The organism is Gracilibacillus massiliensis (genome assembly GCF_001458115.1).
In the GTDB taxonomy this organism is placed as follows: Bacteria; Bacillota; Bacilli; order Bacillales; family Amphibacillaceae; genus Gracilibacillus; species Gracilibacillus massiliensis.
In genome coordinates this window covers 57,672-173,014 of sequence record NZ_CZRP01000009.1, presented here as the reverse complement: position 1 = coordinate 173,014, position 115,343 = coordinate 57,672, and the positions used below count along the sequence as shown (strand labels likewise).

The window sequence follows — 115,343 nt, the reverse complement described above, 5'->3', positions numbered from 1 at the left end:
AGAGCGAAAAATCTTGCTGCATTAATAGGAAGCATGTCCCCGTAACCTACAGAAAGCATGGTAACACCACTAAAGTATAATAGGTTGCCAAAACTATGTTTAATTGGAGTATTATCAGATAGACTTTGCACAACAACGGTTTCTTGAAACGATAACGCATAATATAAAATTCCAAAACCAAAAGTGACACCTAAAAGTACAAAAAACAGCTTCATAAATAGTGCGGTACTGAAATAACTTTTCTTATATGTTTTGTTACGAAAAAAGTAAATCAAATTTGCAACAATAAAAATAATTGCAATGAATACTAAAGCATTTGACATAAATAGATTCCTCCCTTATCTACTACATTCACCAAAATGAAATAGATAAAACTATACGGAATAAATCTATACAAAAGATGACAGCGGGGATGCTGTCACTTTAGGTGGTTATTAGGATATAGCACATCGATTTGGACCGATTTCCATTTCTCGTTGTTCTTCTGCATCAGGCGCTTGTTTACCCATGTTTGTTTCACGTATTTTTTGATGTGAATTCGGTTGAGGTGGTAAGTTTTCTGTCACCATTTTTCGAAACTTGTCCTGATTTTGCACATTTAAACCAACATTTTCTTGATATAGTGTACGCAGTTTTTTGCTAATCGTTCCATTTGAATTCATTTCATTATTTGAGGCGTAATGCGCAGGTAAAACCACTAACTCTTGATCTAACTTCGTATATGTTTCATAAAGTGTGTCATGTAAATCTTGAACCCAATCGTCTGCTTTACCAGCTAAGTCAGGTCTTCCGATCGATTGAATAAACAGAATATCTCCCGTAAGTAAATACCCATTATTTACAATTAATGAAGTAGATCCAATCGTATGACCTGGAGAATATATGGCTTTCACTTCAATTTTTGCAGCACCTACATACAATGTTGTGCCTTCTTCTAGTTGATGATAATCAAACGTAACTTCTGTAGCATCTTTTGGTGGTAGGTAATAACTAGCATTTGTTTCCTCGGCTAGTTTTCGTCCACCGGAAATATGGTCTGCATGTAAATGAGTGTCCAAGGTATAACGGATTTTTGCCCCTTTATCCTCAGCAAATTCTTTGAAGGTATCAATCATTCTTGTAGCATCAATTACGGCGGCCTCGCCATTTGAAATTACCATATAGGATAGACAACCTTTACCAAGACGAATAAACTGATAAATTGCACCACCTTCAATGTCTGCAACTTTAACCGGTTCTAAATGTTCACTCCAAGCTCTCATACCTCCTTCTAACGGATATACATTATTAAGTCCTGCTTTTTCTAACATATCAGCAGTTTTTTGTGCAGAAATGCCTTTTGCGCAAGCTACGATAATATCTTTATCATTCGGGAGTTCTTTTGCTAAGGGTTCTACATCCTCTTTAATTTCAGAAAAAGGGACATTCTTATACTCAAAAGCTTCCCCTTCAATTTTCCATTCCTCAAAGTCGCTCTCATTGCGTACATCTAGTAAATACATGGATTCTTTGTCTATGACTTTTTGAGCAATATCGCTTGTCGTTACTTGAACTTTACTCATATAATACCGCCTCCTAATTTCAATATTCTCTAATAGTTATCATACCCCAAAAGGTATAAAATAAACTTAGATCTGTCTACCTTAGCGAAATTTAAACAGATGTTTGATACAATGGGTAAAGATTCGTGCAAAGAAAGGAAGTATATCAACATGCCGTTTGTTGAAAAAGCTAAACGACCGATTACACCTGATTTTGATCCATGGGAAGCCTATATGGATGTGGAACAATTTGGTGAAATGACGTTAACCAATATAGAATTTACGACAACACATTTATGTAATATGAGGTGCGCGCATTGTGCAGTAGGTTATACTTTGCGTGATAAAGATCCTGATGCACTACCTTTTGAACTTCTGAAAAAACGATTGGACGAAATCCCGCATTTACATACTTTGAGTATAACTGGTGGAGAACCGATGATGTCAAAAAAATCGGTTCGTGACTATGTTATACCACTTCTTCGTTATGCCCACAACAGGGGTGTCCGAACACAAATTAATTCAAATTTGACCTTGCCATATTCTCGTTATGAAGCAATTATTCCCTATTTAGATGTATTACATATCTCTCATAACTGGGGAACAGAAGAGGAATTTGCGACTACTGGTTTTGCAAACATGGATAGGAAACCGAATGAGGTAAATCGCAAGAAATATTTTGAACGCATGGTAGACAATTCACAGAGGCTATCTGCTGAGGGTGTGATGGTCTCGGCCGAAACGATGCTAAACAAGAGAACATTCCCTTATTTGGAGAAAATACATGATCATGTACTTGAAATGGGCTGTGTCCGTCATGAAATCCACCCAATGTATCCAGTTGACTTTGCTAGTGATTTACAAACACTTTCCTTAGCTGAAATGCAAGAAGGTATTGAAAGGTTATTGGATTACCGTGATTCGTCGATATGGATGTTATTTGGGACCTTACCCTTTTATCCGTGTAATAAGAGTGAGAAGGAGCTCGCTTTACTTAAGCGTTTATACAAAGAGAAAAATGTTACAGTAAGAAATGATCCAGATGGCAGGTCAAGACTTAACGTCAACATTTTTTCAGGAGAAGTTATTGTTACGGATTTTGGTGATGAAGAAGAGCCATCACTTGGTAATATTCAAAATACTTCATTGCTAACATCGTATAAAAGGTGGATGGAATCCAAAACGGCAAAATCCTTAAACTGTCATTGTCCTGCAGTAAAATGTCTGGGACCAAACATTTTAGTAAAAAATACGTACTATCAAGACATCGACTTTACCAAGAGATCTGCAAACATCGTGAGGTAAAACACTATTGTTTCGTATTTAATGGAAAATATAACCTCCAAACATGACAAATGTCATCTAAAAGTCCTGACAATTGTGCCTTATAAAATTCGTGAAAATGGCGTAAACTTTCAAGTATAGAAAGCTTCGAAAGTAGGGATGAAGATGAGCAAACAAAAACAAGCTCAATTACGAAAAGATGTAATGCCTTATGCAACATCACAAACAAAAAAGAGTATTATTCAATTAATAAATACGATTCCACCATTTTTCATTCTGTGGTTTTTTGCTTATCAAAGTTTATCGATATCCATATGGTTAAGTCTTGCTTTTTCCGTTATAGCAGCAGGCTTCATGGTTAGAACATTTATCATATTTCATGACTGTGCCCATCAATCTTTCTTTAAAAATAAAAAATTAAATCGTGTAATTGGAACTGTGACAGGGGTCTTAACCCACTTCGCCTTTGAAAAATGGAAGAGAGAACATTCGATTCATCATGCAACGAGTGGTAATTTAGATCAACGTGGTACAGGTGATATTTGGATCATGACGGTTAAAGAATATGAAGAAGCTAGTAAATGGCAAAGGTTACAATATCGACTTTATCGAAACCCAATCGTTATGTTCGGTTTAGGGCCATTTTCATTATTCTTGTATGAAAACCGGGTGAATCGTAAAGATGCTCGAAAGAAAGAGCGCTGGAATACGTATTTAATCAACATAATGCTCGTTATTGTTTATACCGTATTAGTATTAACGTTAGGTTGGCAAGCGATTCTTTTAGTGCAGTTGCCGATCGCCTATATTGCAGGTGCCTTAGGAATCTGGTTGTTTTACGTACAACATCAGTTTGAGGATTCGTATTTTGAAAATGAATCGGAATGGGATTATGTCAAGGCTGCTGTTGATGGTAGTTCATATTATAAACTCCCAAGATGGTTAGAGTGGATGACAGGTAATATCGGTTACCACCATGTCCACCACTTAGCGCCAAGAGTTCCGAATTATTCTTTGGAAAAGGCTCACCAGGAAACACCGCCACTCCAAAAAGCAACAACGATTACATTAAAGACAAGTTTGGAATCGATTCGTTTCCGCTTGTATGATGAAGAACAGAAAACGTTTATCAGTTTTAAACAAATGAAGAAAAAGCTTAAAACGAAAACAAAAATCTCGATACCAACAGCGAAGCCATCGCAAACCATTCGCTCTTAAAATGGCTATCCCCTGTCCCAATTGGATGGGGGTTTTTAACGTTTTTTGGTATAATGAGAATGGAAGGTTGTGGTAGAAGTGCAACATTGGTATCATATTTTCCCTAAAAATACTGGGCTTAGTTTATATATTTGGATTATTTTTTGTGTGTTACCATTTTATTTTATTTTCCGGTCAACTGCTATCTTAGAAATAGGCTTTGGAATTGCCGCGACTCTATTGTTTTTTGGTGTATATTGGATGTCATTTACTTCCCGTGGGCCATTAGTCTATATCGGTATAAGTATTGAGTTTGCCATCAATATCGTGATGTCCATTTTATTTGGATATGTTTATTTTGCACTTTTTACTGCATTTTTTATTGGTAATATCAAAAGAAAAGCTGGTTTCATCACTATGTATGTTATTCATCTAGTGACGACAATTGGGGCCATTACGGCAGGTTTTTTCTTGAATTATTCCTTGTTTTTAAGTCAAATTCCTTTTCTAATTATGACAATATTAGGGGTTATCTTAATTCCGATCAATCGTTATAATCGTTTTAAACAAGAGAAATTGGAAGGACAATTAGAAGATGCTAATCAAAGAATTGCGCAATTAGCGATTATTGAAGAGCGTCATCGTATTGCCAGAGATTTGCATGATACTTTAGGACAGAAATTATCAATGATTGGCTTAAAGAGTGAACTATCTTCTAAACTGATCGAAAAAGATAGAGAAGCAGCAATTAAAGAATTACAGGATGTTCAGCAAACGGCAAGGCAAGCTTTAAAAGAAGTTCGCGAAATGGTCTCAGATATGCGGACCGTTCGATTAGTTGATGAAATCGAACATGTGAAGCAATTGTTACAAGCAGCAAATATAGAAGTCAAGATGGAAATGGAAGCAGATTGCGAGCATATTCCGCTATTTTTAGAAAATGTGCTAAGTATGTGTTTGAAAGAAGCCGTGACCAATGTGGTAAAACATAGTCAGGCAACAAGGTGTCAGATAAAAATTAGTGAAACCAATAAAGACATTCAATTATTTGTTAAAGATGATGGCGTAGGGGACTTGGAAGATATAAATAATGGCAATGGATTAAAAGGAATGAAGGAAAGGTTAGAGTTTGCAAATGGTACGTTAGAGGTTAATAGTGACAAGCAGGGATTTACTATTTTTATTACCGTGCCAAAAGTATTAATGCAAATTGAAGAGGAGGGAAAGTTGTGATCCGAATTGTGTTAGCTGAAGATCAACAATTACTCTTAGGTGCATTAGGTGCACTGCTTGATATGGAAGAAGATATGGAAATAGTCGGAAGGGCAAGCAACGGAGAAGAAGTCATAACCTTAGTGGAAAAGGAAAATCCGGATGTTTGTTTAATGGACATTGAAATGCCAGTGCAGACAGGATTGGATGCAGCTGAAATTTTAAGAAATCATCCTTGTAAAGTGATTATCTTAACTACATTTGCCAGACCAGGTTATTTTGAACGAGCAAGAAAAGCGGCAGTAGGTGGATACTTATTAAAGGACAGTCCGAGTGACGATTTAGCACAATCTATTCGACAAATTATGAGAGGAAAACGAATTTATTCACCAGAATTAGTGGATCTAGCTTTTTCTGAACAGAATCCGCTAACGCAAAGAGAAATAGAGGTAATGAAACTTCTAATAGAAGGAAAAACGACCAAGGCTATTGCAAAAGAGCTATTTTTAACAAATGGAACAGTCCGTAATTATATATCTGTTATTTTGGATAAATTAGAGGTAGATAACCGTATGGAAGCGATAGCAAAAGTAAACGAAAAAGGTTGGTTAAAATGAGATTGGGATAAAAGAATTTAATAATGAATCAAATCCAAACGATTAGAGCTTTGATCGCTTGGATTTTTGCGCGTATAAGGAAAATGCTGCGCAATAACTGATGCGCTAATTTTGAAATGAGTAGAGTGTTAGCATAACGCTCCGGCCGATTACTTCGCTTTCCGCGGGGACGGCTTCAGCTAATTTTTCAAAATGAAATAAATTTCATTTTGAAAAATGGATCTTCAGCTCGCCCTGTTCCCGCAGGAGTTATAATGAACGAAACTAGCCCCTAATCGTAATAACGTAGGTTAACTTGGGTATAGAGTAGTAAAGAACAAAATCCCAAATCAGAGCTATAATACGAAAGGAGCTAGTAACATGAATTATAACACAAAATATGTAGGGTTAGACGTATCAAAGGAGAAAATTGCAGTGGCCGTTGCGGATGAAGGACGTTCTAAACCAAGATATATAGGGATGATAAATTACACAGTAGAAGCGATTCGAAAATTAATAAAAAGATTAGGAGCACCTGAACAATTAGAAATGTGCTATGAGGCTGGACCAACTGGATATGGTCTTTATCGCCTTCTCAAAAGCATGGATATTAAATGTGAGGTGATCGCACCATCTTTAATACCACAGAAACCTGGTAGTCGTATCAAAACAGATAAACGAGATGCGGAAAATCTTGCAACTCTTTACCGTGCGGGAGAATTAACACCGATCTTTGTCCCTACGGAAGATGATGAAGCATTACGTGATTTAGTTCGAGCACGGGAAGATGTGAAGGAAGATGAATTAAGAGCAAAGCATCGTCTCACTAAATTTCTTCTAAGGAATGAAATCAGACCACCAATGGGCATGAAAAAATGGACTGTGAAGTATTGGGAATGGCTGCGCCAATTGAAATTTCCTCGATCTGCATCTAGGGTGGTCTTTCAGGAGTATGTACACCAACTCGAAGAATATCAACAACGTTTGGGGATATTAGGTGAAGAGATAAAAGAACAAGCTGAAAATGGTGTTCACGCCCCATTAATTCAAAAACTCATGACCTTGCGAGGTATTGCTGTCATAACCGCTACTAGTGTAGTTGCAGAGGTTGGTTCATTTGAAAGATTCCTTCATCCAAGTGGCTTTATGGCCTACACAGGAGTAGTGCCAAGTGAGAGTTCTAGCGGTGACGCAAGGAGACAGGGATCCATAACAAAAACAGGAAACCGACATATTCGGAAGTTGTTAATCGAAGCTGCATGGAGTTATCGGCATAAGCCTACTGTTGGTCGAGATTTGAAAAGAAGGCAGAAAGGACAACCGCCTAATATTTTAGGGGTTTCTTGGAAAGCACAACACCGATTACACAAAAAGTATTACAGGTTGATGGGACGCGGAAAAGAAAGTGGCAAAGCCATTACAGCTGTCGCAAGAGAATTAGCAGGATTTATATGGGCGATAGCACAAGAGCCGAATGGTGAAACAGAATTGTCATAGAACCTCAAAGTATTGACAGGCAACAGGAAAAGAAAGGAAAGAAAAAGGACAGAAACATAGGGCTTGAAGGCAAAGATAAAAACCGTAAAGGATAACGCACGACGAAGACTTGTGCTAGCCATATATTGGTGAACGCACGCCAGGAGTTCGTGACAGATCCTTAGACGGAACGATAAAATGTGAGAATCCACGGATATCAGTATGCTCATCGGAGTAGAGATTTTTGCCTTCATGCCGTGTGTTTGTCTCCTTGAAATTCATACTTTAGAGGAGGCACTTCCTTCTTCTTAGCTTTGACTGAGTGTCTCCTATCGCTAATCGATCATCAAGGAAAGCACTTGACAATCGACTAGCGATAGGACGAGAGGTTGGTAAGCTAAGAGAAGGAGATCCTTTGCTTATAACTTCGCAATAAATAGTAATCATTGAAAAAAGGGCCAAAGGGGACCCTCAGCTTAAGGTTGCCCAAAAAGCGTTATAAAGAAATATTTAAATGGTGACCTTGACAGTTTCGTTCATATCAGTCTTCGCAATCGGCCTCCGCTATATGATATGTTCTACAATGTTTGTGAAAGGAAGCATTTTGATCTGTTGCTCTAATCAACGATTTTTCACATAATAGAAATAGCATAATGCTACCTCACACTAGCGTTGTAAAATATTAAAGTAGCGTAGGCGTCCGCTTCTACTCCTACGGGATGTTTTTATCCGAAGATCCACTGTGGTAAGCGACCTTTGCTTACCACAGTTAGCTGAGGAGAAAAACCCGTGGAAAGAGAAGCGGGCAAGCCGTAGCGGTTTCTAAGCACGCACATTCTGTCAAAATTACTACATCTTTTGTTGCACAGTATTCTGTTATTGCGCAACAATACATATTACGTCGTTCGTGTTTGAAGTTAAGAAAATATATATTTTCCAGTCTCATTTTTTGCTTTTTGAGTGGAAAAAGCATACAATATCTTTCGTGACTAGAAATAAATTGCACGCTAGGGAGTGAGAGAATGTCTACATCTGTACAAAAACGGGGAACTATTGTTGCTTTATTATTGGCGGGCGCGTTTATTGCAATTTTAAATCAAACGTTAATGATTACAGCGATTCCTCCAATCATGAATGAAATGGGAATTACAGCTAACTCCGCACAATGGTTAACGACCATTTTTATGCTTGTAAATGGAATTATGATTCCTGTAACAGCTTTTTTAATAGATCGTTTTACTACTAGACAACTGTTTATTACGGCAATGAGTGTGTTCACTATCGGTACATTAGTGGCAGCTATTGCTCCAACATTTGGATTTTTGTTAGCAGGCCGTGTGATCCAATCTGCCGGTGCAGGTGTCATGTTACCATTAATGCAAACCGTATTCCTCATGATCTTTCCAGTGAATAAGCGGGGCAGTATCATGGGATTAGTTGGTTTAGTTATCTCTTTCGCTCCAGCTATCGGTCCATCATTATCTGGATGGGTGACCGAACATTATTCATGGCGAGTTCTGTTTTATATTATTTTACCTATTGCTATCATAGATATTATCATCGCATACTTTGTGATGAAGAACGTTACAGAAGTATCTAAACCTAAATTAGATGTTCTTTCCGTGATATTATCTTCCTTTGGTTTTGGAGGTTTATTATACGGTTTTACCAGTGCCGGAAATAATGGATGGGATGCACCTGTTACGATCATTGTGTTAATAGTAGGTGTAATATCACTGATATGGTTTATCCTGAGACAATTAAAATTAGCACACCCAATGTTGGAATTTCGAGTTTTTAAATACTCTATTTTTCCTTTAACTGTAACCTTAGGTATGATTGCTTTTATGGGATTGATTGCTGTGGAAACACTGATCCCGTTGTATATGCAGGAAGCAAGGGATTTTGCAGCAGTACAGTCAGGTTTGGTTATTCTGCCCGGTGCCATCATAACAGGAATTATGTCCCCTATTACTGGAAGGATTTTTGATAAAATAGGGGCGAGATGGCTTGCGATTATAGGTTTCGTGTTAATGACAATTGGGTCGTTTATGTATACTATCTTGGATGATAAGACCTCGATTACTTATTTAACAGTCGTTTTTGCGATTCGAATGCTAGGGATTTCGATGGTAATGATGCCTGCAGCCACAGCTGGTTTAAATCAGTTACCAAAAAAATTAATCGCACATGGTGCAGCCATGGACAATACCTTAAGAAATGTTTCTGCATCTGTCGGTACAGCAATTATTGTTACCGTAATGACAACTTCTGAATCGATAGCTACAGAGAGCGGTGCTGCATTTCCAGCCATTACCGGAGCGAATACAGCCTTCTTAGTATTATCCATTATCACTTTGGTAGGTTTAATTTTATCTTTCTTTATTAAAAACAGTAAACCGATCGACCCAGAAGAATACGACAAAGAATAGCAGTCTTTTGCTATTCTTTTTTTGTGTAGGTATGTTAATACAGCTCTTAACGGGATAAAAGTTGTGCTTCACAGGATATGAAGACCTATCCAGTGAAGCGAGCACTTAATCCTGTGAAGACAACTGATTATCCAGTCCACAACAATACAAATCCCGTCAAGAAAGTTACCTTTTTGAAATGGTTTTTAGTTCGCAGTTCCGATCTACTTAGTACTCTATAGAAAAGTAATTTATCAATGACGCTTATGCTTTGGAATCGCTTGGTTGATGAAATTATCTGCTAATTTTTTGAGTTCCTGTTTCATTGTTTCGCCTTGCATCGGTAAACCGTGACCAGCTATTACATAATCTGGTTCTAAGTTAGCTAACTTTTTCACAGAAGTCTCTGCTTCCATCCAATCTTGAGTAAAGTATGCAGGAGGCCCATATACATGTTGGATAGGAAAGAAGACAGCAAGTGATGATTCGGGTTTTTCTGTAGAAATAGCGTCACCTGCTATTAAAATCCGATCTTCATCACGAAACAAACTAATGTGTCCAGGAGTATGTCCAGGCGTTTCTATATAGTGCCATCCTTTTAATTCGGGAATTGATCCATCCATTGGTAAGGCAGTTACATACCCCTCTAAATGTTCAGGCTTGGTTGGGAAAAGACTTGATAATAAAGAAATCATTCCCCCACCTACAGTAGGATCACCTGGTGGATAGGCTTTTTTACCAGTTACATAATCCATTTCTTTTTCGTGAATATAAATAGGAACTTGCCAGTGATCTGCTAGTTTCTTCGCTGAACCAGTATGGTCAAAATGTCCATGCGTTAAAATAATAGCAACAGGTGGTTTTGTACCATACCTCTCTTCACAGGCATGTAGAATTCTATCTTGATATCTTTTTATCCCTGCATCTACCAAAATCCAGTCTTCATTAGGAGCTCCGATCATGATTACATTGGAAAGGATTGTTCGATAATACGCAACATCTCGGGTTACTTTTTCTGGTACAGCATGATCGAAATCGTGTTCAAGCTGCTTCCATTTATCTAGATGTTCTTGATCCATATTTGTCCCACCCTACAATACGACATTATTCTTATTTTGTCTTTCAAAATCTGAATTATACAATAATCTGAAAATTCAAAAAAATCTCTTGCCGATAAGGATCAGATGTGTTATGCTTTTTAACAACTTCATAAACGAAACAATTTCTTATCCAGAGAGGTGGAGGGACTGACCCTGCGAAGCCTCGGCAACCAGCACAAATGTGCCCGGTGCCAATTTCAGAGGATCTATTAAAAGATCCAAAGATGAGAAGATTCTTGTTGATTGATTTTTGTTATCTATTATTCAATCCAAATGTTGAATCCTTCTCTATCTTTAGAGGAGGATTTTTTAATTTACAAAAAAAGTGAGGAGAATGTAGAATGAGCGATTTATTATTTGCCTATTGGGTACCAAATGTAAGCGGAGGATTAGTTGTTTCGAAATTGCCTCAAAAAACAGATTGGAGTTTTGATGCAAACAAACGATATGCTCAAATTGCCGAAGAAGTTGGATTTGATTATGCATTATTGCAAACTCGTTTTTTTGCAAGTTATGGTGCTGACAAACAGTTAGAAGCTATTACATTGGCGACCGCTCTAGGAGCAGTTACCAAAAATTTAAAAGTCATTGCAGCAGTATTGCCCGGCTTATGGCACCCTGCTGTATATGCTAAAATGTTGTCAACTTTAGACCATGTTACCAAAGGCCGCGCTGCAGTAAACGTTGTGAGTGGTTGGTTAAAAGATGAATTCACTTCTTATGGGGAAGAGTGGATCGATCATGACAAGCGTTATAAACGTTCCGAGGAATTCATTCGTGTGTTACGCGCGATGTTTACGGAAGACGAGGCTAACTTTGAAGGGGATTATTACTCAATTAACGAGGCACCGATGAAGCCTAAACCTGAAAAGCAAATTCCTATTTTCCAAGGTGGTAATTCTCAGGCAGCCAAAGAAATGGCTTCAAGAGTTTCTGATTTTTATTTTATGAATGGGAATACATTAGACGGCTTTGAAAAACAAATAAATACTGTTAAAGAATTAGCTGAAAAAGAAGGACGAGAAGTGAAATTCGCGGTGAATGGCTTTGCGATTGTTCGTGATACAGAGGAAGAAGCGGTTCAATTGTTACGAGATATCGTCTCTAACGCAGATGATGAGGCGGTAAAGGGATTCCAAAACGCGGTGAAAGAAGCAGGTCAATCAACCAAAGAAAAAGAAGGTATGTGGGCCAATTCTTCAAAAGAAGATCTCGTACAATATAATGATGGCTTTAAAACAGGATTAATTGGAACAGCCGAACAAGTCGCCGATCGCATTATTGAATTGAAAAAAATTGGTGTCGATTTAGTGTTAACTGGTCACTTCCATTATGAAGAGGATTTACGTCGATTTGGCGAAGAAGTTATTCCTTTAGTGAAGAAGAAAGAGAAGGAATTAAAAGAAGCTGGTGTTCTTTTATGAAGATAGCTGCAATTGCAGGAAGTCTAACCCCGTTGTCAAAAACATTGCTGACGGTAAAAGAAACAGTCAATCATATTAAGAAATCACATCCAGAGATAGAAGTGAATGTAATAGATTTAAAAAAATATCAATTAACATTTTGTGATGGTCGTGATCCATCGGAATATCAAGGAGATTCCAAGCGGTTAATAGAAGAGATCGTTCAAGCAGATGCTTTGATAGTTGGTACACCGATATATCGTGGATCGATACCAGGTGCGTTAAAGAATGTATTTGATTTAATACCGAATACCGCTTTGAAAGGAAAGGTGCTAGCATTTATTGCTACAGGTGGTACGTACCATCATTATTTAGCGATTGAGCATCAATTAAAACCGCTGGCAGGTTATTTCAAAGCATACACGTTACCAGGAAATGTTTACGCACATAATGAACATTTTGAAAACAAACAATTAGCAGATGAAACAATAAAAGAAAGACTACACCAATTGGCAGATTCAGTGGTGACATTTAGCAAGCAAATTAATGGTAACGTAATAGGAGCAGATCAGCCAGTGATTCCACGACAGTCTTTGGCACAAACATAAGTAAAAATTGTGTAAAACAACAAAAAAGCGCTCACATGTATGGACAAATTTTCAAAACATGATAAAATTTTAGTAAGATGATGTGAGGGAGTTCGGTTAAGATGAAATTATGGATGAAAAAAATAACCGTTTTATTAGTAACTATCTTAACATTGGGTCTCTATGTACCACCGATCTATCTTGATGCGGAAGCCGATTCGGATGTCAACAAAGGAGAAATAGAGCCTGGTGAAGATCGATCACTGCAAACGGAACAGAGTGATGAAGATGCTAGTTTAACGTCTGATGATGTCATTGTTCCAGATGATTCGAATCAACTCTATCTACAAGAGTTAAGCAGACTTGCAGAGGAGCAAGTATTTGTAAAACTAGGAGATAAAATTGCAACGAAAATCGACAGCGATTTAGAAACTGCTGTGATACCGAATTTGCAAGCAGTGCTTGACGAATTATTTGAAGAAATTGGCGAAGAAGATAGTCAGTTTTTGATGATTGCTGAGGATCCATCATCAGGATACGGTGAGCGAATCTTTAATTTGTACAATGCGAAAGAGAAACAAGATATTGCGAGGTTTCATGTAAATAGAGTTCAGAAACCACAAGACGGTTATTATTTTCGATTCCATTATCATCTAAAGAACGATCGATTTGAAGAACATTTCCCTTTGGCAGAAGTATATTGGGGAAAAAATACACCACCTAAATGGATGTCGTAATCGAAAGGATGCCTTGAAGGAAGGCATCCTTTTTGAACATAATATATAGATATTCTTTGAATCATTTTTCTTTATTTTATTTAAAGAACTAGGTAAAATTATATTTATCGTGTCAAATTTAAATAAAAGGTTATTCTATAAAAAAGGAGAACAAAAAATGCCTATTAAAGTACCGGATTTATTACCAGCTAAGAGCAAATTGCAGGAAGAGAATATTTTCGTTATGGATGAAAGCAGGGCATTTACTCAGGATATAAGACCTTTAAAAATATTAATATTAAATTTAATGCCATTAAAGCAACAAACGGAAACCCATTTATTACGTTTATTAGGAAACAGTCCTCTTCAAATAGATGTTGGGCTTTTGCATACTAACACACATACTTCGAAAAACACATCACCCGAGCATTTAAAACAGTTTTATAAGTCGATTGATGATGTAAAAGCGAATAAATATGATGGTCTCATTATTACAGGAGCACCTATCGAAAAATTACCATATGAAGATGTGACCTATTGGGAAGAATTAACGCAAATTATGGAATGGAGTAAAACGAACGTTACTTCTACATTGCATATTTGTTGGGGTGCTATGGCAGGTCTTTATTATCATTTTGGGATTGATAAATATATTATGCCAGAAAAGTTATCAGGCATTTATACACATACGTTAAATGACCCTAGAGAGAAAATCTTAAGTGGCTTTGATGAAGAGTATCTAGTGCCACATTCACGTGACGCAGATGTTTGTAAACAAGATATTGAGAAAATTCCTCAGTTAAAAATCTTAAGTGAATCAGAAAAAGCTGGGGTGTACATGGTTGCTTCTACCGACGGAAAGCAAATTTTTGTTACTGGTCATCCTGAATACGATGCTTTTACGTTACAAAAAGAATATGATCGTGACAGTGCGGCAGGGTTGAACCCAATATTGCCTGAAAATTACTTTCCGAACGATGATCCAACCAAAACTCCAAAATTAAAGTGGCGGACACATTCGAATATGCTAATATCTAACTGGTTGAACTATTATGTATACCAAGAAACACCTTATCAATTATAAAAGATAAAAGAAGTAGAGGATTTCTCTACTTCTTTTATCTTTATTTAATAAATTCCATACTCTTGAGCGCTAATGAAGCTTTTTTTGGTAGTATGCATATGTATCCATAGCCAGGGTGACTGCTTGAGCAAAGGCTGCTCCACCACCTAATGCAGCACTAATCGCTAAGGTTTCCATGATTTCAGTTTCACTTGCATTGTGCTCGACTGCACCTTTGGTATGATAAATAATGCAATATTCGTCTTGTGCATAAATACTTATCGCTAGTGCCATTAATTGTTTACTTTTTTTATCGATAGCACCTGCCTTAAATGCCTCTTCAGTAAAATGAAAATAGCCCTCTGTCATTTCTGGTAAATGTTGTTTCATTTTCGTTGTTCCACGTTTGTAATCTTCTAACGCTTGGTCAAAATAATGAATATTTTCTTGTTTTTCCATACTTGATCCCACCTTTCACCTTAATGTGTGTAAAGTCATAATAATTTATACAGAAAATAGTATAGACAGAAGGAAGAAGAATCGATAAAATTTAGCTAGGGGGTAATAAAGATGAGTGAAGAATTGAATAACAAAGTACAATTGAAAGTAAGAGATAATGGATCGATTTTAGTTACCGGAGATGTTGAACTGGTAGATGCCGAGGGGAATCCGTTTGAAACAAAACCGAAATTCTCTCTATGCAGATGTGGAGCATCCAAAAACAAACCTTTTTGTGATGGATCCCATAAAGAAATTGGTTTTCAGGATCAAATTAGAGCGAAATAATCGGAACTATAGCAATTATGAATTCTAATGCTTTTCACCTATTTTTTATTAAGCGTGTTTTATACTTTTCTCCTTTGGGTATTTAATTAGTAAGCTACCACAGAGAGGAGAATTGCAATGGATCAAAATAAAGATGTCGAAATTGAAAAAAAAGAAAAGAAAACAGACTCTAGTAAAGTTGGAGTTGCGGCAATTAAGTATATCACTTATTTGATCATATTTTTCGGAATTCTATGGTTCTTAATAACTTATGTGTTTGGGCAATTATTATAATATTTTTTGAAGCCACTACAATTTTAGGTAGTGGCTTTTTTGTACGTTAGGAAAGCATATAATCAGCAATAGCAAGGCATTTGTTATCGAAGTAGTTAATTTTGAAATGTAGTGTAAATGCCTCCACCGCTACGGCTGTCCACTTCCCTTTCCACGGGATTTTCGCCTAAGCTAACTTCGGTAAGCGAAGAGCACTTACCAAAGTGGATCTTAGGCGAAAATCATCCCGTAGGAGTGGAAGCGGACGGCCTACGCTATAAAGTGGCTCTACAACGTTTGTGACAGCTAACATGTCAAGGTTTATGAACAATATGAAATAAAACGTCGGCATATCACTACTTACATCCATTGTAGCGCATTATTTAGCGCAGGCGGACACTTCGACTCCTAGGGGATCAGCGTGATCTGAAGATCCACTTTTGTAAAGTGAACTTCTTTACAAAAGTTAGCTGAAGACACGCCCCCTGGAAAGCGAAGTGGGCAAGCCGAAGCGGGTGTTAAATCTATTATCCATTTCAAAATTACCACTACATAAATCGGATGGTCTTTCCCGGTTTTTTTAATACGTAAAATCATTAAATTGCGGTACTTATAGATGTGTAGTAAAGTTAAATGGAGTCTAGGGGTGGTAATTTTATGAGGGAGAGACAAAAACAAATTTTAAGAGATTTATTACTAATGGAGAAAGAAGTACTATTAGTTCAACAATTAGCATCGGAATTCAACTGTTCCGAAAAAACAATTAGAAATGATTTGCAAGTAATCGAATCCTTTATAGCACAATCTAGTAACGGGCAGCTTGTCCGAAAACCTGGTGTGGGTGTATCGGTTGAGATTGAAGAACATGAGAAACAAGAGATGCTGTCATCAATCCAATCTAATTGGACTTCAGAACGGAATATGCTAGAAAAAGAAGAAGAAATGAAGATACTATTTGATCTGCTCACTAATGAAAGCACTTCATTACAACACTTAGCTGCTACATACTATGTTTCTCAAACAACCATGAAAAAAGTAATAGATCATCTGGAAATATGGCTAACAAAGAAAAATGTGAAACTTATTAAAAAACAAAAAGTAGGTATCGTCGTCGAAGCGGAAGAAAAAGACATTCGATATGCATTACAACATATAGATGAATATAATGGAGAAGCATTGGAAATAGCCAATTCTTTTTTATACCAACAGTTTGCACAACATGAAGTGAAAATAATTGAGCAATTATTTTCAAAGTTTATTCACAAAAACGGTATGCCGTTAACCGATGAAAGTATCAAACATTTAATTCTTTATACCCTGGTAATGATAAAAAGAACGAAGACGGGACACCGTATGGAATTAAGTGATCATCAGTTCAAATTAATCACAGATAAGAAAGAATACCAATGGATGTTAGAAGTTGTGAAAGAAATTGAGCAGAGTTTTATCATCCAATTGCCGGAACATGAAATCGGATATTTAACCATGCAATTTATTGGAGCAAAATTTCGAGGACAACAAGATGGCGATTACCCTTATGATATTGAAGTTGATCAGCAGGCTGAGCAGATTATGGAAAAATTAACTAAACGCATTAGCATATTAGCGTTAGTACCATTTTATAATGACGCTAAGCTGAAAGATGGCCTCAAGATTCATCTTTATTCCGTAATTAATCGGTTAAAATATACGTTACCTGTTCAAAATCCATTGGTGATGGATATTAAACAAATGTATCCATTTATGTTTGACGCGTTGGTAAATGTATTACAAGACATGAAAGGTGAATTACCATATGAAATACCAGAAGATGAAGTGGCCTTTTTAACCTTGCACTACCAAGCTTCTATGGAACGCTTAAAAAGTAAGCAAGATAGTTTGAAGAAAATAATAGTAGTTTGTCATATGGGAATTGGCGTTTCAGAAATATTACGATCAAAAATTGCAACGGCTTTTCAAGAGATCGAGATTGTAGCAACTTTACCCCAGAATAAACTAGATGATTTTTTAACGGAACATTCTGTAGATTTGATCGTATCGACAGTACCTTTAGAAGAGTTAAATGTACCATCTATTACGGTTACCCCTTTGTTTAATGAAAAAGATAGAGCTAAATTGCGAAAGATGTTAACAGTGGAAAGCAAAACAGAAGTTGAAAATGCTTCGGTATTGAAAAGTTATCTGGAGGAGAAATACACGTTTATTCACCTCCACTTAGACCATCGATTTGAAATAATCGAAAAATTATCAGAGCGATTAGAACATGATGGACTAGTAGAAGCGGATTACGGTCACCAAGCTTTATTGCGTGAACGAGCAGCCGCTACTGCAATTGGAGGGGGTATCGCTATCCCGCATGGTGATCCAAATCTTGTGAAAGAATCAAAAATAGTGATCGCAACGTTAAAGGAGCCGATAACATGGGGGACAGAATCGGTCTCTCTAGTATTGTTTCTTGCTTTAAAACAAGAATCTTCTGAAAAACGAAGACGGTTATTTCATCAAATTTCAAGGTTGGCAGGTAACCCAACAAAGGTAGCTAAACTAACAAAAGAAAGAGATATTCATACATTGTTATCATTAATGGACTAAGTCTTTATGCAGATATATGCATAAAGACTTTTTTAATAAGTAAGAAAGCATAAGCGGCGTCATGTCTAGCTCCAAGCGCCAGAAACTAGGCGACTTCACGAAATCGCCCTACGATAAGTCATCATCGGCTCGCAAGCTCACCGTGATTCCTTTATCTCAGTTGATTCGCTCCAATCGCTACGTTTCTAAACGGGCGCTCTGCGCTTTTCTTAATAATTCCTTTTTACCAGAAGTTTTGGTAATAATCCGCAATTTTGAAACAAAAAAATCAGGGTATACTATCCTTAATAAACAAATTAGAGGAGTGAATGTTTATGAAAGTATTAGCGATTACTTCGTGTCCGAATGGCATAGCGCATACGTATATGGCTGCGGAAAACTTAGAGAAAGCAGCGGAAGAAATGAAAATTGATATAAAAGTAGAAACACAAGGATCAATCGGGGCTGAAAATGAACTAACATCAGCCGAAATTGAAGAGGCGGAAGCGATCATTATTGCAGCAGATAAAGCGGTTGAAAAAGATCGGTTCGTTGGTAAAAAATTAATTGCGGTAGGTGTTCAAGAAGGAATCCGTAATCCAAAGAACTTAATTGAAAAGGCATTAAGTGATGATGCCCCCGTTTTTAATGGAGGAGGAAGCAGTAACAAAGATAAGATGCCTACTTCTTCGGAATCAACAAAACAAAATCCAATTTATCGTCATTTAATGAATGGCGTTTCCTTCATGGTACCATTTATCGTTGTCGGTGGTTTGTTAATTGCGATTGCTTTAACGATTGGTGGCCAAGCAGGTGAAGGTGGAATCGTAATCCCTGAAGATTCTTTCTGGAAAACGATCGAACAAATTGGTGCAGCAGCATTTAGCTTCATGGTACCAATTTTGGCAGGTTATATCGCTTATAGTATTGCAGATCGTCCTGGTTTAGCACCTGGTATGATCGGTGGTTATATTGCAGCGAATGGTAGTTTTTACGGAAGTGAAGCAAGTGCAGGTTTTCTTGGTGGTATTATTGCAGGTTTCTTAGCAGGGTATGTAGCTCTATGGATCAAGAAAGTCAAAGTTCCAAAGATGATGCAACCGATTATGCCGATTATTATTATTCCAGTGTTATCCTCCTTAGTTGTTGGCCTTTTATTTGTATTATTAATTGGTGCCCCAGTTGCACAAGTATTTGAGTCGCTCACTGGATGGTTACAAGGAATGCAAGGAACAAGCTCTATATTATTGGCACTTATACTTGGTGCAATGATTTCCTTTGACATGGGTGGTCCTGTAAATAAAGTAGCGTTCTTATTCGGTGCTGCTATGATCGGGGAAGGTAATTATGAAATAATGGGTCCGATTGCAGTAGCGATTGCTGTTCCACCAATTGGCTTAGGGTTAGCAACATTACTATTTAAAAATAAGTTTGAAAAAGCACAACAAGAAACAGGTAAAGCATCGATAACAATGGGCTTCTTTGGGATTACAGAAGGTGCGATTCCGTTTGCCGCACAAGACCCTTTGCGTGTTATCCCAAGTATTATGGTTGGTTCGATGACTGGTTCCGTAATCGCGATGTTAAGTGGTGTAGGGGATCGAGTAGCACATGGTGGACCAATCGTCGGGATATTAGGTGCAGTTGATAATGTCTTGATGTTTTTTGTAGCGATTATCATCGGTGCCATCGTAACAGCCTTTATGATTAAGTTCTTGAAAAAGGATGTTGATCGTCCAGTAAATGAAGAAACACCACAGGATTCAGATGCACAAACAACTGCGACTGAACCATCCGCACAAAAAGTAGAGAACATCACAAAATTAACAGATATTACAAATATTAATTTAATTGATACAAGCTTAAATGCAACTTCCAGAGATAGTGTTATTGATGAATTGATAGCAAAATTAGACAGTGAGAACGCGTTGACATCATCAGATGATTTTAGAAAAGCAATATTAGCCCGTGAGGAAGAAAGCTCTACAGGTATTGGTATGAATGTAGCAATTCCTCATGGTAAATCAGATGCTGTCAAAGCTCCACGTGTTGTTTTCGGTATTAAAAAAGATGGAGTGGATTGGCATAGTGCGGACGGTTCATTAGCAAAATTGATTTTTATGATTGCTGTACCGAAACATGCAGAAGGCGATGCACACTTGAGGATTTTACAAATGCTTTCACGTAAGTTAATGGATGATGAATTTAGAGATAAATTGTTACATGTGCAATCAGATCAAGAAGCATATGAATTATTAGAAGAAATTGAATAAACAAACAAGCCCTTTTCGAATAAAAGAAAAGGGCTTTTATTATTGTTTAATTATCTTCTCATTAATCTCTTCTTGCAAAAGAGGTAATTGTACTTGCAGATATTCGCTTTAACTTGCAAAAGAGGCAGTTATACTTGCAGATACTCGCTTTATCTTGCAAAAGAGGCGGTTGCTCTTGCAGATACTCGTTTTATCTTGCAAAAGAGACAGTTGCTCTTGCAAATTATCTCTTTATCTTGTAAATCAAGTGGTTCTTCTTGCAAAGCTCTTTTACTTTCATATAAGTAATGCAGTTTAAAAGCAGATGAATCGCAGAAGGATAGGTTTTTAAAAACCTTGTTAGATAATCTGACATGAAAATTGTGAATAGTCTGATTTCGTCTTACACTATGTTTAACAGTTGATGTTAATATTATTTACAAGGAGAGGAAAAACATTATGGAAATTGTACTTATGGATAATTTATGGGTCATTATTGGTACTTTCTTAGTTTTATTAATGCTTGGAGGATTTATTTTACTTGAGGCTGGTTCAACGAGAATGAAAAATGCTGGACATATTGCTGGTAAAACAATTTTTACAGCTGGAATTGGATCTCTTGTATTTTGGGCTGTGGGTTATGGATTTATTTACGGTGAAGGAAACTGGTTCATTGGATTATCAAATTTCTTTTATGGTGATACATCCTTTAGTGGAGACGGATTATCTCCAGCAGTTGATTTTATGTTCCAAATGATGTTTGCGTTAGTCGCTTTAACGATTGCTTTCGGTGGTTTTGCTGAACGTGCAAAATTATCAGCATACGTTGTATTTGCAGTATTATTCTCAGCTTTAGTATATCCGGTAGTTGCACACTGGATCTGGGGTGGCGGCTGGTTAGCGGACCACGGAAAACAAGACTTTGCAGGATCAACAGTAGTACACCTAACAGGTGCAATGGCAGCATTGGCAGCTACCATTATTTTAAAACCACGTATTGGTAAATATAATAAAGATGGTTCATCAAACGAATTAGCTGGACACAATCAAGTATATACAGCATTAGCAGTTCTACTACTTTGGGTAGGTTGGTTCGGATTTAACGGTGCAAGTACATTCGGTGTTTCTGATGCATTCTTTGGCTATGTTATTTTAAATACACAATTAGGTGCTGCTGCAGGTGCAGTTGCTGCATTATTTGTTGCTTGGGCTCTAACAGGAAAAGCAGATGTACCAACTATGTTAAATGGTGCATTAGCAGGTCTAGTCGCAATTACAGCATCTTGCGGTTTTGTTGAGCCATGGGCTGCAGTTCTAATTGGTGTGATTGGTGGTATTATTGTAGTTGGTAGTATGAAATTCTTTGATCGTGCTCGAATTGACGATCCAATCTTTGCACTATCTGTTCACGGTACTGTAGGTATTTGGGGTACGATTTCAACAGGTTTCTTCGCCACAAATGAATTATCTGTAGGAATGGATTGGGGTCAACCAGGATTATTCTATGGTGGTGGATTAGAACAGTTAGGTGTTCAGGTATTAGGTGTAGCAGCTAGTGGTGCTTATGCATTTATCGTATCTTTCATCATTCTGAAAGTAATGGATAAAGTAATGAGTGGTCTACGAGTTTCTGAAGAAGAAGAAATTATTGGTCTTGACTTAAGTGAGCATGGTAGCTATGGTTATCCTGAGAACATTCCACATCCAAGTGAGGAACAGGCAAAATAAATGTTTACTTCTCAATTAAAGGAGAGGACTTCCGAAATGGGTTATCAAGAAATTAAACAATATCGGGAGCAACATATCCAAAAGCAAGTAAATCATCATCAGCTCAATGCACTTCATGATGAGGTAATGGAACAAACCGTCCAACTTGCAATGAAGAAGGTAGAGGAAGAGCAGGGAAAAGTCCCTGCTCCCTTCGCTTTTTTTCTAATGGGTAGTGCCGGTAGAAGTGAGCAATCAATCTGGAGTGATCAAGATCATGGCATCATCTATGATGGTAATCAAGAAGAAAAAGAATACTTTCTATTATTAGGAGAAGAAATCGTATCAGGATTAGAAATAGTAGGATATGAACGTTGTGAAGGTAAAGTTATGGCTTCTGAATCGATGTGGACCAACTCAGTTCAAGATTGGGAAAAACAAGTAACCACATGGCTTGAAGAGACGAGTTGGCAATCACTTAGGCATTTTTTAACATTTTTTGATTCGCGTGTATTAATTGGGGATCAACATTTTTTGGCAGAGATCAAACAAGTAATCTTTTATTACATTAAAGAGCATCCCGAAGTTGTATCAAGATTAATAGATAATGTCGATTTTATTAGAAAAGGGATCGGTGTTTTTGGACAATTGTTACCAGAACAATCAGGAAAAATGATGGGACAAATCAATATTAAGACAACCACCTTATTCCCTTATATAAACTCTCTAAGATTGCTAGCTATAACAAATGAAGCAACAAAGGCACCTACAATAGATCGCTTTACCAATTTAGAAGAGAAATATCCGTATTTAGAACAATATCAATCATTATTTCAGAGCTTATTAGAATTTAAGTTTCGTTTTGCTCAACAGGCTAGTAATTACGAAGAAGTACATTATATTCCTTTGAAACAATTAACAAAAAGTGATAAACAGGAGTTGAAGCAATACATGAAAAAAGGTTCAGAACTTTTTAGTCAGACTAAAAATACATTAAAAAAAGAGTGTTCTAAATGGTAATGAATCAAATGCTTCATTTTATTAAACAAATGTCAGGAAAAATGAGCGATATTAACCCTGTATCAAGTCAGACAGATGCTAGAAAAATTGCGTATATGCGTAATTTACAACGAGAATTAAAGCAAAAGGATGTACTCAATACACCTTTTAAGGATTTAGATACTGTTGTGTTTGATATTGAGACAACAGGTTTTTATCCATATAATGGGGACAGAATTCTTTCGATCGGTGCCGTGAAAATGAAAGGCGCGGAAATACTAGATGACCAACTATTTTATAAGACCATCTATAGTGAATTACCCCCTCCGAAAGAAATAGAAGTATTAACAGGAATTACTGGGTCAGAATTAAATCAAGCCGCCGATTTACCTGAAGTGTTAAGACAATTTTTTCAGTTTGTAAGAAGTGATACTCTAGTGGCGCATCATTCTAGTCATGAGAAACAATTTATGAAACATGCTAGTTGGACCGCGTTAAAAACGAATTTTCAACATCGCCTCATAGATACAACCTTTTTAACAAAAGTAGTATCACCCGAAAGTACGTATGTTACTTTAGATGACTGGTGTGATTATTATGGTGTAGACATTGGTCGAAGACATCATGCATTATATGATGCAGCAGCAACGGCGAAATTATGGTCTGAAAATGTAAAACAAGTGGAAGAGATGGGATTTACCAATTTGAGAGATATTTATACGCACATTGCAAGCTTGCCTTAACCTGAAAGGAGAGAGAAGAAGTTGAATCATGATATTCCAGATCATATGGCCACCTTTCCGATCAGTGTAGTGAAAGATCTTACAAAACTTAGTGGAAGACAAATTCGTTATTATGAAGAACAGGGATTGATTTCACCTGCAAGGAATGAAGGGAATAGAAGAATGTTTTCGTTACATGATATTGATCGATTAAAACAAATAAAAAAGTTAATAGACAAAGGAATTAATATTGCGGGAATTAAAGCAATGTTAAAAGATTAAAACTCCCTTAGTTCATAAAAAAAGAACTAAGGGAGTTGTTTTGCGTTATTTGTTAAATAAATCAAAGACGCCACCAATACCGCCTTCACCTTTATTTCCACCTTTTTCAGGAAGAGCAGCAAATACTTTACTTGCCAATCGACTAAATGGTAGTGATTGTACCCACACCGTACCAGGTCCTGATAAGGTTGCGAAGAAAATACCTTCACCACCAAACAACGCTGTTTTAACCCCACCAACAAATTCAATGTTGTAATCAACATCACCCGTCATGGCAACAAGACAGCCCGTATCGACGCGAAGCTTCTCGCCTGGTTGTAACTCTCGTTTATGAATCGTTCCACCTGCATGTACAAAAGCCATGCCATCACCTTCAAGTTTTTGCATGATGAATCCTTCACCACCGAAGAAACCTGCCCCAATTTTACGCTGAAATTCTACTCCTACAGATACCCCTTTTGCTGCAGCTAAGAAGGCGTCTTTTTGACAGATAATCTTGCCATTCATTTCACTTAAGTCCATCGGAACAATTTTGCCAGGGTAAGGAGATGCGAAGGATACATGTTTTTTTCCAGCTCCTTGATTGGTAAAGGTCGTCATAAACAAACTTTCTCCTGTGATTACTCGTTTACCAGCTCCAATTAATTTGCCTACAAATCCTCCCCCTTGATTAGAGGACCCATCTCCAAATATCGTCTCCATCGTGATGTCGTCATCCATCATCATTAATCCACCAGCTTCTGCAATAACGGTCTCTTGTGGGTCTAATTCTACCTCGACAAATTGCATATCATCTCCATACAACTTATAGTCAATTTCATGATTGTTCATCTACTATACACTCCCTTTATTATGGTATGTTTGTCTATACGTATCATATCATAAATACGTTTCAAAATTTCAGAATATTCCAAAAACAGATGAATATTTATTCATGATTTTTATATAAAAGCTGGTATGATCGCGTTTCTAAGCCAGTTCATTTAGATGCAAATTTAGAGTATATAAGGAAAATGAAGAGAATACGAAAGAATTTAAAAGAATTTCGTAAAGTCTATTTACATATTAAGAATATATGGTACTATATAGTTAAATTCATTAATAAATGAAGAATTTTTTTAAGGAAAGGGGATAGTTGACTATGGTGACATCTTTATACATGGTTTCTTTAACTATTCTGCTTACTTTTCTAGTTTTATCTGTCGTGGAAAAAATAACTTCACGTAGAAAAAAACTAAAAGTAGAGATGAATTTAGAAACATCACATGCGCAAGTTCAACCAGTTATGGCTGGTAAAGAAATTAGATAATACACTAGTTAAGAAAAAGTGACTAGATAAAATAGAGCCTCCTGAATTATTCAGGGGGTTTTTTGTTGTTTTATTTATTTTTAGTATACAAAAGTGTCACCGTGTCATGTTATTTGTTTTTAAATGATGTGACTATTCACTTATTGGATTAATTTACCACCACAACGCAATTGTAAGCATTTTATCTCTTTAAAATTGAAAATATAGTAAATTCAAAAGTCCTAATTACAAAAAAAGGTAAGTCTAATTGTTCATGGAAAAACAAATCCATTTTCCTATTTCAATTTTTTGTAAGTATGTTTTAATAATGTAGTAAACTTTTCCAATAATGCTGAAAACCCTTTGAATTCAAAGGGTTTTGGCGTAATTTATCAGTTGTTAGGTTTAGGTAAATGGAGGAATTAAAAAATGTCTTTACATATAAAAATAATAACTATTCTTGGAATTCTATCCTTGGTCTTTATAATCAGTGGATTATTAAAAATATTAAATATGATCTGAAAGAGGTGAGAGGATGAAAAAACTGCGATTAGTGTTATTTGATCCGGATATGGAATACATAGAATTATTTACGAACTATATTAGAAGCTCGGAACATGCAGCAAGATTTGATGTTAAGTCCTTTTCACAAGAAGGAAGTTTTCAACAATACATAGAAAATGGAGAACAAACAGATATTCTGTTGAAAGCTACTAATGATTTCCACCTTAATGAAGAACATACACACATAGAAACAACCCTACATCTAGTGGAAGAAACTCCAGAGAATTCTACAGAAAAAAATCTATTTAAATACCAACCCTTAGGGCAGCTTATTACCCAAGTAATAGCTTTTCATTATGAACGTAATGGTAAAAAAGAAAAGAAAAAGATGCAATCTAGTGGAGAAACTAGTGTTATTTCCGTGTACTCTGCATCAGGTGGAGCTGGAAAAACGACAACAGCATTTCATCTAGCCAATGAAATGAAACAAAATGGATTAGAAGTCTTCTATTTGAATTTAGAGTTGATTAATACAAATCCATTCCTATTTAATGTTGAAGATAAATCATCTTCTTCACCATTGTTATACTATTTAAAATCGAATAAAGATCAATTACCTTCTAAGTTGGAGGATATGATTGTCGTAGATGATGATACTTCGATACCGTTCTTTTATTTCTTACCGAGTGCTGAAGAAATGATGGACCTTAATGAGCAGGAAATTCAATTGTTAATTGAACAGCTTGTAGCACTACAAACCTATGACTATATTGTTATCGATTTAGATAGTACCATTAATTCCACTGTTTTAACGGCACTAAAGAAAAGTGATCATGTTTTATGGTTATTATCAAATGACATGTACAGTTTTTATAAAACTAGTTATCTATTAGAAGAACTACATGGGTTCTTAAATGATGGCAGTTTCAGTGATCGAGTTACACTAGTTTTAAATCGTTATACAGGAGCTGTTGATCCCAAACTAGCTGATACAGCTGTGGAGATTGATAGTTATTTGCCTTATATCCCGGAATGGAAGCAACTAGTGAGTAAAGAACAGTTAAATAACCCTGTATTTGCTGAATATGTTGAAAAATTGATGCATACCTTTCAAAAGGTAGGTGTGTGAGATGGATATCGAACAACAATTGGTACCATCGATTATTGAGCATGTAAGAGATATGCTTAACGAAAGACAAAACATGGAAGATGATGCATTGCATGAATATATCGAGTTCTATGTTTTTAAACAAGCCGACGAGCATCGTTTAACATCCAACCAGATGAAATGGATCATTGAGCGTACGTACAATGCATTTCGTGGCTTGGATGTGTTACAACCATTAATTGACGATCCTTCTATTACAGAAATTATGATCAACGGGCATGATGAAATATTTATCGAACAACATGGGCAAATAAGTCAAAGTAGCGTTCACTTTGAAAGTTCTGAAAAGTTAGAAGATATTATTCAAATGATCGTAGGTAGGGTGAATCGTACCGTAAATGCTTCTTCTCCAATTGTAGACGCAAGGCTTCAGGATGGTTCTCGTGTCAATGTGGTCTTGCCGCCAGTAGCACTCAAAGGTCCAACGATGACCATTCGTAAGTTCCCGGAGAGACCTCTAACGATAGAAGATCTAATTGCGAAAGGCTCGCTTACGGAAGAAGTGGCATCTTTTCTTAAACAACTAGTAAATGCGAAATATAACATTTTTATAAGTGGTGGTACTGGGTCCGGTAAAACAACTTTCCTGAATGTATTATCAAACTTTATTCCGAGAACGGAAAGAATTATCACGATTGAGGATTCCGCCGAGCTGCAAATCAATAGTGTACCAAACTTAGTCAGCTTAGAAACGAGAAATGCTAATACTGAGGGAAAAGGTGAAATCACGATCCGTGACTTAATAAAATCTTCATTAAGGATGCGGCCAGACCGAATTGTGGTTGGTGAGGTTCGTGGTATGGAAGCATTAGACATGCTGCAGGCGATGAATACTGGTCACGACGGATCATTGTCAACAGGTCATGCTAACTCGACAAAAGATATGCTGAGCAGATTAGAAACAATGGTATTAAGCGGCGCTGAGTTACCTATTCCGGTGATTCGTCAGCAAATCAGTTCAGCCATAGATATTATGGTTCACCTTACAAGATTACGGGATCATTCAAGAAAAGTAGTTGCTATAAGTGAAGTCACTGGTGTTGTGAATGGAGAGGTACAACTTTCCCCGCTATATGAATTTGTGGAAGAAGGGGAAGGTCGAAATGGTGAAGTACTAGGCTCTTTACAAGAGACCGGAGAACCATTAAAGAACCAGATGAAGATGGAAATGGCTGGATTAACGTTATAAAAAAGAGGTGAGAACAATCGAAAATATTATTTTTATTGCGGTAGGTGTCTCTATCCTTGCAATTCTTCTTTTAGTTTTATTTGAACGTAAGAAAAACAAGCAGCCATCTGAACCAGAGTCAGAAGTAAAAAAGGAAAAGAAAATAAAAAAATTAACATCTAAAATGTCAAAAAAGCAAGAAAATCAAGCAGCAACCAATGATCATGGTATGACTAATTACGATTATTATAGTTATAAATCACATGAATTTATTTTAATAGCACTAATAGCTTTTGCAATTTTATTTGCCATTGGATTTGTATTCTATCAAAACATTATTTTAGCAGGAATCGTCGCGCTGGCAGGGTTATATTACCCGAAACTACATAAGAAAAAATTAATTAAAAAAAGAAAAGCAGAACTCAGTCGGCAATTCCAACAGGCACTATTTTCATTGTCTTCTGCATTAGTCGCAGGTAGATCCATTGAGAATGGATTTAAAGAGGTAACGAACGATCTTTACTTACTCTACCCAGGAAAAGAAACAATGATTATCAAGGAATTTGAACAAATCAACAAGAAGTTGGATAACAGAGAAACAATTGAAAGTGCATTAGAAGATTTCAGTGAAAGAGCAGGAGTAGAAGATATCTCCAACTTCACAGATGTATTTGTCACTTGTAAGCGAACAGGTGGAGATTTAGTTGAAGTTATCAGAAGAACGGCACACATGATTAGTGAAAAATTCGAAATCCAGCAAGAAATATCGGTAATGGTTGCTCAGAAGAAGTTCGAGTCAAACGCTTTGGCTGTTATGCCAATTGGAATTATTGCTTTACTTACTTATTCTTCAAAAGATTATGCAGCACCATTATTTCAATGGTCTGAATTTGGACCTGTGATCATGACATTTTGTTTAGGCATTCTTATCTTTTCTTTCTGGATTTGCCAACGAATTATGGATATTGAGGTGTAAACGATGGTAATAAGCGCAGTATTCTTAGGATTGTTTGTTGCTATAATTTCGATACTTTTTATTTTAGCAGGTAACCGATATAAATTATTTATTGAAGATAACAAAGCAGATTTCCAATTTTTATTTCTGGCTCCTGCATCTTTATGTTTAATAGATCGTTTGAATTTAATGGAACGTCTTTCATCCCTTATAGCAAAAGTACAGTTCAAAGTAGCTATTCTATACTCAGCTGGAAAACAAGTTCCTCAATATACAAAAATGTTTATCGCTCAAATTATTTCGATTGCATTACTTTGTTTAGCCGGAGGAAGTGCTTTTGCTGTATTAAATGGTGGAGATGCACGGTTAGTAGTTTTAGCAATCGTATTAGCAATTTTAATCCCGGTCTTTTCAATTAGAAAGCTAGACGAGAAAATGGATAAGCGAAAACAAGATATTATCATGGAGTTACCAGAGTTTGCTAGCAAAATTGCCTTACTTGTAAATGCAGGCGAAACAGTGCAACAGGCAATTGTAAGATGTACCATGATGAAATCGGATGTGGAGCACCCTTTATATAAAGAATTAACAGATGCTGTTACCAAGATTAAAAATGGTGATTCCTTTGGTGGTGTCATGGAGGATTTTAGTAAGCGATGTGGCGTACAGGAAGTTTCTGTGTTCACTACAACGGTCTTGCTAAATTATAAACGTGGTGGTAATCAGTTAGCATTATCCTTAAGAGAACTGTCACGAGATTTATGGGAGAAACGAAAAGCCATTTCCAGAAAAAGAGGGGAAGAAGCTTCCTCTAAGCTTATTTTTCCAATGGTACTTATCTTTATCGCAGTTCTTATTATTGTGGCGTATCCTGCGTTAAGGATTATGTAAAAAATAGATAGTTAGATTAAAAACAGAGAAAGTATTTAAAGGAGGTGATAGATCATGAAACAGTTTATCGCGAATTTATGGACGAATGAAGAAGGGTTAGGTACATTAGAGCTTTTATTGATTATTGCCGTACTTGTTGGAGTAGCTATCCTTTTTGGAAATACCATTATTGAGTGGGTTGAAGAGATTATTGATGGTATTGATGTCACTCCACCACAGCCATAATATTATTCTTAGAAGGGGTACTATCATATGTTCCTTTCCATTCGAAAACATTGGAAAAAATTCAGAAAAAATGAAAAGGGGATGTTCACATTAGAGGCATCCCTCATTTTTCCAATTATATTTATCGTAACAATTTCATTAATTTTATTTAGTCTAGTCATTTATCAAAAAGTAGTCGTTTATCAAAAAGCACATTTAATAGCGGAACGTGCTTCTTTTACATGGGATAACAGTAAAAAAGAGTTTGATACAGGTGAATTTAAAGAAACACAATACAGTTCAATGGATGGCGGCGATGGACTTTACTGGCGCTCAAACGCTATTGGAACGCAAATCATACTGAAATTTTTAAATACTGGTGGCTTGAGTAACGCTGATGCAGCAAAAATAAATAGAGCCCAGACAAAAGGTAGTGCAATGTATACTAGTGGATCCGTCGAAATTGAACAGCTAGGCATGATGGGGTTTGATCACCGAATTAAAGTTACTGCATCTAGTGATTTAAAACTTCCAGACTTTGTAGAATTAATTTCAGATGATAATTTTAAAGCTACTGCAACAGCTTCATTTAAAGATCCTGTTGAATTAATACGCACAACAGATTTTGTCGTTCATTATGGGAAAGAGATAATGGAATATATCGGTAATTAAGAGGCTTGCTAGGAGGTGGGTAATTTGAGAAGGTTTTTGTATAAATTAAAACATGATACCAAAGGTGCTGTATCGATCTTTTTTGTATTAATCATTGCAGCTGTGTTTTTCTTTAATGCAGTACTGATTGATTATGCTCGTATCCTAGCAGCTGAACAACAATCGGAATACGCCGTGCAAAGTGCAGTAAGATCAGCATTAGCAGGTTACGATAATGATTTACGTGAATATGGATTGTTTGGTATTGATGAAGCAGCTTACCAAGGAGAATTCGAGGAAATAGTAAAAACAAACCTAGAACCTACTTCAAATGCAGATGCCTTCACCTTTATCGATCCAAAGGTAGAAAGTGCTAGTATAGAATTTTCGAGACCATTAGCGGATCCTGATATTTTAAAACATCAAATATTGGAAGAAATGAAGTATAAAGCACCTATTGAAGTTGTGAAGGAGCTTATTGAAAAATTCTCATTCATAACTACAGCAATGAAAGAAACATCTGCTTTTATTGATACAGCAGAAAAAATTCAAGATGATTTTGAAGAAAGAGAAGAACACTTAGATGAAGTTGAAACAAAATTTAAGGAGCTAGACGAGGAGTTAGACTCGGAATTAGCAAAATTTGAAAAGAATTTAACTCATCCAGAAAATAGTACATATCCTAACGTAAACTATTTTGTAGATGTAGTGGAGCATTATGCTGAATATGCCGGAACAGATGGAAGAATAGAAGATTTAGAAACTGATATGGAAAATATAAAACAAAATAAAAAGAACTTTAAAAAAGAATTAAAAGAAAAAGAAGATGAATTAGAAAAATTAGAGAAAGACCTAGAAAAACTACAAGATGGCGAAGAGCTAGATCCTCATAAAACAGTAGAAGAATTAGAGGAAGAAATTGAAGAATTAGAAGAAGAAATTGAAAATATTGAATTAAATCTTAGATTAGGCGACGAAGCCATACCAGATATTGAAGGAATGATTGAAAAAGAAGAAAATAACCGTGATACCTTTAAAGAACAAGCTGAAGAGAAAGCTTCTGAAATGCATACATTAGCGACAAATATTTTTGATGATTTAGAAGACATTAGTGATCGAATAGAAGAGGCAAAAGAACTTAATGAGGATATCCAAGACACGATAAATGAAGGAAATTCAGATGCATATGATAATTACGGCGAAGCAGAGGATTATGCTGAGGGTCCTCCAGATGATGTTAACTCTGGAGAAGTTGATGACGTAGTTTCTGAAATTGAAAAAAACAGCGCAAAATTAGAGGATTATCCTTATGATCCTGAATTTTTTGACCAAATAAAAGGACCTATCGATGAAGCAATTTCTCGAATGGAAAATGTTTCTGGATTGTTTGAAGCAATTGAATCGAATATCAATCTCTCTAGTACATCAGCACTGGAACAAATTCAAGAAGATGCATTAGCAAGTTTGAATCCAAGCATAGAAGATATTAACACTAGTTCGAGCATTATGGAAGAAGATCGTAAGGAATTTAAAGAAACAAATGAAGAAAAGACTGATCAGCAAGAGGAAGAGGCAGAAGAAAGTAATGAAGAGATAAGAGAAAAACTAGATGATATAGAGTCCATTGCAGATGATCAAGGTGTTTATGATGAGCTAGAAGTGTTTGTTAATCAATATAATGAATATGCTCAGAGTTCTGAAGGAGATATCCCAGCAATTGATTTAGAAGGAGACGCTGGTGATAGTGCAGGGAGTGCGATGGATATTGTTGATAGCATCTTTTCAGGAATTGGCAGTATTTTAGCTTCTGCTAGAAATAGATTATATGTAAATGAGTATATATTATTACATTTTGAAAGTGCAGTCCCAACTGGTATTCAAAATAAAGATGATTATATGTTTGAAAATAGAGAAGTAGAATATATTTTATATGGTCAACATGTTTCAGGACTCAATTATTCAATGGCGCTAGGTCAACTATTCGCCATAAGATTTGCTATTAGGTTTATTGATGCTTTTACTCAAAAAGAAGTCCGTATGGCTGGTCATCCAATCGCAGTCTTTGTTGCAGCTTTGGCCCATGCTCTGAAAAATTCGATTGATGATGTTAACAAATACTCTGCAGGTAGAACGGCACCATTAATCAATGAAGATGTAACAGACCCTTATAAATTAGAGATAACTTACAAAGATTATGTCAGGTTATTCTTGTTTATTAATCCAAGTGGTGATACAAGGTTACGAAGAATCATGGCAGTAATAGAAAAAAATACTGGTGTCAATCTTGTTGATAGACAAACATATGTAACAGGAAACGTCGAGACTTCAGCAAATTTAATTTTTGTTCCACAAATTGCGGATAGTCTGAATGTTGTTGGTGCACTCGATGGTAAGACAGAAGAGGGAAGATTTGTTTTTAATAGAGAAGCTCATTTTTCATACTAAAATTATTGGGAATAAATGGCTTAATAAAATGTTAAAAAAGGAGAAATACAATGTCAAAATTAAAATTAATTATAATGACTTTATTGATCGCTATCTTATTAATCGCTTGTAGTTCAGACGATGGGAACGGAACAGAACCTGAGGAGAATGATCCTGATACTGAAGAAGAAAATAACGGAAATACCGAAGAAAATGATGCTGATGATGTTACTGATAATGAATCATCTGATAGTGATGTTAGTGACACTGAAAATGAAGGGGAATCAACTAACGATAACGGCAAAGTCTTGAGTTTAGGTGAAACTGGAACTATAGAAAGTAATGTGGGAGATTATGAAGTGACAGTGCATTCTTTTGAATTTGTAGACGAAGCAGATGGCAACACAGCAAGGTTAGATTATTTTGTTTTAGTAGATTACACAGTAAAGAATATAGGTGATACATCAATTAATGGAGAAGATATTTATCGAACGGACATTATTGATGATCAGGATCTAACAGAAGGAAATCTTTATTTTGAGTCAATTAATCAATTAGAAGGGGAAATTGCACCAGGAGAATCAGTAGACGCCGAGTTATTATTTGATTCCGAAGAATCGGAACATTACCAATTAGTATTTAATTATGCATCTCTAGAAGAAAATGCGACCACATTAACTTGGGAATTTAGTTCGGATGAGGTAAGTGAGTAAGAGCCGGAGACATAATTATATAGAGAAAGGATAGAATTCGAACAATCCATGTCAAGTGTAGGAAGCATACAGCGACTCCTATGGGGAAAACACAAGTTAAGAGCGTGTATGCGCGTATGAAAGATGATTTTTAAAAAGGAGCGATTCAAATGACGAGAATTCAATTAGTTTTAATTGGATTATTACTAACCATGTTTTTAATTGGTTGTAATTCTGAAGCAGAGAATGAACAACCAGTTGAAGATGACAACACACCAAGTGAAGAGGTTGAAGAAGATCAATCGGAGGAGGAAACAGACGATAATAATTTAGAAGAAAATAATACAGAAGAGGAAAGTGCTACTGATACTGAAGAATATGAATCTTCAGAAGATAAGGAAGCTATTAGAGAAGAAGCATTTGAAAAATTCCCGGATGCATTAACCATGGATGAAAAAGGAGAGCGGAAAATAAATGATGGTCTCTCAAATGACCATGTACAGTTTACAATTAATTCATTCAAACTAGTAGATGAGGTAGATGGAGTTCAACCTTCTAAAGATAAATTTTTGGTTATTGATATAACACTTGAAAATTTACTTGGCGATCACAGTTATGATTTGAACTTCATCAAATCTACTGTTAATGATGAAAATTTTAGTTCGTCTCGTTTAGAAAAAGAAGAGCTAACAAAAGAATTAACTGAAGAAGAAAATGGAATCTCTACTGGAGAACTCGTCTATGATGTCAAGAAATCAGATTATTATATGCTCAGTATTTATGAACCAGAATGGCTACTTTTTGAAGATGAACAATCTAATGAAGAATAAAATTATTCAAGAGCAATCAAAAGTATTGATGTGTTAAAAATTACCAAAGTGTTGAGCTGCATAAGAAAACTTCTTTTAATAACAAAAGAATGTCATCAAGTAGACAGATCAGCTTCAATGACTAATTCTATTTATTAAAGGGTGATGAAAGTAGGAAGCTTTCATCATTCCTTTATCAATATTTTCTTGTTACTTTTAAAAAATGTTTTAAATATTTAAAAGCAACAACAAAGTATTGAATTTTAAATATAAAATTTTAGTAAGATAGACAGTTGATAAATAGATTTAATTCGTAAAAAGGGAGATGCCAAGATGAAAAAACTACAATTTTGTCTTATAGGTTTGTTTTTATCTTTACTATTAATTGCATGTAGTTCAGATGAAGAAAGCGAGCAAGTAAACCTAGAGGAAGACACCAGTAATGAAGAAGTTAATAATGAGGAAACAGATGAAAGTGAAGAAGAGGATATCACTGAAGATGCAAATGAAGAAAGTAGTAAAGAAGAAAAAGGTTCAACTACTAATAACGAGGATTTCTTAAGTTTAGGTGAAACAGGAACGGTAGAAAGCAATGTAGGAGATTATGAAGTAACAGTAAACTCATTTGAATTTATAGAAGAGTTTGATGAGAACACTCCAATGCTAAAATATTTTGTTTTAGTTGATTACACTGTAAAAAATATAGGTGAAGATCCTATTGTTGGTGAAGATATATATCGTACAGAAATAATTGATGATCAGGAATACGTAGAGGAAAATTATTATTTCGAGTCAATTAATCAATTAAAAGGAGAAATTGCACCAGGGGAGTCGGTAGAAGCAGAGCTACTATTTGACTCTGAAGAATCTGAACATTATCAATTAGTATTTAATTATGCATCCAGTGCCACAACATTAACTTGGGAATTTAATTCGAATGAAGTTAGTGATTAGAATAATAGAGTGATGAAACGATACCTCTTTAATTACACATCTATCAATAATATTCTTTTATTTGGGTTTTTTTCAATTTCTAAGTGATAAAGGTAAAAAATTAATAAAGAAAGTAGGTAATGTTATGCGGAAATGGATCTTAGGAATAGTAGTAATTTTTTTAGCAATTGCACTAATAGGATGTAATTCAGATGAAGAGAATGATCAGCAAGCAACAGATGATTCAAATGAAGAAGAGTCTTCAGATAGCAGTATTAATGATGATCTGAACTTGGGAGAGACTGGACTGGTCGAAAGTAATTTCGGAGATTACGAGGTAACAGTAAACTCGTTTAAAACTCAAGAAGATTTTAATGGTGAAGAATCTATGTCGGAGTTTTTCTAATAGTGGATTACTCTGTTAAGAATGTAGGATCTGAGCCAATTAACGGTGAAGACGTATATTGGGCCGAACTATTTGACGATGAAGAAACAATGGAAGGTAACCAATTTTTTGATTCTGCGGAACAGATTACTGGAGAAATCGCTGTTGGAGAGACAGCAAGTGGAGAGTTAGTATTTTACGCAACTGAGTCTAGTAATTATCAATTAATATTTAATTATGGAGCACTAGAAGAAAATGCTACATCATTAAAATGGAATTTTAGTCAAGACGAGGCGAGTAATTAATGCCAGATTACTAGATGATGAAGAGCTCAGCAACGAGAATACTTCATACTTTGACTCTATTAATATTCTGGATGAAACACTAGAATCAGAAGACACTGCTGAAGCACAAATGCTATTTGATTTGACTGAATCAGAATACTATGATTTTGTATTTAACTTCGGGAAATCAGGTGTATCAACAGAGCTTACATGGCGACTTAATGCTGATGAAGCGAGTGATTAAAAGTTCAGTATATAAGAGGGAAAATTGTAGCTTTTGAAAGCTAAACAATAGCATAAAGAATAATTATTCAAGTGAATAACTATGTTTAAAAATTTCACAACTGGAGGTGATCGGATGAAGCGCTTGTTTAAGCAAGAGGATGGGAGTATTACATTAGAAGCTGCTATTTTTATGCCATTCTTTATTCTCTTTTTAGTCTTTCTAATATATATGGTGAAGTTTTCCTTAATAGATATTGCTGTAAATCGGGCAACATCAGAAACGGCAAAACAGATTGCCACACAAATATATCCCGCAAAAGTGTTAGTGGATGAAGTACATACGTTAGCGAAGAGTAATGAAAAATATTCAGAGCTCGAAGCGGGAGTTGCAGAAAATATAGATTTAATTGAAACGTCTGTAACGGAAACTCTTGGAGAAGACACCTACAATGACATTAAAGCTAAAGTAGGACAACCTCTTGATGAAGCAGGTGCTGCTGCACTTACCACGGTTGTGAGAAATTATTTACAATTGGAAGACCAAAGGAATATTGTGGAATCAGAAAATGTAAAAGTTACTGAAGCAAAGTTACCAAATGTTTTTACCAGTGGTGGTAGCGAATATGTTGAGCTTACAACCCAATATGAACTTGATTTACCAATTCCGTTTATTAAAGAAACCTTTATTATTGAAAAACGTGCGAAAGAACGAGCCTGGGTCGGTTCTTAGAAAGGAAATTATTTAATATGTCACTGCATTTTTATCTGTTAATTGTTTATGTTGTGATTGCCTTCTATATGGATATCCGCTATAACAAGATTCCAAATTGGTTAACAATTACTGCTGTTATTGTTGGTATCGGGTATCACTTAGTTACCGGAATGTTGGGAGGAGTATTTTTTTCCCTTCTTGGTATTGTAATAAGTGTTTTCGTTTTAATTTTACTATATTTCTTTAAAGCATTAGCTGCTGGAGATGTTAAATTTTTTGCTGGGGTTGGTGCATTGACAGGAATGGAATTCTCATTATATTCGATACTTTATTCAGTTATTTTTGCCGGTTTTATCAGTCTTATTATCCTATTATTATTTAAGTTTAAAGTATTAAAGAAATTTATTTTTTACACGTATCGCTGGATTCTTACTAAGTTAAAAAAGGAACCAAAACATTCGCTGGATAGTTTCCTTGAATTAAAAATTAAACATTATCCGTTTATGTATGCGGTAGTTCCAGGTATATTAGTAACATTTTATTATTTCTAAAACAATAAACGAAAATCGATTGAAAGTGAGGAGAATGATGGATGAATGAAACCATTTATGGCTTGTTGTGTGACTTCGAACAGCAACAAGGCCATTTCATGACAATATCTCGACAGGAACCTTCTCCACTGCAAAGTGATGAATTAGCAAATATTCAAGTGAAAATGATGAGTGCAAATACGATAGAAAAAGTATTACCACTAGAAGTGCAAGAAATAGATTTTAACGTCAAATTCTATTATGATATTTCCTCAAAAAGAATGCTTTCACAATACGTAAGAGAACGCGGATTGACGATGAATGAGCTATATGAGCTACTTTATCATATCAGTTCTGCGATAGAATCTAGTAAAGAATATATGCTAGATGAGCAACATTATGTTTTGCATGAGAATTTCATTTTTATCGGCAAAGATACGAAAGATGTTGCACTTACGTATCTACCTTTAAAGGATATTACGCAAAAGCCTACATTGCATGCAGAATTTAGAGAATTATTTTTTAAGTTAGTTGGCTATGTTAAGGCGCTGTCAGGTGATGGAGTGCAGCAGTTAACGAGTTATTTGAATGGAACTGATTTTCAACTAAAAGAATTAATGCAGAAATTAGATGAACTGCGTAAAACTGCAGTAAAAGAAGTAACACCAAAACAACCATGGGAAAAGAAGACTCAATATGCAGCTCCCACCAATCAAAATAATCAGGCTTCAAATCCACAACCAGAACCAGTGAAAAAGCCAGTCCAATCAACACCAAAACCAAGTCAGCCTGAAGCTAAAAAAGCCACACCAAAAAAGCAAGAGAAACAGAAAAAACAAGAAGCTCCAACAGAGGTTGCAAAAGAGCAGGAAAAGAAAGGTCCTAGTCCTATTATTGTATTTTGTGTAGGCGTGTTGGGTCTAGCTGTCATTTGGAAAATGTACCAATCGTTCCCTACAGAAGGCATGCTATACATAAGCGCCGGTTTATCAATTGCTGTATTTGCCGGTATTTATTATTTCCTAGCTGTATTTGGTAAAAATACACGTAATAAATCAACATTAGATGAAACGAATCAAGACAAAACACCAAAAAAACAAAAACAACAAAAGAAGAATCAAGGTATTAGTCCTAAACAGGTAGATGATTCACAATCGCATTCATATGAAGAACAACTAAAACCAGCTCTAGCAAATAGCGAAAATTATTTTCAAAATCTGCATCAAGAAACAACACTTCTTTCCCAATCGAATTCAACCGTTGCGTTAGATGAAAACGTTGAAGGTGGAGCATATCTAGAAGTGGATCGGAATGGTCAAAGTGAAAAAATTCAGCTTCACTCTGATTCTTTTATCATCGGAAGAAATCAATCTACCGTTCAATACTTTGAAGATACGGCGGGCATATCCAGAACCCATATAGAAATTATCAAGAATGGAGAAACGTATATGGTCAAAGATCTAGGTTCGAAAAACGGTAGTAAGCTGAATGATCAGCCAATGGTTGCCTATAAAACCTATCCATTGAATGAGGGCGATCGAGTAAGACTGGCAAAAATCACATATACATTCCACAAAGGATAATGCTTATGAAACTAAAGAAGTCTACATGGAGATATGGACTATCCACACACAAGGGATCTGTCAGAAATACAAATGAAGATAATGCCTATCTCAATACGAAGGTCGATCGGAAAGGTAATGAATTGCTGGTAACAGTTGTTGCCGATGGAATGGGAGGGTATGAAGCTGGGGAAATAGCAAGTCAAATGGTTGTTACCAAGCTGGATACGTGGTTTAGAAAAAAGGCATCAGCGATCTTAGCTCTTCCCTATCCATTTACAAAAATAGCAAGTGAAATGGAAATGTTATTAAAGGAAATAAATGAAGACCTCCTTCAAGAAGCAAAAGACTCAGGCAAGAAAATTGGTACCACAGCTTCTGTCTTATTCCTTTACAAGGATACATATTTCATTATTCATGTTGGGGATAGTAGAGTTTACCAGCTGTCTGATCGCAATGAAGAACAGCAGCATGATTTAACTCAATTGACGGAAGATCATTCGTGGGTAATGGATCAGGTGAGAAAGAAATTATTAACAGTTGAAGAAGCAGAACACCATCCAAAGAAGAACGTAATCATGCAATGTTTAGGAATTAATGAAGGATTATCCCCACTTACGATGGAAGGAACGTTTTCAAAAAAAGATATTTTCTTCTTATGCAGTGATGGCTTTTATAACATTTATCCAATAGAGGCGTTAGTAGATAGTTTCCAAACATTAGAAGACTCAGAGCAATCCTATCAATCATTAGCAGATTTTCTTGTGAATGATGCGGATGTAAGAGGGGCTACTGATAATATAACGGTATCCATTGTAACGCCAAAATAAACAATAGGAAAGGACGGCGGAATTGGTGCCTTTTATGACAACTTATTATACGGAAAAAGGAACGATGAAACAAATAAACCAAGATGCACTAATGATCAAGACAGCACAAACGAATCAAGGTACAGTCGGCTTATTCGTGGTATGTGATGGAATGGGTGGACTAGGAAAAGGTGAAGTAGCAAGTACTATGATCATAGAGGGATTATCAGAATGGTTTCAAGAGACATTGCCAAATCTGTTGCAGAGCTATTCTTTTGACGAGATTCCCGTTCATTTTGTAAATAAAATAGAGTATTTAAATGAACAATTAATCGATTATGGAACATTGAATCAAATAAAATGTGGCACTACACTGACTGCCATCTTAGTGAGAGAACAGCAGTTTTTCACATTTCAAGTAGGAGACAGTCGCGCGTATTCGATAGGGCAAGAGCTTAATCAATTAACAAAAGATCAATCCGTCGTTGCAAGAGAATTAGAAAGAGGAACGATTACGATGGAACAGGCAACAACACATCCCGAACGTCATGTGCTATTACAGTGTATTGGAATTGAACCAGTTATAGAGGTTGCCACAACAAGTGGTGTGTTAACTGAAAATGAAATGATTCTACTATGTACAGATGGATTTTATCATCGACTAACAGATCAGGAAATGCTGCAAGACTTGCAACCATCCTTACTAAAAACAAAGGAAGCAATGCAAAACACGTTGGCATCCATTGTAAACACAATCCAAAACAGACAAGAAACAGATGATATTACATCTATTTTAATAAAATTAAAATAGGCTTTGGGAATATCAAACCTTTTTCTTATTGTAAATTCGCAACTGCAAATATTGATGAGAAAGACAAGACTTAATATAACAATATTATATAAAGGAGATACACATACAATGAAAAAACAAATAATCTATTTAATCGGAATTTCACTTCTGCTTGCAGTTGGCTTAATTGCATGCAGCAATGATTCAAAACCTGCAGATGGCGAAGAGGGAAGTAACACAGCAGATGAATCAAATGCAGACAATACAATCACAAATCTATTAGATTGGGAAACTACAAATTTTGAAGAATCTGACTATCAAGTGAATACCATTGATAATGCTGAATTACCTGAACATGTTTTCCAAATAGTTGCAGGTAATGGCACAGTGGTTTTGAGTGGAGATACAAAAAGTTTTTATTATGATTATCTAAATGGAAAAATGAGCGATTTTTCATTAGATGGTGATGGAAGACCTCTACAGAGAAATGCTACATACGCAACATCTTATTTTTTTAATGAGTACCATTATACAATTAATGGAGAAGATTTAGAGAATCGCGATCAATATCATCTTGTTGAAATCAACATAGATACAGGAGAGAAAAAAGTACTAACACCTGTAGATTCTATACCATCCATATCCAAGAGTGGTGATAGTATAATTTGGCAAGATGATGGAAAAATTATTGCTTTTGATACAAAACAAGAAGAAGAACTATGGCAAATTGAACCAGATGTGGACTTCTCCTTTGCTAAAGTGTATGGAACTGATAATGCTGTCGTATTGCAGGGCGATGAGGGTCTAGCAGTTTTTTCAACAGCCGATGGTGAGAAAATGTTTGAATATGAAGCAGAGACTTATTTACATTACGTCGGTACGGATGGAAACGACTTTTATGTAACCGAAGAATCAGAAGAAACAATGACTAATACAGGTGAAACTAGTGTGCACGTGTATAAATTTACGGATGGGGTGGAGACACCAGAAAAACTACTCACTACCCCGGAAATGACGAGATCAGAGGGTATTGATGATTTACGAGTGGAAATAGAGGGCGACACCCTTTATATGAAATCAAAATATGGTATATCAGCATACGACAAAAATGATGGTCAGACACTTTGGCATACAGCGATTGGTGGAGAATTGGTTCAAGAGACAAATATAGACGGACCGTCACATGACGATTTTGAAGTGTCATACAACAATGGTGATGTATATGTGAGAACCACCTTAAATGAAAAAGGGACAAATAAGAACAGATTTACAGTGATTGATGGGAAAACAGGTGATATGAAGGAAAATTATGTTTTAAGTGATGGAGATGCACACGGACCCGCAATTGATGGTGATCGTGCACTTGTTTTTCATACAGATAGTGAACAAAAAAATACCAAAGTATATGTTATTGGGGGAGACAATTAAAAACCCTATTAGGGCGTATACACAGACGTTCACTCACTCTTATTTGTTAGAAAAGAAATAGTAAAAGTGTAAAATTATAGATTGGTAATTTTAAGAAACCGACTATTGTAGAGTGCTGAGAGGTTGTCAAATTGAGAGGAGGCTTTAAATTATGCTGCAAATTGGAAAAGTAGTGGATGGCAGATATGAAATTCTGAAGGAAATCGGTCGCGGTGGTATGAGTATTGTTTATTTAGCGATGGATAATCGCCTCAAGAAGTCATTAGTTGTTAAAGATATTCGCAAACGCCAAAGTAGCAATCATGAAGTACTCCTCAACAGCCTAGTAGTAGAAGCTAATATGCTGAAAAAATTAGAACATCCGGCTTTACCGAGAATTTATGACATTATCGAAACAAAAGATGGCATTTATGTCGTAATGGATTACATTGAGGGTGAATCTCTAAAGGAAAAGCTGGACCGAGAATATCGGGTTCCACCAGATGATGTAATTGAATGGGCGAAACAATTAGCGGACGTGCTAGGTTATCTGCACAATCAAGAGCCACATCCGATTATATACCGAGATATGAAACCCGATAACGTGATGTTGACACCGGACGGAAAAATAAAACTCGTTGATTTTGGGATTGCCAGAGAATATAAGACAGAAAGTTCGACAGACACAACTAATTTGGGAACTAAGGCATATGCAGCACCAGAACAAATTGCAGGTAAACAAACAGATAGGCGAACAGACATTTATAGTTTAGGTGTTACTCTTTACCACCTTGTAACAGGTAAAAGTTTAAATGAACCTCCTTTTGAAATTAGACCTATTCGAACATGGGATCCAACATTACCGGAAGGGCTTGAATATATCATTCAACGCTGTACACAAGTGGAGCCTGAAGAGCGCTACCAGCAAGTTGAGGAGTTATATGTTGATCTCAATCAGATAAACAAATTAACACAAGGTTATAAAAAGCAATTAACAAAGAAATTAGCTTTCTTCCTTTTACCGTCTTTATTATTTCTTGGCTTTACTGGTACAGCAGTGTTTGGGTATAACGGTGTGCAGAAAGTGCAATACCAGGATTATATGGGGTTAATAAGTGAGGCTGAAAATGCCCTTATTGAAGGAGAAGAAACGGAAGCTAAAATTCTATTAGAAAAAGCTATCTCATTAGATAGTGGTAGGGCACAAGCATATAACAGATTATTAGATTTCTATGTAAATAGAGGCGAGACAGAAAAAGGTCTTGCAGCTATTGAGTCAAATATAGATCAAGGATATGGTGGCGTTGATGATAATGATGAGGTTTTGTTTTATGTGGGTATGACCTACTTTGATGTACAAAAGGATTATAACAATGCCTTAAAGTATTTCAGACAAGTCGACGAAGAAGAGGAGCCGGAAGCCCAATACTATAAAACACTAGCCTCAACCATGAGTGAGTTAAATATTGATTTTGCTAAATTTGTAGAAGAATTGGAAAACTTCGAACAATTTAACGATAGTGAAGCCAACAATAGAAGAAAAGTTGAAAATTACAATGCCCTTGCGAATATCTATCTTTCGTATAAGGGACAAATAGAAGATGCTAACACAAAAGCCATTGACATCATTAATAAAGCCCAATCTATTATCGAAATACTTGATCAGGATGAGTTAACCTTTAGTTTTGAAGAAAATTTCGAGCGTAAATTAGCACAAGCCTATTATAGTAGAGGGATACAACCAGAAAGTCAAACTAGTGCAAGTGAAGACTTTTATCAAGCAATCGATCACTATAATAATCTTTTACTGCTTGATGTAGAAGATCAAGAGGACATCATGATTACGATCGGCAGTATTTATCATGAGATAGGGGAAAATGCACAAGCAGTTACCTATTATCAAGAGATTTTGCAGCAGTATCCTAACTCAATCTCGTCGTATGTAAAACTAATTAATTTGTTGATAGATATGGAGCAGGATAAAGAAGAAGATAAAAGGAACTATGATACAGTCAGACAATATTACCAGGAATTAATGGAACTGGATGAAATAAAAGATAATTCAGATGTAGAAAAATTAGAGCGAAGACTGCAAAATAATTCAGTTATATAGGAGGGGTGATATGGAATTAACATATAAAATAATGCTATATGGTGGTATTACTGGTGCATTGATCACCCTTCCAATTGCTATTTGGTTATTTAAAAGACTTGATATCTTAGACGTTTTAGAGGATTTAACAGGTCTTCGAATGAGGAAGCACAAAAGAAATCAAAATAATGCTGCTTTTCAAATGTGGTACAAACAAGAACATACGTCAAGCAGCATTAAATTAAAAAAATTGAATACCACGAATGGGAGTCAAAGTGAACAGGTTTCACAAGTTAAACCACAGCAAACGTACGAGCAAACTGAGTTACTAGAAGCAGAGAATAATTTCACCGAAATAGTGGAGGAAGATAACCCTTCACAAACGGCTTTATTAGAAGAAGAACACCAAACAGAGTTATTAGAAGAGACAACACTATTAGCCAATGAAACCGAGTTACTGGGTGAAGAAAATCATCCTTTTGTTATCGAAGAGGACATTGTAGTTGTTCATAAAGAACCAGTATTTAAGGAGGGTATTAAGTGAGTTATATCAAAAGGAACAAGAATAGTAAATGGTATCTTCTCGTTTCATTTCTAATGATTTTTGTCGCAGCCGCATTTATTTTTTCTTCCAGTGTGTTTTCTTCCAGTGAGTTAGACATTAAGGTTGAATATGGAGGCGATACCTGGGATTTAAGCCAGGAGTACCGGTTTGAAAGTGAACGGACGACAACAAGTAATAGTGTGTCTTTCACGGTAGATTTAAGTAACTATTATGAAAAATTGCCGAAAGAAGATGATGAGGGTTCTGCTATAGCATATGACCAACCATTCAATGTGGAAGCACAATTAGACAGTAACGGTAAAAGTTCAACAGTTACCGAAGTGAAAGACGGTTCGGGGAACTTTCAAGGGCGCTATCAAGTCACAGTGGACAGTTTGTCTGAGGATGGAAATTTAGAAATAGCACTTTATTTTAAAGAAGACAATGCTTGGAACATTCCTACTCAGCAAAATCCAATCGACTTTTCTATTACAAGAGATGCCACTAAACCTGTTATTGGTTATGAAGGTATCGAAAATCAGGAAGTCTATCATAATAATACGCCAACGCTAGAAGTGACTATTGATGAAGAGAATTTAGCGGATAAAAGTATTGAATGGACTCATAATGGAGAGCCAGCCGATTCGCCAGTAGAGTGGGATGGTAATAGGGCATCCATCGATTTTGAAGAAGATGGTGATTATCAGGTAACCATAAATGCTGCAGATAAGGCAGGTAATCAAGCAGATGAAGAGACTTTAACTTTTTATGTGCACAACGGGGAGCCTAAGTGGCAAATTTCAAGTGATGGTAATCAAGTAGAAGATGGAGCAGTGCTAAACAATTCTACTTTTTCATTGGGAATACAAAACGGTATTGATATTGAATCAGCAAAGGTATTTGTGAAAGATGGTGATATCATTGAAGAAGTAGACCTAAATGTAAATGGAAAAACAGCGACTTTAGAAGATTACACATTTAAGAAAGATGGTAACTATACGTTAGAAGCAACTGTTAAGGATGAAAAAGGCGAAAAAACGCATGAGCTAGATTCATTTGCAATTACAGTTGACCAAACTGCACCTGTAGTGACAATTAAAGATGGTGTGGGCTCAATTGATAATGAATCAAAGTATAATGAAGCTTTTGATTTATCACTAAGTGTGAAAGATCCTCATTTGAATTTGCAAGAAAGTTCATTTAAGGTTACACATCGATCGTTTAACGATGTAGTGAACGAGGAAGAAGTAGAGTTGTCTTCTACTGATGAGGGAGCAATCGGTACTTACGAGGTGGATGTTGCTGGTGAATATGAGGTATCGGCAACATTGATTGATGATGCAGGTAACCAAAAAACAGTTAACAGGACATTCACTTTGTATAGCAATAGTGATTTGATCACCATTAGAGATAGAACGAATAACGGAGACTTGCAAGAATATTATCAAAATGATGTTGAATTAAATATCAATCTTTGGGATTTTGGAACTGGACCATCATTTACAGTTACGAAATATAACCTTTTAGATGATACAAACGAACACTATTTAGACAGCGATGATTTAGGTGGATTACTTTTTCTATATTGGATTACACATAATTTTGAAGAAGGGCAATATGAGTTAACCATTGAGGCACAAAATTTTAGTGGTGATACAGAGAAAGTTAATCGTTCTTTCATTGTTGATAAAACAGATCCTGAAGTCATTTTAGACACACAATTAAAAGAAAAAGAGCATGTGAATTCGGCATATGCGAACGAACAGGGTGGCTTTTCAGAACTTTTTGACATAAGTGTTGCTGATGATTACTTAAAAGACAAAGAAGTAAAAGTTCAATTCCTAAATACAGAAGGAAATGAAAAAACATGGACAAATCAAGATGCTGGTAAATGGGTGGAATCAGAGGACACGTATCAATTCAATTTTGATGAAGAGATTTTTGAGGCAGATGGTCAATATACGATTTCTGTAGATGCGTCAGATCAATCAGGTCGTTCTTCTGAAAAGGAGCATACCTTCACTATCGATGATACTGCACCAGTCATAGAACTTACAGAAGTTAGTCGTTACAATGATAAAAAATTAGTCCAGGAAGTTGTAATATCAGAGGTAAACTATCAACGAAATAATGTAAACATTCAGATTGAAAAACAGAATGAAGATGGTGAGTATGAAGCCTATTCAACAGAAGAATTTGATGAGTGGGAGAATACTAGTTATGAATCTTCTGCATCATTTCCTTTTGAGGAAGATGGAACATACAAGATGAATATTGCTGCAACTGATGATGCTGGAAATCAGGCGCAAGGTACTTCAGCTACCTTTACAATCGATACAAATAAACCACGTACAGTAATTTCTGGTGTAGAAGATCAGGCGCATTATAATATGAGCAAATCGGTTGATATTGAAGTCAAAGATCAAAATATTGATGAATCCTTAACAAGCTTAGAAGTGAATAAATGGAATGAAGAGACTTCACAATTCGAAGTAATGAACATAGAAACCGATCTTGTCTTTGATAAAAAACGAGCTGTTTGGCAATATGATTTTGAAGCAGAAGGTAAATACGAAATTATATTAGACGCAACAGACTTGGCTGGTCAACAAGCAGATAGACAGCATATAACGTTTACTATTGATAAAACTAATCCAGAAGTGTCGATCGATAGTTTAGCAGATGGAAAGTATTACGCAACGGAACAACAAGTAAACTTCCATGTAAATGAATTAAACCATCCTGAAAATACAGTTTACTTTGAAGTAACAAGAGATGGAGAAGATATAACGGAAGAGGTAGAAGGAAGTCAAAAATGGCGTAAAGAAAGTAAAGAGTCTAGTTTAACGTATACGTTTGATCAAGATGGTGACTACGAAGTAACACTTAGCAGTGAGGATAAGGCAGGAAACAAATCAAAAGTGATCAATAAAAATTTCACAATTGATTTGACCAATCCTACTATTAATGTTGATGGTGTAGAGGATACGGTTCATTATGATGATGATCGAGAAGTAGCTATTGATATTGCAGATACGAATATCGCTAGCTATGACCTACTTATCACCAACAATAAAGATGAAGATTTTAAATATGAAAAAAGTGGAGAAGACAATTTTTCAGAGGAGTTCACTTTTGACGAAGAAGGAGATTACGCAATCGAAATTTCTTCCGTTGATGACGCTGGAAACAAATCATCTCAAGTAATAGAATTTACCATTGATAAAACGAATCCTGTTATTTCCATTGATCATCAAATGCCAGAATTTATAACATTTGAAAAGATCAAAGATAAAGGAATAAATGACCTTGTTCCTATCACATTAACAGAAGAAAACGTAAAAAATAAAGAAGTTACTATTCGCGTGAAAGATAATAAAGGTAATACAGAAACTTACGCTGAAAGTGATACTGGTAAATGGGTTTCATCTGACAAGGAGAATTATCAATATATTCTGGATGAAGAGTTCTTTGAAGCGGATGGGGATTACGAAATAATTGTTAAGACTGAAGATAAATCGGGCCGTTCAAATCAATCAAGTATGTCTTTCGCAGTAGATAATATTGAACCAAAAATTGAATTAACAAACATTGCTTCGTTTAACAAAGAGGAAAAAACGGCAACTGTAAAAATAACAGAGCATAACTATAATACCAACGATGTGACCATTGAGGTTTATCGTGAAAAAATGAATGGTGACTATGAAAAAATCACTAATGAATTCACTAAATGGAAGAATGAAAAGGAAGTAACATCCTTAGCTTTTCCTTTTACGAAAGATGGGAAATATAGAATTGTAACAAATGCAACAGACGCTGCTGGAAATAAGGCAGTATCTAAGTCTGATACATTCACTATTGATACCGTAAATCCGGACATATCTATCTCTGGAGTTACGAATGATACACATTATAAAAGCAGCAAAAAAGTAACGGTTTCCGTAAATGATGCCAATGTTAGTAAATCAGACACAAGTTTAAAGGTTTTTAAATTAAACCAAAGTACTGGCAAAATGGAGCCTTATAATACGGGTGAAACACCTGCATTTTCAAGACGGGCGATGAATTGGCAATATACGTTTGATACAGCTCGCGAAGGAACTTATCGTGTGCAAATTGACGCAACAGACCTGGCAGGTAATAAAGGGAAATCACAATCTGTTAATTTTACAATCGATAAAACAGCACCAGCATTATCAATTAATAATGTAATAGATGGCGAGTATTACAATAAGGCTCAAACGGCAGAATTCACGATAAGAGAGACTAATTATTCAAGTAATAGTGTCCAATTCGAAGTTACTAGAAATGGACAAAATATTACGAATCTAGTAGAAGCAAGTAAAGGTAACGCTTGGCGAACTGCAGGATCCATGTCAAGACTAAGCTATGGATTTACAGCAGATGGCGCTTATACAGCAAAGATAGATGCAACAGATGAAGCAGGAAACAATAGTAAAACAGCGCAAAAGAGTTTTGTAATAGATACAGTGGACCCTGCTATTGATATAACAGGTGTGGAAGATGGCGAATATTATAATGAAGACGTACCAGTTGGTGTAACGATCAAGGATGTTAATTTTGATAGCAATACCATTCGTGTTACACGTGATGGTGCTAATTACCCAGTTGGGGGCTTTTCTATTACGAATAATGGTTATCAAGATTCAGTTGCCAGCTTTTCTCACCGATTTAGTCAAGAAGGCGACTATGAAATTTTTGTGGAATCAACGGATAAAGCAAATAATAATCAAACAGAAAGTATTGCGTTCACTATTGATAAAACAGCACCAGATATCACACCAATCATGGGTGGCGATAACAAAGAACTAATGGATGGCTCTTACATCAACCACATCTTCCAGCCTATCTTCCAGCTGGATAATGACGAAGATACGATCGTTTCTGTTCGCTTAAATGGTGGAAACAATGTCGCTGGAAATGTTCCGGTAGCTTCCAAAGAAATGGAATATAATTATGAGGTATTGGCAAAAGATAAAGCTGGGAATGAAACAACATTAAATGTTGGATTTATTCTAGATACTACAAGACCTGAATTAAGTATCACAGGCATTATTGAAGGTTTTTTCAATAATGATATTAGACCACATGTTGAATATTCGGATAAACATCTTGATCAAGACCGAACTTCTGTCACGTTAAATGGTGCTCCATTTGAAAATGGAATTCAGCTAACAAAGGAACAGAATTATGAATTGAAAGCAGTAATTACCGATTTAGCAGACAATGTGTCAGAAAGGTCTATTGTTTTTACAATTGATAAAACTGCGCCAAAAATCCTCTTTGAAGAGGAAATATCCGGAAAGTATTTAAGTGAAGTCATCATTCCTGATCTACTCATTGAAGATATGACAGGTTATGATATTATTGCCTTAACTTTAAACGGAGAACCTTATGAGTTAGGTGATCCGATTGAAACCGAAGGCAAACATGTACTTTACTTTGAGGTGAAGGATCAGGCAGGTAATATTCAGCAACTTACAGTGGAATTTATTATTGACCAGACTCCACCAGTTGTCTTATTTGAAGGGGTAGAAGAAGATACCCAATCCGTTGAATCAGTTGAAGTAGCAATCCGTTTGGAGAATCCAGAAGATACAATTAAGCAAGTAACTGTAAATGGAGAGGTACCTGAAGATTCGGACTTAGAAGATGATGAGATCAACTTACAATTCTCGGACATCAATGAATACAATATCGAAGTTACGGCGTATGACAAAGCAGGCAATGAAGTGACACAATCACTACCTTTTGCTATTACCGAAAAAGGTTTGTTAACTAAATTCTATGAGAACAAATCACTATTCTCTTTTAGTATTGCAGGTGTACTTGCGGTACTTCTAGCACTATTCATAACTGCACTTCGCCTAAGAAAAAGAACCGCAAGAACCGCAGAGTAATTATTAGAAGGAAAGCTTGTAGAGTTTCGTGACTCTTCAAGCTTTTTTTATTAATTATAAAAAGGTTATGTGATAGTTAAGAAGTTAGAATTTTTTTAAAATTAGAACTTTTTTAATTCCTCTATGAAATTGTATGATAAATCCTTATAATAGATTTTGGTTTGCTAGAAAATTTAGATAATTTTCTGAAAATTAATTTAATTATATAAAAGGGTGAATATCAAATGGAAGGAAAGAAAAAGCAAGGCTTATTTCAAAGAAGCCTTAATCGGATTGAATATGTCGGAAACAAGTTACCGCATCCAGTAACACTTTTTATTATACTAGCATTTATCGTTTTAATTACGTCTGCGATTGTTTCCTCAACAGGTGTATCTGTTCAACATCCAGGAGATGCTGAAGAACAGATTACCGTGAAAAACTTATTAAATGCGGAAGGAATTGCTTACATTTTCACAAGCATGGTTGATAACTTTATCAATTTTGCTCCGCTCGGTGTCGTTTTAGTGACAATGTTGGGAATAGGTTTAGCAGAACGTACCGGCCTTATTAGTGCAGGTTTACGTGCTTTTGTTCTATCCTTACCAAAATCTTTAATAACTGCTGGATTAGTATTTGCAGGTATTATGTCAAGTGTTGCAACAGATGCTGGTTATGTAGTTTTGCCGCCTTTAGGGGCCGTGTTGTTTGCAGCTTTAGGTCGTCATCCATTAGCAGGTTTAGCTGCAGCCTTTGCGGGGGTATCTGCCGGATTTAGTGCCAACCTGGTTCCAACGGCTTTAGAGCCATTACTCGGAGAGATGACGATGGCTGCTGTTGCCACCATTGGTGCTGAAGGAGAAGCATATGCTGAGACGATGAATATTTTGATGAACTATTATTTCACAGTCGTTTCTGTATTTCTATTAACGATCGTCGGAACATTTGTAACAGAGAAGATTGTTGAACCAAGGTTAGGAGCATATACCGGTAGTTATAAAGAAGAGGCAACAGGGTTATCTAAAATCGAGAAAAAAGGTTTGCGATATGCTGGTTTATCACTTCTGATCAGTGTGATTGCAGCATCTTTATTAATCGTACCTGAAAATGCGCCGTTGCGGGGAGAAGATGGTGCAGTGATTATATCGCCATTCATGAGTTCCCTTGTGCCTATTATATTTATTTTGTTCTTTATCCCTGGTGTCGTTTATGGAATTGTAACGAAAAATGTAAAGAACGACAAAGATGTAGCGAATCATTTATCAGAGACGATGGGCTCAATGGGAATGTTTATTATCCTATCGTTTGCTGCTGGCCAGTTTGTAGCATATTTTACAGAATCCAATTTAGGTATGTTAATTGGTGTATATGGTGCAGAGTTTTTAAATACGATTAGTCTAAATGGTATCCCATTATTAATTGTATTTATCATAATAGCCGGTATTATCAATATTTTTATTGGAAGTGCGACTGCCAAATGGGCAATGATGGCACCGATATTTGTTCCAATTATGATGAAATTAGGTTATTCACCTGAACTAACTCAAATGGCGTACCGCATTGCCGATTCATCGACAAATATCATTTCACCATTGATGACATATTTTGCATTAATTATTGCATATGCGCAAAAGTATGATAAGAAAATGGGTATCGGTACTCTTATTTCAACCATGTTCCCATACTCAATCTTTTTCTTTATCATTTGGACGCTAATGTTAGTAGTATGGATGCTCCTCGGAATCGACCTAGGCCCAGGATCACCAATTTATTACGATAATTAAACAAAAACGACTTTGCTTTAACACAAAGCAAAGTCGTTTTTTAAATATATTTTACCTCATTACACTATATAAAAGTAAGTGTCACGGAATAACACGTTTACTTCTTGCAGATTAGCGCTTCTTCTTGCATTTCGCACCGCTCTTCTTGCGGATTAGCGCTTCTTCTTGCATTTCGCACCGCTCTTCTTGCAGATTCGCGCTTCTTCTTGCATTTCGCACCGCTCTTCTTGCAGATTAGAGCTTCTTCTTGCATTTTGCACAGCTCTTCTTGCAGATTAGCGCTTCTTCTTGCATTTCACACCGCTCTTCTTGCAAATTCGCTCTCCCTCTTATATTTCAAACTGTTCTTTTAGTACTCCCACTCTTCTTTCAAATGGAGGTAAAGTAAAATCAACCAGTTTTCGTTACTTATTGCTTTGTTGGTGATCTGATCCTCTATTTTTGGTAATAAAATCTTACTGACCTGCATCGTTAGTTGATCTCTTTCTTGTGTGCGTAAATCAACAATACGATGTACATAGGTTTGTAATAGACGCCAATCCTTCTGGGAAAATTGCTTAAGATGAAAGCTTTCTAATTGTAATGTTTCTTTGCTTAATCCTTTTTCGTCTATATATTTATCGAGAGGTTTCTGTTTTCGTGATTTCTTTTGTTTCTCATGAACCACAATGGTACCAGCAGTAATATCGCCTAAACGCTTATGTTTATTATGAGCGAAAATTAGAATGATACCTACAGCGTAAGCACTTGGTAAACTATCAATGATTCTTACAAAGTTACGAATGATACTCGACAAAAGAGTGATATTATGTCCATTTTCCTGAATGACACGAATTCCTAAGATTCGCTTGCCGATTGTTCGTCCACCCCAAAAATATTCAAACAAAATAAAATAACCAAAATTAAGGATAAATATCACGATCAGAACAATAGCAAATACGAGACTTTCACCAGCCCCTAAGAAAAAGTTTGTAACACTGTTCGTAAACGCCAACAATAAAAATAGGATAATCAATAATTGGGTAAACATGATAATCGCATAATCAATGATATGTGCGGCAGATCTTGAACCTAACCCAGCTAATTGAAATTGTAGGGAAACATATTCTGGTGTTTTAACTCCTAATTTTTCCTGTTCCATATTCGACCTCTTTCTGTACTTTAATTAAGTCCTTTTCATTTACGTAGTCTTTCAGTATAATATAGTAAAAAGATAGAAAAAAAGGTGATTTTATGCAAATCAATCAATTTATTAAGCAAAATCGTTCTGATTGGGAGCAGTTAGAAGCACTTACTACCAATCTACAAAAGAAAAAAACATATCAAGTAATTGAAGAATTCCAACATACATATCAAAAGGTTGCCAGACAATTATCTTACAGTCAAACCTATTTCCCTAATGAAGATGTGACGCAGTATCTGAATGAGATCGTAGCAAAAGCACATAATGTACTCTATCAGTCTCAACAATCTTCTTGGAAACAAGCCTATCATTTCTTTTCAAGTAAGTTTGTCGGATTGTTACTTGAACAATGGAAGGCAATCATCATTGCGATGCTCCTTTTTTTTATTGGAGGCTTAGCAAGTTTTATTACAGTAATCGATAATCCAGCTCATCTATATGGGATTTTACCCGAAGAAATGGTGCAGTCAGTTGAACCTGAATCATTAGGAGAAAATCCTCAAGCAGTTGATGCACCAGTCATGTCAGCAGAGATTATGACCAACAATATTCGAGTAGCGATTCTTGCATTTGCTGGTGGGATCACCTTTGGGATTCTTACTGTATATGTATTAATTTATAACGGAATTCTAATTGGTGCTTTAGCAGGACTATTCTGGAATTACAGTAATTCCTATTCTTTTTGGGCTTATATTGTCCCTCACGGAATAATTGAACTGCTGGCCATCTTTATTGCAGGTGGTGCAGGCTTGTTAATGGGTTACAAAATATTTGTCCCTGGAAAATATTCGAGAGGATACCAGCTCAAAGTACAGACAGTCCGTTCTGTTCAACTATTATTAGGCACGATTCCATTGTTTGTAATAGCTGGTATCATCGAAGGCTATATCACACCAGCGGATATCTCCTTAGAAATGAAATATCTGGTAGCGATAATCACTGCTGTTGGATTGTTGGCTTACATGATCGCAGGGCATTTTCTGATGCAACGAAGAAAATTACAACAATCCACGATTTAATGTTTCAATATAATGGGAAACAGACGTCGCTGCTAACCGATCGGCAGGAGCTTCGAGCATGGGTAATCCATGTTTTTCCCATTTTCGCATGACTTGTTTCTGATAGAGATATTGTTTTTGTGCGATACTTTTTTCCATCGTTATTAAAGCACTAGTAGGCTTGCTTTTTATTTTGTCGTGAAGCAATTGATCCTCAATCCCAACCATGACAAAAAGATGTTTCTTTCGTAATTTTTTCATATAAAAGAGATGATAATCTTCATTAGCAAATGTTTGGACATCACTAAATAATAAGATCATACTTCGTTTTCGCTGGATCGATTGTGCGTGTTGAAGCGCTAAAGCATAGTTCGACTCTTGGGCGTCTACCTCCACGGAATAAATGGTTTGTAGGATGGTATTAAGATGTTCCAATCCCCTTCCGGCAGGGACAACCGCTTTAATGTCTTTTGAAAAAGCAATAACAGATACATGGTCGCCATTATGTAAAGCGGCTGTTGCAAGTGTTATGGCAGCTTCTACAGATTTTTCTAAGCGATTCCCTTCTTCAAGTTCTACACCCATCATTCGACCGCAATCAATTAGAATCGTTACATATTTTCCGTGCTCTGGTTCATATTCATTTGTCATCATATCTTGTAATTTTGCTGATTGGCGCCAGTTAATCTTTCTTGGATCGTCCCCAACTACATAGCTTCGAACCTTTGAAAATTCTCCAACACCACTGCGCATTTTTCGGATTTTTATTCCTTCATGCAATAAATAGTTTTGAGCACTCGCTAAATATCGTTTGGCTTCTGATAGATTCGGAATTACCTTTACTTGATTAGGTAAGTAAAAGGTTATTTGTCGTTCCCATAATCCGAATTTGGTCTTGAAGCGCAAATATAATTTATCGATGAGATAGTCTCCTCTTATTTGAGGAAAGACCTCATATGTAATCCTCGTTTTCTGTTCAGCTGGGATCTTCTGGCCAAGCGGGAATATCGTTTGGAACGATGTAGGTATCCCGTCTTTTATGCGTACGAAATAATCATCCGTTGTGCGATTGTGAATGTGAATCGAGACGGTTTGTTTCTGATAACGTTCCATTTCCTCATCGATGTTTCTTTCTACGGAAAATTCTGACCGTTTAGGTAACAAAAAAATATCTGTCGTCAAAAGAGCAATCATTAGAATGGTGGCAATTGAAAGAAATAGCCATGAGAATTGCCAAAATGATAGAACAAGCATCGCCAAAAGAAACAGGCAATATAAAAGTAATAATTTTTTTGTTGGTATAATGCCCTTATCGCGGAACAGCAATCGATCCCACAAGCTCTTGAATCGTTTCATCGATATCTGATCCCTCCAATTCTGCATATGGAGATAGTTGGATACGGTGACGAAGACTTGGGATAGCAACAATCTTCACATCATCTGGTGTAATGTAATCACGATTATCGAGGTATGCCCATGCTTGTGCTGTTTTAGCGATAGCGAGTGCTGCCCTGGTACTGGCACCATATTGAATATGTTCTAGTTCTCGGGTTTTTCTAACCATTTTCATAATATAGTCCGCAATTTCATCGCTAATATGTACTTTTTGAATGGTATGTTGGACCTCTGCTAAAGCCTCGTTCGTAAAGATGGCAGTTATTTCTTGAGGATTGCTTTGTTCTGCCATCACCATTTGCAATACGGCGGTTTCTTCTTCAAGAGTTGGAAAGTCTACTTTCAGCTTAAAGAAAAAACGATCTTGTTGTGCCTCTGGTAATGGATATGTACCCTCAAATTCGATTGGATTCTGGGTAGCTGCTACAAAGAAAAAATCAGGTAATTTATAAGTTTCACCTTGAATCGTTACCTGTTTTTCTTCCATTGCTTCCAGTAACGCCGCCTGTGTTTTGGCAGGTGTTCGATTAATTTCATCGGCAAGCAGGACATTTGTGAAAATAGGTCCTTTTAATGTTTGGAAAGCATGTTCCTTCATATTGTAGATCGAACTTCCCGTAATATCACTGGGTAATAAATCAGGAGTAAATTGGACCCGGTTAAAACTACTATCTAGTAACTGTGCTAATGTTTTTACCATTTGTGTTTTTCCCGTACCAGGTACCCCTTCAATTAAGACATGACCCCCGGCTAAAGCAGCTGTTAATAGTAAACGTAAATTCTTTTGTTGCCCAATAATTCTTTCTTCATACTTCTCTAATAAAGATGTAATTGTTGAAGTCAATTTGTCTTCACCTCTTCTCTGATTTTATCGATTTCATGAGACCATTTAAGATATTCTTGTTTATTTAACGATTGTTGCTCGGAAATGGTTTCAAATCCTTTTGCGATTTGGTTTAATTCTTTAGCTGAAAAGCTTGTTATTTTACCTTCTATGCTGCTTAAACGTTCTTGCCAACTTTTATAATAAGGAATACCATATCGTTGACGAATGGCTTCCTTGAGATAATCGAGCTGATCTTTAATGGAAGGTTGATAGTTTTTTCCCTTTAACTGCCATATCGCAAGTGCTTTTAAACGTTCATCGCTAAAGCGCACTGTTTCTTCTCTAACCGTTACAATCGGACCAAATCGTTTTCCTTGATACCACAAAACAAGAATAGTGGCAATAATCCCTTCCACTAGTAAGACATATGCCCAATTTGGATATAAGGCAAACGGCGAAACTAGCCCACCAGAATCGATTAAACCGTACTCATCAAAAATGATCGTTTCTGCTTCTTGAATAGGAAGAATTTCAAATAATACGTCAAGATGTTGTTCTTTTGTAATTTCGTCATTTGTAAGCCAACCAGGTTCAGTGAAGACGATTAAAGAGCCTTCTCCAATTTCTCTTTCGATAGCTAATACACCGAATTCATCTTCTAGTAAAATATGATCCTCTTCTTCTGTGATGATACGATGAAGGCTCTCATGGATCACATCAAAACTGTCATTTTGATGAGTAACTTCCATTGTCTGTTCTTCTTCATTAAGAAAAGTTTCCATGGCATACTCTGTCTCAATGCCAAATAAGCTATCTGGATTTTGCTTTGCTAGTATTATCGTATTACCGTTGCTCAAGTAGTCTTGGTATTGCTTCTCCACACTATTATCAGAATAAATAGGTGGATCTAATAAAAATCGTACTTCACCTGAACTTGTTTGATTTGGTAATGATTCGCTATCGTCCACTTGATATTGATTTTGATTCAAATATGTATAAAAACCTTTCAGACCTGTTGGAGCTGGTGAGTCGATCAAATAAGGTGGATAAGGTTCAGGTGTATTATTGCTTGAAAATACACTAACCCCAATTAAAATCAAAAAAAAGACGACAGCTACGATCCATGTTCGTTTACCGAGCATTATCGTTCACCTATTTCTTTATCGGAATGATTGTTTCGAGCGATGAAATCTATCCAGTCTGTGATTTTAGCTTGATAGTTTTGGTAATCCTCTTGGGTTATTTGTTGCTCACCGTAAGCGGATTTGTCAAAGAATAAAGCCAATTGATAGAAATCCTGCGCTAAGGCATGTTTGGATTGTTTCAACTCATCGTAGTAATCCCAATTTGTTTTCCACAATTTCGCTGTTAATAAGCTTTTTTCATTTAAAAGCAGTAAAAATGCCAGGAATTGATGTCGGGTTGCTAGACGATACGCTTCTTCTGACGCATATTGTTTTGCTACATCTAAGTGCTCTTGATAGCCCCATTCTAATTGATTACTAGAAGCAAACGGTTGGTGATTTTTAAGTCGCTTTCTTCTCGTGACTGTCATGACAATCGCTACTATACCGATTACTACAGCAAGCAGTATTACTAGCACTATCACCGTGATAATACTATTACCAACTGTAGTACTCGGATCAAAGGATTCGAAAACTTTTGAAAGAATATCACCTAGCCATTCTTTTATTCGATCCCAAATCTTTTCTATAAAACTTCGATTATCTTCATAATAGACTTGATATTCTTTATTACTTAGAATTTCCTTTAATTGCTCTCGTTCTGTTTGATAAGATGACATGTATAATCTCCTTTAAGATCGTTCTGTCACATCGTATTCGCTAATCATTTCTTTAAGGTCTGTAGCCTCTTGTCTTGTTGTAGCATCAAAGTACATCACACCGTAACCCACCATAAATACAATGGAAGTCACCAGAGAAGTAATGTTCATTAATAAGTGAGCTAGTACACTGTTTCCTAAAAATATTAAAGGAAGTTGTAATACGGTCGTTATGATCCCTGTGATGATTAAGAGCACAATAAACAGACCAAAAAATTTCCATGTTTGTCTTTTGGATAAACGCCAGCTTTTTGAAAAACCTGGTGCTACTTTCTCAAATAAAATAGCAGGCAGGTACAAACTCCATCTAGTAAACAAAAGACCTATCCCAATAAATATCGCGATCGAAATGACAAACATCATAATAGCTCCGAAAATCGGATCGATGAACATAAACATCACACTTGAGATACCGATCAGCATAAAAACAGGAATTAATAATGCAAACAAAATAAGAAAGATTAGGAGCGTACTCCAAAACATTGGCCAATAACGTGGTAGTGCTCGTTTTATCATATCTTTGGCAAAAAGTGCTTCCTTACTCTCACGAGTTAGTTTAACGGTCCAAATAATTGCACCAGCTATTAGTGGCGTTGCAAAAATGATAATAAGATTTACCAACGAACTAGTAAAATCTTCTTGGACGGTCGAATTTGCGAAAGAATCAGCATTTGTTACAATTTGGTCAATTAGGCTTTGTCCAGGATCTGAACTGGTAATTAAATCACGACCGGTCAAACTAAGAATAAGTGCCTGTAGTGCAAATACCGGTACCATAATTAAAAAGGTAATCATAAAAAGTGTTTTGAATTGTGTTTTAATAATACGAAATGTTTGGTCTAATATTTCTCCAAACCCTAAAGGTTTATTTGTCTGTTCATTCATTTGCATCAATCCTCCTAAAAATTCAGCATACATTGCTTATTTTAACACGATTTACGAAATATGGAATAATTTTTTAAATAAAAGGTAAAAAATAGGTAGTTCTATTGATCGTCGAAAGAAGAGAATTTGTGGAGTATATAGTGTGATAACGCGAAACAGCCATATTAATGAGATTAATATGGTTGTTGGCGAGCTTGTCATTACTCGCCAACAACAACTATTATGTGAAGTCTTTGTTTAGTATTTCAGTTCTGTTTTTGCTTTTGTTTTCAAGAAAAAGGATAGGGTAAGTCCGACTATAGACAAAATGGTTGCCAGCCAAAAAGCAGCATTGTAACCATCCATCGCTGCATTAGCCGCTATTTGGTTGATTGCTTCTGATTCTGTTAAGCCATCTAGCGCAGTTTGATTTGGCTGATGATTCGTTGCTGCAGTCGTCATTACCGTAATCAAAATCGCTGTACCAATCGATGCTGATACTTGTTGCATCGTATTTGCCATCGCCGTCCCGTGTGGATGCCATTCAGGTGGCAACTGATTTAAACCAGCTGTCATAACAGGCATCATAACTAAGGAAAGCCCAAACATACGGATCGCATAAATCACAACTAAAAAGCTATATGCTGTATCGATGGTTAAACTCGTAAAAAGAAAAGTGGTTAATGAAACAATCAACATACCTGTAACAGCTAACCATTTTGCGCCAAACTTATCGAAAAGCATACCTGTAATAGGAGACATAATTCCCATTACAATCGCTCCTGGAAATAACATTAAGCCTGATTCTAATGCGGAAAAATCTCTCGTGTTTTGCATATACAATGGTAACATGGTCTCCGCACCAATTAAGGCCACTAATACAATCATGGTAACAATCAGGGATAGTGAGAAAATAGGATACTTAAATACTCGAAATTCTAACATAGGTTTCTTTAATTTTAGTTGTCGTAAAATGAAGATGGTTAAAATGATCGCTGCACCAATGATGATCGCAAGTGCAACACTATCTATTTCAGTTGAAGCCTCACCAGCGCCGTGACCACCACCAATACTACTAAATCCATATAATAAACCACCAAAACCAAATGATGATAATAAAATCGATAGAATGTCGATTTTCGGATAGGTTTGTTCTGTTACATTTTTAACGAAAATAGCTGCAATAATAATTGCAATGATTACAATTGGTAAGACAACATAGAATAATCCTCTCCATGAGAAGAATTCCAATAACCACCCAGAGAGTGTTGGCCCGATCGCTGGTGCGAAGGAAATAACGATCCCTGCCATCCCCATTGCTGCTCCTCGCTTTTCCACTGGAAACACTTTAAGCATAACGGTCATCATTAACGGTAACATAATCCCAGAGCCAGACGCTTGCACAACTCGAGCTGTTAGTAAAAGTTCAAATGTATGTGAGATCGATGCGATGAAGGTCCCCACAGCAAATATACTTAATGCTGTTATAAATAATTGGCGTGTGGTAAATCGTTCAATTAAAAAAGCACTGATCGGGATCATTACCCCGTTTGTTAATAAAAATGCTGTAGTGAGCCATTGCACTTGATTTTCAGCAATGCCGAAGTCTTGCATAATGCTAGGTAATGCAGTTGCTAATAGTGTTTCATTAAGTAAACCGACAAATGCACCGATTAGCATTACCGCAACCATTAAATTTCGTTGTTTTGGTTCCATGTTAGTAGCTTGATTCATGTTTCTTTGTCCTCCTGTTTGCTAAGTCTCTCTAATTTTATAACAAAAGGGTAAAGGGAAGGCTCGCGTTTTAAGTAAAGAAACATTGCTTCCATTGTCACCGAATTTGTTATGCGGTTTTGTATTTCTTGTTCAATATGATAGAGAGCTTCTAACAATCTATCACCATTGGTTATTTGTTTCTGATTAATGTTTTCTTTGATCGTTTCTATCACTTGGAAGATTGATTCATTTTCGCCATCTTTTAAAAAAGGTTCTAACTCATTTAAACGCTGCACAATAGCATTGATAATACTTGTGATCCATTGACTTAGGTTAAAGGTACTGTAGTCTTTGGGATGTAAAGACATATATAATAGGTATTCTTTCATGAGCCCTTCAAACATAACGAGCAAATCGGTTACATATGGTTTTACTTTATCACCATATGCTTGGTGAAAAATTTCACGGTGGTTATGCTCTAAACTAACACGCAGTTCTTCCATTTTTTCTGTGATTTGCTTATGCTTTTTTGGGGCGAATTCATTGAATAAAACATGAAAGAAGGCTTGATGGTCGATCCAAGCTTCTAATTCGAACTGAATATATCGTGCGAGGTCATCGTTATCCTTTAAGGCTTCTATATGTTTTGTGCTATCTATGACTTTATCATGGTAATCATTGATCATTTCTAGTATTAAATCTGTTTTAGTAGAAAAGTATGTATAAAATCCACCTTTAGAGATTCCGCTTTGTTGTGCAATTTCTTGTACAGATGTTTCCGAAAATCCTTTCTTTGAAAAAAGCTGAATAGCAATAGCTTTTATCTCTGCTTTTTTATCCATTTGTACCCCCTTTTGACTAGTTAGTCACAAAAATGACTTATCGGTCATGAGTTGTATTCTATAGAATCAGATCATGTATGTCAACAATCTAAGTTTATTACTCTAATAAAGAAGAGTCTGGGACAAAAGAATCTTATAATTATAAAAATCCAAACGATTCGAAATTGAAATGACCTTCGAATCGTTTGGATTTTTATGTGTGGTAGGAAGGCTGCGCAATAACTGAAGTGGTAATTATGAGATTTTATGTGTGCTTTGCAACCGCTTCGGCTTGCCCGCTTTCCTTTCCGCGGGTTTTTACCCTAAGGTCCACTTTTTTAGCAAAGTTCGCTAAAAAAGTGGACCTTAGGGTAAAAACATCCCGCAGGAGTAAAAGGAGGCCACTGAAAAACCCCCTTCCTTTTTAATCAATAAAAATACAATCCCAAAATTCATACTAAATATCATATGAAAGTGGGGAATTATATGCATTTTCAATAGTGTTTCGGGGGTTAAAGTGGGGAAAATAAATTCCATAATATGTTTTTCAATGGCCTCGAGTAAAAGCGGCCGCCTTCGTTCTTAAGGGATGCTACAATTGTTGTTACAGCTATCATTTTGATCTTTCTATAAGTATTTCGTTTATATTTAGCGATAGAAGTCTTTAATTAAGCTCTTGCATCTATTTGTAGAACATTCATTAGCGTAGGCGTTCGCTTCCACTCCTATGGGACTCGTTTTACCTGAAGATCCACTTTTCCATGCGGTTTTTGCTTGGAAAAGTTAGCTGAAGGTAAAACCCCATGGAAAGGGAAGCGAACAAGCCGTAGCGAGTGCTAAGCAGTGTTATTATCTCAAAATTACTACAACGTAAAAGATATACTGAGTAGTATCCTCATATTGTATCGTTCGTGTTTAGGGGAAAACTAGTTATATTTCAGTCTCTATTTATAAGCATAGAATCATTTATTGACTCACTTTTTCGTGAAATTCTCTGCGATTTTGATGATGGTTTCGGTCGCTTTTACCATGTTGTCAATCGAGATGAATTCGTATTTGCTATGGAAGTTTTCGCCGCCTGTAAAAATATTTGGCGTTGGTAATCCCATAAATGATAGCTGAGAACCATCCGTGCCACCGCGAATTGGTTGAATGATCGGTTCGACACCGACATCGCGAATCGCTTGTTCAGCAATATCTACAATATACTTTACAGGTTCAATCTTTTCGGCCATGTTATAGTATTGATCCTGCATTTCTAACAAGACATTATCCTCGCCATACGTTCGTTGTGCTTGATCAATAATAGATTGAAGTACTTGTTTCTTTTGATTGAATAGCTTTCGATCATGATCCCTGATGATATAATATAGCTTGGCCTCTTCCGTATCTCCTGTAAAAGAGAGTAAATGATAAAAGCCTTGATAATCTTCTGTGTATTCGGGTGCTTGTTCCTTTGGTAACTGCTCGTGAATATTCATTGCGATTTTGGCAGCGTGTACCATTTTCCCCTTAGCAGTTCCAGGGTGCACATTATTTCCCTTTACGGTGATCTTTGCTGCTGCCGCGTTAAAGCTTTCAAATTGCAATTCTCCTAAAGGCCCTCCATCAATCGTATAAGCAAGTTCTGCTCCAAACGTTTGGACATCAAATTTATGAGGACCACGGCCGATTTCTTCGTCAGGTGTGAAAGCAATGCGAATCGTACCATGTGGGATCTCGGGATGTTGTATCAGATAATCGATCGCCGTGATAATCTCAGCAATTCCTGCTTTATTGTCCGCTCCTAACAAGCTAGTGCCATCGGTTGTCATTAATGTATGCCCTAAATAATTTTCTAAAGAAGGATAATCTTTTGGTGATAGGACGATTTGTTTGTCTTTATGTAAAACAATTGCTTTCCCATTGTATTGCTTGATTAGTTGAGGTTTCACATTCTCACCTGTAAAGTCGGTTGCTGTATCTAAATGAGCTAAAAAACCGATTACTGGTACTTCTGTTTCACTATTACTAGGTAAAGTAGCGGTCACATAGGCATGCTCATCTACTTGAACATCCTCTAAACCAATTTCCATTAATTCAGAAACTAACATATGAGCGAGCTCCCACTGACCTTGTGTAGATGGACATGTGTTATTTTGTTCATTGGATTGGGTATTTATCTGTGCATATCTGGTTAAACGATCAATTAAAAATTGCTTCATATTGCGTCCTCCATTATTTTTTTATGCCATGCAGTCCATTCTCGTAATCCTCCAATTAATATGTAGGATTCTAGTGTTTTGGGTAAATGGTTTACTCCATTTCCACCGATAACGATATTAGGGCAAGTTGAAACGTTTTGTTTGATTCGTTTAATTGTTGACTCTAAGGAAATCGCATGCTCATTCATGGTTACTGAAAAACAGACAAGTTTTGCCTCATTTTCTTCGATGACGTGAATTAAGCTTTCAATAGGTGTATTTTCACCAATAAACAAGACAGCAAATCCTCGACGTTTTAAAAAGATCGAAAACAATAATAAGCCAATGTGATGTAACTCTTCTGGTGGACATAATGCGATCACACGTGGTGGCTGTTCTTGTTGTAGTTTGATTTGATGAAAATATTGTTGCATAAATCGTTGTAAATAGTGACTAATAAAATGTTCCTGTGCAACATGCAATGTACCATTTTGCCAATGTTCTCCGACTCGACGTAGGATGGGTACAAAAACATGATGAAAAATCAATTCGTAATCATATTTTCTTAATAGGTGATGAATGCGATCAGACGCCAAGTCGGTATGGTATTGTTTTAAGGCGTCAAAGATGGTATCTATTTCGGGCTGGAATCTATCTAAATCTACGCTTTCGACATTAGGTGAAATCGCTTCTTTTTTTTCTTTTAAACGAAGCATAGCTTCCTTAACGGTGACTTTGTTTGTTGTTCGCTCGTTAATTACCCATAATAAATCATCTACATTTTCTTTTGTATAAATCCTTGTTCCGCCATCTGTTCTTTCCGGTTTGATGACATCATACCGATTTTCCCATGCTCTTAATGTAATGGGAGAAATCCCAGTTATATCAGATACTTTTTTAATACCATACATATCAATGCTTCCTCCTTGATTCTCCCTTAATTTTAACACAATTATCGATACGAATACGCTATTTATGAATTTTACAATCAAAAATCTATACAAAAGTTATACATATAATATATAATACTATTAATTAGTTGTCACGAAAAATTGATGCACCAGTGAGAGGATGATTACATTGCCGACAGCAATCGTGGTTGGAGCGGGTCCGGGCGGATTAGCAGCTGCTATGCAATTAGCTAATAAAGGATATCAAGTAGAAGTTTTTGAGAAGCAGGCTCAGGTAGGTGGTAGAACCTCTAAATTACAACTCAATGATTATAGTTTTGACTTAGGGCCCACTTTTTTTATGATGCCCCAAGTTTTAGAGGAAGTTTTTGAACGGGTTGATCGTAATTTGCATGATTATGTAACGATGAAAGAAGTAAACCCTCTTTATACGTTGAAATTCGGAGACATTGAGTTTACTCCCAGTAGAAATGTAGAAGAAACGGCAGCACAAATCGAGCAATTGTTTCCAGGGGATAAGAAAGGTTATCGTCGCTTTATGAGGTTAGAAGGAGAGAAATTTGATCGGATTATTGAATTACTAAAACAACCATTTGGTTCAATTGGTGATTTTTTCACGAAAGAAATGTGGCAAGCGCTACCGAAGCTTCATGCTTTTGATACGGTACACGGCAGGTTGAGTAAATATTTTCAAGATGAAAGGTTGAAATGGGCATTTTCGTTCCAAGCAAAATATTTAGGAATGTCGCCGTGGAATTGTCCAGGTACGTTTACGATTTTATCCTTTTTAGAGCATCGCTATGGATTGTTTCATCCAATTGGCGGGATCAACAAGGTTTGTGAAGCAATGGCACAAGTAACGGAGGAATTCGGTGGGCGGATCCATTTAAATCATCCCGTAGAGCAAATCATGGTAAAGAACGGTCAAGCGGTAGGTGTGAGGTTGGAAGATGGAACCGAATGTGAGGCAGATGATGTTGTGATTAATGCGGATTTTGGGTATGCGATCAATCATTTATTCGAACCAAAAGCACTGAAAAAATATACCAAAGAAAAAGTAGCGAAGAAAAAGTTGTCTTGTTCTACTTTTATGGTCTATCTAGGTGTCAATCAACAAATAGATTTACCACATCATATGGTGTTGTTTGCCAAAGACTATCAAAAAAATGTAGAAGATATGACAGAAAGACAGGTTTTGTCTGATGAACCATCGATCTATGTTCATAATCCAAGTGCTATCGATCCAACGCTCGCTCCAAAAGGAAAGTCATCGTTATATCTTTTAATGCCAGTACCAAATCTCCAAGCAAACATTGATTGGGATAAAGAGAAACAAAGGTTACGAGATTGGATGGTACAAAAAATATCAAGAGAAGCAGGGATCGAGGATATTGATGCGTTGATTGAAGAAGAACATATTGTTACACCTAAAGATTGGCAAGAAAGCTATCATGTTTATCAGGGGGCTACTTTCAATCTGGCACACAGTCTCGATCAAATGATGTATTTTCGTCCACATAACAAATTAGAAGATGTCGAGCATTGCTATCTAGTAGGTGGAGGTACACATCCCGGTAGTGGTTTACCAACGATCTTCCAATCAGCGATGATTAGTGTTGATTTATTAACGAAACAATATGCAGAATTATCGGAATATAGCCATCAGGGAAGTAGGGTTTCCTATGGAGATTAGTGTGATAGGAGCAGGTGTTGGCGGCTTAACAAGTGCATTGTTATTAGCGGAAAAAGGCTATCATGTCACCATTTTTGAAAAGGATCAACGACTAGGCGGTCGATTAACCTATGAAACAAATGGTGAGTTTACGATTGATCAAGGTCCGACCATTGTATTGCTACCGGAATTATTGCTGGAGATATTAGAGGAAGCGGGGATATCAAGAGATAAGCTTAACTTGATCCCATGTGATCCACTTTATGATTTGTTTTTTGCAGGTGGAACCAAATTGACAAAGTGGCAAGATCCAGACAAACAACAAAAAGCGATCGAACAGTTATTTCCAGAAGAGGTGCCACGCTTTAAACGATATATGGAAGATATGAACGAAATCTATCATTTTGGCTATCATGCTTTTTTATCTAAATCTTTTGATAGAATGCGAGATTTTCTTACTTTTCAAAATATGAAATTTGTGATGAAGTCACAGTCTTATCGTTCGCTTTCTAGTTTTTTATCACGATATTTTACCAATGATTATTTGAAGCAAGCCTATATGCTGCAAAGTTTGTATATTGGTGGTTCTCCTTACCGGGTGCCAGCATTATATGGCCTGATTTCATATAGTGAGCATGCATTTGGTATTTGGTATCTCAAAGGTGGCTACCACTCGTTGATTCCGCTACTTGAAGAAGCATGTATCCGTAAAGGCATCACAATTTATAAGAGCACAGAAGTGACGGAGATCATGGTGCAACAAAATCGCGTAGTTGGCCTGAAAGCCGCGGGAAAACAACATCGGTTCGATCAAGTTATTTTCAATGGAGAATACCCTTTCCTTGAGCGTTTACTAAAAGATGAAAGAGTAAAAAGCAAAAAACAAGACTATCAACCGTCTTCTGGTTGTCTACTCGCCTATTTAGGAGTAAACAAACGATTTTCTAAAAGAGAAGCCCATCAATTTTTTCTGCCGGAACAGTTTGAACAACATATGAATGAGGTTTTTGAACAAAAAACGTTGTCTGCACATCCTTCGAGTTATCTGTTTAACCCTGTTGCGTTGGATCATGAGGCGGCACCAGCTGGAAAAAGTGTTTTCTATGTACTGATACCAGTACCTGCTAATCCTTCGATTGATTGGCAAAAAGAGAAAGATAGAATCGTAGACAATGTATTAGAGACGATCGAAGAAACAGCTTTTCCGGGGTTAAGGCAACATGTCGAATGGTTAAAGATTCGAACGCCTGATGAGGCAAGCGAGGCCGGTTTATTTTTAGGTGGCAGCTTTGGTATTGCACCACATCTCAATCAATCTGGCGGATTTCGTCCTCAAATTGTTCATCCGACGATTAAAGGGCTTTACACGGTAGGCGCGTCTGTTCATCCTGGTGGTGGCATTCCGATTGTGATGCAAGGTGCACGGCTGTTAGTACAACACATCGAGAAGGAAAAGGAGATGGTCATATGATCGTTAGTCAAGATTTTGCAGATGCTTGTAAACAAATGATGAAAGAAGGGTCGTCAAGTTTCTATCATGCGTTTAAATATTTGCCCACGCCACGAAGAGAAGCGGTTTATGTTATTTATTCATTTTGTCGGATGATTGATGATGCGGTTGATGAACCAGAGAAATCATCTTATACATTAGACGAATTAGAGCAGCATTTTATTGATTTAGAGCATGCCGAGGGTCATTTTATTTGGCCAGCTTTACGTTTTTTATTTGAACACTTTCCTGTTTCGAAGACACCTTTTTTCACACAAATTGCTGGTCAACGAATGGATTTTGTAAAAAAAGAATATGAAACGTTCGAGGAGTTAGAGGAATATTGTTATCATGTGGCGGGTTCGGTCGGAGAAATGCTGTTACCTGTTCTGCATGATAATCCTGATCAACAGGTGATTGATGCTGGGATTGCGCTCGGAAAAGGCATGCAAATTGTCAATATTATTCGTGACGTTGGTGAGGATCAGCGTATGAATAGGCGTTATATTCCGAAGTCCTTGATGGATAAATATGAGTATTCATTAACGGCATATGATCGACAATTAGTCAGAGTGGAATTTGTCGATGTAATACAGGATTTAATAGCACAAGCGGATAGGTGGTTTGAACAAGGATTAACAGGTATTGAAACGTATCCAAAAGAAAGTGCATTATCGATTCGTTTAGCAGCCAATTATTACCGTGAGATCCTAGAAGTTGTCGTAGAAAATCGCTACCAAGTATTTACTCGACGAGCGGTGGTAAGTGCTTCGAGAAAAGCGAAATTATTTTTACAGTTAACGGGCGATTAAATGATGACGCGAACATTATATTTCATATTTTTAGGCTGGTATACGATTGGTTTTTTGTTGCTATTTTTTTGGGAAGTACCAGACTGGTTACAATTTTCTAATAGTATCTTTTTAATTTTGTTAGCGCTCACTACGGTAACGCTGTATCAGTTTCATATAAGAAATTTCTTAATAGCTTTGTTGATTGGTTTCGTTACTTTTTTTATTGAGGTTATCGGAGTGACGACCGGGTTTCCGTTTGGTACCTACTCCTATACCGATACGTTAGGCTTTCATGTATGGCAAGTACCTTTCACCTTAGGCTTTGCTTGGGTTGGTGTTATCTATTTATCTATGTTTTTAGCCACTAGTACTAATCGTTGGATCCGTTCATTACAAGTCGGGTTCTTGGTTGTATTAATCGACTTGATTTTAGATCCTGCAGCGATTGCAATGGAGTTTTGGAACTGGCAGCATGATGGAATCTATTTTGGTATTCCGCTGACTAATTTTATTGCATGGTTTTTGATTGCAGCTTTTGTTAGTTTTTGGATTCCTGTTGTCAAACTGAATGCTACCCTGCAATGGAAGGGAGTCCGGTTATTCCAATTAATTTTGTTCTTCTTTGGTGTCTTAACGGCAAAAGAGGGTTTGCCTGAAATCTTATTTGTCACATTTTCTAGTATGTTGTTGGTAGAAGGGTGGTATCGCTATGATCAACGCCAAAAAAGATCATCGCTTTGAAAAAATATTCTATTATTACCAGCAATACTACTTGATTCCAAAACATTTTTCGCTCGTTTCTAGTAAAGGTGAGCTTGATGAAGAACAGCATCTTCCTACGATTTATATTGCCAACCATAGTTCGTGGTGGGATGGTTTATTACTTTTTCAACTCACACAAAAAACGTCAATGGAGGATCATTATATTATGATGACAGAGGAAGGGCTCAAGCAATACCGTTTCTTTCGTAAGTTAGGAGCATACTCTGTCCGTCGCGATCATCCAAAAGATCTGATACAATCGCTCCGATATACACAAACTTTATTGGAACATGGAAAAAAGGTCTGGTTGTTTCCCCAAGGTAGCATCCAACATCAACATATACCCGATTATCAGTTCATGAGAGGGATTGGTTTATTGCTATCAATGTTTGATCAAGTAATGATAAAGCCGGTTACCTTTCATTATTATTTTCATGAAAGGCAAAAACCGATTGCAGCGATTGATATTGGTAAAGGACAACTAATCCATGGAACGGATGCAAAGGATTCATTGGTACACCAATGTGAATCGCTATTACAGGGCCAAAGGCAGTCTCAATTAAAAAGATTGATAGACCAACCCGAGGCACCATTTCATGCACCATATCACCCGATTATTACGCCATCTCTTTCTACAAGTGATCGCTTCAACCGTTTAATGAGGAGGGGGAGCTAAGTGGAAGTAGTAGTAATGCTTATTTGTTGCTGGCTTATGATTCAACTCCTTTTCGTTTTGTTCAATATGTATGTTTATCCGAAAATGGGCAGCGTCAAGCAGAAAGGCAAGGTGTCAATTTCCATTTGTATTCCGGCACGCAATGAAGAAGCTAATATTCAAGCGTGTGTCGAATCGGCCTTGAATCAAACGGTCCTGCCATTGGAAGTATTAGTGTTAGATGATCATTCAACAGATCGAACGGGATCAATATTAGCGCGGTTACAACAGAAATACACGAACCTTCATTATTGGCGTGGTGCTTCCTTACCTAATGGTTGGAAAGGCAAGGTGTTCGCTTGTCACCAACTAGCCGAGCGTGCTCGTGGAGAATGGCTCTTGTTTATCGATGCTGATGTCCAAATGTCACAGCACACGCTTTCTAATCTTATGCCACATTTAATCAAACAAAAAAGCGGGATCATTTCTGGTTTTCCAAGACAAATAGTCAAATCAGCAATAGAACGCTTGTTAGTGACAATGATGCATTTCGTGATTTTGTGCCATTTGCCGGTACCTTTAGTCAAAAAATCTTCCGAGTCCAAATTTTCTGCCGCACATGGTGGATTTATAGCAATAGCAAGGAAGACCTATGACCGGATTGGCGGACATGCCTCGATCCAAGATGCCATGGTCGATGATATGACGTTAATGAAAAGGGTGAAGAGCTTTAGAGAACCTGCACAATTACTGAAAATAGATAAATTTGTCGCAATGAGGATGTACAAAGGGGCGCAAGATGTCTGGCAAGGGTACTTGAAAAATATATTTATTGGCATTAATCGTAATTATTGGTTGATGACGAGCATTGTCATTATCTATGCTACTCTTTATCTGATGCCACTGATTACCATTTGGTTCGACGACTTATTTTTGCTTTCAATACTAGCGATTACGATCGCAAGTATCACAAAAGTCATCGTAGACTGGTGGAGTGGTGTTCATCACTTATACGGTTTGTTGTTTCCGCTAAGTGTATTATTGATGATTCTTTTACTCATTCAATCTGCCTGGCAGACAACAAGAAAGAAGGGTTATCTCTGGAAAGGTAGGCGTTATTTATGAAAAAGGTGATCATAGTAGGAGCAGGCCTGGGTGGATTGTCAGCAGCGATTACCTTAGCCTATCATGGTTATCGTGTTGAGATTCTCGAAAAAAATAAAGTAGTTGGTGGAAAATTACAAGAGCGCAATGTAAAAGGCTATCATTTTGATTTAGGTCCGAGTACGATTACGATGAAACATGTATTTGAAGAATTATTTGCCCAATGCGGAAGGAATATTAATGATTATTTAACTTTTTATCCGATTAAAGCAGGGACAATGAACTATTTTGATGATGGAAGTGCTGTCCCGACTTCGACGATAAAGCAAAATGTACAAAAGGCTATTGCTCAATACAGTAAAGAGGATGCCGAGCAATACCTATCCTTTTTAAACGATAGTGAGACTTTTTATCAGATTGCCGAGAGTCAGTTTCTCAATCGTTTGCTCTACCGATTTAGTGACAAATGGAGCCCGACACTTATTAAAAATTTTGCTAAAATTAAACCTTTTACGACGTATCAAGACTGGCTAAAGCAATATTTCACACATCCAAACACCTTACAATTGTTTGGTCGCTATGCTACTTATGTTGGTTCTTCACCCTATCAAACTCCAGCAATATACGGGATGATGGCACATGTCGAAACGAATTTAGGGATATATGGAGTAACAGGAGGTACCTATCAAATAGCCAATGCGATGCGTCAATTAGCAGAAGAGCTAGGGGTGCAGATTCACTATCAGCAAGAAGTTACCAAAATGGTGGTGCAAAATAGCAAAGTAATTGGTGTAGAGGTTGACGAGGAAAAAATTTATGCCGACCAAGTGGTTGCAAATATCGATGCTTTAACGGTTTATGATAAACTATTACCAACAGACAAGCGAAACGTAGAAAAAATAGAGCCATCATTATCAGGTTTTGCTTTACTTTTGGGGATCAATAAGCGCTTTGATAAACTTCAGCATCATCAGGTTTACTTTACAAATGATTATCAAAAGGAATTTGATCAGTTATTTAAAAAGAAAGAGCTTGTAGATGATCCAACGATATATATTTGTAACTCAGGGTATGATGATCTGTCATTGATTCCGAATGCTAATGCAAGTAACTTATTTGTACTCGTCAATACCCCAAGTGAAACTAAACATGATTGGGAAACCATTAAAAACCGTTATACGGATCATTTACTAGATTTATTAGAGCAAAAAGGATTGACCAATTTAAGGGATCATATCGAATATCTTGAAGTAATGACACCCAAGGATTTGAAGCATCAAACAGGTGCCTTCCAGGGAGCGATTTATGGAGCAAGTTCCAATTCATTTAAGCAGGCATTTTTTCGCTTACCAAATAAAGCAAAAGAAGTAGATCGACTCTGGTTTGTCGGTGGGTCTACACATCCAGGGGGAGGAACCCCAATCGTTACCAGGTCAGGCAAATTAGTAGCAGAAGCAATCATTAAAGAAGGGATCGGCTTATGACAGAAGACATTCATAAAAGAAAAAGCGAGCATATTACGTATAGTTTATCAGATGAATCACTAGGGCAAGGGGTAACAAATGGCTTTGATCGATTTAGGTTTCAGCACAACGCTTTACCTGAAATCGATTTTGACGCAATTGATCTGTCCTCCAACTTTTTCACGAAACAAATCAAATCCCCTTACTTGATCAGTTCGATGACAGGTGGAGCCGAGCTGGCAGAAACGGTTAATCGCAATTTGGCAATCGCTGCTGAAGAACAAGGCTGGATTTTTGCATTAGGTTCTACACGTGTGATGTTAGAAAGTGAACAGTTTCGACAATCGTTTCAATTAAGAGAGTATGCCCCGACGATCCCGATTGTGGCAAACTTAGGAGCCGTCCAATTAAATTACGGTGTTACGATTGATCAGGTAAAACAAATCATCGATTGGACGGACGCAGATGCTCTTGTCTTACATTTCAATACGATTCAAGAAGTGATTCAAGCAGGTGGAGACACTAATTTTTCCAATCTGTTACCAAAGATTGAAAAATTAACGAAAGCATTATCAATTCCGGTTGGTGCTAAAGAAGTAGGGTTTGGTATTGACGCAGAAGTTGCCAAACAATTAACGAATGTAGGTATCGATTTTATCGATGTCGCTGGAGCTGGTGGTACGTCATGGAGTCAGGTGGAAAAGTTGCGGTCAAAAGATAACATTAAGAAAACAGCGGCAGAAGCCTTTGCTAGTTGGGGAAATCCAACGGCTAACTGTTTGCAGGAAGTAAGAAAAATCTTACCTCAGCAAACGATCGTTGCCAGTGGAGGTATTCGTAACGGCTTAGATGCAGCTAAAGCAATTGGCTTAGGAGCAGATTATATAGGATTTGCTCGTTCGATTTTAAAAGAAGCAATTGACTCACCGGAAAATGTGATAAAATGGATGAAAGTCCGTGAATTAGAGTTGCAAATGGTGATGTTTGGTATCGGAGCAAAAGATATACCTTCATTAAAAAGGACGAATCGATTAATAACAGGTTAGAGGTGCAATAATGGACAATCAAGAACTATTTGATATAACGATAATAGGCGGTGGTACAACCGGTTTATTTGCAACGTATTATGCGACGATGCGTGGTATGAAAGTTAAATTGCTTGAGTCACAGTCACAATTTGGTGGAAAAGTCATGCAGTTTTTCCCGGAGAAATTAATATATGATGTTGGAGGCTTTCCTGCTGTATCTGGTGAAGACTTAGTACAACAAATGATGACGCAAGCAGAGCGTCACCAACCAGTTATGTTAACCGATCAGTGGGTCGAAACGATTGACAAAGATGATCAGCATTTCACTTTACAAACGAATAGCGGTGATCGTCATCTATCTAAATCGATTTTACTTGCAACAGGTTCAGGCACTTTTCATACCAAGCGATCTGACGACTGGAATGCGCTACCATACCCAACGTTTCGCAAGCAAGTTCCTACTAATTTAATGAATCGCGAGAAATATGCGAATAAAAAAGTAGTGATCGCCTCCAATAATAAAGTAGGCGTAGGTTGGGCTTTGTATTTAAAAGACAAAGCAGCATCCGTGACAGTTGTCAATCCGGACTCATCTTTTCATCAAGTAAAACAGCACGATTTAGATCTTTTGCTTAAAAGTTCTGTACAGGTACATTTTCAAACAGCTTTAACTGATTTGTTCCTGAAAGAGGATAGGTTACAAGCGGTCGAAATAAGCAATAGTGAAAATGAAAAGCACATAATCGATGCAGAAGAAATTCTTACTTTTCATGGATTAGAATTAGAAGCCACACCTTTTGACAAATGGGAAGTGGAAACCAAAAAAGCCCGTATTGCAGTAAAAGGAGATATGGCAACCAATGTACCAGGCATATTTGCTGCTGGTGATATTGTGCAATACGATGGCAAAACGAATTTAATTGCTTCCGGATATACCGAGGCGATAACAGCTATTAATAAAGCACATAAATGGATCGATCCAACGGTAACAGAGCAATTATATAGTACGGTCATTTATAGGGGTTAATCGATCACATCTTCTGGTCGTTTACCCCATTTTAGTTCGGCGATACTTAATCCGAAGTCCATTTGTAAGTGTGGATAATCTTTGAAACGAGCAAAATCCCCGCCCCACGAAAATCCTAATGACTTTGCAATATCGACCACTTCCATCCAGTCACTTTCACCGTTTTGATTTCCATCATATTCTAAATCCCAGATTACCTCGCCTTGACGAGGTTGTAAGGCAAAATCTATTGCCAATCCGTAGTTATGATAAGATTCTCCACCTTTTGCATTGGTAACAATTTCTCCGTCTCTATCACGACCTTGCTGATAGATTTTATTTTGTTCTTCGATAGAACGAAAGTCGTCGGTAATGATAATAGAAATTCCTTGTTGTTCCGCTTGATCAATTAACGCTTCACTCGCTTCTTCCACATGCGGATGTAAAGAAGAAGGCATTGGTCGATTACTATATTTTTGATATTGAAAAAAGAGATATCCTAGAATAATAAGTAACAATAGTATAAAAATTATGCGAAATTTCATTTATTTCCCCTCTATTTTACGGTGCGAATCGTTCCGTATTTTCTAAATATATGATACTATATCATTATTGAGAAGTAACGTTAGGCATTTCTCGATCTGAATTTTTTAGAAAATTAAAAATATAGGAAATTCTAGTTCTGATGCTAGAAAATATAGTTGGGAGGCAAAGTGGAATGGGGAAAGACTTACGTATCAAAAGTAATGTGTTTGACGATGCAAAACGTGCTCCAAACCGTGCGATGTTGCGAGCAGTAGGGGTAACAGATGAAGATTTCAAAAAACCGATGATTGGGATTGCTAGTACATGGAGTGAGGTTACACCATGTAATATTCACTTGGATGATTTAGCAATTAAAGCAAAAGAAGGTGCACGTGCAGCTGGTGGAGTACCAATGATTTTTAATACCATCACTGTATCGGACGGTATTTCAATGGGTACTTCTGGTATGCGTTATTCACTTCCAAGCCGTGATGTGATCGCAGATTCGATTGAAACAGTAGTAGGCGCAGAAAATTTGGACGGCTATGTTGCAATTGGTGGTTGTGATAAAAATATTCCAGGCTGCTTAATTTCGATTGCACGTTCTGATGTACCAGCTGTTTTTGTTTATGGTGGTACGATTGCACCAGGTTATAAAAATGGTCAAAAGCTAGATATCGTTTCAGTTTTTGAAGGTGTAGGAAAACACAATAATGGTGATATCGATGATGAAGAATTAAGAGGTATTGAATGTAATGCATGCCCTGGTGCTGGTTCATGTGGTGGTATGTACACTGCAAATACAATGGCAACAGCTGTTGAAGCACTTGGTATGAGTTTACCAGGAAGTTCTTCCAACCCAGCTGAATCTCCAGAAAAATGGGAAGATTGCCAAAAAGCAGGGGAAGCAGTATATCACTTATTAGAAAAAGGCATTTATCCAAAAGATATCTTAACGAAAAAAGCTTTTGAAAATGCGATTACTGCGGTAATGGCATTAGGTGGTTCTACTAATGCAGTATTACACTTATTAGCAATCGCCAATGCTGCAGAAGTAGACTTAACGGTAGATGACTTTAATCGTATCCAAGCAAAAGTACCACACTTAGCCGACTTAAAACCAAGCGGTAAATATGTAATGGAAGACCTACATAAAATCGGTGGGGTTCCAGCTGTTATGCGTTTATTATTAGATAATGGCTTCTTACATGAAGACTGTCTAACCGTTACTGGTAAAACAATTGCAGAAAATTATGCAGATGCACCAGTTCTTTCTGATGATCAGGATATCATTCATCCATTAAGTGATCCATATCGTGCAGATGGTCCATTAATCGTGTTAAAAGGGAACCTTTCTCCAAGTGGAGCGGTTGCGAAAGTGTCCGGTGTCAAAGTAAAACGCCATACAGGACCTGCTCGTGTTTTCAATAACGAGGAAGAGGCAACCAACGCCGTTATGAATAATGAGATAAATGAAGGTGATGTACTGGTTATCCGTTATGTTGGGCCAAAAGGTGGACCAGGTATGCCAGAAATGCTTTCCATTTCAGCTATTCTAGTTGGAAAAGGTCTTGGACAATCTGTAGCCTTATTAACAGACGGTCGTTTCTCCGGTGGTACGCATGGTCTTGTAGTAGGACATATTGCACCTGAAGCACAATCTGGAGGGCCAATCGCATTCTTAGAAGAAGGCGACATGGTGACGATTGATTCAGAACAAAAAGAAATTTCTATGGATGTTGCTGAAGAAGAAATAGCAAAACGTCGTGCCAACTGGCAAGCACCAGAACTTTATAAACGTGGTGTTTTAGGGAAATATGCACACAATGTTTCTTGTTCATCACTAGGTGCCGTAACCGATTTTATTAATCGTAATGATCAATAATGAGTGAATAAAAAAGATGCCGATCTGATTATAGATTGGCATCTTTTTTTGTTGTAAGCAAGACTTCTTTTTCTTCACGGGAATCCAGCATCGCTACACGGGAATTCCCTTCCTCTTCACGGGAATAATTGCTCGCTAGACGGGAAAAAGCAATAATTCCCGTGAAGAACACAAAGATTCCCGTAAAGAAAGCGGTAATTCCCGTTAACAACAAGACAATTCCCATGAAGAAATCCAACATATTTAATACGTTAAAGAATACTCGAAACAGGGAAGTCTTTTACATCTACTTCCAATGGCTCTCCTACTACAAATTTAGCTAGTTCTTTTCCAATAAATGGGCCAGTGGTTAAACCAGAAGATCCGAGCCCATTAGCGGCATATATTCCTGGGTGATCCGGCAGTTCACCGAATACCGGTAAAAAGTTAGGTGCTACAGGTCGGAATCCCACTTCTACTTTTAATAACTTGCTTTGTGCAAGAGACGGGGCAATGTTAAAAGTATCAGTAAAAATTTGATGTATGCCACCAGGTGTTATATCGGTATCAAATCCTGCATCATCTTCATGAGTCGTGCCAGCAGATATAACGCCATTTTCAAATGGAACCATATAATGTGAACCAGGTGGCATTATCACAGGCCAATCACTGGTCTCCTCCTCAATTTTCAGTGTAGTGATTTGAGCTTTTTGTGGTTTCACTTGCCCTTGAATTCCTAATGGCTTCACCAACTCTGTAAACCAAGCACCGGCTGTTAAAACGATCTTATCTGCAGTATATGGTTCACCTTTTACCGTTATCGTGTTGTCAATAAAACTTGCTTCTCCACTAACAAACGTCACCCCATTTTTTTCGCATGCTGCTAATAATGCCTGTCTTAGCTTTTCCCCGTGGACTCTGGCTCCACCACTTACATATAAAGAAAAATAACCATCAGCAACTAAAGGGAATTTTTCTTTTGTTTCTGTTGTGTTAAGCCACTTAATTTCACCTATTTCAGGTGCTTGTTCTTTTCTTTTATTTACTATTTCTACTATTTTATTTAAACGTTTCTCATCATCTTTGACAACAAGGGTTCCTACTTGCTTATAACCAGTTTCCTCGATGCCTTGCGCTTTTAATTCCTTTATTAACTGTGGATAATAGTTGGCGCTTTTGGAGGCTAACGAATACCAAGCCTTATTGCGGCGTTGTGAAACCCATGGACAGATAATACCAGCTGCAGCACTTGTTGCTCTTCCTTCAAAATCAGCCTCAATTAATGTTACTTGATGGTTTGATTTAGATAATTGATATGCAGTAGATACACCAACGATACCTGCACCAACTACAATAATTTTACTCATAAAACTCACTCTTTTCTTTGCGATTCCTATTGGTAGTTTGCATCAGACTTTCTAGAATAGCAAGTAATCCCATTAATTTCAAAGTAATATTTCACTAGAATCTATACCTATGTGAAGTAACATGTGCTATAATGGTTCGTAAAAGTTTGAAAATTTCAAATACAAAGAAAATGGGGGAAAAGGGAATGAAGAAATTACTATTATTATTAGTTATGACTTTCTTCAGTGTCCTTGTTTTAGCAGCATGTGGAACAAGTGATGAGAATGAAGGTACAAATGGTTCTTCGGATGACGAAGGGACAGAAGAAACAGCAGAAGAAACAGATGGTGAAGAAGAGGCATCAACTGACGAAGTCTACCAGATAGGTGCAACACAAATTCTTGAGCATCCATCTTTAGATGCAGCTTTCGAAGGATTTAAAGAAGCAATTGCAGATGCAGGTTTAGAAGCTGAATATGATTTTCAATCTGCACAAGGCGATCAAAATAATGCAAGCACGATTGCTAATAACTTTGTAGCAGATGGTGTAGACATGATTTTTGCCAATTCTACTCCAAGTGCACAAAGTGCTTTAAATGCAACTAGTGATATTCCAATTCTTTTCACTTCTGTAACAGATGCAGTGGAAGGCGGTCTTGTTGAAGCAATGGATCAGCCGGGTGAAAATATTACTGGGGTATTAGATATGCACCCTGATTCTATTGCAAAAACAATCGAATTTATAGATACTTATTTCGAAGGTTCAACGATCGGATTAGTTTACAATGCAGGAGAAGCCAATTCTGTTGCACAAATTGAAGCGGTAAACACAGCGGTAGAAGGAACAAGCCTATCCACTGCAGAAGCAACAGTAGGTAATACTTCAGAAGTACAACAAGCGACCACTTCATTAGTTGGTGAAGCAGATGTATTCTTTATCATAACAGATAATACAGTTGTTTCCGCATTGGAGACAGTAGTAGCTATCGCAGAAGATCAAGATATACCAATGTTAGTAGGTGAGCCGGATTCTGTAGCTCGTGGAGGTTTTGCTACATTTGGAATTGATTATCATACGATAGGTTACCGTACTGGAGAAATGGCAGTTGAAGTCCTAACAGGTGAAAAAACAACTGCAGATATTCCGGTAGAAGTGCCACCAAGCATGCAACTATTTATTAATGAAGAAGCAGCTGAGGCGCAGGGTGTTGAATGGCATGAAGACTGGGATGCAGATGCTGAACTTTTAGAACCAGCTGAAGAAGAGTAATAATTCTTTTTAAACCTCGACATTTTTCACGAAGTAATCGTCCGAATACCACACTTCAAAATTCAAGCTTAAATAAAGAAGCTCGGTGGGATTAACGGACGCTATAAAATTGGTGGTGTCGGGGTTTTCTAAGAATGGATGTGTAGAAGGAAAGGAAGTTTATCATGAGTTTCGATAGTTTTTTTATTTCAACTTTTGGCGCTGTAGAATCAGGTATTATTTATGCTTTGATGGCATTAGGCGTTTATCTTTCATTTCGTATTTTAGATTTCCCGGATTTAACGGTTGATGGAAGTTTTGTTACCGGTGGGGCAGTAGCTGCAATTTCGATTGTTAATGGTGTTCCTCCAGTCTTAGCTACCATTTATGCTGTGTTGGCTGGATTTCTGGCTGGTGTAGTTACAGGAATTTTGAATACGAAAGGAAAGATTAATCCGCTATTATCCGGTATTTTAATGATGATCGCTCTTTATTCGATTAACTTGAGGATTATGGGAAAACCAAACGTTTCTTTGTTGAATGAGTCCACTATGTTTAATCAAGTAGAAGGTTTTTGGGCTGCTTTAGGGATCGATGATTTCTTAAACAATATGATCACGTCTATGGGAATAGGTATTCTCCCAAATACATGGGCAATTGTTATTATTATGATTGTGGTTACATTAGCCATTAAATTTATAACGGATTATTTTTTGAAGACAGAGGTTGGTTTAGCATTAAGAGCTACTGGTGATAACGAAAAAATGATCAGAAGCTTTTCAGCTAATACAGATATATTAACAATTGTAGGTCTAGGTATTTCGAATGCGTTAGTTGCTTTATCGGGTGCTTTAATTGCTCAACAAGGTGGCTTTACAGACGTTAGTATGGGTATTGGTATGATTGTGATCGGGCTTGCATCTGTGATTATTGGTGAAGCATTGTTTGGAACAAAAACCATTGCTCGCACGACGTTAGCTGTTATCGGTGGAGCAATCGTGTACCGCTGGGTATTAGCAATGGCATTAAAAGTAGAATTTTTAGAAACAGGAGATGCTAAGTTAATCACGTCGGTTATCGTCATTGTTGCACTAGTAACACCTAAAATAATTGCCTCAAGTAAAGAGGCGAAGCGAAAACGTAGTAAAAGAGCAATGTTGGCTAGTAGAGAGGAGGGTAACAGTGCTTAATATGAAGGACATTTCCATTACCTTTAATGAAGGTACATTGGATGAAAAGAAGGCATTACAGAATATTAATCTGGAAATGCAAAAAGGTGATTTTGTTACAGTAATTGGTAGTAATGGTGCGGGTAAATCGACCTTAATGAATATGGTATCAGGTTCATTAAAACCAGATATCGGTACAGTCAAAATTAATGATAAAAATGTGACGATGCTGCCAGAGTATAAACGCTCTCGTATGATTGGCCGTGTTTTTCAAGACCCCATGGCAGGAACCGCACCTACGATGACAATTGAAGAAAACCTTGCGATGGCATATGCTCGTAATAAAAAGCGCACACTCAAAGCTGGAGTTAGTAAGAAAAGAAAAAAGCTATTTAAAGAGCATCTAGAAACCTTACATCTAGGGTTAGAGAACAGGTTAAATGCTAAAGTTGGTTTACTTTCTGGAGGGGAACGTCAGGCGCTTTCCTTATTAATGGCAACTTTCACTGAACCAAATATTCTTTTGTTAGATGAGCATACAGCAGCACTAGATCCCTCACGAGCTGAGCTTATTACTAACTTAACTGGTGAAGTCGTTGAACAATTCGGGTTAACAACTTTAATGGTGACACATAATATGCAACAGGCATTAGACCTTGGAAATCGTTTAATTATGATGGATAAAGGTCAAATTATTTTAGAAGTATCCGGTCAAGAAAAGCAGGAATTAACAATTGAGAAGTTATTACATGAATTCCAACGAATCCGTGGTACGCAAATGGAAAACGATCGGGCAATACTAGGTTAGGATATTGGCAGACAGTTACTTTTTTAAAAAAAGTAACTGTCTTTTCTAAACAATAGAAGGAAGGGAATACATGATGAAGTATGGTTTTTCGGAACGTGTGAAATATATGAAATCTTCGGCAGTAAGAGATATTTTAAAGATTATTAATCAAGGTAATATTATTTCGTTTGCAGGTGGACTACCTGAAGAAAGTTTATTTCCGGTTGAAGCAGTCGATAAGGCTTTTCATAAAGCTGTAACGACAAATAATAAGGCACTTCAATATGGTGAAACGGAAGGTGTAGCGGAGTTAAGAACATTATTAGCAGAACGAATGAAGCAAAAAGGGTTAAAACGGTCAGCTGAAAATATACTAGTGACATCGGGAAGTCAGCAAGCAATTGATTTATTTTCCCGCGTTATGTTCAATAAAGGTGATATTATTTTAACTGAAAATCCAACATATTTAGCAGCTATTCAAGTATTTGACTCATATGAAACCAATGTAGTTGCAGTAGATTCTGATGATGATGGTATGATCTTAGCGGATTTAGAAGAAAAAATAGTCAGTTTAAAACCTAAATGCATTTATGTTGTCCCAACTTACTCTAACCCGACAGGCAAAGTATGGTCATTAGAAAGACGCCAAAAGCTGTTAGAGTTAGCGAATAAATATCATGTCGTTATTTTTGAAGATGATCCATATGGCGAATTACAATTCGATGAAAAAGAAGCACCGCCATCAATTGCATCATTAGATGACAATGATTTAGTGCTATATACGAGTACGTTTTCTAAAACAGTGGTGCCAGCAATGCGAATAGGTTGGATCGTTGGACCACATCAAATAATCCGTATTATGGCACAAGCCAAGCAAGCAACAGACCTTCATACCAATTCGATCAGTCAACATGCGCTCGTACATCTGTTAAATGATTTTGATATTGATCAGCATATTCAAACGATCAGAGAAACCTATTATGAGCGTATGCTTGTCATGAAAAAATTACTCGATTCAGTAGAAATTGAAGGGTTAAAATACATTGTGCCTAAAGGTGGCATGTTTTTCTGGGTGCAACTACCTGAAGCGATTAATACAACAGATCTATTAAACGAAGCAGTTAAGGAAGGAGTTGCTTTTGTACCAGGAGCTCCTTTCTATGTGTCAGATCCTGAACAGAACACACTCCGATTAAACTTTACCAACTCAGAGCCAGCATTAATCGAAGAAGGAATGAAACGGTTTGTAAAAGTATTAGAAGCGACTAATATTAACGTATAATGAAGGATAAGCTTTGGGCAAAAAAATTTAAATATATTACACAATAAAATAATGTGGCCATTATGACAGTAAATATGAGCGTGCCAACCGCTCCGGCTTGCCCACTTCGCTTTCCGAGGGGCATGCTCTTCAGCTAACTTTGAAAAGAAAAACACTTTTCAAAGTGGATCTTCAGATCACGCTAATCCCTCAGGAGTCGAAGTGGCCGCCTGCGCTATTATAATATTCTACAACGCTAGCATAAGGAAGCTTATTGGTTTTTCTATCATTGTAAAAATTCATTATTTGGAGTAAAAGCTCAAAATGATACCTGTCACAGTAGTTGTAGAACCATTATATTAGCGTAGGCCGCCCACTTTCACTCCTGTGGGAATGTTTTACCTGAAGATCCACTTTTTCAAGCGTTTTTTGCTTGGAAAAGTTAGCTGAAGGGAAAACCCAACGGAAAGGGAAGTGGGCAGCCGGAGCGGATGTTAACCACTTAAAACAATTTCAAGATTACTGCATCATTAGTGATTGAAGTCGAAACAATAGTTATGTTCCAGCCTCTTTTGTGCATTTCTGTTATAACATTGGATGAACAAATGAAACTAAATTCCCAATAGTTTTTTCCACCAAGGTTTTTTCTGTTTGTGTTCCTCTGATTTCTGTTCGGGTTCTTCAGGTAAGAATATTTCCTCTTTATCCACTGCCGTTTTTGCGGCAAGTACAAGTCCGTACTCACTTTCTGCTTCGCGATTTGTTACAGATGTATAGGTAATCCCATGTTTATTTGCTAACTCACGATAAGGTTTAAAAAACCTGAAATTCATATTACCATTCATTAGGATACTTGATTGAGGGTATGTTTGAATCGATTGTTCCAGTTCTTTTAATCCTTTTTCCCCGCGAACCTGCGCCTTTGTTAACGCTAATACAACTCTCTCTCGATAAGTGCCCATATATTTTCTTTTTTGATCTGGGTGAAGCTCAAGGGGTCCGTATATTCCCTCTTGTAGATAATCGTCAACATCTTTTTTTGCCATGGATAACACCTCTATTTGTCATTCTATATTATTAGTATATACAAAAAGAAAAAGCTCCCCAAGTAAAAGGGAGCTTTTTCAAGAAGAATATTTTGTTATGTCAACTTAGAAAAATGGGGTATGCTCAACTAAGTTTTTTAATCTTCATCTACAGGATATACACCATTTTCATCGTGTACTTCGTTACCTGAAAGTGGTGGGTTAAATACACAAATCATTCTCATATCTTCTTTTGCACGAAGTAAATGTTCATCATTTTTGTCTAGTGCATATAACGTATCTTTTGTGATAGGCCATACTTTATTGTCACTAAGTGTAACAACTTCACCTTCACCTTCGATACAATAAACAGACTCAAGATGGTTTTGGTACCAGATGTGTGTTTCAGTACCAGCTTTAATAATTGTATCGTTAACAGAGTATCCCATGCCGTCTTTTTTCATGATAAGACGACGACTTACCCAGTTACCTCCATCAACATCATATTCAGTTCCTAGTACGTCTTCTAGTTTAACTACTTTCATTAGATAATGCCTCCTGTATTTTCTCTAGTATATAGTAGTCCGATTACTAATTAGTTAGCAACTGGATCTTTCACTAATCCTTTAACACTTTCCTCAATAATATCTAAACCTTTTTGCAGATCCTCTTTCGGAATGTTTAGTGGTGGGAACAATTTGAATACTTCATCGTTTGGTCCAGCTGTTTCCATAATAAGACCAAGTTCAAAGCAACGTGCCGCTACTTTTTCTGCTAACCCGTCTACTCCTGAAGCAATTCCGACCATAAATCCACGACCACGAACTTCCCCGTCAAGCTCAGGGTAATCTGCAACGATTTTTTCAAGGAAGTTATAAATGATTTCAGATTTTTCATGGATTTCTTTTTCGAAAGAATCATCTTTCCAATAATCAAGTGCTGCCGTAGCTGTAACAAATGCATGGTTGTTTCCGCGGAAAGTACCATTATGCTCACCTGGCTTAAAGATATCTAACTCAGGTTTAATCAATGTTACCGCTAGAGGCAAGCCATAACCGCTTAATGATTTAGAAAGACAGATAATATCTGGTTTAATTCCTGCAGCTTCGAAGCTGAAGAAAGATCCTGTACGACCAATACCTGCTTGCACATCATCGATGATTAATAGAATACCCCAACGACGACAGATTTCTTCAATTTGTTTTAACCAATCCAAGCGAGCAGCGTTAATTCCACCTTCACCTTGAACGGTTTCTACAATCATTGCAGCTGGAATGGCAACACCACTACCATTATCTTCTAAGAATCTTTCAAGGTAAACAACTGTATCATGGTCTACATAATTATCATATGCCATTGTTACTGTGTTTTGTAGTGGAATACCAGCACCTTGGCGTTTCATTGAGTTACCCGTAACAGATAATGCACCAATCGTCATACCATGGAAACCACCAGTAAAACTGATAATATCTGTACGACCTGTTACTTTACGTGCTAATTTCAAGGCACTTTCTACTGTGTTTGTTCCAGTTGGTCCAGGGAACATTACTTTATAGTCAAGATTACGTGGTTGAAGAATCACATCATCAAATTTTTGTAAAAATTCTGCTTTCGCAGTAGACGCCATATCTAATGAATGTGTGATGCCATCACTCATAATATAATCCACTAGTTTTTGTTTCATCGTATCATCATTGTGTCCATAGTTAAGTGCACCTGCACCGGAAAAGAAGTCAATATATTCTTTACCATTCTCGTCCCACATTTTGTGCTTCTTCGCTTTTGTAAATACGGTTGGGAAGTTACGAACATAACTACGTACTACTGATTCATGATGATTGATAATATCAAGGTTTTTACTCATCTTATTTGTTCCTCCTAAAATGTTTTATATATCGAATAGAGTTTCGAACTTTAGAAAAGTCGAAATATTGCGACAAAATTATTTTTTAATTGGCCCAACAATAAATTTCAATTCTTCTTCATGCTCATCACCTGGGAATACATCTTTGGTGAAAAACTCGCTTGAAGTGAATTCGGTATTAAAGTCACGGGCTAGTTTTTGGAATAATGATTGTGATGCTTTGTTATCTGGTGTTATTGTTGCTTCGACAAATTGAATATCTTGACATGCATCACTTTCTAATAAATAATGCAACATTTTTGATGCAATACCTTTTCCTCGCTGTGATGCGTCAACTCCTACTTGCCAAACAAAAACAGCATCTTGCTTTTTTGGAGGGATAAATGCGGTAATAAAGCCAACCACTTGGTTATTTTGTTTTGCAACGACACAAGTATCACTAAAATATTCACTCATTAAAATGTATTTATAAGAAGAATTTGTGTCTAATGTTGAATTTGTTACTAATTCCCACATGGCTGCTCCATCATGTTTCGTTGGTTGTGAAAAAACAACTTCATCGGATGGAGTATTTTGGTTTTCGTTATTAATCACAGTTTGCTCCTTTCTTATTTGGCAATAATTCTTTGCGCAAATAGTACATATTATATGATATAGGGATATTAAATGATTTTCAAATCGCTTATAGACTGATTAAACTGTATTATTCTTCTTCTGTTTTGATGAGAGGTATTCTATTAGAATAAATTTATAAATCCTTCGATATTGTCATTAATCCTTACAAATGTGCAAAATTTGCTAATCAAAAATCAATATAGTAATACCCTAATTATTTGCAAATGAAACCAAAAATATTTATTTTTAATCAAAAAAGAGGTCAATATTTTTGACCTCTTTCCATTTCTTTCAATTATTTAAGATGTGCAGGTACTTCTACTCCCAATTTAGCAGCGATACCTTCTGCTAATTCTGGATCTACTTTATAGAAGTTTTCTAATTGACGATCTACTACACCATCTTGTGTAACGCCACTCATGTGGTCAGCGAAGTTTTGCATTAAGCGATCACGTTCATCTGCATCCATTATGTCACGGAATAATGCACGTGGTTGAGAATAGTGATCCTCGTTATCATATGGAACACTATCAGCGAATCCGGATACTTCAAATGGTGTTTGTTTGTTTTCTGGTGTTTCAACTGGTGCACCGTCGACACTATGTGGTTCATAATTAATTTGGCTACCACCATTACCATCAAAACGCATATATCCATCACGTTGGTTAGTGTTCACTGGTGCTTTTGCACGGTTGATCGGTAGTGCTTCATGATTCGCACCAATACGATAACGATGAGCATCAGAATAAGCGAATAAACGACCTTGTAGCATTTTATCTGGAGATGCTTCAATCCCAGGAACAAAATGTCCAGGAGAGAATGCCGCTTGTTCTACTTCAGCGAAATAGTTCTCAGGATTACGATCCAATACCATTTTACCCACTTCAACTAATGGATAGTCAGAATGTGGCCAAACTTTTGTTACATCAAATGGGTCGTAACGATAATTTTTGGCATCTGCTTCAGGCATGATTTGAACTTTTAGTGTCCAGGAAGGGTGGTTGCCTTCAGCGATCGCATTAAATAAATCTTCTGTATGATAATCTGGATTTGTACCAGCTAATTTATCTGCAAGATCTACATCTAAGTTTTTAATTCCTTGATCTGTCTTAAAGTGATATTTTATATAGAATGCTTCCCCATCTTTATTGACCCACTTGAATGTATGGCTTCCATATCCATTTTGGTGACGTAATGTCGCTGGAATACCACGATCAGAGTGCAGGATCGTAATTTGGTGAAGTGATTCAGGTGACAATGACCAGAAATCCCATGTCATATTCGGATCCTTCAAATGTGTTTGAGGATGACGTTTTTGCGTATGAATGAAATCAGGGAATTTAATGGCATCACGGATAAAGAATACAGGAGTATTGTTCCCAACTAAATCATAATTACCTTCCTCTGTATAGAATTTCACGGCGAAACCACGAGGGTCACGAACGGTATCCGCAGAACCGAGTTCCCCAGCAACTGTTGAAAAACGAATAAACATCGGTGTCTTCTTACCTACTTCAGATAAGAAATCTGCTTTTGTATATTTAGAAACATCATTTGTAACTTCAAAATATCCATGTGCACCCGCACCTTTTGCGTGTACAACACGTTCAGGTACTCTTTCACGATTAAAATGCGCTAATTTTTCTAATAAATGTACGTCTTGGATTAATGTTGGTCCTCTGTGTCCAGCTGTAATAGAGTTCTGATTATCTCCTACAGGTGCGCCAGAGGCAGTAGTTAAGTATTTTTTTTCTTGACTCATATAAAGCACCTCTCCTTTAATTAATAGTACATATTTTATTATAATACAAATCTAATAAAAATCAATATTTATTTAAAATTATTTTAAATAAGAAATTTGTAAAAAAAGAGAGAAGCAATCTATAACGAATAGTTGCTCTCTTATGGATTGGGAAACACCCTTGGAACTTTTGTTGATTGGGGGTAACAAAAGATATGTGTAAAGGGAATGTTTCATCACTTATGTGATTAATTACATTATAACGATAATGAGAATCATTTTCAATAGAGAATTTAAAATTATTTAATTTTTTATTTATTAAGTATCCAAAATGGGTATCTGCAAGAAGAACAGTGCGAAATGCAAGAAGGGGAGCGGATATGCAAGAAGAGCATTGTGAAATGCAAGAAGGAGATCGAAATTGCAAGAAGAACAGTGTGAAATGCAAGAAGGAGAGCGGATATGCAAGAAGAGCATTGTGAAATGCAAGAAGGAGATCGAAATTGCAAGAAGAACAGTGTGAAATGCAAGAAGGGGAGCGGATATGCAAGAAGAGCAATGTGAAATGCAAGAAGGAGATCGAATCTGCAAGAAGAACAGTGTGAAATGCAAGAAGGAGATCGAATCTGCCAGAAGAACAATGCGAACTGCAAGAATGCCTGAGCGTTATTGTAAAAAGTCTAATCCTTTCACTCTGGGAAACCCATTTCTTCCAAAGGTAGCGCAGTAATTCACTCTAATTCTGAAGAGGTAAAATAACCGAATCATCACACAATACCTAGACTGCTTTTTTAACAATACTTGAAATCGACAACGAGAAATTTTTAGAATACGCGTGTATACTACTTAAATAAGGGAGTGAAAATTGTATGGTATTGGATCTACAAAAAGTTGGTTTAAAAAAAGAAGGTAACTGGATACTAAAAGATATTAATTGGCAGATCAACAAAGGGGAACATTGGGCATTATTAGGGTTGAATGGTGCAGGGAAAACAGCGTTATTACATATGCTATGTGCCTATTACTTCCCTACTGAAGGAAAAGTGAAAGTAATTAACAAACAATTTGGGAAAGATATACTGGGTGAGCAATTAAGACAGCAAATCGGAATTGTTTCTTCTACATTAAAACAACGCATTTATGGAACGGATAGTGCCTACCAAGTGATCTTGAGCGGTGGATTCGCCTCGATTGGTTTATATGAAACACCGACAGATGCTATGAGAGAAAGAGCACAACAACTATTAAAAGATCTAAATTGTTACTCCTATGCGAATCGTCCATACCGATCCTTATCACAAGGGGAACAGCAAAGGGTATTAATTGGACGAGCATTAATGAATGATCCGAAATTATTAATATTAGATGAACCAACAACAGGATTAGATTTCATTGCAAGAGAGCAACTGTTAGAATCTATTGAAAAAATAAGTAACGAAGAAGACGGTCCTTCTATTATATATGTAACCCATCATGTTGAAGAAATATTACCAACATTCTCTAAAACACTACTGTTAAAACAAGGACGTGTTTTTAAACAAGGGTTAACAGAAGATATGATTGATTCTAATAACTTAACTGAATTCTTTGAGTTACCAGTTGAGGTTGATTGGTCTGAACGAAGACCAAGGTTAAAGAAGAAATAACGATCTAGGAGAAAACATACATGTGGAGTAGCTTTAATCAATTATTGCAAAAAATTATGCCTTTTATAGCACCTTCCAGTGTGATATTAGGTGTAATTTTTGCAGATTATTTTACGCAATTTAACAGTTGGGTGATCTGGATATTTGCCTTTATGACATTCGCAGGAAGCTTGAGCTTGAATTTTGTTGCGTTATATCGTGTGGTATCTCACCCTTTATCGGTCGTAATAGCGCTTGTTATTTTACATATTCTCATGCCATTATGGGCTTGGCTAATCGGTAGTATTACTTTTAGTGGCGATTCTCTTACCATCATCGGGTTTGTACTCGCAATGATTATTCCGACGGGTATCACAAGTTTTATCTGGGTTTCGATAAATAAAGGGAATATTGCATTAACTTTATCGATAATCTTAATCGATACGATATTATCTCCTTTTATAGTGCCTTTGTCTTTATCCTTATTTATTGGGGCATCGGTTGATTTAGAAGTGTGGGCCATGATGAAAGGGTTAATAATTATGATTGTTATCCCGTCGATTTTAGGAATGGTTCTACATGAAGTGTCACATGGAAAAGTCCATGAGAAGTGGAGCCCCAGACTTGCACCTTTTTCGAAAATCGCTTTAGCGACGGTGATCATGATTAATAGCTCTGAGGTAGCAGAGTACCTAATAAAAATTGACTTTCATTTAATCAAGGTGGCAGTAACGATGTTTTTTGTTGCTGCAAGTGGGTATTTCTTAGCTTGGATCTTAGCAAAGTGGCTTAAACGATCGGATCAAGATGTGACCGCGCTGACCTTTAGTAGTGGGATGAGAAATATTAGTGCAGGAGCGGTGATAGCTGTTCAGTATTTCCCTGGACCAGTAGCAGTTCCAGTAGTGGTAGGAATGTTATTTCAGCAGGTTTTAGCATCTATTTATAGCAAATTTCTCAATAATAACAAATATTAACTGTTAGAATATTGTAAAATTTCCGAAAGATGATAAAATTAAAATTTGAAGAATAGTATGAAAAAAAGAGAGGAGAGTATTAGATGTCAGAAGAGCAAGTAAACGAAAATAAAGAGGAACAAGCTTCAACTAGTACAAAAACATCATCAGGATTAGATCAGAATGTTGCGGGTTTATTAACGTATGTACTATGGTTTATCACAGGTATCATCTTTTTAGTACTTGAGAAAGAAAATCGATTTGTAAAGTTTCACGCATTGCAATCTATTTTTGTCTCTGTTGGCTTGGCAGTGTTATACGTTATATCTGTTTCAGTGCCAATCCTTGGTTGGTTTGTAGGAATAATACTAATGCCAGTTCAATTGATCCTATGGATTTTACTAATGGTAAAAGCGTATCAAGGCGAATACTTCAAGTTGCCATGGATCGGCGATATGGTCGAAAAACAATTAGATAATAAGTAATTAAATTCTGATCTGATGCTTCCATCAGATCTTTTTTTATAAGCAAGAAAAGCATTTAATCAGCGGTATCAAGGCATTTGTTATCAAAGTAGTCATTTTGAAATGTAGTGTATAAGAATCCCCCGCTCCGGGTATTTAGTTTATTATCTATTTCAAAATGACTACTAAAAGGACCGGATGGGCTTTCTCCATTTTTCTTATCATCTTTTTTATGACTATTTAATAGTATGAAAGGAGAGGATTAAAGAAGGTAGGTGCCCAAATGATTACATGGTTATCGTTTGTTTTATTGTCACTTGCGAGTTTTAGATTTACGAGATTAATTGTTTTTGATAAAATTACGGCGTTTATGCGAGCACCTTTTTTTGAAGTGGAAGAGAACTGGTTACCCGATGGAACGGTAGAAGAAACAGTAATGTTTAAAGGCAATGGCTTAAAAAGATGGATTGGTGAGTTGCTACGGTGCCATTGGTGTGTGGGAATTTGGTCTGCCATTTTCTTGTTTTGTGGTTTTCATTTTTTTTCTACAATATTTATTCCCATTATTATCATATTAGCAGTTGCTGGAGTCGCGTCGATTATTGAAGTGTTGATTTCTTATTTAATTTAATTGTCATTCGATGTGTTTTTCCTTTTGAAACTACTGCAGCTACATGATTTTTTCTTTCTAGCTTTTTTCTTCCTATTTACAGACACATTATTATTTTCCATAGCCTTAACCCCTTTAAATTAGAGTGTATTATACATGTTATTTTATGTGGCAGAAGCAAATATGTTCGGGTGGTTTAACATCGAATCGTATGATTAAGAAAAAATTGGTCGTAGTTCAGAAATGAATTCTGAGCACGACCAAATTAGATTCTATATCATTTTTACTTACCGTTATAAGCATTTAAATATATTTCTTTCAGTTCCTTAACCAATGGCAATTTCGGATTAGCGGTTGTACATTGATCCTCAAAAGCTTTATCAGCTAAGCGATCCACTTGTTTTATGAAATCCTCTTTCACTATGCCATTTTCTTTAATACTCATCGGAATATTTAATTGCTTGGCAAGGTCATAAACAGCTTTTACTAAACTGTCCACTCCTTCTTCTGTTGTACGAGCAGGTAAACCTAGTACCTTTGCAATTTCTGCATAACGCTGATCAGCTACAAAATGTTCATATTTAGGAAAGGCTACAAATTTTGATGGCTTTTGTGCGTTATATTTGATCACATGTGGCATTAAAATTGCATTGGCACGACCATGGGCAATATGAAATTCTGCGCCTAATTTATGTGCCAAGCTATGATTAATTCCTAGAAAAGCATTTGCAAAGGCCATACCAGCGATAGTTGAAGCATTGTGCATTTTTTCTCTAGCTTTTTCATTTTTGCCATCTTTATATGCGGTTGGCAGATAGTCAAAAACTAATTGAATAGCTTTTATTGCTAATCCATCTGTATAATCGTTCGCCATGTTAGAAACATAGGCTTCAATCGCATGTGTTAAAACATCCATTCCTGTGTCAGCTGTGACAGTAGGTGGTACCGTCATTACAAACTGGGAATCAATAATCGCGACATCTGGTGTCAATTCATAATCTGCTAATGGATATTTAATATTGGTCTCTTTATCCGTAATAACTGAAAAAGAAGTTACTTCTGAACCTGTACCAGAGGTTGTCGGGATGGCCACGAATTGTGCTTGTTTACCGAGTTCTGGATATTTGTAGATTCTTTTTCGGATGTCTAAGAACTTTTGTTTTAACCCATTAAAGTCAGTGTCAGGATGTTCATAGAATAACCACATCCCTTTTGCTGCATCCATTGCAGATCCGCCACCAAGTGCAATAATCACGTCTGGTTGGAATTTTTTCATTTCTTCTGCACCACGCATGACGGTCTCTTTAGATGGATCTGGCTCTACCTCTGTAAAGATTTCACAATGCACATAATCCGGTCGTTTGCGTAAATAGTAAAGCACTTTGTCGACATACCCTAAATCTTTCATCATTTGATCTGTTACGATAAAAGCTTTGGTTACTTTCGGCATTTTAGCTAAATATTGCACAGCATTCTTCTCAAAATAAATTTTAGGTGGAACTTTAAACCATTGCATATTGACATTCCTTTTAGCAATTTTTTTAGTGTTAATTAAGTGGATTGCTCCGACGTTTGTAGATACGGAATTACCACCGTAAGAACCACAGCCTAGTGTTAGAGATGGTAAGTAAGCATTGTAAATATCTCCGATCGCACCTTGAGAAGAAGGTGCGTTAACAATGATTCGTCCCGCTTTCATCCGTTTACCAAAGTCTTCAATAATTGCTTGATCATTAGAATGAATGACAGCTGAATGACCAAGACCACCGAAATCAAGCATTTCTTCGCAACGTTGAAAACCTTCTTGAAGATCCTTTACTTGAAAACACGCTAGAATCGGGCTTAATTTTTCTCTGGAGAGCGGCTCATTTGGTCCAACTTCTTTCAGTTCGGCAACAAGCATTTTAGTGGTATCTGGTACCGTAATTCCTGCCATTTCAGCAATGTTTACAGGGCTTTTTCCAACGATATCTGCATTGACAGCACAAGATTTTTCATTAATCGCTAGTTTCTCCACTTTCTGTTTTTCTTCCGCATTTAAGAAATAACATTGATTAGCAAGCATCTCTTGTTTAACTTGGTGGTAGATGGCCTGATCAATAATAACTGCTTGCTCTGAAGCACAAATCATACCATTATCAAATGTTTTAGAAAGGATTAAATCATTAACAGAGCGTTTAATATCTGTTGTTTTTTCAAAGTAACATGGTACATTTCCAGGACCAACTCCAAGAGCGGGTTTTCCAGAACTGTATGCCGCTTTTACCATTCCGGCTCCACCGGTTGCTAAGATTAAGGCAATATTATCATGTGCCATCAATGTTTGCGTTGCGTCTAAGCTTGGTTGTTCAATCCATTGTATACAATTTTTCGGTGCTCCAGCTTTTAATGCTGCTTGATATAAAGTATTCGCTGCTTCCACACTACTTTTTTGCGCTGATGGATGAAATGCGAAAATGATCGGATTACCTGTTTTGATCGCAATTAAACTTTTAAACATTGTAGTAGAAGTTGGATTGGTAACCGGCGTAACACCAGCAATAACACCAATAGGTTCTGCTATTTCAATGATACCTTCATACTGATTCTCGTTTATTACTCCAACCGTTTTATTGTATTTAATATTGTGATAAATATATTCTGTAGAAAAAATGTTTTTAATAATTTTATCTTCATAGACTCCTCGTTTGGTTTCCTCGACAGCCAATTTCGCTAATGTCATATGCGCATCCAATCCTGCAAGTGCCATCGCCTTGACAATGTCATTGACGGTTTCTTGATTCAAGGCTTTCATTTCTGATAATGCCGTTTCTCCTTGCTTTACTTTTTGATCAATCGTTTGTTTAACATTTTCCGCTTTCTTTAAAATAGGTGTACTCATTTTATTCCCTCCTTTTATTTGTGAAACATTGAGCATAATTAACCAAAGTGATGAATGTCTGATAATTGTTGGGTAGGGTGACGGGCGATTTTTATAAATGTGATGTCTTGGTACATACGTGTTGTAGTTTTTACTAAGATGACATATTGCTTTGTCCATATTATAGTAGGATGGACTTTTTCTTTTTCAAAAAGAACTGCTTCAAATTGATCACCGACATCTTCTTCGAAAGTTTGCTGACTATAGTAATTGGTGTCTGTTTTAAAATCGATCCATTCATAATAAATCATAATGTTCCCTCCTTATTTGTCTTTGATATTTTCTATAATTAGATCATAACAGATGATAACGCATCCAATCCGCCTACTTTTTGTCTATATTGTGAAATATTTCACAAATAATGATTATGTTATAATAATGAATACGTTTAAAAAAGGAAGTGTTCAAGATGTGGGTAGTTATTATTGTTTGTATCGTGATCGTAATAGCGGTTCTGGCATTGTCTATTATGACTTTAAATAAAGGCTATGGCTACAAACATACAATTGATCCATTGCCAGAGGAAAAAGAAGACGATGAGAATGAAGAGCAGAAAAAGGATACTTAATGTTGAGTATCCTTTTTCTTATATATAAGATCGGCTTAAGATACATAATTTGTTTAAGGAGGGTAGTATTATCAGAGAGAAAATAACTTCTATTGGATACTGTTTACTTGGAATTGGGATATTTATAATGCTGGTTAATATAGAGGAACTAAAAGAGTTTTATTTTCATTATATATGTAATATGCTTGGCGTAGTGATGGTAGTGTTTGGGCATTTGTCTAGGAACAATAACAGGCACTTACTTTGCAGATTGGGATTTCATCGTTATAGCCATATAGGATGGGATGAAGAGTATAACTCTTTGGCAATCTATAAGTGTGGACGATGTAATAACAAGGTGAAAGTTATGAGGGCAATGTAATAGTAGTAAACACATGGAAACATGATTAATTTTATTCGATATGTAAAAAAAACAGTAGCTCACTTCAAGGGATGAATTGAATGTCGCCCCTTCTGAATTGAACTACTGTTTTTTAAAATTAATTTTATAGAGAAGCTTTATAAATCTTTATAGCATCCTCACGATTCAATTTTTTAAAGTTACCGAACTCAGCGTTCGCAATCACCGTTTTATCTGCCATTTCTTCGATGCTGTCTTCTCCAATGTCATAATCGCTTAAACGAGCAGGTGCATCGATTGAGTTCCAAAAAGCACGCAGTTGATCGATCCCTTCCAGACCTATTTCTTTGTCTGATTTACCGTTAGGATCTACGTTAAAGACGCGAATCGCTAATTGTTTAAAACGTGCCACATTTTCATCTATTGCATGATACATCCAGTTAGGGAATAAAATCGCTAAGCCGCCACCATGCGGAATGTCGTGCACAGCGGATATGGCATGTTCTAAATTATGTGTTGCCCAGTCACCATGATAGCCCATGCTTACCATACCGTTTAATGCCATTGTACCATTGTATAAAACGGTTGCGCGATGCTCTTCATTTTCAAGGTCCTCTAACAATTTAGGGGCTGTCTCCACCATTGTTTGCAAAATCCCCTCGACCATTCGATCTTGGAGCAATGTATTTTCCTCATGATGGAAATAGTGCTCTAATGCATGGGACATAATATCTACCATCCCATAAATCGTTTGGTCTCTTGGAACCGTTTTTGTGAAGACCGGGTCTAGTATTGAAAAGACTGGAAATGTGAAAGGAGTTCCCCAGCCATGCTTTTCTTTGGTTTCCCAATTGGTAATAACAGATCCTGGGTTCATTTCAGACCCTGTTGCTGCTAAAGTTAATACTGTTCCAAATGGCAGGGCACTCGAAGCGTTAGCCTTTTTGGTTACAATATCCCAAATATCCTCATCAGAGTTTGCACCCACTGCAATTGCTTTGGTACAGTCAATCGTACTACCTCCGCCAACTGCAAGAATGAAATCAATATTTTCATTTTTACATATTTCAATACCTTTTCGTGCTGTCGTCACTCTTGGATTTGGTTCAACACCACTTAATTCAAATATCGTTTTATTTTCTTTTTTCAATAGGTCAATGACTTGGTCATATAGGCCGTTTCTTTTAATACTGCCACCGCCATATACGAGTAAAATATTTTTTCCATAGTTAGTAAGTTCATTCTGTAAATGTTCCAGTTGCCCTTTTCCAAAGTATAATCTGGTTGGGTTTTGGAAGATAAAATTTTGCAATGTGTAGCCTCCTCAAGATTCTTTCTTCTATTAAATATCGCAATATTATCAGTATGTGTAAAGTAATTTGCTTTCATGTAAAAGGAAGTAATTGTGAACGAAATTTGACTCTTAACTAAAAAGAGTTATTATGTTCAATTATTCACATGACAACACGAATAAGATATCATATAATGGTAATATAAACATGCTCAATATTGAACATTTGAAACCTGAGGAGGTAATAATGATGAAAAGTATTGAAAGAATGGATCAACGAGCACATGCTTGGGAATGGTTTAATGTTGGAAAATGGCAGGATGAGATTAATGTACGGGATTTTATTATGAAAAATTATACGTTATATGAAGGAGATGAATCATTTTTAGCAGAACCAACGGCTAATACGTTAGATTTGTGGAAACATGTTATGGAGCTTACCAAAATTGAACAGGAAAATGGTGGAGTTTTTGATTTAGACACCGATATTGTATCCACCATTACTTCGCATGGGCCTGGTTATTTAGATGAAAGGAAAGAAAAAATTGTAGGAGTACAGACCGACCAGCCATTTAAGCGATCGTTACAACCATTTGGAGGCATTCGAATGGCGGTGGCTGCCGCTCAATCTTATGGTTACGAAATTGACGAAAATATTGTGAAAACATTCACAGAATATCGTAAAACACATAATCAAGGCGTGTTTGATGCTTATACAAAAGAAATGTTGTTAGCCAGGAAAGCGGGGATTGTAACCGGATTGCCTGATGCATATGGCAGAGGAAGAATTATTGGTGATTATCGACGTGTAGCATTATATGGTGTCGATCGCCTAATAGAGGACAAACGCGAAGATTTGGAGGTAGTGGGCGGTAATGGCCTAATGAATGAAGAAGTTATCCGACAAAGGGAAGAAATTACCGAGCAAATTAGAGCATTACAGGAATTAAAACAATTAGGTGGCATATATGGATTTGATTTATCGAGACCAGCAAATGATGCACAAGAAGCGATTCAATGGTTATATTTAGCATATTTAGCAGCTATTAAAGAACAGAACGGTGCGGCAATGAGTTTAGGTAGAGTCTCCACTTTCTTAGACATTTACATCGAAAGAGATATAGCGGAAGGACTATTAACAGAAATAGAAGCGCAAGAATTAATTGATCATTTTGTGATGAAGCTTCGTCTTGTGAAATTTGCAAGAACTCCTGATTATAATGAGTTATTTAGCGGAGATCCAACTTGGGTTACCGAATCGATAGGGGGAATTGGAGTAGACGGACGCCCATTAGTAACAAAGAACTCCTTCCGATTCTTGCATACATTAGAAAACTTAGGGGCAGCACCTGAACCCAATCTAACCGTACTATGGTCGACCCAACTACCACAGAAATTCAAAAATTTTTGTGCAAAGATGTCGATTACAACAAGCTCAATACAATATGAAAATGATGACTTAATGCGTGAAACATACGGAGATGATTATGGTATTGCTTGTTGTGTATCTGCGATGAAGATAGGTAAACAAATGCAATTTTTTGGTGCAAGAGCGAACCTTGCAAAAGCTTTGTTGTATGCGATTAATGGTGGAGTAGATGAGAAACTTAAAATTCCGGTTGGGCCAGCTTATGCCCCGATTACATCGGAGTATTTAGATTTTGATGAAGTAGTTGAAAAATACGATAAAATGTTGGATTGGTTGTCAGGTCTGTATGTTAATGCATTAAACATTATCCATTACATGCACGATAAATATAGCTATGAACGTTTAGAAATGGCGCTTCATGATCGTGAAGTGTTAAGAACAATGGCATGTGGGATTGCTGGTCTATCAGTAGTAGCCGACTCTTTAAGTGCGATTAGATATGCGAAGGTAAAAACAATTCGTGATGAGAGCGGACTTGTTATTGACTATAAAATTGAAGGTGATTTTCCAAAGTACGGTAATAATGACGATCGTGTAGATCAAATTGCCAAAGATCTTGTCAAAAAATTCATGAAAAAGATCGCACAGCATAAAACATATCGTAATTCGGTTCCTACACAATCGATCTTAACGATTACATCGAATGTCGTCTATGGGAAGAAAACTGGAAATACACCAGATGGTCGTAAAGCTGGTGAACCTTTTGCACCTGGGGCAAATCCGCTACATGGAAGGGATACTAAAGGATCTCTTGCATCCTTGAGTTCAGTAGCAAAATTACCGTATGAATATGCACTAGATGGTATTTCTAACACTTTTTCGATCGTACCGAAAGCACTAGGAAAAGAAGAAGAAACAAGAAGAAGTAATTTAGCAGGAATGTTAGATGGATATGCTATCAAGAAAGGGCATCATTTAAATGTTAATGTGTTTGAAAGAGAAACGCTAATGGATGCTATGGATCACCCGGAAAAATATCCACAGTTAACGATCCGTGTTTCTGGTTATGCTGTGAACTTTAATAAATTGACTCGTGAACAACAAATAGATGTGATTAACCGTACTTTCCATGAAAGTATGTAAAATCTAAAAAGAAGAGGTGAGTATGATGATTGGTCGAATTCATTCTGTGGAAACATGTGGTACTGTCGATGGTCCGGGATTAAGATATGTTATTTTTATGCAAGGTTGTTTATTACGATGCCAATATTGCCACAATCCAGATACTTGGAGTAGAGGGGACGGAAAAACGACCACTGTGGAAGAATTAATTGCAGATATCCAGTCATACTTACCTTTCTTTCAAGCATCAGGTGGAGGTGTGACCGTTAGTGGTGGAGAGCCTTTATTACAAGTGGATTTTATTACAACCTTATTCAAAGAGTTAAAAAAATTGGATATTCATACAACAATCGATAGTTGTGGTGGTTGTTTTTCGACTTCGCCTCATTTTCTTAGGAAAGTAGACAAATTAATGGAAGTGACAGACCTTGTCTTATTAGATCTAAAACATATTGATATCGTGAAACATCAAGCATTAACTGGTATGTCTAATCAACATATTTTAAAATTTGCCAAGTATTTAGATGAAAAAAATGTTCCGGTCTGGATTAGACATGTATTAGTACCGGGGGTAAGTGACGAAGATGATGCATTAAAAGGATTAGCAGATTTCATTAGTACATTAAAAAATGTGAAAAAAATTGAAGTATTGCCATATCATAAGTTAGGCATATATAAATGGGAAACTTTAGGGTTAGATTACCCATTAAAAGATGTCGAGCCACCGACACAAGCTAGAATTGAAAATGCGGAACGAATACTTCACAGCACAAATTCCGTTCACTCTCATTCGTTCTATTCTTAAGAAATGTTTAATATTTGAAGGAAAAGGTATAGTATTAGTAGAATAATTACTATAGAACCTTTCAATATGTTCTAATTTTATAAAAGGAGTGGATAGAGTGAGTAACAAATTATTTACATCAAAAGCAACTGCGCAAGGTGGCCGTGACGGTCATGTTAAATCGGATGACGGGTTAATTGATTTGAATTTAGTAAACCCGGCTGGTGATGGTGATGGAACGGGCTCTAATCCAGAACAATTATTTGCAGCAGGATACTCTGCTTGCTATGATGGTGCTTTAAACTTAATGGCATCTAAACAAAAGAAAGATATTGATTCTTCTATCACAGCAGAGGTTAGTTTGATAAAAGATGAAAGTGATGGCGGATTTAAGATTGGTGTCGTATTGAACGTAGAAATCAAAGGTGTATCACAAGAGGAAGCAGAAGAACTAGCGAAACAAGCACACGATTTCTGTCCGTATTCCAAAGCTACACGAGGAAATATTGACGTGGAATTAAACACAAAAGCTGTATAATAATAGAAAAAGCACGGCATCTTTAATTGATGCCGTGCTTTTTTTCTATTAAGATTTATGTTTAAAGTAATCCGTTACTGCATGGAATACTTCTATCCCTTGATAAAGCCATACACTCAATGCGGCAAATGAGAATAATCCGATCATAAAAAATCGAAACCACATAACATGTTCCCTCCCTTATATTGTTTTCAATGACAATAAAAGGAGCGAGTGATCAGATAATTCGATTGATAAAAAACAGGATGTAAAAATAGCCAAATAATTCTTATTAATTGTACGGTAGATACCAGTACTAATCCGTTTAAAATAATTAAATGTTGACTTGCAACAGTAATGAATCCATCCGTAAATAAATCATGAATTTCTGGATCGTGATTATTATATATAGACTGAGTGCTTTCAATATCAAAAGTGTTGTGATGGTACTGGCTTCCCTGCTGCGGGAGAATGAATAGTGGAGAGACGATAATCAATAAACATAAAATAATTCGTTTTCTCATGATTAGATCCCTTCTTCATCGTGCTTTACCATTATAGTTTACACCTATTTCTCATATCGATAAAGTTTTCTGTCTAGGCTGTTGGTAAAACGAACCGATCTCTACTGGCTCCTAATCCAAATAATGTCATGACAATTGTGATAAGTAGTATAGTTAAAATTGAGCTGTTCCAGTTATTTGAAATGTCAAAGGTTAATCCTATTAAAATAGGCCCGATAGATGCTAACAGGTAGCCAAAAGATTGAGCCATTCCAGATAACTCTGCTGCCTGGCGAGCGTTAGCAGTCCGCAATCCGAGTAAAGCCAAAGCTAAACTGATACTAGCACCTAGCATAATGCCGATAAGTGTAATTGAGAGAGTTGTGCCTGCTACACCTGGTTCGAAATATAAAATACTATAACCGATAAAGCCAGATAAACCAAAAGTTAAAACGACAGGCTGCTGATTAGAAAGTTTGCTAGCTATAACGGGTGTGAAAAATGTAGCAGGTAAGCTAATAAATTGCATATACGCCACATACCATCCAGCATTAGAAGCTGAAAAACCATTTGAAATCAGAATCTCTGCTAACCAAGAAATGGTCACATAAAATAAAAAAGATTGTAGCCCCATGAAAATCGTAACTTGCCATGCGACAGAAGACCTTAAAAGTTTTATCGTACTAGGTTCATATAATTCATCATATTCATCTTTAGAACCTTTATTCATAGAAATGAGCCAGATAATAATCCCGATAATCGCTAATAAGCTCCAGCTAGCTAATGACCATTTCCACCCTATACCTAAACCACTTGTTAATGGAACACTCAATCCTGATGCTACCGCAGCAAAAACAGACATTGAAGTAGTGTAGACTCCAGTCATTAATCCTATTTTGGTTGGGAAGTTGTTTTTAATTAAACTTGGTAATAGTACATTAATAATAGCAATACCTACTCCAATCAAAATTGTTCCGATAAATAATAGGATGATTAGAGAGCTAGAACGAACCAAAATGCCGATTAGCAATGTGAATAGTCCATAAAGTAATGCTTTCTCATTACTCGTTTTATTCGCTATTCTTGGAGCAATCGGAGACATAACGGCAAATGCAATTAATGGTAAACTTGTTAATAAACCTGCGCTTCCATTACTAATCGCTAAATCTTCTCGGATAGTACCGATAATTGGCCCTACCGAGGTAATAGCTGGTCTTAAGTTAAATGCTAAAATGATGATTCCTACTATAAAAAATGAGGAAGTAAATCTTTTTGCCTTCATTCTTTCACCTTTTTTCTATGCTATAATTAACAACTGAAATACAAAATATGCTAAAATAAGTAAGAGGGAATGAATCGATATTGCATTTCAATAGAATAACATATTCCAATTCAGTCGCAAAGTTAATTAGAATGAAAGAAGGTCAAGTATGGAAAATAAGTATGTAAAAGAATTGCTTTCCTGGATGAAGGCATTATTAGTTGCGGTCATCATAGTGTTGGTTTGCCGGCATTTTCTTATTACTCCTTCTGTGGTAAAAGGTGAGTCTATGATGCCAAACTTAGAAGATGGCGACCGAATCATTTTAAGTAAAATTAGCCATATCGATCGTTTTGATGAAATAGCTTTTGAAGCACCAGATACCAATGATAATTATGTGAAAAGGGTAATTGGCTTTCCTGGGGACAGTATTGAAATGATAGATGATCAATTGTACATTAATGGTACACTTTATGAAGAAGTCTATCTTAATGAGTTTAAATCGACGTTAGCTATTGGTGATCAATTAACGAATGATTTTACACTGAAAGATCTCACAGGACACGAACAAGTGCCAGAGGGGAAATTATTTGTTTTAGGAGATAACCGTAGAGTTAGTAAGGATAGTCGTCAATTTGGTTTTATCGATGAAGAGTCTGTGATTGGTGATGTTAAGTTGCGTATATGGCCAATTGACTCTATTGGGATTATTAACTGAAATTTAACAGGGTCCTTGACAGTAATGAGTTTTAATGTTTAATTTGTACATAATCATATAAATCCGCTAGGGGTGCTACTAAAGTGGCTGAGATAAGAATGATGTTCTTAATCCCTTTGAACCTGAACTGGCTAAACCCAGCGTAGGAAAGTGGAGTCGGATGGTGTCTAAATAAATACACCAATAATTTGTTAAATCAAAAGCCGCTCTCCTTTCCGAGAGCGGCTTTTTTCAATGTGAAAGGGTAAGCGAATTATATACCAGTAGACACAAACTGCGAAGTTGTGACAATTTTGAAAGTATGATGAATGCTAGGCAAAAGCTCCGTCCATTTACTTCGCTTTTACCACGGGCATAAGTCAACATCTTTTGAAGCAAGCTTTCAAAGTGTTTCCTATACCGCGGGCGTCACCTCAGCCTCCTCGGCAGAAAATCACTGCCTGTGGGGTCTTCGGAAGATGCTGTTCCCGCTGGAGTCTACGTAAATGGACTACGCTTCCATAGTGTTCTACAAATTTAGCAATAGCTAGAATATTGATATCACAGCATATTTCCTCGCACTTGAACAGATATCTAACAAAGCGTAGGAAAAATGCGACACTCCTGGGGGAACAGCACGAGCTGAAGATCCACTTGGTAAAGTGTTTTTCTTTACCAAGTTAGCTGAGGCCGTGCCCCCGGAAAGGGAGTGTTTTTCCGTAGCGTTGGATGAGCACTCATCTCAATACTTTTGCCAATAATACAATGTCAGTTATTTCGCAGTTTAGATAGTATGGGTATTCAATTATATATTTTAAAAATAGTTTTATAAATTTTGAGTGAATAGGGGGAGATGGAAGATGAGTAGTGTGAAGTCGGCGTTAACGATTGCGGGGACAGACCCATCGGGTGGGGCAGGAATACAGGCAGATTTAAAGGTGTTTCAAGAGCGAGAAGTATATGGAATGAGTGTGATTACATCTGTTGTAGCGCAAAATACATTAGGTGTTCAAGACGTGCAACACCTCAGTATAGACTTTATTGAAAAACAGTTAGACGCAGTACTTAAGGATATTCCTCCACAAGGCATTAAAACAGGAATGATCGCAACTGTAGATATGATGAAATTAATAGCAAGTAAATTAGCCAATACGAATATCCCATATGTGATTGATCCGGTAATGGTAGCAAAAAGTGGTGATTCCTTGATGGAAGAAGAGTCACGTCGGGTAATTCGCGATGTGTTAATCCCACTTGCGACCGTTGTCACTCCTAATGTGCCTGAAGCAGAAATATTGGTTGATTTTAACATCAAAAGTCAAGACGATGCAAAAAAAGCAGCCAAAGTGATTGTTGAAGATTTAGGTGCTCAATCCGCAGTTGTAAAAGGTGGTCACCTACAAGGGGAAGCTATTGATGTGCTATATGACGGAGAAGAATATTATTACTTCAAAGACGCACGTTTTGATACAAAACATACCCACGGCACAGGCTGCACTTTCTCAGCCGTTATTACCGCAGAATTAGCAAAAGGTAAATCGATTAAAGAAGCAGTAGCACTAGGCAAAGCTTATATTACAGATGCCATTCAGTATTCATTACAATTGGGTAATGGTAATGGGCCAACCAATCATTGGGGATACAGGCTAAAAGGTGTGCCAAATCATGAGGGGGAAATATAATGAGTCATTTAATTACGAAAGTACGTAGTAAACAACCGCTTATTCATAACATTACTAATCAAGTTGTCATGAACTTTACGGCAAACGGTTTATATGCCCTTGGTGCTTCACCTGTTATGGCGAATGCCAAAGAAGAAGTGGAAGAAATGGCAACAATAGCAGATGCATTGGTATTAAATATTGGAACGCTAACAACAGACCAAGTAGAGGCAATGATTTTAGCCGGAAAATCTGCAAATCAAGCCGGAATTCCCGTCGTTTTAGATCCCGTCGGGGTTGGGGCAACTAAGTTTCGTACAGCATCTGCATTAAAAATTCTGGATCAAGTACAAGTAAGCTGCATAAGAGGAAACGCTGGAGAGATTGCTAATTTAGCAGGTGTAGAGACCAAAGTAAGAGGTGTGGATGGAGCGGAAGATATTGATGTACAACAATTAGCGGAAGTGGCCTTTTCCAAACTTCAAAGCCCACTAGCTATTACGGGTGCTCAAGATATTATTATTGATGCAAACCAGATTACATTCATCGCAAATGGACATCCATTATTAACAAAAGTAACAGGCACCGGTTGTTTATTATCCTCAGTGGTCGCGTCGTTTATAGCGGTTAGTAATGATGTACAAACAGCTATAAGTGATGCAATCAGTTATTATGGGATTGCAGCAGAATTGGCGGCTGCGGAACACCAGAATCCGGGCAGTTTTCAAGTAGCCTTTTTAGATCAACTTTTTTTAATAGATGAAAAAACGATTAATGAGAAAAAGCGAATAACTAGGAGTTAAAGATATGAATGTAAAGTGGCTACAAGTTTATTTTATTCTAGGCAGTAATAACACCGATCAAGAAGCCTTATATGTTTTGGAAGAAGCATTGAAAGGCGGTATTACCTGTTTTCAGTTTCGAGAAAAAGGAAAAGGCGCACTTACTGGCAATGCCAAAAAACAACTGGCGATCCAAATGAAAGATTTATGTAGAAAGTATCAAGTACCTTTTCTTATCAATGATGATGTCGACTTGGCTTTAGAAATTGCAGCAGATGGTGTCCATGTAGGTCAAGATGATATGTCTATAGGTGATGTAAGAAAAATCTGTCCCACCAACTGGATAATCGGGGTTTCGGCAACAAATAAAGAAGAAGCTATACAAGCGAAAAAAGATGGCGCAGATTACATTGGAGTAGGACCTATCTATAGTACGAATACAAAAGAGGATGCGAAACAACCGATTGGTGAAAAGGGACTTCAAGCGATTCGAAAAGAAGTTGGTGCTACACCGCTAGTAGCTATTGGAGGCATTCAATTAGCCGATGTAAATCGTTTAATGCAAGCGGGAACGAACGGTGTATCGGTGGTTTCAGCTATTAGTCAAGATAGTGATCCTCAAGGAACAACACGCAAATTTTTAGACCAAGCAAATTTGCATTTCTAATAGTGATTATTCGAAAATGAGGTGTCGTTTTTGGTACACTAAAATTATACACAAATAAAGGAGGAAGATCTCTTGCGTCTTGAAAATAAAAAAGTTATTGCTTTAGTAGAAGAGGATTTTGAAGACTTAGAATTATGGTATCCTATTTTACGTTTGCGTGAAGAGGGTGCAACGGTAGATTTGGTGGCATTAGAAGCGAATAAAAAGTATATCGGAAAATACGGTGTGCCGGCCGAATCAGACTATGCATTTACAGATATTGACGCAACCGATTACGATGGAATCTTAGTTCCAGGTGGCTGGGCGCCTGATAAATTAAGAAGGTATCCAGAGGTATTAGAAATGGTCCGTCACATGGATCAAGCTAAAAAACCAATTGGACAAATTTGCCATGCGGGATGGGTCTTGATTTCAGCTGGGATTTTACGAGGTAAAAAAGTGACAAGCACGCCAGGTATTAAAGATGATATGACAAACGCTGGTAGCTTTTGGAGTAATGAAGCAGTTGTAACAGATGGCCATATTATATCGAGTCGCCGTCCCCCAGATCTACCTCCGTATGTGAAAGCATATGCGGACTTTTTAGCTGACCAATAAGGTGACAAATTCGATCAGTGGTGGTTAATACGTATACTGATTGTTTGCACCGTGATAAAGATACTGGATCTTACAGGCTTGTCCCTGTAAGATCTTTTCATATCCTAGGAATGGAGTTTTTTGAATGGAAATTGTATGGTGGGTATTAATTATAGCCTGTTTTGCATTAGCTTTTATCGGAATAGTATTTCCAATTATTCCTTCTGTGTTAGTGATTTGGGTAGGCTTTTTAGTTTATCAATTTTTATTAACATCTGAAAATATCGGTTGGATCTTTTGGATTGCAATGGTGATCTGGACATTAATATTAATTTTTGCTGATATTATCGCCAACAGTTATTTTGTTAAAAAGTTTGGTGGTAGTAAAACTGGTGAAAGAATAGCTGCAGTTGGTGTCATTGTTGGTTCATTTATCATACCTCCATTTGGTATCATTATTGTTCCTTTCGTTTTAGTAGTAGTCACGGAATTAATCCAGAAAAAATCAAGCCAAGATGCATTAAAAGCAGCGCTTGGTTCATTAATAGGCTTTTTGAGCGGAACCTTTGCGAAAATAATGATTCAATTGATTATGATTATATGGTTTTTTATTGCCATCTAACATCGAGGTGTTTTGTATGAAACGTGTTGTAACGATCGCTGGCTCAGCAGCGCAAGGAAGTGCAGGCATTCAAGCAGACCTAAAGACTTTCCAAGAACGAGATGTCTATGGAATGAGTGTGATTACAGCAACGGTAGCAAATAATTCACGAACAGATGAAGGAATATTTATCCGCGAAACAAAAGAAATCGAAGCTCAATTTCATGCTGTTAATGAAATGGTTGGTATAGATGCTGTTAAAATAGGTATGTTGTTTTCAAAGGAAATCATCCTAAAAGTAAGTGAATTGCTTAAGACAGTACCAGAAGTTCCTAAAATAATTGATCCTGTTATGATCGGGAAAATGGGTTCGCAGTTATTAGCTGACGATGCGATCGAGGTATTAAAAAAGTATTTAATTCCCCAAGCAACGTTGATCACGCCCAATCGTTTAGAAGCGGAAAAACTTTTAGGTCGAAAGATATTTTCGGAGTTAGATGATCTGGAACGTGCGACAAAAGAGTTATATGCACTTAATCCCGGCTCTGTATTGCTAAAAGCCGGTGAAGTGGATGGACAAGCAATAGATGTTTTTTATGACGGAGAAGCATTGAAAATTTTTGAGATGCCTTTGATTGATACCATTCATACAAGTGGGGCGGGCTGCACATTCGCTGCATGTCTTACGGCAGAGGTGGCAAAAGGTGTAGAAATGGCAGGAGCGATTCAGATAAGTAAACAATTTGTCCATGCCGCTATCAAGCATTCACTCGCATTCGGAAAAGGTGTAGGATCAGTAAGACACGGAGCATTAAGACAAATGATTGATTAGAATAAAAAAAGAGCAACTGCACTGGCAGCTGCTCAAAGAAAAGATAGAACAAATAAGATAGATAACAACCTGTGGTGGAGGTAGTTGATATGACATGCAACTACTTCCTTTTTCGGCACATAAATGTTAGGTTTAATAACATTAGTTGTTATATATACTATCATAATAGAAAAAACGATAAAAATCAAGTGATTTTGAAACCATAATAGGCTTTGTAACGTATAGATAAGTGGAGAATGAAAAGGAGGTGTCCCAATGGATATTTCGATGGAGTTGCAAAACGTCCATAAGACCATTGGCAAAAAAGAAATTATTAAAGGATTGAATTTTTCGATCCGTTCAGGGGAAGTGTTTGGTTTTTTAGGGCCTAATGGTGCTGGTAAAACGACGACAATCCGAATGATGGTGGGATTAATGAAAATTACATCAGGAGATATTAAAATCAATGGAATAAGCATAAAAGATGATTTTAAAGGTGCGATACAACATGTAGGTGCAATCGTAGAAAACCCCGAAATGTATCCATTTATGTCGGGATGGAAAAATTTAAAGCATTATGCTCGAATGATGCCAGGGATCACAGAAAGTCGCATTAAAGAAGTAATAAAATTAGTCGGTTTAGAAAAAGCCATTCATGAGAAAGTCGGCCGATATTCATTAGGAATGCGACAAAGGATCGGTATTGCGCAAGCCTTATTACATAATCCATCTATTCTTATTTTGGACGAACCAACCAATGGACTAGATCCAGCCGGTATACGTGAGATCAGACAGTACATAAGAGATCTAGCTGAACAGGAAAAAGTTTCTGTGATCGTATCTAGTCATTTGTTATCTGAAATAGAATTAATGTGTGATCGGATCGGAATCATTAAAAATGGCGAATTAGTCACGGTAGAAGAAGTCAATGAAGAACAGGAAAATGATCAACGTGTTACAGTGAAGTTAGAAGTGAGTGACAAGGCTCATGCAATGACCATTTTACGTGATCAATTAGGCCTTGAAGTAAATGAAGAACAAGCTAATTTAACGTTACAGATGGAAAAAAACAGTGTGCCTAATCTTGTAAAACACCTTGTCGATGAACAGATAGACGTATTTGAAGTGGCGCTAGAACGCAGTAGCCTGGAAGATAAATTCTTTAGATTGATTGGAGAGAATACGATTGCTTAATTTTTTATCATTAATAAAGAATGAACAAATAAAATTATATACGCGTATGGGCACTTGGTCGATGTATATCATTTTATTTGCTATTATGCTGGCTGCGTCACTCATCGTTGTCTTTTTTGGGGAAGCGGATGAACAAAAGTATGGCGATGATTGGCAAGCACAATTAACAGCAGAGACAGAAGACTATAAAGAATCACAAGAAGAAATGGAATTTGCTGCTTTTGATTCTGAAATAGCTAAAAATGAATATTATTTAGAAAATGACATTAAACCCCATCCATATGATGCGTGGCAATTTACGTTGGAAAATGCAGGGTTGGCAATGCTGATCAGCTTGTTTACCATCATCATTGCAGCGGGTATTGTTTCAAATGAATTTAGATGGGGAACGATTAAATTATTGCTGATTCGTCCGATTTCAAGGACTAAAATCTTATTTGCGAAATTTGTGTCTGTTTTATTATTTTCGATTTCGCTGCAAATATTCTTATTTCTTAGCAGTCTATTAATCGGCTTGATTTTCTTTGGGATCAACGGTTTAAACCCTAGTATTGTACAAATGGGGGCAGAAGGTATCGAAGAAGTATCGGTTTTTTCTGAAATAATTACAGAATATGGACTGTATATGGTAAATTTAATTATGATGGCAACTTTTGCTTTTATGATTTCAACTATCTTTAGAAATAGCGGGATGGCAATAGGATTAGCTATTTTCTTAATGCTTACAGGTAATACTGTAATGACTTTCTTGGCAGAATATGATTGGGCAAAATTTATTTTGTTTGCAAATACGAACCTAAGGCAATATATTGGGGATGGTAATCCGATAATTGAAGGTATGACATTAGGTTTCTCAATCACAGTTTTAGCCGTTTATTTTGTCATCTTTTTACTTGTTTCATGGTTGTCTTTCACAAGACGAGATGTTGCAGGAAATTAATAGATAAGGGGAGAAGAGAAGATGAAGAGAACAGTAGAAATAGTATTAAGTATTATTGGTGCAATCTTGTATCTGTTTGGTGCAATCTTTGGTGGTGTAATCAGTACGATGGATGGAGATAACCAAATGATTCAAGAGATGCTTCAAGAAGATCCGGCAATTACCCAAGGCGATATGGCAGATGTTCAATTGTTCTTGGATGGATTAGGTACCATTGGTATTATGTTAGTAGTTGTGTCTGTTATTGGTCTTATTGCTGGAATTGTTGCAGCTATTCTCTTTAAAGGAAATAAAAAACCGAAAGCAGCAGGAATTATTTTATTAGTGGTAGGTGTGTTAGCCACTATCGTTACAGTAGGTACAGGTATCTTTGCGGGACTTTTCTATGTTATCGCAGGTATTATGGGCTTAGCACGTAAACCAAAACAAGAAATTAATATGGAGCAATATTAATTAAATAGAATAGTAAAAAGGAGCTACCTAATAGGTTAGCTCCTTTTTAAATTGAAAATAGTGTTACTTTATGTGAATTCCTAATCAAATTGTAGCTATATTAATCCTTTTTAGGAAGTTTCCTTTTGAAGATGAGATAAATGATAATCCCAATAATTAATATTAATATAAGAACAGGGGCATTACCTACCAAGAATACGAATATACCAGAAGCAATGGAAAGTAGTGTTTGTATATTTTTTAAGAACTGTTCCTTGGTTTTTTCCCATGTTGTTGATGATTCATCCTGAACAGAAGGCATATCTACTTTCCTTTCCACTAATTCCATGTTTATCGTGGCATAGTCGGATTGGTTTTCTAAATATTTTATTTTTCCTGTAAGTTGCTCAATATCTTCTTGAATCTCTGCTAAGTCATTTGAGATTTTTAATAAATCCTCTGTTTTTTCCGCTTCTTCCATAAAAGAAAGCAGTCGCTCTTCTACAACTTCCTTCGATTTCAGACGTGATGACAAATCAACAAATTGCTCTGTAACATCTTCGCCACTGACAGATTTATCAAGTACTTTCATATCACCATCCTCAACCATAGCTATAAAATCCTGAAATCGTTTGGCGGGTATGCGGATAGTCAATGAACCAAAGCGTTGTTCTTGTTCCTCATGATTGGAATAATTCGAAGTTACAATATAGCCTTGATAAGATTCTGTTTGATTTTCAAGAAAAGTGACCATGTCATCGAAGCTTTCGGATTCAAGACGGAAATTTGCATTACGAATGATTTTTCTATCCTCGACATTTGCTATATCTTGATCATTTTCTGTTTCAGCTGTTTTATCTGCCGTGTTTTCTGCTTCTTCCATATTCATATCATTCATTTTTGCTTGGTCGGTACTGAGTCCTGGTTGACCACCACTATCTTCCATTATAGCTTCTTTATCAGATGATTCATCACTGCCTCCTTCACTAGAACAAGCAACCAATAACAAAATAACGAATAATGAATACCATATTTTTTTCATAAGGAATACCCCCTCTTTTTAAAAGATTAGACGTCTGTTGTTAAAAGAGGTTACAATAGAATCAATATTCATATTTATTCATAAACATGTATATTTATATGGAGGATCGTTAAAAAAAGCAAGAGAGATTACTCATTTAAAAAATGCATACAATAAACAAATCAGTGGGAAGATTAGTATAACAGGCTTTTTTAGAAAAAAATAAAAAAATTCACGATAAAGGTTGAATTAATATACTAAATAGTGCATAATAATACATAATTAATCAAAACAAATAAATTCATATTTATAAAATAGACTTAAGGAGAGATTTTGAAATGGCAAAAGAAAAAATAGTACTAGCATATTCAGGGGGTCTTGATACTTCCGTTGCTATTAAATGGTTACAAGACAAATACGATTATGATGTAATAGCAGTCGGTTTAGATGTAGGCGAAGGTAAAGATTTAGAATTTGTAAAAAACAAAGCAATCGATGTAGGAGCAATCAAATCTTATTCAGTTGATGCAAAACAGCTTTTTGCTGAAGATTTCGTATTACCTGCCCTGCAAGCAAATGTGATGTATGAAGATAAATATCCATTAGTTTCTGCATTGTCTCGTCCGTTAATTGCAAAAGTATTAGTAGACATTGCAGAAAAAGAAGGCGCAGTAGCAGTTGCACATGGTTGTACAGGAAAAGGTAACGACCAAGTACGTTTTGATGTGGCCTTTACTTCATTAAATCCAGAATTAAAAATTGAAGCACCTGTTCGTGAATGGGGTATGACCAGAGATGAAGAAATTGAATATGCACAAGCAAATGGTATTCCGATTCCAATTGATTTAGATAGTCCTTATAGTGTCGATCAAAACCTGTGGGGCCGTGCCAATGAATGTGGTGTGTTAGAGGATCCATGGGCAGAAGCTCCGGCAGATGCATTTGAATTAACGGTTGATCCAATCGATGCACCAGATGAGCCGGAAATGATTGAAATTGAATTTAAACAAGGGAAACCAGTTGCATTAAATGGTAAAGAGTATCCTTTACATGAATTAATTTTAGAATTAAACCAAATTGCAGGTAAACATGGTGTCGGTAGAATTGATCACGTTGAAAACCGTCTTGTAGGGATTAAATCACGCGAAATTTATGAAGCACCTGCTGCGATTACGCTTATTCAGGCGCATAGAGAAATTGAAACAATTACTCTTCCAAGAGAAGTTTCGAAATTCAAGCCAGTTGTGGAGCAGCAATTAGAGCAAGCAATTTATGATGGTTTATGGTTCACACAATTAACAGATGCATTAAAAGCATTTATCACCGAAACACAAAAATATGTAAATGGTGTAGCAAGAGTCAAGCTATATAAAGGGCAAGCGTTTGTGGTTGGACGTAAATCCGAGAATTCATTATATGACCTTAACCTTGCAACATATAGTAAAGGTGACGAATTCGATCACGAAGCAGCACTTGGCTTTATCAAGCTTTGGGGCTTGCCAACAAAAGTTCATTCAACAGTGAATAATGTTCACGCGGATAAAGCAAAAATTATGGAAAAAACAAAAATTGACATGAAGGAATCAGTGAAACAATGAAATTATGGGGCGGACGATTTACAAAACCAACAAATGAATTAGTGGATGAATATACAGCATCGATCAGCTTTGATCAAAAATTAGCACAATATGATATTCAGGGAAGCTTAGCACATGTTGAGATGCTTGCAAAATGTGAGATTATTCCTCATGAAGATGCGGAATCGATTAAAAAAGGCTTAAAAACTGTTGCGGCTAAAATTAAAGCAGGTGAAGCAGAATTAACAGAAGCTAACGAAGATATTCATATGAATGTCGAAAAACTTCTAATAGATGAAGTCGGTGCTGTTGGTGGTAAATTACACACTGGGAGAAGTAGAAATGATCAAGTAGCGCTAGATATGCGCCTTTATTTACGGGATTCCCTTGTTACGTTAATCGAGTTATTGACAAAACTACAAGAGGCGCTTTTAGAGCAAGCACAGGCAAACTTAGATACGATTTTGCCTGGCTATACCCATCTTCAACGTGCACAACCAGTGTTGTTCGCCCATCATATGATGGCGTATGTATCGATGTTTGAACGTGACGTGGAAAGACTTCGTGATAGCTTTAAACGAGTTAATCGCTCGCCACTGGGTGCTGGAGCTTTAGCGGGGACAACTTTTCCAATTGATCGTCACTATGTGGCAGACAAACTTAACTTTGACGGTGTTGTTGAAAATAGTTTAGATGCTGTAAGTGATCGTGACTTTGTGGTTGAGTTTTTATCCAATGCATCTCTATCAATTATGCACTTGTCACGACTAAGTGAAGAGTTAGTACAATGGTCAAGCGCTGAGTTCAATTTTATAGAATTAGATGATGCTTTTTGTACAGGTAGCAGTATGATGCCACAAAAGAAAAATCCAGATGTGGCAGAATTAGTAAGAGGAAAATCAGGGCGTGTATATGGTCATCTGATGGGCATGCTTACAACACTCAAAGGCTTACCGATTGCATATAATAAAGATATGCAGGAAGATAAAGAAGGTATGTTTGATACGGTCGAAACGTTAAAAGGTG

General features: G+C 36.6%; 104 protein-coding genes, 1 pseudogene and 2 riboswitches (2 of these 107 cut by a window edge). Of the genes and pseudogenes, 76 read left to right on the top strand and 29 right to left on the bottom strand.

Translation table 11 applies throughout. The annotated features are described in order from the left end of the window. Positions 1 to 323: the 5' portion of an ion channel gene (locus BN3107_RS01705; protein WP_058305912.1), read on the bottom strand. Its footprint begins 76 nt before the window's first position; the window shows 323 of its 399 coding nt (coding positions 1-323); the start codon lies at positions 321 to 323; its stop codon lies off the left edge, out of view. Between the two features lie 111 nt (positions 324 to 434). Further along, positions 435 to 1,562: an MBL fold metallo-hydrolase gene (locus tag BN3107_RS01700; protein ID WP_058305911.1), complete on the bottom strand. Its 1,128-nt coding sequence runs from the start codon at positions 1,560 to 1,562 to the stop codon at positions 435 to 437. 150 nt (positions 1,563 to 1,712) lie between these two features. On the opposite strand from BN3107_RS01700, the gene yfkAB reads away from it, so the two are divergent. From yfkAB to BN3107_RS01670, 6 genes are all read left to right on the top strand, one after another. Then, positions 1,713 to 2,846: a radical SAM/CxCxxxxC motif protein YfkAB gene (gene yfkAB / locus BN3107_RS01695; RefSeq protein ID WP_058305910.1), complete on the top strand. Its 1,134-nt coding sequence runs from the start codon at positions 1,713 to 1,715 to the stop codon at positions 2,844 to 2,846. Between the two features lie 144 nt (positions 2,847 to 2,990). Then, positions 2,991 to 4,043 (top strand): fatty acid desaturase, encoded by a 1,053-nt coding sequence (locus tag BN3107_RS01690; protein ID WP_058305909.1) that lies wholly within the window; start codon positions 2,991 to 2,993, stop codon positions 4,041 to 4,043. Positions 4,044 to 4,121: 78 nt separating this feature from the next. Further along, on the top strand, positions 4,122 to 5,255 hold the full coding sequence (locus BN3107_RS01685; RefSeq protein ID WP_058305908.1) for a sensor histidine kinase: 1,134 nt from the start codon (positions 4,122 to 4,124) through the stop codon (positions 5,253 to 5,255). Then, positions 5,252 to 5,851 (top strand): response regulator transcription factor, encoded by a 600-nt coding sequence (locus BN3107_RS01680; protein WP_058305907.1) that lies wholly within the window; start codon positions 5,252 to 5,254, stop codon positions 5,849 to 5,851. The genes BN3107_RS01685 and BN3107_RS01680 overlap by 4 nt, the downstream gene beginning before the upstream one ends. 360 nt (positions 5,852 to 6,211) lie before the next feature. Beyond that, positions 6,212 to 7,327 (top strand): IS110 family RNA-guided transposase, encoded by a 1,116-nt coding sequence (locus BN3107_RS01675; RefSeq protein WP_058305906.1) that lies wholly within the window; start codon positions 6,212 to 6,214, stop codon positions 7,325 to 7,327. 1,001 nt (positions 7,328 to 8,328) lie between these two features. Continuing rightward, entirely contained in the window at positions 8,329 to 9,738 is a 1,410-nt protein-coding gene (locus BN3107_RS01670) for a DHA2 family efflux MFS transporter permease subunit (RefSeq protein ID WP_058305905.1), read from the top strand. Positions 9,739 to 9,971: 233 nt separating this feature from the next. Here the strand turns inward: BN3107_RS01670 and BN3107_RS01665 are convergent, their stop codons facing one another. Beyond that, positions 9,972 to 10,796: an MBL fold metallo-hydrolase gene (locus BN3107_RS01665; protein ID WP_058305904.1), complete on the bottom strand. Its 825-nt coding sequence runs from the start codon at positions 10,794 to 10,796 to the stop codon at positions 9,972 to 9,974. A gap of 144 nt (positions 10,797 to 10,940) precedes the next feature. Continuing rightward, positions 10,941 to 11,048: riboswitch (SAM riboswitch) on the top strand. A gap of 110 nt (positions 11,049 to 11,158) precedes the next feature. Here BN3107_RS01665 and sfnG point away from each other — a divergent pair. The 4 genes from sfnG (at position 11,159) to metA (ending at position 14,607) form a co-directional block, all read left to right on the top strand. Beyond that, on the top strand, positions 11,159 to 12,241 hold the full coding sequence (gene sfnG, locus BN3107_RS01660) for a dimethylsulfone monooxygenase SfnG (RefSeq protein ID WP_058305903.1): 1,083 nt from the start codon (positions 11,159 to 11,161) through the stop codon (positions 12,239 to 12,241). Beyond that, positions 12,238 to 12,828, top strand: a complete 591-nt coding sequence (locus BN3107_RS01655; RefSeq protein ID WP_058305902.1) for an NADPH-dependent FMN reductase — start codon at positions 12,238 to 12,240, stop codon at positions 12,826 to 12,828. The genes sfnG and BN3107_RS01655 overlap by 4 nt, the downstream gene beginning before the upstream one ends. 101 nt (positions 12,829 to 12,929) lie before the next feature. Then, positions 12,930 to 13,544, top strand: a complete 615-nt coding sequence (locus BN3107_RS01650) for a YpjP family protein (RefSeq protein WP_058305901.1) — start codon at positions 12,930 to 12,932, stop codon at positions 13,542 to 13,544. 157 nt (positions 13,545 to 13,701) lie between these two features. Continuing rightward, positions 13,702 to 14,607 (top strand): homoserine O-acetyltransferase MetA, encoded by a 906-nt coding sequence (metA, locus tag BN3107_RS01645; protein WP_058305900.1) that lies wholly within the window; start codon positions 13,702 to 13,704, stop codon positions 14,605 to 14,607. 69 nt (positions 14,608 to 14,676) lie between these two features. Here metA and BN3107_RS01640 read toward each other — a convergent pair whose 3' ends face one another. Then, positions 14,677 to 15,045, bottom strand: coding sequence for a carboxymuconolactone decarboxylase family protein (locus tag BN3107_RS01640; RefSeq protein WP_058305899.1), 369 nt, complete (start codon positions 15,043 to 15,045; stop codon positions 14,677 to 14,679). Positions 15,046 to 15,156: 111 nt separating this feature from the next. On the opposite strand from BN3107_RS01640, the gene BN3107_RS01635 reads away from it, so the two are divergent. From BN3107_RS01635 to BN3107_RS01605, 8 genes and pseudogenes are all read left to right on the top strand, one after another. Further along, on the top strand, positions 15,157 to 15,372 hold the full coding sequence (locus BN3107_RS01635; RefSeq protein WP_058305898.1) for a CDGSH iron-sulfur domain-containing protein: 216 nt from the start codon (positions 15,157 to 15,159) through the stop codon (positions 15,370 to 15,372). Between the two features lie 117 nt (positions 15,373 to 15,489). Next, positions 15,490 to 15,645: a hypothetical protein gene (locus tag BN3107_RS19925; protein WP_170862720.1), complete on the top strand. Its 156-nt coding sequence runs from the start codon at positions 15,490 to 15,492 to the stop codon at positions 15,643 to 15,645. Positions 15,646 to 16,281: 636 nt separating this feature from the next. Beyond that, complete coding sequence (locus BN3107_RS01630; RefSeq protein WP_058305897.1) at positions 16,282 to 18,216, top strand: BglG family transcription antiterminator; 1,935 nt, start codon at positions 16,282 to 16,284, stop codon at positions 18,214 to 18,216. A gap of 314 nt (positions 18,217 to 18,530) precedes the next feature. After that, complete coding sequence (locus BN3107_RS01625) at positions 18,531 to 20,468, top strand: PTS fructose transporter subunit IIABC (RefSeq protein ID WP_058305896.1); 1,938 nt, start codon at positions 18,531 to 18,533, stop codon at positions 20,466 to 20,468. Positions 20,469 to 20,906: 438 nt separating this feature from the next. Beyond that, a complete protein-coding gene (locus tag BN3107_RS01620) occupies positions 20,907 to 22,175 on the top strand; it encodes an ammonium transporter (RefSeq protein WP_058305895.1) in 1,269 nt (422 codons plus the stop codon). A 36-nt stretch (positions 22,176 to 22,211) separates the two neighbouring features. Continuing rightward, positions 22,212 to 23,174 carry a DUF294 nucleotidyltransferase-like domain-containing protein gene (locus BN3107_RS01615; RefSeq protein WP_058305894.1) on the top strand — a complete coding sequence of 321 codons (963 nt, stop codon included), beginning with the start codon at positions 22,212 to 22,214 and terminating at the stop codon, positions 23,172 to 23,174. Then, a complete protein-coding gene (locus tag BN3107_RS01610) occupies positions 23,168 to 23,896 on the top strand; it encodes an exonuclease domain-containing protein (RefSeq protein ID WP_058305893.1) in 729 nt (242 codons plus the stop codon). Before BN3107_RS01615 ends, BN3107_RS01610 begins: the two co-directional genes overlap by 7 nt. 45 nt (positions 23,897 to 23,941) lie before the next feature. Then, positions 23,942 to 24,139 (top strand): annotated as a pseudogene (locus BN3107_RS01605) (MerR family transcriptional regulator); the annotation flags it as partial. Between the two features lie 63 nt (positions 24,140 to 24,202). On the opposite strand, the gene BN3107_RS01600 reads toward BN3107_RS01605, so the two are convergent. Beyond that, positions 24,203 to 24,988, bottom strand: a complete 786-nt coding sequence (locus tag BN3107_RS01600; protein WP_058305892.1) for a TIGR00266 family protein — start codon at positions 24,986 to 24,988, stop codon at positions 24,203 to 24,205. A 310-nt stretch (positions 24,989 to 25,298) separates the two neighbouring features. Here BN3107_RS01600 and BN3107_RS19695 point away from each other — a divergent pair, with 310 nt between their 5' ends. From BN3107_RS19695 to BN3107_RS01495, 23 genes are all read left to right on the top strand, one after another. Then, a complete protein-coding gene (locus BN3107_RS19695) occupies positions 25,299 to 25,466 on the top strand; it encodes a hypothetical protein (protein ID WP_156416102.1) in 168 nt (55 codons plus the stop codon). A gap of 514 nt (positions 25,467 to 25,980) precedes the next feature. After that, on the top strand, positions 25,981 to 27,078 hold the full coding sequence (locus BN3107_RS01595) for an AAA family ATPase (RefSeq protein WP_058305891.1): 1,098 nt from the start codon (positions 25,981 to 25,983) through the stop codon (positions 27,076 to 27,078). 1 nt (position 27,079) lies between these two features. Beyond that, entirely contained in the window at positions 27,080 to 28,306 is a 1,227-nt protein-coding gene (locus BN3107_RS01590) for a CpaF family protein (protein WP_058305890.1), read from the top strand. Positions 28,307 to 28,313: 7 nt separating this feature from the next. Beyond that, positions 28,314 to 29,261 (top strand): type II secretion system F family protein, encoded by a 948-nt coding sequence (locus BN3107_RS01585; RefSeq protein WP_231735232.1) that lies wholly within the window; start codon positions 28,314 to 28,316, stop codon positions 29,259 to 29,261. Positions 29,262 to 29,264: 3 nt separating this feature from the next. Further along, on the top strand, positions 29,265 to 30,131 hold the full coding sequence (locus BN3107_RS01580; RefSeq protein ID WP_058305889.1) for a type II secretion system F family protein: 867 nt from the start codon (positions 29,265 to 29,267) through the stop codon (positions 30,129 to 30,131). A gap of 54 nt (positions 30,132 to 30,185) precedes the next feature. Beyond that, positions 30,186 to 30,356, top strand: coding sequence for a Flp1 family type IVb pilin (locus BN3107_RS19250; protein WP_077065022.1), 171 nt, complete (start codon positions 30,186 to 30,188; stop codon positions 30,354 to 30,356). 27 nt (positions 30,357 to 30,383) lie between these two features. Beyond that, positions 30,384 to 31,007 carry a TadE/TadG family type IV pilus assembly protein gene (locus BN3107_RS01575; RefSeq protein WP_058305888.1) on the top strand — a complete coding sequence of 208 codons (624 nt, stop codon included), beginning with the start codon at positions 30,384 to 30,386 and terminating at the stop codon, positions 31,005 to 31,007. 24 nt (positions 31,008 to 31,031) lie between these two features. Further along, positions 31,032 to 33,431, top strand: a complete 2,400-nt coding sequence (locus BN3107_RS01570; protein WP_058305887.1) for a DUF5702 domain-containing protein — start codon at positions 31,032 to 31,034, stop codon at positions 33,429 to 33,431. A 50-nt stretch (positions 33,432 to 33,481) separates the two neighbouring features. Continuing rightward, positions 33,482 to 34,123 (top strand): DUF4352 domain-containing protein, encoded by a 642-nt coding sequence (locus tag BN3107_RS01565; protein ID WP_058305886.1) that lies wholly within the window; start codon positions 33,482 to 33,484, stop codon positions 34,121 to 34,123. Between the two features lie 149 nt (positions 34,124 to 34,272). Continuing rightward, positions 34,273 to 34,932 (top strand): DUF4352 domain-containing protein, encoded by a 660-nt coding sequence (locus tag BN3107_RS01560; protein WP_058305885.1) that lies wholly within the window; start codon positions 34,273 to 34,275, stop codon positions 34,930 to 34,932. A 312-nt stretch (positions 34,933 to 35,244) separates the two neighbouring features. Then, positions 35,245 to 35,865 (top strand): DUF4352 domain-containing protein, encoded by a 621-nt coding sequence (locus BN3107_RS01555; protein WP_058305884.1) that lies wholly within the window; start codon positions 35,245 to 35,247, stop codon positions 35,863 to 35,865. A gap of 124 nt (positions 35,866 to 35,989) precedes the next feature. Beyond that, positions 35,990 to 36,250 carry a hypothetical protein gene (locus tag BN3107_RS01550; protein WP_058305883.1) on the top strand — a complete coding sequence of 87 codons (261 nt, stop codon included), beginning with the start codon at positions 35,990 to 35,992 and terminating at the stop codon, positions 36,248 to 36,250. A gap of 2 nt (positions 36,251 to 36,252) precedes the next feature. Further along, positions 36,253 to 36,534, top strand: a complete 282-nt coding sequence (locus BN3107_RS01545; protein WP_058305882.1) for a hypothetical protein — start codon at positions 36,253 to 36,255, stop codon at positions 36,532 to 36,534. A gap of 337 nt (positions 36,535 to 36,871) precedes the next feature. Continuing rightward, a complete protein-coding gene (locus tag BN3107_RS01540; RefSeq protein ID WP_058305881.1) occupies positions 36,872 to 37,468 on the top strand; it encodes a TadE/TadG family type IV pilus assembly protein in 597 nt (198 codons plus the stop codon). 17 nt (positions 37,469 to 37,485) lie between these two features. Next, positions 37,486 to 38,001: an A24 family peptidase gene (locus tag BN3107_RS01535; RefSeq protein ID WP_058305880.1), complete on the top strand. Its 516-nt coding sequence runs from the start codon at positions 37,486 to 37,488 to the stop codon at positions 37,999 to 38,001. A 41-nt stretch (positions 38,002 to 38,042) separates the two neighbouring features. Beyond that, complete coding sequence (locus tag BN3107_RS01530) at positions 38,043 to 39,563, top strand: DUF6382 domain-containing protein (protein WP_058305879.1); 1,521 nt, start codon at positions 38,043 to 38,045, stop codon at positions 39,561 to 39,563. Between the two features lie 5 nt (positions 39,564 to 39,568). Next, positions 39,569 to 40,372 carry a PP2C family protein-serine/threonine phosphatase gene (locus tag BN3107_RS01525; RefSeq protein ID WP_058305878.1) on the top strand — a complete coding sequence of 268 codons (804 nt, stop codon included), beginning with the start codon at positions 39,569 to 39,571 and terminating at the stop codon, positions 40,370 to 40,372. A gap of 34 nt (positions 40,373 to 40,406) precedes the next feature. After that, positions 40,407 to 41,162, top strand: a complete 756-nt coding sequence (locus BN3107_RS01520) for a PP2C family protein-serine/threonine phosphatase (RefSeq protein WP_148434614.1) — start codon at positions 40,407 to 40,409, stop codon at positions 41,160 to 41,162. A gap of 108 nt (positions 41,163 to 41,270) precedes the next feature. Next, entirely contained in the window at positions 41,271 to 42,569 is a 1,299-nt protein-coding gene (locus BN3107_RS01515; RefSeq protein ID WP_058305876.1) for an outer membrane protein assembly factor BamB family protein, read from the top strand. Positions 42,570 to 42,720: 151 nt separating this feature from the next. Beyond that, positions 42,721 to 44,661 carry a serine/threonine-protein kinase gene (locus BN3107_RS01510; RefSeq protein ID WP_058305875.1) on the top strand — a complete coding sequence of 647 codons (1,941 nt, stop codon included), beginning with the start codon at positions 42,721 to 42,723 and terminating at the stop codon, positions 44,659 to 44,661. Between the two features lie 10 nt (positions 44,662 to 44,671). Next, positions 44,672 to 45,184 carry a hypothetical protein gene (locus BN3107_RS01505; protein ID WP_058305874.1) on the top strand — a complete coding sequence of 171 codons (513 nt, stop codon included), beginning with the start codon at positions 44,672 to 44,674 and terminating at the stop codon, positions 45,182 to 45,184. Further along, positions 45,181 to 51,105 (top strand): Ig-like domain-containing protein, encoded by a 5,925-nt coding sequence (locus BN3107_RS01500; protein WP_058305873.1) that lies wholly within the window; start codon positions 45,181 to 45,183, stop codon positions 51,103 to 51,105. The genes BN3107_RS01505 and BN3107_RS01500 overlap by 4 nt, the downstream gene beginning before the upstream one ends. 224 nt (positions 51,106 to 51,329) lie before the next feature. Further along, positions 51,330 to 52,868: an AbgT family transporter gene (locus tag BN3107_RS01495; protein ID WP_058305872.1), complete on the top strand. Its 1,539-nt coding sequence runs from the start codon at positions 51,330 to 51,332 to the stop codon at positions 52,866 to 52,868. Positions 52,869 to 53,217: 349 nt separating this feature from the next. Here the strand turns inward: BN3107_RS01495 and BN3107_RS01490 are convergent, their stop codons facing one another. Then, positions 53,218 to 54,009: an RDD family protein gene (locus tag BN3107_RS01490; protein WP_058305871.1), complete on the bottom strand. Its 792-nt coding sequence runs from the start codon at positions 54,007 to 54,009 to the stop codon at positions 53,218 to 53,220. Between the two features lie 92 nt (positions 54,010 to 54,101). Between BN3107_RS01490 and BN3107_RS01485 the strand changes: the two genes are divergently transcribed. Next, positions 54,102 to 55,070 carry a stage II sporulation protein M gene (locus BN3107_RS01485; protein ID WP_058305870.1) on the top strand — a complete coding sequence of 323 codons (969 nt, stop codon included), beginning with the start codon at positions 54,102 to 54,104 and terminating at the stop codon, positions 55,068 to 55,070. On the opposite strand, the gene BN3107_RS01480 is transcribed toward BN3107_RS01485, so the two are convergent. From BN3107_RS01480 to BN3107_RS01440, 9 genes are all read right to left on the bottom strand, one after another. Next, positions 55,050 to 56,405, bottom strand: coding sequence for a DUF58 domain-containing protein (locus tag BN3107_RS01480; protein WP_077065021.1), 1,356 nt, complete (start codon positions 56,403 to 56,405; stop codon positions 55,050 to 55,052). The two genes, BN3107_RS01485 and BN3107_RS01480, sit on opposite strands and share 21 nt — an antisense overlap. Continuing rightward, positions 56,359 to 57,288: an AAA family ATPase gene (locus BN3107_RS01475; protein ID WP_058305869.1), complete on the bottom strand. Its 930-nt coding sequence runs from the start codon at positions 57,286 to 57,288 to the stop codon at positions 56,359 to 56,361. Before BN3107_RS01475 ends, BN3107_RS01480 begins: the two co-directional genes overlap by 47 nt. Then, positions 57,285 to 58,412 carry a DUF4350 domain-containing protein gene (locus tag BN3107_RS01470; protein WP_058305868.1) on the bottom strand — a complete coding sequence of 376 codons (1,128 nt, stop codon included), beginning with the start codon at positions 58,410 to 58,412 and terminating at the stop codon, positions 57,285 to 57,287. The genes BN3107_RS01475 and BN3107_RS01470 overlap by 4 nt, the downstream gene beginning before the upstream one ends. Continuing rightward, positions 58,412 to 59,074 carry a DUF4129 domain-containing protein gene (locus tag BN3107_RS01465; RefSeq protein WP_058305867.1) on the bottom strand — a complete coding sequence of 221 codons (663 nt, stop codon included), beginning with the start codon at positions 59,072 to 59,074 and terminating at the stop codon, positions 58,412 to 58,414. The genes BN3107_RS01470 and BN3107_RS01465 overlap by 1 nt, the downstream gene beginning before the upstream one ends. 12 nt (positions 59,075 to 59,086) lie before the next feature. Beyond that, entirely contained in the window at positions 59,087 to 59,998 is a 912-nt protein-coding gene (locus BN3107_RS01460) for a hypothetical protein (RefSeq protein WP_058306023.1), read from the bottom strand. A 237-nt stretch (positions 59,999 to 60,235) separates the two neighbouring features. Next, positions 60,236 to 61,711, bottom strand: coding sequence for an MDR family MFS transporter (locus tag BN3107_RS01455; RefSeq protein ID WP_058305866.1), 1,476 nt, complete (start codon positions 61,709 to 61,711; stop codon positions 60,236 to 60,238). Further along, entirely contained in the window at positions 61,708 to 62,535 is an 828-nt protein-coding gene (locus tag BN3107_RS01450) for a TetR/AcrR family transcriptional regulator (RefSeq protein ID WP_058305865.1), read from the bottom strand. The genes BN3107_RS01455 and BN3107_RS01450 overlap by 4 nt, the downstream gene beginning before the upstream one ends. Before the next feature lie 953 nt (positions 62,536 to 63,488). Then, complete coding sequence (pepT, locus tag BN3107_RS01445) at positions 63,489 to 64,718, bottom strand: peptidase T (RefSeq protein WP_058305864.1); 1,230 nt, start codon at positions 64,716 to 64,718, stop codon at positions 63,489 to 63,491. After that, entirely contained in the window at positions 64,715 to 65,608 is an 894-nt protein-coding gene (locus BN3107_RS01440) for a MerR family transcriptional regulator (protein ID WP_058305863.1), read from the bottom strand. The genes pepT and BN3107_RS01440 overlap by 4 nt, the downstream gene beginning before the upstream one ends. Before the next feature lie 160 nt (positions 65,609 to 65,768). Between BN3107_RS01440 and BN3107_RS01435 the strand changes: the two genes are divergently transcribed. Genes BN3107_RS01435 through BN3107_RS01395 form a run of 9 tightly spaced genes read left to right on the top strand, consistent with a single transcriptional unit; the run spans position 65,769 to position 75,602 of the window. Next, positions 65,769 to 67,301, top strand: coding sequence for a phytoene desaturase family protein (locus BN3107_RS01435; RefSeq protein WP_058305862.1), 1,533 nt, complete (start codon positions 65,769 to 65,771; stop codon positions 67,299 to 67,301). Continuing rightward, positions 67,291 to 68,751 (top strand): phytoene desaturase family protein, encoded by a 1,461-nt coding sequence (locus BN3107_RS01430; protein WP_058305861.1) that lies wholly within the window; start codon positions 67,291 to 67,293, stop codon positions 68,749 to 68,751. Before BN3107_RS01435 ends, BN3107_RS01430 begins: the two co-directional genes overlap by 11 nt. Then, entirely contained in the window at positions 68,748 to 69,581 is an 834-nt protein-coding gene (locus BN3107_RS01425) for a phytoene/squalene synthase family protein (protein ID WP_058305860.1), read from the top strand. The genes BN3107_RS01430 and BN3107_RS01425 overlap by 4 nt, the downstream gene beginning before the upstream one ends. Positions 69,582 to 69,584: 3 nt before the next feature. After that, on the top strand, positions 69,585 to 70,304 hold the full coding sequence (locus BN3107_RS01420) for a carotenoid biosynthesis protein (protein WP_077065027.1): 720 nt from the start codon (positions 69,585 to 69,587) through the stop codon (positions 70,302 to 70,304). After that, positions 70,273 to 71,001, top strand: coding sequence for a lysophospholipid acyltransferase family protein (locus tag BN3107_RS01415; RefSeq protein WP_058305858.1), 729 nt, complete (start codon positions 70,273 to 70,275; stop codon positions 70,999 to 71,001). Before BN3107_RS01420 ends, BN3107_RS01415 begins: the two co-directional genes overlap by 32 nt. Beyond that, positions 71,002 to 72,105 (top strand): glycosyltransferase, encoded by a 1,104-nt coding sequence (locus BN3107_RS01410; RefSeq protein WP_058305857.1) that lies wholly within the window; start codon positions 71,002 to 71,004, stop codon positions 72,103 to 72,105. It begins immediately after the preceding gene. Continuing rightward, positions 72,102 to 73,568, top strand: coding sequence for a phytoene desaturase family protein (locus tag BN3107_RS01405; RefSeq protein WP_058305856.1), 1,467 nt, complete (start codon positions 72,102 to 72,104; stop codon positions 73,566 to 73,568). Before BN3107_RS01410 ends, BN3107_RS01405 begins: the two co-directional genes overlap by 4 nt. After that, the gene (gene fni / locus BN3107_RS01400; RefSeq protein ID WP_058305855.1) at positions 73,565 to 74,593 is read left to right on the top strand and encodes a type 2 isopentenyl-diphosphate Delta-isomerase; all 1,029 of its coding nucleotides are present in this window, start codon (positions 73,565 to 73,567) and stop codon (positions 74,591 to 74,593) included. The genes BN3107_RS01405 and fni overlap by 4 nt, the downstream gene beginning before the upstream one ends. Before the next feature lie 10 nt (positions 74,594 to 74,603). Beyond that, complete coding sequence (locus BN3107_RS01395; RefSeq protein ID WP_058305854.1) at positions 74,604 to 75,602, top strand: NAD(P)/FAD-dependent oxidoreductase; 999 nt, start codon at positions 74,604 to 74,606, stop codon at positions 75,600 to 75,602. Here the strand turns inward: BN3107_RS01395 and BN3107_RS01390 are convergent. Next, entirely contained in the window at positions 75,599 to 76,126 is a 528-nt protein-coding gene (locus BN3107_RS01390; protein ID WP_058305853.1) for a M15 family metallopeptidase, read from the bottom strand. The genes BN3107_RS01395 and BN3107_RS01390 overlap by 4 nt on opposite strands. 173 nt (positions 76,127 to 76,299) lie before the next feature. On the opposite strand from BN3107_RS01390, the gene ilvD reads away from it, so the two are divergent. Then, on the top strand, positions 76,300 to 77,991 hold the full coding sequence (gene ilvD, locus BN3107_RS01385; protein WP_058305852.1) for a dihydroxy-acid dehydratase: 1,692 nt from the start codon (positions 76,300 to 76,302) through the stop codon (positions 77,989 to 77,991). Between the two features lie 28 nt (positions 77,992 to 78,019). On the opposite strand, the gene BN3107_RS01380 is transcribed toward ilvD, so the two are convergent. Next, on the bottom strand, positions 78,020 to 78,217 hold the full coding sequence (locus tag BN3107_RS01380) for a hypothetical protein (RefSeq protein WP_058305851.1): 198 nt from the start codon (positions 78,215 to 78,217) through the stop codon (positions 78,020 to 78,022). Positions 78,218 to 78,242: 25 nt separating this feature from the next. Then, positions 78,243 to 79,337, bottom strand: coding sequence for an NAD(P)/FAD-dependent oxidoreductase (locus tag BN3107_RS01375; RefSeq protein ID WP_058305850.1), 1,095 nt, complete (start codon positions 79,335 to 79,337; stop codon positions 78,243 to 78,245). 185 nt (positions 79,338 to 79,522) lie between these two features. Here BN3107_RS01375 and BN3107_RS01370 point away from each other — a divergent pair, with 185 nt between their 5' ends. The 4 genes from BN3107_RS01370 (at position 79,523) to BN3107_RS01355 (ending at position 83,804) form a co-directional block, all read left to right on the top strand. Beyond that, positions 79,523 to 80,587, top strand: a complete 1,065-nt coding sequence (locus BN3107_RS01370; protein ID WP_058305849.1) for an ABC transporter substrate-binding protein — start codon at positions 79,523 to 79,525, stop codon at positions 80,585 to 80,587. Between the two features lie 164 nt (positions 80,588 to 80,751). Continuing rightward, complete coding sequence (locus BN3107_RS01365) at positions 80,752 to 81,756, top strand: ABC transporter permease (protein WP_058305848.1); 1,005 nt, start codon at positions 80,752 to 80,754, stop codon at positions 81,754 to 81,756. Beyond that, positions 81,749 to 82,543, top strand: coding sequence for an ABC transporter ATP-binding protein (locus BN3107_RS01360; RefSeq protein ID WP_058305847.1), 795 nt, complete (start codon positions 81,749 to 81,751; stop codon positions 82,541 to 82,543). Before BN3107_RS01365 ends, BN3107_RS01360 begins: the two co-directional genes overlap by 8 nt. Before the next feature lie 73 nt (positions 82,544 to 82,616). Further along, positions 82,617 to 83,804: an aminotransferase-like domain-containing protein gene (locus BN3107_RS01355; RefSeq protein WP_058306022.1), complete on the top strand. Its 1,188-nt coding sequence runs from the start codon at positions 82,617 to 82,619 to the stop codon at positions 83,802 to 83,804. Positions 83,805 to 84,394: 590 nt separating this feature from the next. Here BN3107_RS01355 and BN3107_RS01350 read toward each other — a convergent pair. The 5 genes from BN3107_RS01350 to BN3107_RS01330 all read right to left on the bottom strand — a co-directional run bounded on the left by BN3107_RS01350 (position 84,395) and on the right by BN3107_RS01330 (position 89,049). Further along, positions 84,395 to 84,829 (bottom strand): YueI family protein, encoded by a 435-nt coding sequence (locus tag BN3107_RS01350; protein WP_058305846.1) that lies wholly within the window; start codon positions 84,827 to 84,829, stop codon positions 84,395 to 84,397. 137 nt (positions 84,830 to 84,966) lie between these two features. After that, complete coding sequence (locus BN3107_RS01345; RefSeq protein ID WP_058305845.1) at positions 84,967 to 85,353, bottom strand: ectoine synthase; 387 nt, start codon at positions 85,351 to 85,353, stop codon at positions 84,967 to 84,969. 50 nt (positions 85,354 to 85,403) lie between these two features. Further along, positions 85,404 to 86,672: a diaminobutyrate--2-oxoglutarate transaminase gene (gene ectB, locus BN3107_RS01340; protein WP_058305844.1), complete on the bottom strand. Its 1,269-nt coding sequence runs from the start codon at positions 86,670 to 86,672 to the stop codon at positions 85,404 to 85,406. A gap of 78 nt (positions 86,673 to 86,750) precedes the next feature. Continuing rightward, positions 86,751 to 87,263 carry a diaminobutyrate acetyltransferase gene (ectA, locus tag BN3107_RS01335; protein ID WP_392389045.1) on the bottom strand — a complete coding sequence of 171 codons (513 nt, stop codon included), beginning with the start codon at positions 87,261 to 87,263 and terminating at the stop codon, positions 86,751 to 86,753. 319 nt (positions 87,264 to 87,582) lie between these two features. Then, positions 87,583 to 89,049, bottom strand: a complete 1,467-nt coding sequence (locus BN3107_RS01330) for a catalase (RefSeq protein WP_058305843.1) — start codon at positions 89,047 to 89,049, stop codon at positions 87,583 to 87,585. Between the two features lie 848 nt (positions 89,050 to 89,897). Between BN3107_RS01330 and BN3107_RS01320 the strand changes: the two genes are divergently transcribed. The 4 genes from BN3107_RS01320 to BN3107_RS01305 all read left to right on the top strand — a co-directional run bounded on the left by BN3107_RS01320 (position 89,898) and on the right by BN3107_RS01305 (position 92,704). Continuing rightward, positions 89,898 to 90,674: an ABC transporter ATP-binding protein gene (locus tag BN3107_RS01320; protein ID WP_058305841.1), complete on the top strand. Its 777-nt coding sequence runs from the start codon at positions 89,898 to 89,900 to the stop codon at positions 90,672 to 90,674. 20 nt (positions 90,675 to 90,694) lie between these two features. Further along, positions 90,695 to 91,630 carry a bile acid:sodium symporter family protein gene (locus BN3107_RS01315; protein WP_058305840.1) on the top strand — a complete coding sequence of 312 codons (936 nt, stop codon included), beginning with the start codon at positions 90,695 to 90,697 and terminating at the stop codon, positions 91,628 to 91,630. Between the two features lie 83 nt (positions 91,631 to 91,713). Then, positions 91,714 to 92,094: a DUF4870 domain-containing protein gene (locus BN3107_RS01310; protein WP_058305839.1), complete on the top strand. Its 381-nt coding sequence runs from the start codon at positions 91,714 to 91,716 to the stop codon at positions 92,092 to 92,094. Positions 92,095 to 92,356: 262 nt separating this feature from the next. Further along, positions 92,357 to 92,704, top strand: coding sequence for a DUF1360 domain-containing protein (locus BN3107_RS01305; protein ID WP_058305838.1), 348 nt, complete (start codon positions 92,357 to 92,359; stop codon positions 92,702 to 92,704). A 262-nt stretch (positions 92,705 to 92,966) separates the two neighbouring features. Here the strand turns inward: BN3107_RS01305 and adhE are convergent, their stop codons facing one another. Both adhE and BN3107_RS01295 read right to left on the bottom strand, forming a co-directional pair. Then, positions 92,967 to 95,564: a bifunctional acetaldehyde-CoA/alcohol dehydrogenase gene (gene adhE / locus BN3107_RS01300; RefSeq protein WP_058305837.1), complete on the bottom strand. Its 2,598-nt coding sequence runs from the start codon at positions 95,562 to 95,564 to the stop codon at positions 92,967 to 92,969. A 38-nt stretch (positions 95,565 to 95,602) separates the two neighbouring features. Further along, complete coding sequence (locus BN3107_RS01295; protein ID WP_058305836.1) at positions 95,603 to 95,854, bottom strand: hypothetical protein; 252 nt, start codon at positions 95,852 to 95,854, stop codon at positions 95,603 to 95,605. Between the two features lie 158 nt (positions 95,855 to 96,012). Between BN3107_RS01295 and ytzI the strand changes: the two genes are divergently transcribed. Continuing rightward, positions 96,013 to 96,171 (top strand): YtzI protein, encoded by a 159-nt coding sequence (gene ytzI / locus BN3107_RS19245; protein WP_077065019.1) that lies wholly within the window; start codon positions 96,013 to 96,015, stop codon positions 96,169 to 96,171. Between the two features lie 485 nt (positions 96,172 to 96,656). Here ytzI and BN3107_RS01290 read toward each other — a convergent pair whose 3' ends face one another. Next, complete coding sequence (locus tag BN3107_RS01290) at positions 96,657 to 97,823, bottom strand: iron-containing alcohol dehydrogenase (RefSeq protein ID WP_058305835.1); 1,167 nt, start codon at positions 97,821 to 97,823, stop codon at positions 96,657 to 96,659. Between the two features lie 229 nt (positions 97,824 to 98,052). On the opposite strand from BN3107_RS01290, the gene pflB reads away from it, so the two are divergent. The 3 genes from pflB to BN3107_RS01275 all read left to right on the top strand — a co-directional run bounded on the left by pflB (position 98,053) and on the right by BN3107_RS01275 (position 101,615). Beyond that, positions 98,053 to 100,314 (top strand): formate C-acetyltransferase, encoded by a 2,262-nt coding sequence (gene pflB / locus BN3107_RS01285; RefSeq protein ID WP_058305834.1) that lies wholly within the window; start codon positions 98,053 to 98,055, stop codon positions 100,312 to 100,314. Positions 100,315 to 100,336: 22 nt separating this feature from the next. Beyond that, entirely contained in the window at positions 100,337 to 101,098 is a 762-nt protein-coding gene (gene pflA / locus BN3107_RS01280) for a pyruvate formate-lyase-activating protein (RefSeq protein WP_058305833.1), read from the top strand. 97 nt (positions 101,099 to 101,195) lie between these two features. Then, complete coding sequence (locus BN3107_RS01275; RefSeq protein WP_058305832.1) at positions 101,196 to 101,615, top strand: organic hydroperoxide resistance protein; 420 nt, start codon at positions 101,196 to 101,198, stop codon at positions 101,613 to 101,615. 191 nt (positions 101,616 to 101,806) lie between these two features. Here BN3107_RS01275 and BN3107_RS19690 read toward each other — a convergent pair whose 3' ends face one another. Both BN3107_RS19690 and BN3107_RS01270 read right to left on the bottom strand, forming a co-directional pair. After that, complete coding sequence (locus tag BN3107_RS19690; protein ID WP_148434610.1) at positions 101,807 to 102,118, bottom strand: hypothetical protein; 312 nt, start codon at positions 102,116 to 102,118, stop codon at positions 101,807 to 101,809. 73 nt (positions 102,119 to 102,191) lie between these two features. Beyond that, on the bottom strand, positions 102,192 to 103,379 hold the full coding sequence (locus BN3107_RS01270; RefSeq protein ID WP_058305831.1) for a CynX/NimT family MFS transporter: 1,188 nt from the start codon (positions 103,377 to 103,379) through the stop codon (positions 102,192 to 102,194). Between the two features lie 148 nt (positions 103,380 to 103,527). On the opposite strand from BN3107_RS01270, the gene lepB reads away from it, so the two are divergent. The 10 genes from lepB to BN3107_RS01220 all read left to right on the top strand — a co-directional run bounded on the left by lepB (position 103,528) and on the right by BN3107_RS01220 (position 111,740). Next, entirely contained in the window at positions 103,528 to 104,076 is a 549-nt protein-coding gene (lepB, locus tag BN3107_RS01265; protein WP_058305830.1) for a signal peptidase I, read from the top strand. A gap of 58 nt (positions 104,077 to 104,134) precedes the next feature. Continuing rightward, a riboswitch (TPP riboswitch) is annotated at positions 104,135 to 104,242 on the top strand. 673 nt (positions 104,243 to 104,915) lie between these two features. Continuing rightward, positions 104,916 to 105,737: a bifunctional hydroxymethylpyrimidine kinase/phosphomethylpyrimidine kinase gene (thiD, locus tag BN3107_RS01260; RefSeq protein ID WP_058305829.1), complete on the top strand. Its 822-nt coding sequence runs from the start codon at positions 104,916 to 104,918 to the stop codon at positions 105,735 to 105,737. After that, positions 105,737 to 106,519 carry a hydroxyethylthiazole kinase gene (gene thiM / locus BN3107_RS01255; RefSeq protein WP_058305828.1) on the top strand — a complete coding sequence of 261 codons (783 nt, stop codon included), beginning with the start codon at positions 105,737 to 105,739 and terminating at the stop codon, positions 106,517 to 106,519. Before thiD (BN3107_RS01260) ends, thiM begins: the two co-directional genes overlap by 1 nt. A 4-nt stretch (positions 106,520 to 106,523) precedes the next feature. Next, complete coding sequence (gene thiE / locus BN3107_RS01250) at positions 106,524 to 107,165, top strand: thiamine phosphate synthase (RefSeq protein ID WP_058305827.1); 642 nt, start codon at positions 106,524 to 106,526, stop codon at positions 107,163 to 107,165. 72 nt (positions 107,166 to 107,237) lie between these two features. Next, positions 107,238 to 107,762 (top strand): type 1 glutamine amidotransferase domain-containing protein, encoded by a 525-nt coding sequence (locus BN3107_RS01245; protein WP_058305826.1) that lies wholly within the window; start codon positions 107,238 to 107,240, stop codon positions 107,760 to 107,762. A gap of 124 nt (positions 107,763 to 107,886) precedes the next feature. Then, positions 107,887 to 108,363, top strand: coding sequence for a DUF456 domain-containing protein (locus tag BN3107_RS01240; RefSeq protein ID WP_058305825.1), 477 nt, complete (start codon positions 107,887 to 107,889; stop codon positions 108,361 to 108,363). Positions 108,364 to 108,379: 16 nt separating this feature from the next. Further along, the gene (thiD, locus tag BN3107_RS01235) at positions 108,380 to 109,174 is read left to right on the top strand and encodes a bifunctional hydroxymethylpyrimidine kinase/phosphomethylpyrimidine kinase (RefSeq protein ID WP_058305824.1); all 795 of its coding nucleotides are present in this window, start codon (positions 108,380 to 108,382) and stop codon (positions 109,172 to 109,174) included. Positions 109,175 to 109,429: 255 nt separating this feature from the next. Then, positions 109,430 to 110,347, top strand: coding sequence for an ABC transporter ATP-binding protein (locus BN3107_RS01230; RefSeq protein ID WP_058305823.1), 918 nt, complete (start codon positions 109,430 to 109,432; stop codon positions 110,345 to 110,347). Beyond that, positions 110,340 to 111,287 (top strand): ABC transporter permease subunit, encoded by a 948-nt coding sequence (locus BN3107_RS01225; protein ID WP_058305822.1) that lies wholly within the window; start codon positions 110,340 to 110,342, stop codon positions 111,285 to 111,287. The genes BN3107_RS01230 and BN3107_RS01225 overlap by 8 nt, the downstream gene beginning before the upstream one ends. A gap of 21 nt (positions 111,288 to 111,308) precedes the next feature. Then, complete coding sequence (locus BN3107_RS01220; RefSeq protein ID WP_058305821.1) at positions 111,309 to 111,740, top strand: DUF4064 domain-containing protein; 432 nt, start codon at positions 111,309 to 111,311, stop codon at positions 111,738 to 111,740. A gap of 100 nt (positions 111,741 to 111,840) precedes the next feature. Here BN3107_RS01220 and BN3107_RS01215 read toward each other — a convergent pair whose 3' ends face one another. Further along, positions 111,841 to 112,761 carry a DUF4349 domain-containing protein gene (locus BN3107_RS01215; protein ID WP_058305820.1) on the bottom strand — a complete coding sequence of 307 codons (921 nt, stop codon included), beginning with the start codon at positions 112,759 to 112,761 and terminating at the stop codon, positions 111,841 to 111,843. Positions 112,762 to 113,078: 317 nt separating this feature from the next. On the opposite strand from BN3107_RS01215, the gene BN3107_RS01210 reads away from it, so the two are divergent. Next, complete coding sequence (locus BN3107_RS01210; protein WP_058305819.1) at positions 113,079 to 114,338, top strand: argininosuccinate synthase; 1,260 nt, start codon at positions 113,079 to 113,081, stop codon at positions 114,336 to 114,338. Then, positions 114,335 to 115,343, top strand: the 5' portion of a protein-coding gene (gene argH / locus BN3107_RS01205; RefSeq protein ID WP_058305818.1) for an argininosuccinate lyase. It continues 413 nt past the right edge of the window; the window shows 1,009 of its 1,422 coding nt (coding positions 1-1,009); it begins with the start codon at positions 114,335 to 114,337; its stop codon lies off the right edge, out of view. The genes BN3107_RS01210 and argH overlap by 4 nt, the downstream gene beginning before the upstream one ends.

Coding starts and splice junctions, on each gene's coding strand:
- thiD (WP_058305829.1), top strand. CDS start 104,916: ATGAGTAGTGTGAAGTCGGCGTTAACGATTGCGGGGACAGACCCATCG.
- BN3107_RS01560 (WP_058305885.1), top strand. CDS start 34,273: ATGACGAGAATTCAATTAGTTTTAATTGGATTATTACTAACCATGTTT.
- BN3107_RS01505 (WP_058305874.1), top strand. CDS start 44,672: ATGGAATTAACATATAAAATAATGCTATATGGTGGTATTACTGGTGCA.
- BN3107_RS19690 (WP_148434610.1), bottom strand. CDS start 102,118: ATGAGAAAACGAATTATTTTATGTTTATTGATTATCGTCTCTCCACTA.
- BN3107_RS01620 (WP_058305895.1), top strand. CDS start 20,907: ATGGAAATTGTACTTATGGATAATTTATGGGTCATTATTGGTACTTTC.
- BN3107_RS01455 (WP_058305866.1), bottom strand. CDS start 61,711: ATGAATCAAGCTACTAACATGGAACCAAAACAACGAAATTTAATGGTT.
- BN3107_RS01525 (WP_058305878.1), top strand. CDS start 39,569: ATGAAACTAAAGAAGTCTACATGGAGATATGGACTATCCACACACAAG.
- BN3107_RS01390 (WP_058305853.1), bottom strand. CDS start 76,126: ATGAAATTTCGCATAATTTTTATACTATTGTTACTTATTATTCTAGGA.
- BN3107_RS01495 (WP_058305872.1), top strand. CDS start 51,330: ATGGAAGGAAAGAAAAAGCAAGGCTTATTTCAAAGAAGCCTTAATCGG.
- BN3107_RS01655 (WP_058305902.1), top strand. CDS start 12,238: ATGAAGATAGCTGCAATTGCAGGAAGTCTAACCCCGTTGTCAAAAACA.
- BN3107_RS01415 (WP_058305858.1), top strand. CDS start 70,273: ATGATCAACGCCAAAAAAGATCATCGCTTTGAAAAAATATTCTATTAT.
- BN3107_RS01450 (WP_058305865.1), bottom strand. CDS start 62,535: ATGGATAAAAAAGCAGAGATAAAAGCTATTGCTATTCAGCTTTTTTCA.
- BN3107_RS01485 (WP_058305870.1), top strand. CDS start 54,102: ATGCAAATCAATCAATTTATTAAGCAAAATCGTTCTGATTGGGAGCAG.
- BN3107_RS01440 (WP_058305863.1), bottom strand. CDS start 65,608: ATGTATGGTATTAAAAAAGTATCTGATATAACTGGGATTTCTCCCATT.
- BN3107_RS01420 (WP_077065027.1), top strand. CDS start 69,585: ATGACGCGAACATTATATTTCATATTTTTAGGCTGGTATACGATTGGT.
- BN3107_RS01430 (WP_058305861.1), top strand. CDS start 67,291: ATGGAGATTAGTGTGATAGGAGCAGGTGTTGGCGGCTTAACAAGTGCA.
- BN3107_RS01515 (WP_058305876.1), top strand. CDS start 41,271: ATGAAAAAACAAATAATCTATTTAATCGGAATTTCACTTCTGCTTGCA.
- pflA (WP_058305833.1), top strand. CDS start 100,337: ATGATGATTGGTCGAATTCATTCTGTGGAAACATGTGGTACTGTCGAT.
- BN3107_RS01295 (WP_058305836.1), bottom strand. CDS start 95,854: ATGATTTATTATGAATGGATCGATTTTAAAACAGACACCAATTACTAT.
- BN3107_RS01305 (WP_058305838.1), top strand. CDS start 92,357: ATGATTACATGGTTATCGTTTGTTTTATTGTCACTTGCGAGTTTTAGA.
- thiE (WP_058305827.1), top strand. CDS start 106,524: ATGAATGTAAAGTGGCTACAAGTTTATTTTATTCTAGGCAGTAATAAC.
- BN3107_RS01365 (WP_058305848.1), top strand. CDS start 80,752: ATGAGTTTCGATAGTTTTTTTATTTCAACTTTTGGCGCTGTAGAATCA.
- BN3107_RS01615 (WP_058305894.1), top strand. CDS start 22,212: ATGGGTTATCAAGAAATTAAACAATATCGGGAGCAACATATCCAAAAG.
- metA (WP_058305900.1), top strand. CDS start 13,702: ATGCCTATTAAAGTACCGGATTTATTACCAGCTAAGAGCAAATTGCAG.
- pflB (WP_058305834.1), top strand. CDS start 98,053: ATGAAAAGTATTGAAAGAATGGATCAACGAGCACATGCTTGGGAATGG.
- BN3107_RS01635 (WP_058305898.1), top strand. CDS start 15,157: ATGAGTGAAGAATTGAATAACAAAGTACAATTGAAAGTAAGAGATAAT.
- BN3107_RS01465 (WP_058305867.1), bottom strand. CDS start 59,074: ATGTCATCTTATCAAACAGAACGAGAGCAATTAAAGGAAATTCTAAGT.
- BN3107_RS01665 (WP_058305904.1), bottom strand. CDS start 10,796: ATGGATCAAGAACATCTAGATAAATGGAAGCAGCTTGAACACGATTTC.
- BN3107_RS01210 (WP_058305819.1), top strand. CDS start 113,079: ATGGCAAAAGAAAAAATAGTACTAGCATATTCAGGGGGTCTTGATACT.
- BN3107_RS01375 (WP_058305850.1), bottom strand. CDS start 79,337: ATGAGTAAAATTATTGTAGTTGGTGCAGGTATCGTTGGTGTATCTACT.
- BN3107_RS01550 (WP_058305883.1), top strand. CDS start 35,990: ATGCGGAAATGGATCTTAGGAATAGTAGTAATTTTTTTAGCAATTGCA.
- BN3107_RS01270 (WP_058305831.1), bottom strand. CDS start 103,379: ATGAAGGCAAAAAGATTTACTTCCTCATTTTTTATAGTAGGAATCATC.
- BN3107_RS01240 (WP_058305825.1), top strand. CDS start 107,887: ATGGAAATTGTATGGTGGGTATTAATTATAGCCTGTTTTGCATTAGCT.
- BN3107_RS01310 (WP_058305839.1), top strand. CDS start 91,714: ATGTCAGAAGAGCAAGTAAACGAAAATAAAGAGGAACAAGCTTCAACT.
- BN3107_RS01580 (WP_058305889.1), top strand. CDS start 29,265: ATGGTAATAAGCGCAGTATTCTTAGGATTGTTTGTTGCTATAATTTCG.
- BN3107_RS01320 (WP_058305841.1), top strand. CDS start 89,898: ATGGTATTGGATCTACAAAAAGTTGGTTTAAAAAAAGAAGGTAACTGG.
- lepB (WP_058305830.1), top strand. CDS start 103,528: ATGGAAAATAAGTATGTAAAAGAATTGCTTTCCTGGATGAAGGCATTA.
- BN3107_RS01350 (WP_058305846.1), bottom strand. CDS start 84,829: ATGGCAAAAAAAGATGTTGACGATTATCTACAAGAGGGAATATACGGA.
- BN3107_RS01345 (WP_058305845.1), bottom strand. CDS start 85,353: ATGAAAGTAGTTAAACTAGAAGACGTACTAGGAACTGAATATGATGTT.
- thiD (WP_058305824.1), top strand. CDS start 108,380: ATGAAACGTGTTGTAACGATCGCTGGCTCAGCAGCGCAAGGAAGTGCA.
- pepT (WP_058305864.1), bottom strand. CDS start 64,718: ATGAAGCAATTTTTAATTGATCGTTTAACCAGATATGCACAGATAAAT.
- BN3107_RS01650 (WP_058305901.1), top strand. CDS start 12,930: ATGAAATTATGGATGAAAAAAATAACCGTTTTATTAGTAACTATCTTA.
- BN3107_RS01230 (WP_058305823.1), top strand. CDS start 109,430: ATGGATATTTCGATGGAGTTGCAAAACGTCCATAAGACCATTGGCAAA.
- BN3107_RS01610 (WP_058305893.1), top strand. CDS start 23,168: ATGGTAATGAATCAAATGCTTCATTTTATTAAACAAATGTCAGGAAAA.
- BN3107_RS01530 (WP_058305879.1), top strand. CDS start 38,043: ATGAATGAAACCATTTATGGCTTGTTGTGTGACTTCGAACAGCAACAA.
- adhE (WP_058305837.1), bottom strand. CDS start 95,564: ATGAGTACACCTATTTTAAAGAAAGCGGAAAATGTTAAACAAACGATT.
- BN3107_RS01425 (WP_058305860.1), top strand. CDS start 68,748: ATGATCGTTAGTCAAGATTTTGCAGATGCTTGTAAACAAATGATGAAA.
- BN3107_RS01590 (WP_058305890.1), top strand. CDS start 27,080: ATGGATATCGAACAACAATTGGTACCATCGATTATTGAGCATGTAAGA.
- ilvD (WP_058305852.1), top strand. CDS start 76,300: ATGGGGAAAGACTTACGTATCAAAAGTAATGTGTTTGACGATGCAAAA.
- BN3107_RS01355 (WP_058306022.1), top strand. CDS start 82,617: ATGAAGTATGGTTTTTCGGAACGTGTGAAATATATGAAATCTTCGGCA.
- BN3107_RS19925 (WP_170862720.1), top strand. CDS start 15,490: ATGGATCAAAATAAAGATGTCGAAATTGAAAAAAAAGAAAAGAAAACA.
- BN3107_RS01625 (WP_058305896.1), top strand. CDS start 18,531: ATGAAAGTATTAGCGATTACTTCGTGTCCGAATGGCATAGCGCATACG.
- BN3107_RS01555 (WP_058305884.1), top strand. CDS start 35,245: ATGAAAAAACTACAATTTTGTCTTATAGGTTTGTTTTTATCTTTACTA.
- BN3107_RS01675 (WP_058305906.1), top strand. CDS start 6,212: ATGAATTATAACACAAAATATGTAGGGTTAGACGTATCAAAGGAGAAA.
- BN3107_RS01480 (WP_077065021.1), bottom strand. CDS start 56,405: ATGAAACGATTCAAGAGCTTGTGGGATCGATTGCTGTTCCGCGATAAG.
- BN3107_RS01490 (WP_058305871.1), bottom strand. CDS start 54,009: ATGGAACAGGAAAAATTAGGAGTTAAAACACCAGAATATGTTTCCCTA.
- BN3107_RS01470 (WP_058305868.1), bottom strand. CDS start 58,412: ATGCTCGGTAAACGAACATGGATCGTAGCTGTCGTCTTTTTTTTGATT.
- BN3107_RS01540 (WP_058305881.1), top strand. CDS start 36,872: ATGAAGCGCTTGTTTAAGCAAGAGGATGGGAGTATTACATTAGAAGCT.
- BN3107_RS01380 (WP_058305851.1), bottom strand. CDS start 78,217: ATGGGAATTGTCTTGTTGTTAACGGGAATTACCGCTTTCTTTACGGGA.
- BN3107_RS01405 (WP_058305856.1), top strand. CDS start 72,102: ATGAAAAAGGTGATCATAGTAGGAGCAGGCCTGGGTGGATTGTCAGCA.
- BN3107_RS01220 (WP_058305821.1), top strand. CDS start 111,309: ATGAAGAGAACAGTAGAAATAGTATTAAGTATTATTGGTGCAATCTTG.
- ectB (WP_058305844.1), bottom strand. CDS start 86,672: ATGAGTAAAAACCTTGATATTATCAATCATCATGAATCAGTAGTACGT.
- BN3107_RS01535 (WP_058305880.1), top strand. CDS start 37,486: ATGTCACTGCATTTTTATCTGTTAATTGTTTATGTTGTGATTGCCTTC.
- yfkAB (WP_058305910.1), top strand. CDS start 1,713: ATGCCGTTTGTTGAAAAAGCTAAACGACCGATTACACCTGATTTTGAT.
- BN3107_RS01565 (WP_058305886.1), top strand. CDS start 33,482: ATGTCAAAATTAAAATTAATTATAATGACTTTATTGATCGCTATCTTA.
- BN3107_RS01315 (WP_058305840.1), top strand. CDS start 90,695: ATGTGGAGTAGCTTTAATCAATTATTGCAAAAAATTATGCCTTTTATA.
- BN3107_RS01370 (WP_058305849.1), top strand. CDS start 79,523: ATGAAGAAATTACTATTATTATTAGTTATGACTTTCTTCAGTGTCCTT.
- BN3107_RS19695 (WP_156416102.1), top strand. CDS start 25,299: ATGGTGACATCTTTATACATGGTTTCTTTAACTATTCTGCTTACTTTT.
- BN3107_RS01670 (WP_058305905.1), top strand. CDS start 8,329: ATGTCTACATCTGTACAAAAACGGGGAACTATTGTTGCTTTATTATTG.
- BN3107_RS19250 (WP_077065022.1), top strand. CDS start 30,186: ATGAAACAGTTTATCGCGAATTTATGGACGAATGAAGAAGGGTTAGGT.
- fni (WP_058305855.1), top strand. CDS start 73,565: ATGACAGAAGACATTCATAAAAGAAAAAGCGAGCATATTACGTATAGT.
- BN3107_RS01395 (WP_058305854.1), top strand. CDS start 74,604: ATGGACAATCAAGAACTATTTGATATAACGATAATAGGCGGTGGTACA.
- thiM (WP_058305828.1), top strand. CDS start 105,737: ATGAGTCATTTAATTACGAAAGTACGTAGTAAACAACCGCTTATTCAT.
- BN3107_RS01460 (WP_058306023.1), bottom strand. CDS start 59,998: ATGAATGAACAGACAAATAAACCTTTAGGGTTTGGAGAAATATTAGAC.
- ytzI (WP_077065019.1), top strand. CDS start 96,013: ATGTGGGTAGTTATTATTGTTTGTATCGTGATCGTAATAGCGGTTCTG.
- BN3107_RS01575 (WP_058305888.1), top strand. CDS start 30,384: ATGTTCCTTTCCATTCGAAAACATTGGAAAAAATTCAGAAAAAATGAA.
- BN3107_RS01435 (WP_058305862.1), top strand. CDS start 65,769: ATGATTACATTGCCGACAGCAATCGTGGTTGGAGCGGGTCCGGGCGGA.
- BN3107_RS01700 (WP_058305911.1), bottom strand. CDS start 1,562: ATGAGTAAAGTTCAAGTAACGACAAGCGATATTGCTCAAAAAGTCATA.
- BN3107_RS01690 (WP_058305909.1), top strand. CDS start 2,991: ATGAGCAAACAAAAACAAGCTCAATTACGAAAAGATGTAATGCCTTAT.
- sfnG (WP_058305903.1), top strand. CDS start 11,159: ATGAGCGATTTATTATTTGCCTATTGGGTACCAAATGTAAGCGGAGGA.
- BN3107_RS01600 (WP_058305892.1), bottom strand. CDS start 24,988: ATGAACAATCATGAAATTGACTATAAGTTGTATGGAGATGATATGCAA.
- BN3107_RS01520 (WP_148434614.1), top strand. CDS start 40,407: ATGACAACTTATTATACGGAAAAAGGAACGATGAAACAAATAAACCAA.
- BN3107_RS01640 (WP_058305899.1), bottom strand. CDS start 15,045: ATGGAAAAACAAGAAAATATTCATTATTTTGACCAAGCGTTAGAAGAT.
- BN3107_RS01510 (WP_058305875.1), top strand. CDS start 42,721: ATGCTGCAAATTGGAAAAGTAGTGGATGGCAGATATGAAATTCTGAAG.
- BN3107_RS01330 (WP_058305843.1), bottom strand. CDS start 89,049: ATGAGTCAAGAAAAAAAATACTTAACTACTGCCTCTGGCGCACCTGTA.
- BN3107_RS01630 (WP_058305897.1), top strand. CDS start 16,282: ATGAGGGAGAGACAAAAACAAATTTTAAGAGATTTATTACTAATGGAG.
- BN3107_RS01595 (WP_058305891.1), top strand. CDS start 25,981: ATGAAAAAACTGCGATTAGTGTTATTTGATCCGGATATGGAATACATA.
- BN3107_RS01215 (WP_058305820.1), bottom strand. CDS start 112,761: ATGAAAAAAATATGGTATTCATTATTCGTTATTTTGTTATTGGTTGCT.